The 115343-nt window shown below is 65.5% G+C and carries 101 protein-coding genes, 2 tRNA genes and 1 pseudogene (2 of these 104 cut by a window edge); 51 read left to right on the top strand and 53 right to left on the bottom strand.

Translation table 11 applies throughout. The annotated features are described in order from the left end of the window. On the bottom strand, positions 1-179 hold the 5' portion of the coding sequence (locus tag QRN63_RS05555; protein ID WP_267319348.1) for a helicase HerA-like domain-containing protein. The gene continues 1405 nt to the left of window position 1, outside the view; 179 of the gene's 1584 nt are visible here — the first part of the coding sequence; the start codon lies at positions 177-179; its stop codon lies beyond the left edge, outside the window. Positions 180-259: 80 nt separating this feature from the next. Here QRN63_RS05555 and orn point away from each other — a divergent pair, with 80 nt between their 5' ends. The 3 genes from orn to QRN63_RS05540 all read left to right on the top strand — a co-directional run bounded on the left by orn (position 260) and on the right by QRN63_RS05540 (position 1670). Beyond that, complete coding sequence (gene orn, locus QRN63_RS05550; protein WP_267319349.1) at positions 260-889, top strand: oligoribonuclease; 630 nt, start codon at positions 260-262, stop codon at positions 887-889. 50 nt (positions 890-939) lie between these two features. Continuing rightward, a tRNA-His gene (locus QRN63_RS05545) sits at positions 940-1012 on the top strand. A gap of 88 nt (positions 1013-1100) precedes the next feature. Then, positions 1101-1670 carry a GNAT family N-acetyltransferase gene (locus QRN63_RS05540; protein ID WP_285029871.1) on the top strand — a complete coding sequence of 190 codons (570 nt, stop codon included), beginning with the start codon at positions 1101-1103 and terminating at the stop codon, positions 1668-1670. A 2-nt stretch (positions 1671-1672) separates the two neighbouring features. On the opposite strand, the gene QRN63_RS05535 is transcribed toward QRN63_RS05540, so the two are convergent. Further along, positions 1673-2026, bottom strand: a complete 354-nt coding sequence (locus QRN63_RS05535) for a nuclear transport factor 2 family protein (protein WP_285029870.1) — start codon at positions 2024-2026, stop codon at positions 1673-1675. 223 nt (positions 2027-2249) lie between these two features. Between QRN63_RS05535 and QRN63_RS05530 the strand changes: the two genes are divergently transcribed. After that, complete coding sequence (locus tag QRN63_RS05530) at positions 2250-3050, top strand: alpha/beta fold hydrolase (RefSeq protein WP_285029869.1); 801 nt, start codon at positions 2250-2252, stop codon at positions 3048-3050. 127 nt (positions 3051-3177) lie between these two features. Here the strand turns inward: QRN63_RS05530 and QRN63_RS05525 are convergent. Continuing rightward, a tRNA-Lys gene (locus QRN63_RS05525) sits at positions 3178-3250 on the bottom strand. Positions 3251-3646: 396 nt separating this feature from the next. Here QRN63_RS05525 and QRN63_RS05520 point away from each other — a divergent pair. Next, positions 3647-3811, top strand: a complete 165-nt coding sequence (locus QRN63_RS05520; RefSeq protein ID WP_285029868.1) for a hypothetical protein — start codon at positions 3647-3649, stop codon at positions 3809-3811. Between the two features lie 9 nt (positions 3812-3820). On the opposite strand, the gene QRN63_RS05515 is transcribed toward QRN63_RS05520, so the two are convergent. Beyond that, positions 3821-4045: a DUF3618 domain-containing protein gene (locus QRN63_RS05515; RefSeq protein ID WP_020102269.1), complete on the bottom strand. Its 225-nt coding sequence runs from the start codon at positions 4043-4045 to the stop codon at positions 3821-3823. Between the two features lie 91 nt (positions 4046-4136). Between QRN63_RS05515 and bcp the strand changes: the two genes are divergently transcribed. Genes bcp through QRN63_RS05490 form a run of 5 tightly spaced genes read left to right on the top strand, consistent with a single transcriptional unit; the run spans position 4137 to position 9094 of the window. After that, positions 4137-4610, top strand: a complete 474-nt coding sequence (gene bcp, locus QRN63_RS05510) for a thioredoxin-dependent thiol peroxidase (protein WP_267319359.1) — start codon at positions 4137-4139, stop codon at positions 4608-4610. Positions 4611-4615: 5 nt separating this feature from the next. After that, positions 4616-5386 (top strand): FadR/GntR family transcriptional regulator, encoded by a 771-nt coding sequence (locus QRN63_RS05505; RefSeq protein WP_285029866.1) that lies wholly within the window; start codon positions 4616-4618, stop codon positions 5384-5386. 41 nt (positions 5387-5427) lie between these two features. Beyond that, complete coding sequence (locus QRN63_RS05500) at positions 5428-7050, top strand: class I adenylate-forming enzyme family protein (RefSeq protein WP_285029865.1); 1623 nt, start codon at positions 5428-5430, stop codon at positions 7048-7050. Continuing rightward, positions 7037-7810 carry a class II aldolase/adducin family protein gene (locus QRN63_RS05495; protein ID WP_285029864.1) on the top strand — a complete coding sequence of 258 codons (774 nt, stop codon included), beginning with the start codon at positions 7037-7039 and terminating at the stop codon, positions 7808-7810. Before QRN63_RS05500 ends, QRN63_RS05495 begins: the two co-directional genes overlap by 14 nt. A gap of 15 nt (positions 7811-7825) precedes the next feature. Further along, entirely contained in the window at positions 7826-9094 is a 1269-nt protein-coding gene (locus QRN63_RS05490) for an amidohydrolase family protein (RefSeq protein WP_267319363.1), read from the top strand. Positions 9095-9113: 19 nt separating this feature from the next. Here the strand turns inward: QRN63_RS05490 and QRN63_RS05485 are convergent, their stop codons facing one another. Continuing rightward, complete coding sequence (locus tag QRN63_RS05485; protein ID WP_285029863.1) at positions 9114-10460, bottom strand: dipeptidase; 1347 nt, start codon at positions 10458-10460, stop codon at positions 9114-9116. Between the two features lie 48 nt (positions 10461-10508). Here QRN63_RS05485 and QRN63_RS05480 point away from each other — a divergent pair, with 48 nt between their 5' ends. Further along, positions 10509-11147 carry a LysE family translocator gene (locus QRN63_RS05480; protein WP_285029862.1) on the top strand — a complete coding sequence of 213 codons (639 nt, stop codon included), beginning with the start codon at positions 10509-10511 and terminating at the stop codon, positions 11145-11147. 53 nt (positions 11148-11200) lie between these two features. On the opposite strand, the gene acpS is transcribed toward QRN63_RS05480, so the two are convergent. From acpS to QRN63_RS05460, 4 genes are all read right to left on the bottom strand, one after another. After that, on the bottom strand, positions 11201-11593 hold the full coding sequence (gene acpS / locus QRN63_RS05475) for a holo-ACP synthase AcpS (protein WP_020102278.1): 393 nt from the start codon (positions 11591-11593) through the stop codon (positions 11201-11203). 43 nt (positions 11594-11636) lie between these two features. Continuing rightward, positions 11637-20870, bottom strand: coding sequence for a type I polyketide synthase (locus tag QRN63_RS05470; RefSeq protein WP_285029856.1), 9234 nt, complete (start codon positions 20868-20870; stop codon positions 11637-11639). A 535-nt stretch (positions 20871-21405) separates the two neighbouring features. Further along, a complete protein-coding gene (locus QRN63_RS05465) occupies positions 21406-22131 on the bottom strand; it encodes a DUF1906 domain-containing protein (RefSeq protein ID WP_285029855.1) in 726 nt (241 codons plus the stop codon). A gap of 112 nt (positions 22132-22243) precedes the next feature. Further along, positions 22244-23446, bottom strand: a complete 1203-nt coding sequence (locus tag QRN63_RS05460; RefSeq protein ID WP_285030017.1) for a low temperature requirement protein A — start codon at positions 23444-23446, stop codon at positions 22244-22246. A gap of 158 nt (positions 23447-23604) precedes the next feature. Between QRN63_RS05460 and QRN63_RS05455 the strand changes: the two genes are divergently transcribed. Next, positions 23605-24306 carry an IspD/TarI family cytidylyltransferase gene (locus tag QRN63_RS05455; protein ID WP_285029854.1) on the top strand — a complete coding sequence of 234 codons (702 nt, stop codon included), beginning with the start codon at positions 23605-23607 and terminating at the stop codon, positions 24304-24306. Here the strand turns inward: QRN63_RS05455 and QRN63_RS05450 are convergent. The 6 genes from QRN63_RS05450 to QRN63_RS05425 are packed head-to-tail and all read right to left on the bottom strand — an operon-like array spanning position 24293 to position 29082. Next, positions 24293-24883, bottom strand: coding sequence for a 2-C-methyl-D-erythritol 4-phosphate cytidylyltransferase (locus QRN63_RS05450; protein ID WP_285029853.1), 591 nt, complete (start codon positions 24881-24883; stop codon positions 24293-24295). The genes QRN63_RS05455 and QRN63_RS05450 overlap by 14 nt on opposite strands. Before the next feature lie 9 nt (positions 24884-24892). Continuing rightward, a complete protein-coding gene (locus QRN63_RS05445; protein WP_285029852.1) occupies positions 24893-25699 on the bottom strand; it encodes an ABC transporter permease in 807 nt (268 codons plus the stop codon). Further along, positions 25696-26847, bottom strand: coding sequence for an ABC transporter substrate-binding protein (locus QRN63_RS05440; protein ID WP_285029851.1), 1152 nt, complete (start codon positions 26845-26847; stop codon positions 25696-25698). The genes QRN63_RS05445 and QRN63_RS05440 overlap by 4 nt, the downstream gene beginning before the upstream one ends. Further along, on the bottom strand, positions 26844-27563 hold the full coding sequence (locus tag QRN63_RS05435; protein ID WP_285029850.1) for an ABC transporter ATP-binding protein: 720 nt from the start codon (positions 27561-27563) through the stop codon (positions 26844-26846). Before QRN63_RS05435 ends, QRN63_RS05440 begins: the two co-directional genes overlap by 4 nt. Beyond that, complete coding sequence (locus QRN63_RS05430; RefSeq protein ID WP_285029849.1) at positions 27539-28561, bottom strand: acyl-CoA dehydrogenase; 1023 nt, start codon at positions 28559-28561, stop codon at positions 27539-27541. Before QRN63_RS05430 ends, QRN63_RS05435 begins: the two co-directional genes overlap by 25 nt. Continuing rightward, the gene (locus tag QRN63_RS05425) at positions 28558-29082 is read right to left on the bottom strand and encodes a DUF4242 domain-containing protein (protein ID WP_285030016.1); all 525 of its coding nucleotides are present in this window, start codon (positions 29080-29082) and stop codon (positions 28558-28560) included. The genes QRN63_RS05430 and QRN63_RS05425 overlap by 4 nt, the downstream gene beginning before the upstream one ends. Before the next feature lie 93 nt (positions 29083-29175). Here QRN63_RS05425 and QRN63_RS05420 point away from each other — a divergent pair, with 93 nt between their 5' ends. Beyond that, positions 29176-29811, top strand: a complete 636-nt coding sequence (locus tag QRN63_RS05420; protein ID WP_285029848.1) for a TetR/AcrR family transcriptional regulator — start codon at positions 29176-29178, stop codon at positions 29809-29811. 237 nt (positions 29812-30048) lie between these two features. On the opposite strand, the gene QRN63_RS05415 is transcribed toward QRN63_RS05420, so the two are convergent. Further along, positions 30049-32898: an MMPL/RND family transporter gene (locus QRN63_RS05415; protein WP_285029847.1), complete on the bottom strand. Its 2850-nt coding sequence runs from the start codon at positions 32896-32898 to the stop codon at positions 30049-30051. A gap of 194 nt (positions 32899-33092) precedes the next feature. Between QRN63_RS05415 and QRN63_RS05410 the strand changes: the two are divergent. Beyond that, a pseudogene (locus tag QRN63_RS05410) lies at positions 33093-33711 on the top strand (hypothetical protein). Positions 33712-33801: 90 nt separating this feature from the next. After that, complete coding sequence (locus QRN63_RS05405; RefSeq protein ID WP_285029845.1) at positions 33802-35103, top strand: acyl-CoA dehydrogenase family protein; 1302 nt, start codon at positions 33802-33804, stop codon at positions 35101-35103. Positions 35104-35323: 220 nt separating this feature from the next. Here QRN63_RS05405 and QRN63_RS05400 read toward each other — a convergent pair whose 3' ends face one another. The 4 genes from QRN63_RS05400 to QRN63_RS05385 are packed head-to-tail and all read right to left on the bottom strand — an operon-like array spanning position 35324 to position 39732. Beyond that, on the bottom strand, positions 35324-36352 hold the full coding sequence (locus QRN63_RS05400; RefSeq protein ID WP_285029844.1) for an amidohydrolase family protein: 1029 nt from the start codon (positions 36350-36352) through the stop codon (positions 35324-35326). Positions 36353-36371: 19 nt separating this feature from the next. Continuing rightward, positions 36372-37355 carry a VOC family protein gene (locus QRN63_RS05395; protein WP_502888090.1) on the bottom strand — a complete coding sequence of 328 codons (984 nt, stop codon included), beginning with the start codon at positions 37353-37355 and terminating at the stop codon, positions 36372-36374. Then, complete coding sequence (locus QRN63_RS05390; protein ID WP_285029843.1) at positions 37352-38221, bottom strand: alpha/beta fold hydrolase; 870 nt, start codon at positions 38219-38221, stop codon at positions 37352-37354. The genes QRN63_RS05395 and QRN63_RS05390 overlap by 4 nt, the downstream gene beginning before the upstream one ends. Continuing rightward, the gene (locus tag QRN63_RS05385; protein WP_285029841.1) at positions 38218-39732 is read right to left on the bottom strand and encodes a bifunctional 3-(3-hydroxy-phenyl)propionate/3-hydroxycinnamic acid hydroxylase; all 1515 of its coding nucleotides are present in this window, start codon (positions 39730-39732) and stop codon (positions 38218-38220) included. The genes QRN63_RS05390 and QRN63_RS05385 overlap by 4 nt, the downstream gene beginning before the upstream one ends. A gap of 76 nt (positions 39733-39808) precedes the next feature. Between QRN63_RS05385 and QRN63_RS05380 the strand changes: the two genes are divergently transcribed. The 3 genes from QRN63_RS05380 to dmpG are packed head-to-tail and all read left to right on the top strand — an operon-like array spanning position 39809 to position 41891. Next, positions 39809-40435 (top strand): TetR/AcrR family transcriptional regulator, encoded by a 627-nt coding sequence (locus QRN63_RS05380; protein ID WP_285029839.1) that lies wholly within the window; start codon positions 39809-39811, stop codon positions 40433-40435. Continuing rightward, positions 40432-40887 carry a hypothetical protein gene (locus QRN63_RS05375; protein ID WP_285029837.1) on the top strand — a complete coding sequence of 152 codons (456 nt, stop codon included), beginning with the start codon at positions 40432-40434 and terminating at the stop codon, positions 40885-40887. The genes QRN63_RS05380 and QRN63_RS05375 overlap by 4 nt, the downstream gene beginning before the upstream one ends. Next, positions 40884-41891 (top strand): 4-hydroxy-2-oxovalerate aldolase, encoded by a 1008-nt coding sequence (gene dmpG / locus QRN63_RS05370; RefSeq protein ID WP_285029836.1) that lies wholly within the window; start codon positions 40884-40886, stop codon positions 41889-41891. Before QRN63_RS05375 ends, dmpG begins: the two co-directional genes overlap by 4 nt. Here dmpG and QRN63_RS05365 read toward each other — a convergent pair. Genes QRN63_RS05365 through QRN63_RS05355 form a run of 3 tightly spaced genes read right to left on the bottom strand, consistent with a single transcriptional unit; the run spans position 41888 to position 44611 of the window. Then, on the bottom strand, positions 41888-43036 hold the full coding sequence (locus QRN63_RS05365) for a thiolase family protein (protein ID WP_285029834.1): 1149 nt from the start codon (positions 43034-43036) through the stop codon (positions 41888-41890). The genes dmpG and QRN63_RS05365 overlap by 4 nt on opposite strands. Beyond that, positions 43029-44264, bottom strand: a complete 1236-nt coding sequence (locus QRN63_RS05360; RefSeq protein ID WP_285029833.1) for a CaiB/BaiF CoA transferase family protein — start codon at positions 44262-44264, stop codon at positions 43029-43031. The genes QRN63_RS05365 and QRN63_RS05360 overlap by 8 nt, the downstream gene beginning before the upstream one ends. Before the next feature lie 47 nt (positions 44265-44311). After that, a complete protein-coding gene (locus tag QRN63_RS05355; RefSeq protein WP_267319385.1) occupies positions 44312-44611 on the bottom strand; it encodes a hypothetical protein in 300 nt (99 codons plus the stop codon). Positions 44612-44749: 138 nt separating this feature from the next. Here QRN63_RS05355 and QRN63_RS05350 point away from each other — a divergent pair, with 138 nt between their 5' ends. Further along, positions 44750-45484, top strand: a complete 735-nt coding sequence (locus QRN63_RS05350; protein ID WP_285029831.1) for a winged helix-turn-helix domain-containing protein — start codon at positions 44750-44752, stop codon at positions 45482-45484. Then, positions 45484-46608: a HAMP domain-containing sensor histidine kinase gene (locus QRN63_RS05345; protein ID WP_285029829.1), complete on the top strand. Its 1125-nt coding sequence runs from the start codon at positions 45484-45486 to the stop codon at positions 46606-46608. Before QRN63_RS05350 ends, QRN63_RS05345 begins: the two co-directional genes overlap by 1 nt. A gap of 4 nt (positions 46609-46612) precedes the next feature. Here the strand turns inward: QRN63_RS05345 and poxB are convergent, their stop codons facing one another. The 3 genes from poxB to QRN63_RS05330 all read right to left on the bottom strand — a co-directional run bounded on the left by poxB (position 46613) and on the right by QRN63_RS05330 (position 49738). Beyond that, on the bottom strand, positions 46613-48349 hold the full coding sequence (poxB, locus tag QRN63_RS05340) for a ubiquinone-dependent pyruvate dehydrogenase (protein WP_267319388.1): 1737 nt from the start codon (positions 48347-48349) through the stop codon (positions 46613-46615). 104 nt (positions 48350-48453) lie between these two features. Next, on the bottom strand, positions 48454-49104 hold the full coding sequence (locus tag QRN63_RS05335; protein ID WP_285029827.1) for a hypothetical protein: 651 nt from the start codon (positions 49102-49104) through the stop codon (positions 48454-48456). A gap of 142 nt (positions 49105-49246) precedes the next feature. Then, positions 49247-49738: an SRPBCC family protein gene (locus QRN63_RS05330; RefSeq protein WP_285029825.1), complete on the bottom strand. Its 492-nt coding sequence runs from the start codon at positions 49736-49738 to the stop codon at positions 49247-49249. Between the two features lie 372 nt (positions 49739-50110). Here QRN63_RS05330 and QRN63_RS05325 point away from each other — a divergent pair, with 372 nt between their 5' ends. Next, positions 50111-51880 carry a hypothetical protein gene (locus tag QRN63_RS05325; protein ID WP_285029824.1) on the top strand — a complete coding sequence of 590 codons (1770 nt, stop codon included), beginning with the start codon at positions 50111-50113 and terminating at the stop codon, positions 51878-51880. A 90-nt stretch (positions 51881-51970) separates the two neighbouring features. Here the strand turns inward: QRN63_RS05325 and QRN63_RS05320 are convergent, their stop codons facing one another. From QRN63_RS05320 to QRN63_RS05295, 6 genes are all read right to left on the bottom strand, one after another. Further along, positions 51971-52639: an IF2 family translation initiation factor gene (locus QRN63_RS05320; protein ID WP_285029823.1), complete on the bottom strand. Its 669-nt coding sequence runs from the start codon at positions 52637-52639 to the stop codon at positions 51971-51973. Between the two features lie 26 nt (positions 52640-52665). Then, positions 52666-53235 (bottom strand): CsbD family protein, encoded by a 570-nt coding sequence (locus QRN63_RS05315; protein WP_285029821.1) that lies wholly within the window; start codon positions 53233-53235, stop codon positions 52666-52668. Between the two features lie 217 nt (positions 53236-53452). Next, entirely contained in the window at positions 53453-53725 is a 273-nt protein-coding gene (locus tag QRN63_RS05310) for a DUF4235 domain-containing protein (protein WP_267319394.1), read from the bottom strand. Positions 53726-53848: 123 nt separating this feature from the next. After that, positions 53849-55444, bottom strand: a complete 1596-nt coding sequence (locus QRN63_RS05305) for an FMN-binding glutamate synthase family protein (protein WP_502888089.1) — start codon at positions 55442-55444, stop codon at positions 53849-53851. 125 nt (positions 55445-55569) lie between these two features. Continuing rightward, positions 55570-56253: a GAP family protein gene (locus QRN63_RS05300; protein ID WP_285029820.1), complete on the bottom strand. Its 684-nt coding sequence runs from the start codon at positions 56251-56253 to the stop codon at positions 55570-55572. 95 nt (positions 56254-56348) lie between these two features. Continuing rightward, positions 56349-57083 carry an MBL fold metallo-hydrolase gene (locus QRN63_RS05295; RefSeq protein ID WP_285029819.1) on the bottom strand — a complete coding sequence of 245 codons (735 nt, stop codon included), beginning with the start codon at positions 57081-57083 and terminating at the stop codon, positions 56349-56351. 168 nt (positions 57084-57251) lie between these two features. Here QRN63_RS05295 and QRN63_RS05290 point away from each other — a divergent pair, with 168 nt between their 5' ends. Continuing rightward, entirely contained in the window at positions 57252-58013 is a 762-nt protein-coding gene (locus QRN63_RS05290; protein ID WP_285029818.1) for a class I SAM-dependent methyltransferase, read from the top strand. Positions 58014-58045: 32 nt separating this feature from the next. Here the strand turns inward: QRN63_RS05290 and QRN63_RS05285 are convergent, their stop codons facing one another. After that, the gene (locus QRN63_RS05285) at positions 58046-58990 is read right to left on the bottom strand and encodes an alpha/beta hydrolase family protein (protein WP_285029817.1); all 945 of its coding nucleotides are present in this window, start codon (positions 58988-58990) and stop codon (positions 58046-58048) included. 148 nt (positions 58991-59138) lie between these two features. Here QRN63_RS05285 and QRN63_RS05280 point away from each other — a divergent pair, with 148 nt between their 5' ends. Next, positions 59139-59720, top strand: coding sequence for a TetR/AcrR family transcriptional regulator (locus tag QRN63_RS05280; RefSeq protein ID WP_285029815.1), 582 nt, complete (start codon positions 59139-59141; stop codon positions 59718-59720). Between the two features lie 21 nt (positions 59721-59741). Here the strand turns inward: QRN63_RS05280 and QRN63_RS05275 are convergent, their stop codons facing one another. Both QRN63_RS05275 and QRN63_RS05270 read right to left on the bottom strand, forming a co-directional pair. Next, positions 59742-60815, bottom strand: coding sequence for an NAD(P)H-dependent amine dehydrogenase family protein (locus QRN63_RS05275; RefSeq protein WP_285029814.1), 1074 nt, complete (start codon positions 60813-60815; stop codon positions 59742-59744). 31 nt (positions 60816-60846) lie between these two features. Beyond that, on the bottom strand, positions 60847-61875 hold the full coding sequence (locus tag QRN63_RS05270) for an aromatic ring-hydroxylating dioxygenase subunit alpha (RefSeq protein WP_285029813.1): 1029 nt from the start codon (positions 61873-61875) through the stop codon (positions 60847-60849). A gap of 78 nt (positions 61876-61953) precedes the next feature. Between QRN63_RS05270 and QRN63_RS05265 the strand changes: the two genes are divergently transcribed. The 3 genes from QRN63_RS05265 to QRN63_RS05255 all read left to right on the top strand — a co-directional run bounded on the left by QRN63_RS05265 (position 61954) and on the right by QRN63_RS05255 (position 64102). After that, on the top strand, positions 61954-62586 hold the full coding sequence (locus QRN63_RS05265) for a TetR/AcrR family transcriptional regulator (RefSeq protein ID WP_285029811.1): 633 nt from the start codon (positions 61954-61956) through the stop codon (positions 62584-62586). A 261-nt stretch (positions 62587-62847) separates the two neighbouring features. Then, complete coding sequence (locus QRN63_RS05260; protein WP_285029810.1) at positions 62848-63165, top strand: hypothetical protein; 318 nt, start codon at positions 62848-62850, stop codon at positions 63163-63165. Between the two features lie 121 nt (positions 63166-63286). Further along, positions 63287-64102, top strand: coding sequence for a hypothetical protein (locus QRN63_RS05255; RefSeq protein WP_285029809.1), 816 nt, complete (start codon positions 63287-63289; stop codon positions 64100-64102). A gap of 130 nt (positions 64103-64232) precedes the next feature. Here the strand turns inward: QRN63_RS05255 and QRN63_RS05250 are convergent, their stop codons facing one another. Then, positions 64233-64970, bottom strand: a complete 738-nt coding sequence (locus QRN63_RS05250; protein ID WP_285029808.1) for an SDR family NAD(P)-dependent oxidoreductase — start codon at positions 64968-64970, stop codon at positions 64233-64235. Between the two features lie 126 nt (positions 64971-65096). Between QRN63_RS05250 and QRN63_RS05245 the strand changes: the two genes are divergently transcribed. Continuing rightward, on the top strand, positions 65097-66878 hold the full coding sequence (locus tag QRN63_RS05245) for a penicillin-binding transpeptidase domain-containing protein (protein WP_285029807.1): 1782 nt from the start codon (positions 65097-65099) through the stop codon (positions 66876-66878). A gap of 48 nt (positions 66879-66926) precedes the next feature. Further along, on the top strand, positions 66927-69290 hold the full coding sequence (locus QRN63_RS05240) for a lysylphosphatidylglycerol synthase transmembrane domain-containing protein (RefSeq protein WP_285029806.1): 2364 nt from the start codon (positions 66927-66929) through the stop codon (positions 69288-69290). Positions 69291-69484: 194 nt separating this feature from the next. Here the strand turns inward: QRN63_RS05240 and QRN63_RS05235 are convergent, their stop codons facing one another. After that, the gene (locus QRN63_RS05235) at positions 69485-70141 is read right to left on the bottom strand and encodes a DUF305 domain-containing protein (RefSeq protein ID WP_410506131.1); all 657 of its coding nucleotides are present in this window, start codon (positions 70139-70141) and stop codon (positions 69485-69487) included. Positions 70142-70188: 47 nt separating this feature from the next. Further along, a complete protein-coding gene (locus QRN63_RS05230) occupies positions 70189-70572 on the bottom strand; it encodes a DUF6153 family protein (protein WP_285029805.1) in 384 nt (127 codons plus the stop codon). Positions 70573-70778: 206 nt separating this feature from the next. Between QRN63_RS05230 and QRN63_RS05225 the strand changes: the two genes are divergently transcribed. From QRN63_RS05225 to QRN63_RS05205, 5 genes are all read left to right on the top strand, one after another. Next, complete coding sequence (locus QRN63_RS05225; RefSeq protein ID WP_285029804.1) at positions 70779-72602, top strand: fatty acyl-AMP ligase; 1824 nt, start codon at positions 70779-70781, stop codon at positions 72600-72602. A 196-nt stretch (positions 72603-72798) separates the two neighbouring features. Then, on the top strand, positions 72799-74610 hold the full coding sequence (locus QRN63_RS05220; RefSeq protein ID WP_285029803.1) for a sulfatase-like hydrolase/transferase: 1812 nt from the start codon (positions 72799-72801) through the stop codon (positions 74608-74610). A gap of 68 nt (positions 74611-74678) precedes the next feature. Continuing rightward, complete coding sequence (locus tag QRN63_RS05215) at positions 74679-76307, top strand: peptide chain release factor 3 (protein ID WP_285029802.1); 1629 nt, start codon at positions 74679-74681, stop codon at positions 76305-76307. 79 nt (positions 76308-76386) lie between these two features. Then, positions 76387-78375, top strand: a complete 1989-nt coding sequence (locus tag QRN63_RS05210) for an OPT family oligopeptide transporter (RefSeq protein WP_285029801.1) — start codon at positions 76387-76389, stop codon at positions 78373-78375. Between the two features lie 287 nt (positions 78376-78662). Continuing rightward, positions 78663-78968: a GreA/GreB family elongation factor gene (locus QRN63_RS05205; RefSeq protein ID WP_285029800.1), complete on the top strand. Its 306-nt coding sequence runs from the start codon at positions 78663-78665 to the stop codon at positions 78966-78968. Positions 78969-79006: 38 nt separating this feature from the next. Here QRN63_RS05205 and QRN63_RS05200 read toward each other — a convergent pair whose 3' ends face one another. Then, the gene (locus tag QRN63_RS05200; RefSeq protein WP_285029799.1) at positions 79007-79963 is read right to left on the bottom strand and encodes a mechanosensitive ion channel family protein; all 957 of its coding nucleotides are present in this window, start codon (positions 79961-79963) and stop codon (positions 79007-79009) included. 274 nt (positions 79964-80237) lie between these two features. On the opposite strand from QRN63_RS05200, the gene QRN63_RS05195 reads away from it, so the two are divergent. The 6 genes from QRN63_RS05195 (at position 80238) to QRN63_RS05170 (ending at position 84498) form a co-directional block, all read left to right on the top strand. Then, positions 80238-80558 (top strand): WXG100 family type VII secretion target, encoded by a 321-nt coding sequence (locus tag QRN63_RS05195; protein WP_267319427.1) that lies wholly within the window; start codon positions 80238-80240, stop codon positions 80556-80558. A gap of 8 nt (positions 80559-80566) precedes the next feature. Continuing rightward, positions 80567-80860, top strand: a complete 294-nt coding sequence (locus tag QRN63_RS05190) for a WXG100 family type VII secretion target (RefSeq protein WP_285029798.1) — start codon at positions 80567-80569, stop codon at positions 80858-80860. 31 nt (positions 80861-80891) lie between these two features. Then, positions 80892-82532: a WXG100 family type VII secretion target gene (locus QRN63_RS05185; RefSeq protein ID WP_285029796.1), complete on the top strand. Its 1641-nt coding sequence runs from the start codon at positions 80892-80894 to the stop codon at positions 82530-82532. After that, complete coding sequence (locus QRN63_RS05180) at positions 82529-83143, top strand: hypothetical protein (protein WP_285029795.1); 615 nt, start codon at positions 82529-82531, stop codon at positions 83141-83143. Before QRN63_RS05185 ends, QRN63_RS05180 begins: the two co-directional genes overlap by 4 nt. Before the next feature lie 612 nt (positions 83144-83755). Further along, positions 83756-84019: a hypothetical protein gene (locus QRN63_RS05175; protein ID WP_267319485.1), complete on the top strand. Its 264-nt coding sequence runs from the start codon at positions 83756-83758 to the stop codon at positions 84017-84019. 65 nt (positions 84020-84084) lie between these two features. Next, positions 84085-84498: a hypothetical protein gene (locus tag QRN63_RS05170; RefSeq protein ID WP_267319431.1), complete on the top strand. Its 414-nt coding sequence runs from the start codon at positions 84085-84087 to the stop codon at positions 84496-84498. A 27-nt stretch (positions 84499-84525) separates the two neighbouring features. On the opposite strand, the gene QRN63_RS05165 is transcribed toward QRN63_RS05170, so the two are convergent. Beyond that, a complete protein-coding gene (locus tag QRN63_RS05165; RefSeq protein ID WP_285029794.1) occupies positions 84526-85572 on the bottom strand; it encodes a hypothetical protein in 1047 nt (348 codons plus the stop codon). Between the two features lie 240 nt (positions 85573-85812). On the opposite strand from QRN63_RS05165, the gene QRN63_RS05160 reads away from it, so the two are divergent. Then, the gene (locus QRN63_RS05160) at positions 85813-86511 is read left to right on the top strand and encodes an SDR family oxidoreductase (protein ID WP_267319433.1); all 699 of its coding nucleotides are present in this window, start codon (positions 85813-85815) and stop codon (positions 86509-86511) included. A gap of 14 nt (positions 86512-86525) precedes the next feature. Then, entirely contained in the window at positions 86526-87434 is a 909-nt protein-coding gene (locus tag QRN63_RS05155) for an NAD(P)H-binding protein (RefSeq protein ID WP_285029793.1), read from the top strand. Between the two features lie 176 nt (positions 87435-87610). Here QRN63_RS05155 and QRN63_RS05150 read toward each other — a convergent pair whose 3' ends face one another. Continuing rightward, complete coding sequence (locus QRN63_RS05150) at positions 87611-88591, bottom strand: metallophosphoesterase (RefSeq protein ID WP_285029792.1); 981 nt, start codon at positions 88589-88591, stop codon at positions 87611-87613. Beyond that, the gene (locus QRN63_RS05145; protein WP_285029791.1) at positions 88572-89732 is read right to left on the bottom strand and encodes a hypothetical protein; all 1161 of its coding nucleotides are present in this window, start codon (positions 89730-89732) and stop codon (positions 88572-88574) included. Before QRN63_RS05145 ends, QRN63_RS05150 begins: the two co-directional genes overlap by 20 nt. A gap of 212 nt (positions 89733-89944) precedes the next feature. Between QRN63_RS05145 and QRN63_RS05140 the strand changes: the two genes are divergently transcribed. Further along, positions 89945-90490, top strand: coding sequence for a hypothetical protein (locus QRN63_RS05140; protein ID WP_285029790.1), 546 nt, complete (start codon positions 89945-89947; stop codon positions 90488-90490). 65 nt (positions 90491-90555) lie between these two features. Here the strand turns inward: QRN63_RS05140 and QRN63_RS05135 are convergent, their stop codons facing one another. The 5 genes from QRN63_RS05135 to QRN63_RS05120 form a co-directional block, all read right to left on the bottom strand. Then, positions 90556-90894, bottom strand: a complete 339-nt coding sequence (locus QRN63_RS05135) for a hypothetical protein (RefSeq protein ID WP_285029789.1) — start codon at positions 90892-90894, stop codon at positions 90556-90558. After that, positions 90891-93302 (bottom strand): AAA family ATPase, encoded by a 2412-nt coding sequence (locus QRN63_RS05130; RefSeq protein WP_285029788.1) that lies wholly within the window; start codon positions 93300-93302, stop codon positions 90891-90893. The genes QRN63_RS05135 and QRN63_RS05130 overlap by 4 nt, the downstream gene beginning before the upstream one ends. Before the next feature lie 175 nt (positions 93303-93477). Then, positions 93478-94539: a PD-(D/E)XK nuclease family protein gene (locus QRN63_RS29625; RefSeq protein ID WP_350224430.1), complete on the bottom strand. Its 1062-nt coding sequence runs from the start codon at positions 94537-94539 to the stop codon at positions 93478-93480. Next, on the bottom strand, positions 94532-99784 hold the full coding sequence (locus tag QRN63_RS05125) for a DEAD/DEAH box helicase family protein (protein WP_285029787.1): 5253 nt from the start codon (positions 99782-99784) through the stop codon (positions 94532-94534). The genes QRN63_RS29625 and QRN63_RS05125 overlap by 8 nt, the downstream gene beginning before the upstream one ends. Before the next feature lie 7 nt (positions 99785-99791). Next, positions 99792-102908 carry a hypothetical protein gene (locus tag QRN63_RS05120; RefSeq protein WP_285029786.1) on the bottom strand — a complete coding sequence of 1039 codons (3117 nt, stop codon included), beginning with the start codon at positions 102906-102908 and terminating at the stop codon, positions 99792-99794. A gap of 215 nt (positions 102909-103123) precedes the next feature. Between QRN63_RS05120 and QRN63_RS05115 the strand changes: the two genes are divergently transcribed. Further along, entirely contained in the window at positions 103124-104035 is a 912-nt protein-coding gene (locus QRN63_RS05115) for a NaeI family type II restriction endonuclease (protein ID WP_285029785.1), read from the top strand. On the opposite strand, the gene QRN63_RS05110 is transcribed toward QRN63_RS05115, so the two are convergent. After that, positions 104022-104459, bottom strand: coding sequence for a very short patch repair endonuclease (locus tag QRN63_RS05110; RefSeq protein ID WP_285030011.1), 438 nt, complete (start codon positions 104457-104459; stop codon positions 104022-104024). The two genes, QRN63_RS05115 and QRN63_RS05110, sit on opposite strands and share 14 nt — an antisense overlap. Positions 104460-104589: 130 nt before the next feature. Between QRN63_RS05110 and QRN63_RS05105 the strand changes: the two genes are divergently transcribed. Further along, positions 104590-105576, top strand: a complete 987-nt coding sequence (locus QRN63_RS05105) for a DNA cytosine methyltransferase (protein WP_285029784.1) — start codon at positions 104590-104592, stop codon at positions 105574-105576. A 213-nt stretch (positions 105577-105789) separates the two neighbouring features. Beyond that, a complete protein-coding gene (locus QRN63_RS05100) occupies positions 105790-107097 on the top strand; it encodes a restriction endonuclease (RefSeq protein ID WP_285029783.1) in 1308 nt (435 codons plus the stop codon). Between the two features lie 277 nt (positions 107098-107374). On the opposite strand, the gene QRN63_RS05095 is transcribed toward QRN63_RS05100, so the two are convergent. Further along, positions 107375-108301 carry a NaeI family type II restriction endonuclease gene (locus tag QRN63_RS05095; RefSeq protein WP_285029782.1) on the bottom strand — a complete coding sequence of 309 codons (927 nt, stop codon included), beginning with the start codon at positions 108299-108301 and terminating at the stop codon, positions 107375-107377. A gap of 672 nt (positions 108302-108973) precedes the next feature. Here QRN63_RS05095 and QRN63_RS05090 point away from each other — a divergent pair. Genes QRN63_RS05090 through QRN63_RS05080 form a run of 3 tightly spaced genes read left to right on the top strand, consistent with a single transcriptional unit; the run spans position 108974 to position 110475 of the window. Beyond that, positions 108974-109240, top strand: coding sequence for a hypothetical protein (locus tag QRN63_RS05090; protein ID WP_285029781.1), 267 nt, complete (start codon positions 108974-108976; stop codon positions 109238-109240). Positions 109241-109248: 8 nt separating this feature from the next. Further along, positions 109249-109713, top strand: a complete 465-nt coding sequence (locus tag QRN63_RS05085) for a hypothetical protein (RefSeq protein WP_285029780.1) — start codon at positions 109249-109251, stop codon at positions 109711-109713. A 39-nt stretch (positions 109714-109752) separates the two neighbouring features. Next, positions 109753-110475, top strand: coding sequence for a potassium channel family protein (locus tag QRN63_RS05080; RefSeq protein ID WP_285029779.1), 723 nt, complete (start codon positions 109753-109755; stop codon positions 110473-110475). A gap of 22 nt (positions 110476-110497) precedes the next feature. On the opposite strand, the gene QRN63_RS05075 is transcribed toward QRN63_RS05080, so the two are convergent. Genes QRN63_RS05075 through QRN63_RS05065 form a run of 3 tightly spaced genes read right to left on the bottom strand, consistent with a single transcriptional unit; the run spans position 110498 to position 112792 of the window. After that, complete coding sequence (locus QRN63_RS05075) at positions 110498-111304, bottom strand: transglutaminase-like domain-containing protein (RefSeq protein WP_285029778.1); 807 nt, start codon at positions 111302-111304, stop codon at positions 110498-110500. Beyond that, positions 111301-112056, bottom strand: a complete 756-nt coding sequence (locus QRN63_RS05070) for an N-formylglutamate amidohydrolase (protein WP_285029777.1) — start codon at positions 112054-112056, stop codon at positions 111301-111303. The genes QRN63_RS05075 and QRN63_RS05070 overlap by 4 nt, the downstream gene beginning before the upstream one ends. Positions 112057-112063: 7 nt before the next feature. Continuing rightward, positions 112064-112792, bottom strand: a complete 729-nt coding sequence (locus tag QRN63_RS05065) for a proteasome-type protease (RefSeq protein ID WP_285029776.1) — start codon at positions 112790-112792, stop codon at positions 112064-112066. Between the two features lie 416 nt (positions 112793-113208). Here QRN63_RS05065 and QRN63_RS05060 point away from each other — a divergent pair, with 416 nt between their 5' ends. Together QRN63_RS05060 and QRN63_RS05055 are read left to right on the top strand one after the other, a co-directional pair. Continuing rightward, positions 113209-113544, top strand: coding sequence for a hypothetical protein (locus QRN63_RS05060; protein ID WP_285029775.1), 336 nt, complete (start codon positions 113209-113211; stop codon positions 113542-113544). 8 nt (positions 113545-113552) lie between these two features. After that, on the top strand, positions 113553-114452 hold the full coding sequence (locus QRN63_RS05055) for a hypothetical protein (protein ID WP_285029774.1): 900 nt from the start codon (positions 113553-113555) through the stop codon (positions 114450-114452). Between the two features lie 15 nt (positions 114453-114467). Here the strand turns inward: QRN63_RS05055 and QRN63_RS05050 are convergent, their stop codons facing one another. Then, a complete protein-coding gene (locus QRN63_RS05050) occupies positions 114468-114857 on the bottom strand; it encodes a DUF4267 domain-containing protein (protein WP_285029773.1) in 390 nt (129 codons plus the stop codon). A 210-nt stretch (positions 114858-115067) separates the two neighbouring features. On the opposite strand from QRN63_RS05050, the gene QRN63_RS05045 reads away from it, so the two are divergent. After that, positions 115068-115343, top strand: the 5' end (the start) of a protein-coding gene (locus QRN63_RS05045; protein ID WP_285029772.1) for a DUF2786 domain-containing protein. The gene runs 1014 nt beyond the window's last position; 276 of the gene's 1290 nt are visible here — the first part of the coding sequence; the start codon lies at positions 115068-115070; the stop codon falls past the right edge of the window.

Raw genomic sequence — 115343 nt, 5'->3', positions numbered from 1 at the left:
GTACCGGTCGCGCCGGCGATCAGGCCGTGCCGGTTGATGGTGGCGAGCGGAATCTTGACCTGAGCGGTCGGATCGACGGTGCCGTCGACGAGCACAGCGCCGAGGTTCAGCGCCTGGCCGGTAACGTTGTAACCAGCGGCGATCTGCTGCGCGGGGGAGGCACTCGAGTCAGTCGTCATGCGCCTGACCCTACTTCGTCAGGTCGCTGGTGGCCGGGTATGGACACCCCGTTGAACGCCTGGGAATAGTCTGGAACACCGTGCGTGACGAACTGGTATGGATCGACTGCGAGATGACGGGGCTGGATCTCAAGTCCGACCGGCTCATCGAGATCGCGGCATTGGTCACTGACAGCGACCTGAACGTGCTCGGCGAGGGTGTCGATGTGGTGATCCACACCGACGACGCCGCACTCGACGGGATGGCGGATGTGGTGATGAAGATGCACACCCGCTCGGGCCTGATCGAGGAGGTGCGGACCTCCACGGTCACCCTCGAAGAGGCCGAGCAGATGGTGCTGGATTACATCCGCAGCCACATCGGGCAGGCGAAAACCGCACCCCTGGCCGGTAATTCGATCGCGACCGACCGCGGCTTCATCGCCCGCGACATGCCGCGCCTCGACGACTTCCTGCACTACCGGATGATCGACGTCAGCTCGATCAAGGAGCTGTGCCGCCGCTGGTACCCGCGAATCTATTACGGGCAGCCGGACAAGGGGCTCGCGCACCGCGCACTGGCCGACATCCACGAATCCATCCGCGAGTTGAAGTACTACCGCGGCACCGCGTTCGTGCCCGCGCCCGGCCCGTCTACCAGCGAAATCGCGGCCGTCGCCGGCGAGCTCGGCCCGCCGACGGACGACGCGGCGGTGACGGATTCGGCGTAGCGAGCCGGAACGGTTAGTATCTACGACGCTGCTCCTTCAGAGCAGCAATGGTGGCTGTAGTTCAGCTGGTAGAGCACCAGGTTGTGATCCTGGGTGTCGCGGGTTCGAGTCCCGTCAGCCACCCCGAGGTAGACATCGCCTCACCTGCGCTAGCGGGTGAGGCGATGTCTGTTTTCCGGGCCGTTACCGCGCCACTGGCACAGTGGTGGGCGTGGGTGATGCGAGTGAATTGCGAGCGTCCTGTCTCGAAGGGCCTCGCGTCCGTCTTCGCAAGGCGCGTGACGATGACGCCAAGGGCCTGATCGAAACGGAGACCGACGAACGGGTGCGCCGGTACCTGGGCGGCCCGCGGCCCGTCGACGAAGTACGCGCTGTGCTCGAAGGGGTCGGCGCGGCAACGTTATTGGAAGCTCCCGGCTGCTACATCGCGGCGGCCGCGGATTCCGACGACATGCTGGGGACGGTGACGCTGAGTCGCCGTCGCAACGACGTTCCCGGTCACTTGGAACCCGGTGGCGACGAGCTCGAGCTGAGCTACGTCTTTCGGCCGCGCGCGTGGGGCCGGGGCTATGCGGGTGAAGCCACGCGGCTGTTGCTGCGATACGCGGCCGGCGAGCTGGGCGACCAACCTGTCGTGATCATCACCCAGACCGCCAACCGCGCCTCGCTGCGACTGGCTGAGCGCCTCGGGTTCACCGTCGTGGCGACGTTCGAGCAATACGACGCCGAACAAGCGCTGGCGACCGCTCAGCTGGCCACGTTCCTAGCCGCCGAGGTCTAGGTTCAGCCCGGCACCTGGTCCAGGAAGCCGTGCACCGACCGGATGCGACCGTCGGCGTCCGTGGCCAGCACGTCGAATCCGACGATCGGCGGCTGCTCCCCCGCCGGCCCCAGGCCCCACTGGAAGCGGGCCTGGTTGTGGTGGCTGTCCGGGCCGCTGACGAGCGTGAAGACGAATCCGGGGAATTGGGTGTGGACCGCGCCGATCACCGCGGCGATGGCGTCGTGCCCCGTGACGTCGGCCATCGGATCGGTGTAGGACGCCTCGGGTGTCCAGTGGTCGCCGAGCAGAGCCTTACGTTCAACGGGGTCGGTGGCGTTCCACGTCTTCAGGTAGGCGGTGACGATGTCGTTCATGCTGACCTCTTTCGTGTCGGGGTGGTCAGCTCAAAGCTTGGCCGCCGAAACGGGGCAAGTCGATTACGTAGCAGGTAATGATGTTCTGCCGCTTGAGTTTTCACCAGACCACGCACATGGCGTTCAAAGCCCTGCACCGGATCGGCAATCACGAGCGACCTCGCCGGCGGCGGCCATCGCGACTACCCCCGCCGGGCAAATGGGCCTGCGCGACACTTGTCGTATGGCGGCGACGATCACTACATCTGATGGCGTCCATCTCGGAGTGGATACGTCCGGGGCAGGCGTACCCGTGGTTTTCGTCCACGGATCGAACGGCAGCCTGCAATCGTGGGCCGAGATCGGCACACGGCTAACCGGTCATCGGATCGTGCGATATGCCCGCCGTAACCACACACCCAGCACCCGCGGCCCCTCGCCCAACACGTTCACCGCCGAAGCTTCCGACCTTCACGCCATCGTCACCGCCGTCACCGACGGCGCGGGAGAGCGGGCGCACGTCGTCGGTGGGTCATATGGATCGACGGTCGCACTTCATGCCGCGTTGGGCAGCACCGAGCGCATCGCGTCCCTGACGTTGTTCGAGCCGCCGCTTCTGCTGTCGGGCCCGCACCTGCTGCCTGTGCTCGACCGCTATCACAGTCTGTGTGCGGCAGGGCGATTCGCAGACGCGCTGACTCTTTTTGCCCGCGACGTCGCGCGCGTCCCCGCTGAGGTGTTGGCCGCCGCTCCACCACCCGACGATCCCGCAGTCACCGTCCCGGCCACGATTGCCGCGGCCGGCGACCTGGAGGCGATGGCCCGCGACACGGTGGACATGGGGCGTTGGGGGCGTATCGAGGTACCGGTGCTGTTGCTGCAGGGCGGGCAGAGCTGGTCGCCACTCCCGGAAGGCATGGACCTGTTGGCGTCCGAACTCCCGCACGCACAACGAGTGATCTGGTCCGACCAATCGCACTTCGCTACCTCAGCGGTGCCGGCACGAGTCGCTGAGACGATTCAGCACTTCCTGGCCGCCGTGTAGGACCCCGCCGCGTGGACGAGGGCAACAAGGCCCGGTTCAGTCCGCTGCGGCGACCTGACCGACCGCGCAACAACTGTGAATATGCGACGAAAGCCCCCTCCCGAAGGAGGGGGCTTTCGCTCTGAAGTGCGCCGTCAGGGTTTCGAACCCCGGACCCGCTGATTAAGAGTCAGCTGCTCTACCAACTGAGCTAACGGCGCGCGAGAGAGACATTAACAGCCCGATGGCTGCAGGGTGAAATCGTATGGTCAGCGCCGTTTAGGACACCGCGACCGAGGGTATGAACACGCCGGCGACAAGCTCGGCCGTCCCCGATCGAACCCGAGCTGTCGCCAACATCACATCCCGACATCGCTTTCGGCCACGCCGGCCCGAAATCGCCACGCGTGTCGGCTGATTCGCCATGCCGCCGTTGCCGCTACCGACCTACCCCATGGTGTATAGCGACGCAATCGTCAATAGCGGCTGACGTCTGTCGATCGGCGAAAATCTGATGGACCTGCAATTTTGCAACAACCGGCGCGAAAACAAAGTTAGCTGAAACCGCGTATGATGGTGTAGAAATGTAGGTGACGACGACCGAAGGGAGTTAGCTGATGGCACCGATCGCCGTTGCGAACTACGCAGCGCCGAGCGCCGACGTTGCAACAGCAGCCGACGACGCCCTGGTCATCGTCCATAACTGCACCCGACTGGGCCGGGTCGCGAATCCTCCGCGCAGCTGGCTGCCAGGCTGGCTGACACCGCGTCGCGGGAACTAGAAAGTCGGACTACCCGCGGATCTTGCGGATAACCACCACCAGGACCACCACGCCGAGTCCGGCGAACGTTGCGATGACCGCCGGCTTGGAGGCGATCGCGATGGCCTTGGCCTTCGCGTCGTCAGCCAGCCGCTGGGGGTTTGCCCGCTCCGCGAGGGCGTCAACCGTCAACGCCAACTGATCGCGTGCACGATCGATTTCCTGCTTGATCTCGTCAGGATTCCGGTCAGCCACTTCAGCCCTCCAGCTCGGGTTGCTCCTTGGCGCTCTACCCTAGAGCAGCTTGCTGTAACAGCAACGCTTGGCCGACAGAAGGGACCTCCCGGTGGCACCGACCCCGCGACTCGAAGTGGGCGCCAAAGCCCCCGCATTCAGCCTGCCCGACGCCGACGGCAACACCGTGAAGCTGTCGGACTACAAGGGCCGCAAGGTCATCGTCTACTTCTACCCGGCCGCATCGACGCCGGGCTGCACCAAGCAGGCCTGCGATTTCCGCGACAGCCTGGCCGAACTCAACGAGGCCGGGCTCGACGTCATCGGCATCTCGCCCGACAAGCCCGAGAAGCTCGCCAAGTTCCGCGACAACGAGGGCCTGACGTTCCCGCTGCTGTCCGACCCCGACCGCAAGGTGCTCACCGCCTACGGCGCCTTCGGCGAGAAGACGATGTACGGCAAGACCGTGCAGGGCGTCATCCGCTCGACGTTCCTGGTGGACGAGAAGGGCAACATCGAGGTCGCGCAGTACAACGTCAAGGCCACGGGCCACGTGGCCAAGTTGCGACGGGACCTGTCGGTCTAGCACCCGTGGCCGCGCCCGACGTCCGTTTCCGCCGCCTCGCCGAACAGGTGGCCGACGAGTTGCGCCGGCGCATCCTCAGCGGTGAGCTCGCCGACGGCAGCGTGCTGCCCACCGAAGACGAGCTGCTGGTCGAGTTTCCGATCAGCAAGCCGTCGCTGCGCGAGGCCATCCGCATCCTGGACGCCGAAGGCCTGCTCAGCGTGCGCCGCGGCAAGCTCGGCGGCTCGGTGGTGCACCGGCCCAGCGCAAGCAACGTGGCCTACACCATGGGTTTGGTGCTCGGCGCGAACCAGGTGAGCCTCGGCGATGTCGGATCCGCCCTGCAGCAGGTGGAGCCGGCCTGCGCGGCGTTGTGCGCACAGCGCAGCGACCGCGAAACCGCGGTGGTCCCGGTCCTTCGGCGAATCCACACTGAGTCGGTCGAATCGGTCGAGGATCTGGTGTTGGTCACCTCCGCGAGCCGGCGGTTCCACGAGGCGCTGGTGCAGCACTGCGGCAACGAGACGATGATCATCCTCGCCGGCGCTCTGGAGAAGCTCTGGTCGTCGCACGAGCTGAGCTGGTCGCGGCAGTTCACCGACCACGCCAGCATTCCGGTCGACGAGCGCCGGGCCGCGCTGGCGGATCACCGCACGCTGATCGACGCCATCGAGGCCGGTGACGCCGAGCGGGCACGTGAATTGGCCGCGACGCATCTGCTCGACGCCCAGCATTACCCGGGTTCGGCCGGAGTGGTCGACCCGGCAATGGTGCGCACCCGCACGCGGTCGTTGTGAACTCTTGACAACGTGCGCGCTTATTTTCATATGATTTGAAGATGCGGCCGGCGGCGGAGGCGACCACGATGGACCTGGCGGTCACGAGTTCGCCCGCCTTCACCGCCGAGGACGTCGCGCGCTTCCACACCAACGGTTGGTGGACCGACTCCACGATCTCGGATGCCGTGCGCACCAACGCCGCTCGCACACCGGATCGCGTGGCGTACGTGGATCACCCGGACCGAACCCTGACATGGCGTGAATTCGATTCCGCGGCAACCGCTCTGGCCGGTCAGCTGGCCGGTGCAGGCGTACGGCCCGGGGACCGGATCGCCGTGTGGCACGGCGACACCACGGCGATCCACGTGCTGTTCGTCGCAATCGAGCGATGCGGCGCCGTCGTGGTCGGCGTCGGTGCGCGCGCCGGGGCCCGCGAAGTCACGGCGATTCTCCAGAGCGCCGAACCTCGACTGCTGGTCACCGATCCCCCACGCCAGGCGCAAGCCCGAACCGTCGCCACCGCCATCGGCTGCCCGCTGCTGACATTGGACGAACTGTCCGTGGGCGTAGTGCCCGTGGAGCTGAACCCCGATACCCGACTGGGCCCCGACGACGTCTTCCTCATCAACTCGACGTCCGGCACGACCGGGCTACCCAAATGCGTCGTGCACACCCAGAACCGTTGGCACTACTTCCATCAGCAGGCCGTCGCCAACGGACTGCTGACCTCCGGCGACGTCTTCCTGCCGGTCATCCCGACCCCGTTCGGCTTCGGCCTGTGGACCACCCACATCACCCCGATCCTGCTGGGCACCACCAATGTCCTGCTGGACCGGTTCACCGTGGCCGCGGCGTGCGCCGCCATCGAACAGCATCAGGTCACCGTGTTCTGTTGTGTCAGCACCCAATTGACCATGATCATGGCCGACCCGGTGGCCCGCGAATACGACCTCAGTTCGTTGCGCGTGGTGTTCACCGGCGGCGAGGCCCTGCCCTACCGCCCCGCCCACGATTTCGAAAAGCTGACCGGCGCAACGATTCTGCAGTTCTACGGCTCCAACGAGACAGGCCTGCTCAGCGGCACCACGGTGCACGACTCCCTGGAGCACCGGCTGCGCACCGGCGGCCGGATCGTCGCCGACATGGCCGTCCGCCTCTTCGACGGCGACATCGACGTCACCGATACCGGCCGGGGTCAGCCCGCCTGCCGGGGGCCGGCCACCAGCCTCGGCTATCTCGGTGGCGCCGACCACGACAAACTCTTCACCGCCGACGGCTGGATGCGGATGGGCGACATCTGCGAGATCGACGCCGACGGCTATCTGCGGGTGACGGGCCGGACGTCCGATTTCATCGTGCGCGGCGGCAAGAACATCAGCGCAGCTCAGGTCGAGGACGCCGTCATGACGCATCCCGCGGTCGGTCTGGCCGCGGCGGTGGCCATGCCTGATCCGGTGTTCGGCGAAAAGGTCTGTGTCTATGTCGAACTGATCGGCTCGCTGACGCTGGAACTCGACGAATTGTGCACACACCTTCTCGCCCAGGACGTTTCGAAGGAACTGCTGCCCGAGCGGCTGATCGTGGTCGACGAGCTCCCCCGGTCCTCGGGCGGCAAGGTCGCCAAAGGCGAACTGCGCGCAGATATTCGAGACCGGATGGGAGACGGACATGACCGCAGCTGAACCCCGCCGCGGCGGAATCGAGGTGTGGGCGCCCTCCGTGACACCGCCGATCGGCGTCGACCTCACGGATGAACAGGCCATGGCCATCGCGTTCCGGCACCTGGCGACCATCGGCTTCGCCGAGAATCTGGCGGGGCACATCACGTGGCAGCCGGACGGCCAGACCGACATGTACGTCAACCCGTGGGGTCTGTGGTGGCAGGAGGTCACCGCCTCCGATATCTGCGTGGTCGACGAGGATGCCCGCGTGCAGCGGGGCCGCTGGGACGTCACGCCGGCCATCCACATCCACACCGAGCTGCACCGCGCCCGCCCCGACGCGCGCGTGGTGATCCACAACCACCCCTACTACGTGTGCGTGCTGGCTGCGCTGGGCCGGTTACCGGAGCTGGTACACCAGACCGGGTCGCTGTTCCTGGCCGACCTCTGCCTGGTCGACGAATACGACGGCGAAGTCGACAGTCCCTCCCGCGCAGCCGAATTGGCGGCCCGTATCGGCTCGGCGAATACGACCATCCTGGCCAATCACGGCGTCATCGCCACGGGCCGCAACCTGGCCGAGGCGGTGTACCGGGCCGCCTCGATCGACCGCGTCTGCAAGCTGGCCTACGACGTCCTGCTGACGGGCCTGAAGCCGAGCGAGATGAAGTGGTCCGACATGGTCGGCATGAAGTCCTCCCTGATCGAGCGCGCGGCCGACGTGTACTGGGCCGGCGCCGCGCGCCTGACCATCAAATCCGATCCGTCCGTTCTGCAGTAAAGGCGTTGGTACGACATGGAATCCATTGACGATCTGGCCACCAACCTGGACTTCACCGTCGCCAAAACGGGCGCGGACCGCACCGTGACGCTGCTGCCCGACCCGCCACGCGCCCCACGCCGGTACACCGTGATCTCGGTCGACGACCACATCGTCGAGCCGCCCGACACCTTCACCGGGCGGCTGCCGAGTAGGTTCGCCGACCGGGCGCCACGCGTGGTGGACACCGACACCGGCGGCCAGACCTGGGTGTACGACGGCAAGGAACTGCCCAACGTCGGGTTCAACGCCGTGGTCGGCCGCCCGGTGTCCGAGTACGGCTTCGAGCCCGTCCGGTTCGACGAGATGCGCCGGGGTGCTTGGGATATCCACGAACGCGTGCGGGACATGGACCTCAACGGGGTGTACGCGTCACTGAACTTCCCGTCATTCCTGCCCGGTTTCGCCGGGCAGCGCCTGCAACAGGTCACCACCGACCGCGACCTGGCGATGGCCTCGGTGCGGGCCTGGAACGACTGGCACATCGACGTGTGGGCCGGCTCATATCCGGACCGGATCATCCCCTGTCAGCTGCCGTGGCTGCTGGACCCCGAAGTGGGCGCCAAGATGATCTACGAGAACGCCGAACGTGGTTTCCACGCCATGACTTTCAGCGAGAACCCGGCGATGCTGGGCCTGCCGACCATCCACTCGGGCTATTGGGATCCGATGATGGCGGCCTGCGCCGAGACCGGCACGGTCGTGAACCTGCACATCGGGTCGTCGGGTTCGTCCCCCTCCACCACCCCGGACGCGCCGCCGGACGTACAGGGCGTGCTGTTCTTCGCCTACGCCATCTCGGCGGCCGTGGACTGGTTGTACTCCGGTCTGCCCAGCCGCTTCCCGGACCTCAAGATCTGCCTGTCCGAGGGCGGCATCGGCTGGGTCGCCGGCCTGCTGGACCGGCTGGACCACATGCTCAGCTACCACTCGATGTACGGCACGTGGGAACGGCTCGGCGAAAAGCTCACTCCAGCCGAGGTTTTCACCCGCAATTTCTGGTTCTGCGCGGTGGAGGACCAGTCGTCGTTCGTGCAGCGGGACCGCATCGGCGTGGACAACATCATGCTCGAAGCCGACTATCCGCACTGCGACTCGACCTGGCCACACACGCAGGCGACCATTCACGAGGAGATCGGCAACCTGCCCGCCGACGCGATCCGGAAGATCACCTGGGAGAACGCCTCTCGGCTCTACCAGCACCCGGTGCCGGAGTCGGTTCAGCGCGATCCCGAGTCGTTCTGAGGTAGCTGCTTGCTGTCGCCTAACCGTCAGTGACATCCTGGCGCGCCAGCGCACCGAGCAGCAGCGCCTCGGAGATCGCCGCCTTCTCCAGCACGCCCAGGTGCAGGCTCTCGTTGATGCTGTGCGCCTGGGTGCCGGGGTCCTCGACGCCCGTCACCAAAATCGTTGCCTCGGGGAAGGTCTCGGCGAACTCGGCGATGAACGGGATCGACCCACCCATGCCCATGTCCACCGGGGCGACACCCCATGCCTGCGTGAACGCCGAGCGGGCCGCGTCGTACACCGGGCCGCTGGCGTCGATGGCGTACGGCTGCCCGACGTCTCCGGGCGTCACGGTGACGCGCGCGCCCCACGGCGCGTTGCTCTCCAGGTGCCGGGTCAGCGCGGCCAGATGCGCCAGCGCGTCCCCGCCCGGAGCGACCCGCATACTCACCTTCGCCCGCGCGGACGGAATCAGCGTGTTCGACGCCTTGGCGATCGACGTGGTGTCGATGCCGATGACGGTGATGGCCGGCTTGGCCCAAAGTCGTTGCACCACAGAACCGGAACCGATCTGCTGAACACCGTCGAGCATGCCGGTCTCGGTGGCGACCCAGTCCGGGCCCCGGTCGACGTCGGCCGCGGTGCCTTCGTACAAGCCGGAGACCGCGACGTTGCCGTCGTCGTCGTGCAGCGTCGCCAGCAGCCGCACGAGGGCGCTCAGCGCGTCGGGCACCACACCGCCCCAGAGCCCGGAGTGCAGGCCGTGGTCCAGCGTCGCGACCTCGACGACGCAGTCGGCCAGGCCGCGCAGTGACACCGTCAGCGCCGGCATCTCGGTGCTCCAGTTGTCCGAATCGGCGATGACGATGACGTCGGCGGCGAGCAGGTCCTTGTGCGCGCTCAACAGGGCCCCGAGCGATGGCGAGCCCGATTCCTCTTCGCCCTCAACGAATACCGTGACGCCGACGGGCGGCTTGCCGCCGTGCGCGCGCATGGCGGCCAGGTGCACGGCGATGCCGGCCTTGTCGTCGGCGCTGCCACGGCCGTAGAGCCGGCCGTCGCGCTCGGTCGGTTCGAAGGGCTCCGAGTCCCACTGTGCGGCGTCGCCCTCGGGCTGCACGTCGTGGTGCGCGTACAGCAGCACGGTCGGGGCGCCCTCCGGTGCGGGATGGCGCGCGATCACCGCAGGGGCCCCGCCCTCCTGGACGATGTGCACCTCACTGAAACCGGCGTCGGACAACAGCTTTGCGGTCAGCGCGGCGCTGCGATGTACCTCGGCGTGCCGGGCCGGGTCGGCCCACACCGACTGGATACGGACCAGGTCCTCCAGGTCGGCTCGCACCGATGGCAGCACCTCGCGGACGGCGGCGACGAGATCAGTCATGACGTCGAGCGTAGTGCGCCGCCTGGTGACCCGGCGTATCGTCACCGCATGCCGTCGATGGGTCATCTATTGGCGTTCGGGCTGATCTCCCTGCTGGTCATCGTGATCCCCGGGCCGAGTGTGCTGTTCACTGTCGGCCGGGCGCTGACCGTCGGTCGCCGCCAGGCGTTGTTGACCGTGGCGGGTAACGCGATGGGCGCCTACGTCCAGATCCTCGCGGTGGCCCTGGGTGCCGGTGCCCTCATCTTGGCGTCGTCGCTGGCGTTCAGCGTCATCAAGTTCGTCGGCGCGGCCTACCTGATCTACCTTGGCGTCCAGGCCATCCGGCATCGACACGGCCTCGGCGAGGTGCTCACCGGCGGCGCGTCCGCCAAGCGGCCGAGCCGGGTACTGGCCGACGGGTTCGTCGTCGGGATGACCAATCCCAAGACCATCGTGTTCTTCGTCGCGGCGCTGCCGCAGGTGGTCGACACCGCCGCGGGAAACGTGGCGGCCCAGATGCTCGTATTGGGTGTCGTGTTCCTGGCCATCGCGGTGGTCTCGGACAGCGTGTGGGCACTCGCGGCCGGACTGGCCCGGGACTGGTTCGCGCAGTCCCCGCGCCGCTTCGCCGCCATTGGTGGCGCCGGCGGCCTGGCCATGGTCGGCTTGGGCGTCAGCCTCGCGGTCACCGGCCGCAAAGACTGAACAGACGTCGGTGCCCCCGACACCGAAGTGTCGGGGGCACCGACGTCTGAAAACTAGTCCTGCTCGAGGACCGCGACCGCGGCCGCGGTGTCGCCCTCATGGGTCAGCGACACGTGGATGGCCACGCCCTTGAGGTGCTCGGCGATCTCGCCGGACAACCGCACCTTGGGCCGGCCCCACATGTCGGTGACGACCTCGATGTCGCGGTGAATGCCCTCGGGCAACACCGGGCGCTTCGAGAACCGCGAGCCCGACCACGCCTTGATCACGGCCTCCTTGGCCGCCCAGCGGGCCGCCAGGTGCCGTGCCGCCGACGAACTCTTGTCGGCGGCGTCACGGCGCTCACCTGGGGTGAACGTCTCCGCGAAGACGGTGCCCGGCTGGTCGACCTGCTCGGCGAAATCCGGGATCGAGACCAGGTCGATGCCCACACCCAGGATGCTCATGGGCAACAACCTAGCGGACCCCATCCCGATACCTCGGAAGGCCTCACGAGCGGGCGTACCAACCGTCCTCACCCAGACGCGCATCGGCGTCGAGCAGCATGTCGGCTTCCTGACGCTTCTCCGGCGCATCGTGGTTGAAGCGGCGGTCGGCCGGCTTCTCGTACAGCGCACGCCCACCGGCGATGGCCGACGCCAACCGGTGCTGACCGGCCAGGACCCGCTCACCGGCGCGGCGCAGGTAGTCCTCGCGCTCCGCCGGATCGAGGGCTGCGACCAGCGCCTGCGGGTGCACCAGAGCGATGAGACCCGACACGTGACCGAAGCCGAGGCTGGTCACCAGACCGGCCTTGATCGGCAGACGGTCGCCGAACTTCAGCGTCTCGCGGACCCACACGAAGTGCTGCGCGTTCGACAGCTCGTCGTCGACGCAGTCGAGGCTGCGGTTCGGCGGGATGACGCCGTCGCGCAGAATCTGGCACAGACCCAGCATCTGGAACGCCGCGGCGCCACCCTTGCTGTGTCCGGTCAGGCTCTTCTGGCTGACGATGAACAGCGGGTTGCCCGGGGACCGGCCCATCGAGGCGGCGAGCCGCTCGTGCAGCTCGGTCTCGTTGGGATCGTTGGCCAGCGTCGAGGTGTCGTGCTTCGAGATCACCGCGATGTCGTCCGGGGTGACGCCCAGCTTGGCCAGGTCGCGCACCAGCTGCGACTGACGTCCACCGCGGCCGGCACCGAGGGCACCCAGGCCGGGGGCCGGGATCGAGGTGTGCACACCGTCGGCGAACGACGACACGTAGGCGACGACGGCCTGGATGGGCAGACCCATCTTCACCGCGAGGTCACCACGGGCCAGCAGGACGGTGCCACCGCCCTGGCCTTCGACGAAGCCGAGACGACGACGGTCGTTGGCACGCGAGAACTTCGAGTCGCTGATGCCGCGGGCCCGCATCATCGCGGTCTCGGCGGTGGCCGACATGTCGCCGAAGCCGATGATGGCCTCCAGCGTCAGGTCGTCGTAACCACCGGCGACCACGAATTCGGCCTTGCCCAAACGGATCTTGTCGACACCTTCTTCGACGGAAACCGCCGCGGTGGCGCACGCGCCGACCGGGTGGATCATCGCGCCGTAGCTACCGATGTACGACTGCACGACGTGACCGGCGAAGACGTTCGGCAGGACTTCCTGCAGGATGTCGTTCGGCTTGTTCCGGCCCAGCAGGTTGCCGTGGTACATGGTCTGCATCGAGGTCATGCCGCCCATACCGGTGCCCTGCGTGGAGGCCACGAGGCTCGGGTGCACCCAGCGCATCAGCTCTTCCGGCGAGAAGCCGGCCGACAGGAACGCGTCCACCGTGGTGACCAGGTTCCACAGCGCCAGGCGGTCGATCGAGCTGGCCATGTCCGGCGTGACGCCGTAGACCTGCGGGTCGAAGCCGGTCGGCACCTGGGCGCCGACGGTCCGCGACAGCTTGACCTTGCGCGGCACGCGGATCTCGGTGCCGGCCTTGCGGGTGACCTGCCAGTCGCTGCTGTCCGGCACCGGCGCGATGACGGTGTGCTCCGGATCGAACTGGTGGAACGCCCGGGCGTCTGCCTCGGCGGACACGACGAAGGAGAAGTCCTTGTCGAGGAACACCGAAACCAGCAGCGGCGCAGCGTGATCGGGGTCGATAGCGCCGTCGTCCACCCACTCGCGGATGCCGACGCGCTCCAGCACGACGTCGTGGTAGCGCTCGATGAGCTCGGACTCGTCGACCAGCTCACCGGTGTTGGTGTCGTACCAGCCCGGCTTCGGGTCGTCTTCCCACTTGACCAGACCGGTGGTCCAGGCCAGCTCCAGGACGCCCGCGGCCGACAGCTCGCCGGAGACCTCCATCTCGAAGCGGGTGCGCGACGAGCCGTACGGGCCGAGTTCGGCACCGGACACCAGCACGACCATGTCGGCCGGGTCGATGTCCAGGTCGGCCCACTCCGGAGCCGGCGCGGCCCGGTAGCCCCGCGGCGGCGACGGCAGCGCCGAGATGGTGCCTTCGAGATCCTCTTCGTCGACGGCAGCCTCGGCCACCATCTCCTCGCGGGCCTTCGCGGCCAGCTCGGCCATGTCGAGCTCGATGTCACCGAGGCCACCGGTCAGGTCGACCTGGATGGGCTCGCGGGCGGCCGACACCTTGGCGTCGATGCTGCACAGGTTCAGCAGCATCGAGGCCATCTCATCTGTGGTGTACGTGATGACACCGGCTTCCTCGACGGCACCCACGATGGCGTCGTTGTGACCCATCAAGCCGGTGCCCTTGGTCCAGCCGATCAGCGCGTGCGCCAGCGAAACACGTTGCGACCACGAGGTTTCCGCCTTCCAGCGGGCGACGACCGCGTCGAGCGCAGCCTTCGACTCACCGTAGGCGCCGTCGCCGCCGAACATGCCGCGGTTCGGCGAACCGGGCAGCACGACGTGCAGACGCGACGCGATGTCACGCTCGGAGCCGATGTGCGACAGCCCACCGATGAGCCGCTGCACGGCCCACAGCAGAACCTTCATCTCCATCTCGGCGCGGGCGCCGGCCTCCGACAGGTCCCCGGCCACGCGCGGTGCGGCGAACGGGAACAGCAGCGTGGGGGTCTGCGCGTCCTTGAGGTGGATGGCCTTGGGGCCCAGGTTCTCGACCTGCTCGTTGCCGACCCACTCGACCAGCGCGTCAATGTCGCTGTAGGAGGCCATGTTTGCGGGCACGACCCACAGCTGGGCACCGAAGCGGGCGTTGTCGCGGTACAGCGTCCGGTAGAACGCCAACCGGTCGTCGTCCAGCTTGGACGTGGTCGCGATGACCGAAGCGCCACCGGCGAGCAGCTGGCCCACCACGGCCGACGCGATCGAGCCCTTGGAGGCACCCGTGACGACCGCGATCTCGTTGGCGTAGCGGCCCTTCTCCGGGTTCTCCGCACCGGCGGCCGCACGGCCGTACAGCGCGGCGTGGAGGGTGCGGCCGGCGGCGAGCGCCTTGCCCTGCCACCAGCTGGCCTGCGTGGCGACCACGTGTCCGGCGCCTTCGAAGCTCTCCGAGAGCTTGGCCCAGTCGCGGTTGACGTCGTCCTCTTCGAGCAGCCAGATGCGTGCCAGGTCCTCACGGGCGCTGGCCCAGCGGTCGTCGAACAGCACGGCCTTGCGGCCGTCGAACGACGGAGCCACCAAACGCGGCCAGTCCGAACCCAATTCGGCGGTCACGAGGTCGATCAGCTCGGAGTCGGTGGCGTCCGGCACGGACACCGGCGCCTGCAGACCCAGCTCGCCCAGGATCAACCGAGCGGCGCCGGCCAGCACACCATTGGGGCCGGTGACCTTCTCGGCGAACTCGTTGAGCGCGGCCGAGTCGACCACGCCGCCGGCGGCACCGCCGGCGGACGGCAGCGACACGGCGATGCCCTTACGGGCGCCGACCGCGGTGACGGCCGCGTCGATGACCTTGTCGACGGCGCCCGCGTCGGCCAGGGCACCGGAGTGCAGGCCGCCCATCTCGCCGCCACGGACGCTGCTGCCCTCACGGGTGCCCAGCGCGACCTCGGCGGTGACGTGCTTGGCCCAGCCGGGGCCCAGTTCCCAGGCCTTGCTGACGCGCTCGGCGATGTACGCCGGACGCTTGCCCGAGGGGCCGAGCACCGTGCGCAGCTGGTCGTTGATCGCGTCGGACAGGACCGGGCCGAACGGCTTGTAGGTACGGGCCAGCTTGGTGACCTGTCCCTTCAGACCGGCCAGGTCGGCTTCCGCGGCACCGTCGATGGCGCCGAGGTTCAGCTCCGAACCCAGGTCGACGAGCAGCTGGTTGCGTCGTGACGACGCACCGTCGGTGATCGACTCGATGGAGTCCAGCGGCTCGATCTGGTCGATGCGCATCTTCGCCGACAGCGCGATGAGCGCCATGGTGGCGTCGGCCGCGTCGTAGGTGATGTCGTCCGGACGCGGGCCACCGGCCGGAGCCGCGGGAGCGGCGGCCGGAACCGGTGCTGCCGCAACAGCTTCCGCCGGAGCTTCGGCAGCGGCGGCCGGCGCGGCGGGGACGTCGTCCTCGGGCTCCGGGTCGGTGTCGGTCGCGAACAGCACCGGGGCGTCGCGCTCGACGTTGAGCACCTCGGTGGTGTTGTGCGAGTACTCCGGCAGCTTCAGCGTGTTGGTGGCCAGGCCGGCAACCGTCGGCATGGTCTTCACACCGACCTCGACGAACCGCTCGACCCCGAGGCCGCCGGCGGCTTCCTCGATGAACAGCAGGTCCTGAGTCTCGATCCAGCGGACCGGGCTGGCGAACTGCCAGGCCAGCAGCTCGATGACGGTCTTGCGCATCAGCTCGGACGGGTTGTCCCGGCGCCAGGTGTCGTAGTCGGCGAGGATCTCGTCGAGTGGCTCCGCCGGCACCAGGTCACGGATCTCCTGGATGAAGTCCTTGTCCAGGGTGAAGGGCCGCGGCACCAGGTTCGGGATGTACTTGCCGACGAGCAGCTCCGGGTCCTGCCCGTGCGGCATGACGCGGTCCAGCGCGCGACGGAAGTCGGCGACGCCCACCCGCAGCACCTCGGAGTGGAACGGCACGTCGATACCGGGGACGAGGATGAATGAGCGCTTGCCACCGGTGATTTCGCGACGGCGCTCGATCTCGGCCTCCAGGGCCTCGAGGCCGCGGACGGTACCGGCGATCGCGTACTGCGAGCCCCGCAGGTTGAAGTTCACGATCTGCAGGAACTCGCCGGTCTCCTCGGCGATCTGCGCGACGAAGTCGGTGACGTCGTTGTCGTCCAGGTCGATCTGCGACGGCCGGATGGCGGCCAGTCGGTAGTCGGACCGGCCCTTGGCGTCACGCGGGACGATGTCGTGCATCTTGCTGCCGCGGTGGAACACGACCTCGAGCAGCGCCTCCAGCTCGTACACACCGGACACGCAGGCCAGCGCGGTGTACTCGCCGACGGAGTGGCCGCAGGCGATGGCGCCCTCGACGAACGCGCCCTGCTCGCGCATCTCGGCCACCTGGGCGGCCGCGACGGTGGCCATGGCCACCTGGGTGAACTGCGTCAGGAACAGCACGCCGTCCGGGTGGTGGTAGTGCACGCCGCTGGCGATGATGCTGGTCGGGTTGTCCCGGACCACGTGCAGCACCGAGAAGCCCAGGGTCTCGCGGGTGAACTTGTCCGCGGAATCCCAGATCTTGCGGGCGGCCTTGGAGCGGGCACGGACCTCCATGCCCATGCCCTTGTGCTGGATGCCCTGGCCCGGGAAGGCGTAGACGGTCTTGGGCGCGGCCAGCTGAGCGGACGCGGCCATCACCAGTTCGCCACCGACCTTCGCGGTGACCTCGATGATCTCGGCGCCGCGGTCGATGCCGACGCGGTCGACGCGGAACTCGATCTCGTCGCCCGGCAGCACCATGCCCAGGAAGCGCGAGGTCCAGCCGACCAGGCGGGCCGGCGGGGTGGCGCGGCCGTCGGTGGCGGTGACCACGTGCTGCGCGGCCGCGGACAGCCACATGCCGTGCACGATGGGCGATTTCAGGCCGGCCAGCAGTGCGGCGGCGCGGTCGGTGTGGATCGGGTTGTGGTCACCCGACACCACGGCGAAGGCGCTCATGTCGACCGGCGCGGTGACGGTGACGTCGCGACGACGACGGCGCGGCGTCTCGGTGGCGTTGTCAGTGATGGCACCCCCGGCGCGGACCGGGTCGGTCAGCTCGGCGGCACCGCTGCGGCCACGGATCGCGAAGCGCTCTTCGAGGCGGGCCAGCTCGGTGCCCTCGGCGTCGGTGATGCTGACAGAGACGGGGACGACGCGGCCGACCTCGGTGTCGACAGCGGCGGAAGCCGTTGCGGTGACGGTCAATTCGGCACGCTCGGCCGGCATCGGGGCCAGCAGGTGCGCGGCGTGGTCCAGGTGGACCAGGCTCAGCAGACCTTCGACGACCGGGATGCCGTCAGCGGTGACGGCAGCGCCGATGACCGAGAACACGGCGGGCCAGCAGCGGCCGACGAGGGCGTCGGGCACCAGGGTCAGGCCCGGCGCCAGCGGGGCGCCGAAGGTGGCGGTGACGCCGGTGTGGTCGGCGACCTCTTCGGGGTCCCAGTCGGCGGTGACGGTGGCGACGTTGTCGGTGACGGCCGGCAGGGCGTCGACGCCGTCGGCGCCCGCGGCGATGGCGAGCACGGCGCGCATCGCGGCCGAGGCGTCCTCGGTGGTGACGACCGGCATGCCGCCGTTGACGGTGGCGGCCGGCAGCGTGAAGCGGATGGCGATCCAGATGTCCGACAGCGGGACGTTCAGGACGACGCCGTCACCGTCGAGCTCCAACCGGGAACCGGTGGACGGGTGTGTGGCCGAACGGTTTTCGTTGACCTGCCACTCGCTCGGGGCGCCGATGCGGTGCACCGGGTTGATGGCGGTGCGGCCGGCCCACAGCACGTCGGGCGAGTCGAGGACGACGGCCAACGGGCCCGTGATGTCGGCGCGGGCCTGCCGGCGCGACACGACCGGAACCGGGGCTTCGCCATTCGCGGCCAGCGCTGCGACTACTTCGTCGATGGCGGCCTGCTCGAAGCGGTCCAGCAGCTCACCGACGGGCTCGTCGACGCGGGTGATGCCGGCGACGGCAGCGGTGCCGGGGATGATGCAGACCTGGTCGGCGTCGTAGCGGGCGTCGTGGGCCTGCCACAGCGAGTCGCTGCGCCACCAGCGGCGCACGTCCTTGTCGATGACCGGGACGAAGTTGACGGGCTTGCCCAGCGTCTTGCACAGCGTGATGAAGAACGGGACGTCTGCCGGGTGCAGGCGCAGGGTCTCGGCCTCGGGGTACCGGGCCAGCAGCTCGGCGAGGGCGCGCTGCGGATCTTCAAGCAGCGCTTCGCCTTCCGCGGTCGCCGGGAACAGCGTCTCGATGCGGCCGGCGTCGGCCGGGTTCAGGCGGGCCTCGGCGCGCTGCAGCATCTCCTCGAAGCGGTCGCGCCAGGTGACGTCCAGCCACGGGGAGTTGTCGCGCTTGGTGTCGGCGGTGCTGCTGCCGTCGCCGATCGCGAGCTCGACGTAGCGCTGCAGCCACTGCTGGTAGGTCATGTCCGCGACGTCACCGAAGTACGGCTTGGCGGTGTTGGCCATCGCGGCGATGATCTCGTCGCGGCGCTCGGCGACAGCGTCGGCGTCACCGGCGACCTCGTCGAGCAGGCGGCCGCAACGCGATGCGGTGTTGTCGATCTCGTGGATGTCCGCGCCCAGCTGGCTGCGGCCGGATGCCATGCCGCCCTGGGCTTTACCGGCGCCGACCCAGTGGTCGGTGCCCTTGGTGTCGACCAGCAGCTGCTTGACCTGAGGCGAGGTGGTGGCCTCGAGGGTGGCCATGGCGGCGGTGCCGACCAGGATGCCGTCGACCGGCATCAGCGGGAAGCCGTAGGTCTCGGCCCAGCGGCCGGACAGGTACTCGGCGGCACGCTCGGGCGTGCCGATGCCGCCACCGACGCAGATGGTCAGGTTGGCCTGCTTGCGCAGGTCGGAGTAGGTGCTGACGAGCAGGTCGTCGAGGTCCTCCCACGAGTGGTGGCCACCGGCGCGGCCGCCCTCGACGTGGACGATGATCTCGCGGTCCGGGACCTCTTCGGCGATCTTGATGACCGACTTGATCTGGTCCACGGTGCCCGGCTTGAACACCACGTTGGTGATGCCGATTTCGTGCAGTTCCTCGATCAGCGCGACGGCCTCGTCGAGCTCGGGGATACCGGCGGTGACGATGACGCCGTCGATCGGGGCGCCCGACTGGCGCGCCTTCTGCACGATGCGCTTGCCGCCCAGCTGCAGCTTCCACAGGTACGGGTCCAGGAACAGCGAGTTGAACTGGATGGCGCGGCCCGGCTCGAGGAGCTGGCTCAGCTCGGCGACGCGGTTCTCGAAGATCTCCTCGGTGACCTGACCGCCACCGGCCAGCTCGGCCCAGTGGCCGGCATTGGCGGCCGCGGCGACGATCTTGGCGTCGACGGTCGTCGGGGTCATACCGGCCAGCAGGATCGGCGAACGGCCGGTGAGGCGGGTGAACTTGGTGGACAGCTTGACGTCGCCATTGGGCAGCTCGACGGCCGTCGGCGCGAAGCTGGACCACGCGGGCTGCACGACCGGGGCGGCGCCGACGGTGAACAGCGAGCGCTGGCCGGCGCGGGTGGCGGCGGGCACGATGCCCACGCCGAGGCCGCGGATGATCGGCGAGGTCAGGCGGGTGACGGTGTCGCTCGGTCCGAGGTCGATGATCCAGCGCGCACCGGCGTCGTGCATGCGCTCGACCTCGGCGACCCAGTCGATGGGCTTGACGAAGATGGCCTCGGTCATCTTGTGGGCGAGCTCGGTATCGATGCCGCACTTGGCGGCCCAGCGGTCGACGACCTCGATGCCGTCGGCCAGGCGCGGGGTGTGGAAGCCGACCTCGACCTGGACACCCTGGAAGACCGGGCTGAAGACGGCGCCGCCGCGCAGCTTGTTCTTGCGCTCGGCCTCGTCCTTCTCGGTGATCTTGCTGCAGTACAGCTCGAAGCGGGCCAACTGCTCCGGGGTGCCGGTGATGACGACGCTGCGGCGGCCGTTGCGGATCGACAGGACCGGCGGCAGGACGGTGCGGACGTCTTTGGAGAAGTCTTCGAGCAGTTCGGCGATGCGCTCGGGGTCGACGTTGGTGACCGACACCATCGGCGACTTGTCCCCGCGACCGACCATGCCGCGACGGCGCGACACGAGCGAACCGGCGGCACCGATGAGCTGGAGCAGCGCGAGGAGTTCGGCGTCACGGGTGCCGTTGGCCTTGAGTGCCTCGGCGGCGATGATGCCCTGCGAGTGTCCGGCGACGGCGACCGGCGGGGTGCCCGCCAGGTCCAGGCCCTGGCGCTGCACGGCGCGGATGGCGGCCATCTGGGCCAGCAGGATGCCGGGACCGGAGATGGCGGCGGTGGTCAGCTGCTTGGCCGACGGCAGCGGCTCGTCGGCGGCGAGGGCGCGCACCCACTGCATGGGCTCGAAGCCGATGGGCCGCACGACGACGAGCTCGCGCGCGACGGGCTCCAGCAGCAGGGCCGCCTCGCCGACGATTTCGCTGAGCTCGGATTCGATGCCGGCGGAGCTGACGAGCTCTTCGAGGTTCTCCAGCCACGAGGCGCCCTGGCCACCGAACGCGACGGCATAGGGTTCGCCGGCGTTGAGCAGGTCCACGAGGGCATGAGCGCTCGCTGCCACCGCCTCGGTGTTGCCACTGGTCACATTGCGGTGCTCGTTGATCGTCATGCGTCCCTCTCGTCGTAGCCGCGCGAACCGGTCAGGTGCTTGGTCTTGGTAGTCGGCCCTGGGGCACCGCGATGCGACGTCGGATCACGTGAGGCCCGTGCTACGTCTGGCGCCCGAATTTTCGGGTGCCTGAGAGCCGGGCCGACTGCACTAAGAGTGTCATAAGATTCGCGGCGTTTTTCTGCCGGAAATGGTTACCAACGAGTTCTACGGATCGGTAACCACCCGCCTGGGTAACACCGCGTCGCGGGACTGCCCATACCCAACAGGACAAACGTCCTGTTGGCAGCTGGTTACGGTCGAGTAGTAACAACATCGCTGATCAAAGCGGTATTGTTATCAAATCGTGACCATGCTTGTGACGGTGCGGGACCTTACTAATGAGTAGGAAAAGACCCGTTCCAGAAAACACTCGACAATGACGGTGCGTCTGTCTATACGGGCGGTAAGTTACCGAGCCGCCATTTGCTGCGGTTCGATCTCGTTTTCTTAGAGCTGGGCGCCAGCTAACTACTGAGCGGTAATCTGCGCGGCCTCAGTCCCACTGTCCGAAGCGGGGCTTGAGGATGTGGTTGATGTCGACCCCGACTCCCCCGACGCGTTGCTTGTCGATCTCGACCTGATGCAGTGCGGCCGCCGGATGCGCGGTCCCACCCGGCGAGCCCCAGTTGTGCTGCCAGAAGTACGACCCCAGGCCGTCCTGCACGGCCCACTCGATGGTCTTGGAGTTGGCGTACACCCCAACCCGTTGGTGACCCAACACCGATTCCCAGCCGCGGAGGTACGGCGCAACCTGCGCCTTGTACTGGGCCGGAGTCGGATCGTCGTCGATGGACGCGTAGATCGGCGCCCCGACCGGACCACCGGCCGCGGTGTGCAACGCGAACCCGCGCTGGGCGTGCTGCACACCGGCGGTGTGCCCGCCCAGCCAGTCGGCCGTCGACTCCTTCCCGTACTGGTAGCACGAGACGATCTTCAGCCCGCCCTTGTAAAGATCGCGCGCCTCCGGCAGCTCGATGGGCTTGCCGAGCATCCACGCCCCGCCCGGCCGCCGATCCGAGACGTACCGGATGGCGCCCAGTGCCCCGGCCGACCGGATATCGGACGCGGTGAGCACCCCCGCCGCGTAGTCCAGCAACACTCCGTACGGGGCGGCCGCGGCGGTCGTCGCGCCGAGAACCGATTGCAAACCCGCTCCGAGGCCGACCGCCGCCGGCGCGGCTGCAGCGTATTTCAGCAGGTCACGACGCGAAATTGCCACGGGTCACAGGATATGACAGTTAGCTCTTCCGGCCCGTTAGCCACACCAGTGCGCTCCTGCCCCAGCCGCACCTGCTCAACGCACAACGATCGCCGAGTTCCCGGCAGCGCCCTCAGGTCTGGCGCGCCACCGCGTCGGCGACGTGCCGGTGCCCGATGATCTCGAAGCCGGCCACGCTCACCATCGGCGCCAGGCTGGCCACCAGAAGGCAGAGCGCCATCGGCACACCGACGGCCGCCAGTACCACCGTCGCGATCAGGACCACCGCCGTCAGCACCACCAGCAGCACGTGCAGGGCGTCGACCGAGCGCAGCATCAGCCCGTACAGCACGTACACCAACGCGATGTAGATCGCGACCGGGATCACCACGCTGAGCACCGTCGCCACCGACCCCAGCACCGAATGGTGCTGGATGAAATACGCAGCGGTGTGCAGGCCCGCACCGGTCGCGACGATGGCTCCGTACACCGGCATGTGCAGATACCCGAACCAGAAGCCCCGCTCACGATGCGCATGCAGGGGCTCAGCCGTCGGCACCATGAAGTACACCCACCACATGCCGAAGGTCAGGGCCGTGCCCGAGATCGCCAGCAGCACGGCGTCCCACGACCAGCCGTGCTCGCCGACGACGGCCGACAGTGACGCGACGGTCCCGACGACGCCCTCGCCCAGGGCAATGATCGCCAGCAGCCCGTAGCGTTCGGCGATGTGGTGGGCGTGCCACGGGGTACCGCCGCATTTCGTCTCGGCGACCATCGGGCCGCCCAGTTCGATCAGCGCCAACACCACCCAGAAGCTCAGTGTCACGGGCACATCTGTCGGCAGGAACACCGTGCCGACCCAGCCCACCTGGACCACCGACACGATCCAGACGTACGTCATTGCCGCCGCACGCCGGCTCGGATCCTGCTTCGCCGCGCGTAACCACTGGCCTACCAACGCAATTCGCATCACCACATACCCCGCGACCAGCACCGCGTTGTCGACGTGGTGGCCGTGCTCGATCGAGGCGTAGAACGCCGGCAGGCCGAGTGCCAGGACCAGGACGCCGACCATCTCGACCATGGTCATCAGCCGGAACACCCAGTCGTCGGTGTCATACGCCGAGGCGAACCAGGTGAAGTTGATCCACGCCAGACAGATCGCGAAGGTGGAGAACACGAAGCCCGTGATGCCGGCGCCGATGTGGCCCGCGGCCAGCAGGTGTGCCAGTTCCGACGCCGCCACCCCGAACGCGACGACGAACGTCAGGTCGAACAGCAGCTCCAGCGGAGTCGCGACGCGGTGCCTTTCGTGCGGATCGCGTCCCCGCATCGGCGTCAACCGATGGGCGCGCACCGTGTTGTGTGGGTCGGGAGCGTCCCGCTGCACCCCATCCATGCCATGTCCCTTCAGCGAATCCGGGCCCCGTCCGGGCCGCGTCACGGTAAGCCTGCCGCAGATCCCCACTCCCGTCCCACTACCGTGAAGACGTGTCCGCTCCCCCGATCGCCGTCGGCGTCGTCCTGGCCGCCGGTATCGGATCGCGGGTCGGGGCCGACGGTAACAAGGCCTACCTCCAGCTGGCCGGCCGCAGCATGGTGGCGTGGTCGGTGCAAGCGGTGGCCGCCAGCTCCCAGATCGCCCGCACCATCCTGGTGTTCCGGCGCGGCGAGCGCGACCAGGTCACGCGGCTCATGGCCGACGAACTCCCCGGCACCGCAGTCGAATTCGTCGAAGGCGGCGATTCGCGGCACGGCTCCGAACACAACGTGCTGAGTTACCTCGCGGCAGACATCGACGCCGGCAGCGTCGACGTGGTGCTGATCCACGACGCCGCGCGCCCACTGGCCGGTGCCGATCTGATGGACACCGCCGTCACCACGGCACGGACACAGGGTGGTGCGATTCCGGTGCTGCCGTCGGGTGACGTGTTGCGCCGGACCGAGGACGGCCTCGGTGCCATCGACCAGGCGCTGGTGCGGGTGCAGACGCCGCAGGCATTCCAGGCCGGGCCGCTGTGGCAGGCCTACGTCGCCGCGGCGGCCGCCGGTTTCGAAGGCACCGACACCTCGTCGTGCGTGGAGCGCTTCACGGACATCGCGGTCCACGCGATCGCCGGGTCGGCCCAGAATTTCAAGGTGACCTTCGCGCACGACGTGCAGGTCGCCGAGCGCCTGCTCAGCCGGCGCTGACGATCGCGTCCAGCAGTTCCCGGTCGTGCGTCAGGTCGACCGCGAACGCGTTGGGGTCGCCCTCGACGGTGCCGACGTCCAGGCCGGCCGAGATCAGCGCGGCGAGGTCGCCAGGAGCGAATCTGGCCAGTACCTCGGCGGTGTAGCCGCGCGGGTACTGCGCGATGACGAGCTCCGACCGGTCCACGTTGCCCAGCACGATGCCTTCCGCGGCAACGCTTTTGACACTGTCGGTCATCGTCAGCACCGGGATGACGACGTTGTGGGCCGGCAATGCCGCCGCCACGCGTGCCGCCAGTTCGGCGGGAGCAAGCGGGTAGCGGACATCGTGCACCAGGACCGCATCGCCCTCGGCGAGCCGGCCCGGCGCGGTGTGCACGGGCACGTCACTCAGGCCGTGAGCCGCAAGGCATTCCGTGGCGGCGCCGGCCAGCTCTTCGGCGGCGACCACCGACACCGGCGCCACGGGGCGGACCGCGCGTACCGCCCGCACCAAAGCCGGCTCCCCCGCGATCGGCGCGGTGAAGTCAGCCGGCGCGAGCAGTGCGGGCACGGTCACGATCGCCGAAAGAGTCACCGCGCCACCCTATCCCCGGTTGGTCGCTGCCCCCGGCCGCTCCGGAGAAATCAGCCGCCGGGCGATCACATCCAGCAGGAACCCCAGCGCACCGATCACCACGATCACGGCCACCACCTGGTCGTAGGCCAGCTGGTCGCGGGCATTGAGCACCTGGTAGCCCAGACCCGAACGCACACCGAGCATTTCCGCCGGGACCAGCACCACCCAGGCGATACCCAGTGCCACGCGCACGCCCGTCTGCAGCTGCCCCCGGATGGCCGGCAGCACGACGGCGGTGACCAGCTCCCAGCGGGTGGCGTGGAACGACCGCGCCACATCCAGGTAGCCGGGGTCGACAGCGCGGACCCCGGCCACCGTGTTGAGCAACACGGGCCACACGGCCGCGACGGCAATCAGGAAGATCACGGGCTCGTTGCCGATGCCGAACACCGCCACCGCGATCGGGGCCCAGGACAGCGGCGAGATCATCCGGACGAACTGGACGAGCGGCGCCGCCGCCCGCTCGGCCGTGGTGCTGAGCCCGAGCAGCAGGCCGGCCGGTATCCCGATGACGACAGCCACTGCCAGACCGATCACCAAGCGCCACAGGCTGATCCCGATGTCCGGGAGCAGCACGCCCCGGGAGAACAGGTCGACGACCGCGGGCGCGACGCGCTGTGGTGCAGCCTGGCGCAGCAGTGAATGCGGGGCCGACAAGACGGTGGTCGTCAACCACCAGAGGCCGACCGCGACGGCGATGGCGCCGACCGGCGGAGCCCAACGGCGCACCGCCACCGGCGGATCGATCACCGCGCGGACGGTTGTTGTGGTCATGACAACTCCAATTGCTCGGTGCGGGTGTAGTCGCCGCTGAGGCCGAAGGCGACCGGACCGCCATGGGCCTGAATCGAATTACGGACGAACGTGTCGTCGACCAGGTCGCCGTGCACGGTGGTGGGATCCAACCGTTCCAGGAATCGCCGGTCGCCGTCGATGACGGTGTCGTGCATGGCGGTCACCAGTTCTCTCGTGAAGCTCGGGAACGGGTACGGCTGAAAGCCGAGCCGCTGGGGCTGCCACTCCGGATGCCGCAGCGGGTAAGGCGCCGTCGGATAGGTCATCGCCAGTGTGATCGCCGGCACCGGCTGGGGCAGGTACCGCCCGCCGCCGAGTTTCGCCGCGGCCGCCTTCCGATCGTTCGACAGCGCAACCTGCGCTGTCACAACGGCATCCGTGAGCTGCTGCACTGCCGCCGGCCGACCGGAGATGACGTCGTCGCGTGTCACCAGGGCACAGCAGGCATGGTCGCGCCACACGTCACCGAGGAAGGTGTGGATCCGCCCGATTTTCTTGGTCTGGGCCATCGCGTTGAACGGGTCGGCCACCACGTAGCCGCCGATGGTTCCGGTGGCCAGTGCCGGCACCATGTCCGACGGACTCATCACGACGAGTTCCACGGTGCGGTCGGCCCGCGACGCCGACCGGCGGATCACTGGTTGCAATCCGTTGGCCCGCAGTAGTTTCTGGAGCACGATGTTGTGTATCGACCACCAGAACGGGATCGCCAGCTGAGAGCCCGCAAGATCCGACAACTCCCGGATATGCGGGGCGACCGTCAGTGCCGAGCCATTGGTGTGATTCCAGCCGAGCACCCGGACACCGCCACCGAGCGCGTACCGCAACTGCACAGCCATCGGCATCAGCAGGTGCACGACGTCGAGTTGGCGGTTCAGAAATGCCTCGCCGAGCGCCGCCCAACTCCGGAACAGCACTGGCTTGCCGACACCAGCCGGATACAGCCCCGAGTGCGCCAGCAACAGCGGTGCGGCGTCCGTGATCGGCAGATAGCCCACCCGCAACGGACCACCGGCGGCCGAATCGGTGGTGGCACTGTGCGCCAGGTCGGCCAGGCCGAAGGCGCCACCGGCAGCCGCTGCTGCGGCGATCAGGGCCTGCCGTCGCGAGATCAGCAGGCTGCTCATGCCACCCACAGTTCGGAAACCCGGTAATGACTGAGGATTTCGTCGCGCAGACCCGACTGGTCCGCCTCCCCCAGGCGCCATTGGCGTTGGATCCGACCGCCGTCCGCCAGCAGCACGACACGCTGCGCCAGGGTCAGCGCCTCCTCGACGTCGTGGGTTACCAGCAGCACCGTCACACCCAATTCGGTTGTGAGCGTGGTCAACCAATGCTGCAGGTCGGCGCGTGTCGCGGGATCCAGGGCGCTGAACGGTTCGTCGAGCAGGAGCACCTGCGGCCGGGTCGCCACGGCGCGCAGGATGGCCACCCGCTGAGCCTGGCCGCCGGACAGCTGGTCGGGATACCGGTCGGCCAGCCCGTCGACTCCGAAGCGCTGCATCAGTTCTACCGCATAGTCCGCGTCGAATCCCTTGCGCCGGTGCGTGAATCGCTGCGCGTAGGAGACGTTGCCCTGCACCGTCAGCCACGGCAGCAGCAGCGCGTCCTGGAAAACCACTCCGATGTGCGGACGTTCGCCACCGGCGGGCCAGCTGACGGTTCCCGAGCTCAGCGATTCGAGGCCGGCCAGCACCCGCAGCAGCGTCGACTTCCCACTGCCGCTACGCCCGAGCACCGCGACGAACTCCCCTGACTCGACGGCGAGATCGATGTCGTCGAGTACAACGGCGTTCCCGAATCGCTTGGTGCCCGCGGTTATCCGTACTGCTTCAGTTCCCACCTCAGTTGTCCTTCCGATGGTGATTGCACGGGCAGAAAAGCTGCTTCGCGGAATCGGCGATTGGCTGCCGTCCCCGCGCGGTACCCCTGACCACCGGCCAGAGCCGACTCCAGTCGGGTCGCTCCTACCGCGGTGTTGGCGGCGTCGAGTCGGAGCCGGATCACCTCGGCCAGATTGGCTTCCGACGGCGCCGTGGCGAATTCGTAGAGCCGACGGCGATTGCGTTCGGCTTGTGCCACCAGATCGGCGAGGTCGCGGTCGAACTGGGCGGCCAGCCCGTCGGTCGCCCGACGGGCCGCGGTCAGTGCCGCCCCGGTGACGCCGACGCAGAACGCGGTCTGCAGCAGCAGGAACGTCGGCTTGATCTTGCGGACGAACCCGGTGAGGTCAGCGCTGACGATGCGGTTGGCGTGCACCTCCACCTCTTCGAGGCGCAGTGACGTCGACCCGGTGCTGCCGAGGGCCATCAGCGCGGGCGCCGGATCGACCACCACGCCGACCGCGCTCACATCGACCGCGACGACATACAGCCGGCCCGTGACCGTCCGCGCCGGCAGCACGATCAGCGCGTCATCGAAGACGTTGGAAGCCCAGCGGATTGGTCCGTTGAGCCGCAGACCACGGCGCGTCTCCCCGGCGAAGATCGGGAGCTGCCCGAGGCCCGCAACGTGCTTGAGCCCGGCCGCCATGGCGGTCACGCCGGGACGACGTGCGGCGAGCAATGCCTCCGACAGGTCCGGCCGGTCGGCGAGGTAGTGAATCGCCATCTGGTGGGCCCACGCGGAGAATCCCGCGGCGAGGCTGACCGCCGACACCTGCTCGATCACCCGCACGGTGTCGGGCAGGTCCGGTAGTCCGAACAATCCCGAAGCGCCGAGGGCGCGCAGGTCCTCACGGACGTCGGTGCGTCCCGCGTCCAGGTCACCGGCCCGGGCGTCCACCCCTGCCGTGACGTGAGCCAGTCTTGTTGCGACGTCGTCAGATACCAAAGTCGTCATTGCCCACTGCTTTCCAGTCCGTACAACCGATCGATCGGGGTTTGCACCGCCACGCGCGCGCGCCGTACCGCGTCCTCGTCCGGTGCGTCGTAGAAACACAGGCACTTGTCCATGTCGACCCGCACGTAGGTCCGCAGGAAGCTGACTTCGGGCACTTCGGCGTATTTCGGCGCGTTGGCTTTCTTGCGGCTCAGGTAGCTGTCCATGTCCAGGTCGGCAGGCAGGTCCCACTCGACCAGGTATCCGGCCGTCGGGCGGACGGCCTTCAGCTGGTCCAGTTCAGCGCCGACGAGTCGCACTTCGTGCGGACCGGTCAGTTCGGTCGCCCCGACTGACAACGCCTCGATCTGCAGCGGACCGCCGGTGAGCTCAGCCACCACGAACAGCCGGTGCTGGCCGGTCACCTGAGCCTCGATGAGTTCGCCGCCGGCCCGGTGCACTTCGGCGTCGACGGTTTTGATGGCCTGGTCGACCTCGGCCCGGCCGGGGAGTCCTGCGATTTCGTAGAGGTACAGCGTCACGGTGTGTTCCTGTTCGTCGGGCGTCGATGACATCACGACGCTCGCATGAACAGACCGGTCTGTCTATCGAGGTTTCTCGGCTATGGTGCAGCTATGAGCGCGACCCGCACTCGCCGCCCAGACCGGCCGGCGCCCCGCACCGACACCGGCGGACCGGCCCAGCGGCTGCTCGACACCGCATCGAATCTCTTTGCCGCACAGGGAATTCGCGCTGTCGGCATCGACACGATCCTGCGCGAGGCGGGGGTTGCGAAGGCCAGCCTCTACAGCTCGTACGGGTCGAAGGACGCGTTGGTGATCGCGTACCTGAACGAATTGGATCAGGCTGATCGCAACCGCTGGGAATCGAAGGCCTCCGGCATCGACGACCCGGTGGAAAAGCTGCTGTCGTTCTTCGATCTCGCGGCCGCCGCGGCGCGCAAGCGCCAGTTCCGGGGCTGTCTCTACGCCAACGCGGCGACCGAGTTCCCGGGCGACACCCTCGAACCGGTACGGGCACACCGGTTGTGGATGCGTGGGCTGCTGAGCGAGCTGCTGCGCGACGCCGAGGTGACCGACGCCGCCGCCGTTGCCCAGCGCATCCAGCTGATCTACGACGGCGCCCTCACCGCGTCGAAGCTCGAACGATCGGTTGCGCCCATCGGCCTGGCCCGCCAGATGGTGCTCGAGCTCGTCACGTCCACTCGCGAGCCTGAGGTATCTCCCGTGCGCGCGAGAACACCGAACTGAATGTCCGAGCCGTCCGTTCGTCGCCATGCGCCAGCGGTCGGAGAGAGGGAGAAGTACCTGAGTTCAATCTCGGGGTGAGCTGCCAGTGGTTGTTAGAACTCAGGGACTTCTGAGGGCCTGAGAACGTACCTGGCTTCAGTCATGGTGGCCGCGAGGGCGTTCTGATTGAAAGCACGTACTTCCCTGGCCAGGCTCGACTCAAAGCAGTCGCGCCGCCACCCGTCAGCGAGAGGACAACTACTTGGCCGGCGCCGGCTGAATCCCGATCGCCGCCAGCCGCCGCTCGGAGGCCTCCAGGCGGACGCGCTTCGGCCACCAGAACCACCGCCCCAGCAGCGCCGCGATGGCCGGGGTCATGAACGACCGGACTATCAGGGTGTCGAACAGCAGACCCAGGGCGATGGTGGTGCCGACCTGCGCCATGACCTTCAGGTCACTGAAGGCGAACGACGCCATGGTGGCCGCGAACACCAGACCCGCCGAGGTGACCACCGATCCGGTACCCGCCATCGAGCGGATGATGCCGGTCTTGAGGCCGCCCGGCAGCTCTTCCTTGAAGCGGGACACCAGCAGCAGGTTGTAGTCGGAGCCCACCGCAAGCAGCAGGATGACCGACATGGGCAGCACCATCCAGTGCAACTCGAGGCCAAGGAGGTGCTGCCACAACAGAACTGACATGCCGAACGACGCGCCCAGCGACAGCAGCACGGTGCCGACGATCACGGCCGCCGCGACCATGCTTCGCGTGATGAGCAGCATGATGATGAAAATCAGTGACACCGCGGCGATTCCGGCGATCATCAGGTCGTACTGCGCGCCGTCGTGCATGTCCTTGTAGGTGGCGGCGGTACCGGCCAGGTAGATCTTGGAACCCTCCAGCGGGGTGCCCTTGATGGCTTCTTTGGCGGCCTGCTTGATCGGGTCGACGTGCGCGATGCCGTCGGGCGTCGCCGGGTCGCCTTCGTGCTGAATGATGAAGCGGACCGACTTGCCGTCCGGCGAGATGAAGTTCTTCATGCCGCGCTTGAAGTCCTTGTTGTCGAAGGCTTCCGGTGGCAGGTAGAACGATTCGTCGTTCAGCGAGTTGTCGAATGCCTCACCCATGGCCGCGGCGTTGTCCGACGAAGCAGCGCGCTGATCCACCTGACCCTTCTGGGTCTGGTACATGGACAGCATGTACTGCTTCATGTTCTTCATGACCTCGATCTGAGGCGGCATCACCGTGACCATCTCGGCCGTCAGCTTGTCCATCTTCATCAGATCCGGGACGAGCGTCTGGATGTCGTCGGTCATGAGGTCGACGCCGTCGAGGGTGTCGAACACCGACCGCATGGAGAAGCAGACGGGGATGTCGTAGCAGTGCGGTTCCCAGTACAGGTAATTCCGGATCGGCCGCAGGAAGTCATCGAAATCGGAGATGTGGTCCCGCAAGTCGGCGACGTCGAGCGCCATGTTCGCCGTCTTCATCGACATGTCGTGCGTGGTGGCCGCCATCTGCGTGGTGATGGCCTGCATCTTGGTCATCGTGTCGATGCTGACCTGCATGTCGTTGGCCTGCTGCAGCATGTTGGCCATCGAGTCCAGCTGGTACTTCTCCGTCATCTTCGACGTGACGGCCTGCATGCCCATGATGAACGGAATCGTCGTGTGCTTGATGGGTTTTCCATCGGGCCGGGTGATCGTCTGCACCCGCGCGACGCCCGGGGTGTGCACGATGGCCCGGGCGATCTTGTTGATCACCAGGAAGTCGGCCGAGTTCCGCAGGTCGTGGTCGCTCTGCACCATCAGCAGCTCGGGGTTCATCCGCGATGCGCTGAAATGCCGTTCCGCGGCGGCATATCCGACGTTGGCGGTCAGGTCGGCCGACACGTAGCGGCGGGCGTCGTAGTTCGTCTTGTAGCCCGGCAGCGTCACCAGTCCGACGAGGGCGAGCGCCAGCGTCGCGACGAGCACCGGCCCGGGCCAGCGCACGACCAGGACACCGACCCGACGCCAGCCGCGGGACTGGATCGCACGCTTGGGCTCGAAGCGCCCGAACCGGCTACCGATCTTGATGACGGCCGGCCCGAGCGTCAGCGCTGCGAGGACGGCGACCAGGGTGCCGATCGCGCAGGGCACGCCCATGGTCTGGAAGTACGGCAGCCGGGTGAAGCTCAGGCAGAGCATGGCGCCGGCGATCGTCAAACCGGAGCCCAGCACCACGTGCGCAGTGCCGCGGAACATCGTGTCGTAGGACTGCACGCGGTCTTCTCCGTCGCCGCGCGCTTCCTGGTAGCGGCCGATGGCGAAGATGGCGTAGTCGGTGCCCGCGGCGATCACCATCAGGGTCAGCAGGTTCACCGCGAACGTCGAGAGACCGATGATGTTGGCGTCGGCCAGGAACGCGACGACGCCGCGGGCGGCGCCGAGCTCGAGGAACACCATCAGCAGGGTCAGGATCATCGTCATGATCGACCGGTAGACGACCAGCAGCATCACGGCGATCACCACCAGCGTGATGATCGTGACTTTGGTGACGCTCTTGTCGCCGGCGTGGTGCTGGTCCGACACCAGCGGGGCGCCGCCGGTGACGTACACATGGAGGCCGGCCGGCGGCTTGGAGTCGGCGACGATCTGCCGGACCGAGGCGACCGAGTCGTTGGCCTTCGTCTCCCCCTGGTTGCCATGGAGGTAGACCTGGACGTATGCGGCCTTGCCGTCGGCGCTCTGTGAGCCGACGGCGGTGAGCGGGTCACTCCAGAAGTCCGCGACATGCTCGACGTGCGCGGTGTTGGCCGTCAGTTTCGCGACGAGGCCGTCGTAGTAATGGTGTGCCTCGGCACCGAGCGGTTGGTCGCCCTCGAGGACGATCATCGCGTTGCTGTCGGAGTCGAACTCCTGGAAGTTCGCACCGATCTGCTTCATCGCGATCATCGCCGGGCCGTCCTTGGCGCTGAGCCCGACGGTGTGCGCTTCACCGACCTTCTCCAGCGGCGGGACCAGCGTGTTCGTGGCGACGTTGACCGCGAACCAGCCGATCACGATGGGTACCGCGAGCACCCAGATCAGGTGACCGATCTTGGATCGCTCGGTGTTGGTGGCACTCACTCGGGGCACCCTTCCATCAGGCCCGGTAGGTCCATGGAGATGGAGCTCGGCGGCGTTACACATTCACTGTCGGGCGAAATATACCTAGCCCACCAAACTTTTAGCCATACCAACCACGCAAAATGCCCTCTACCTCCCGCGAAATGGGACAAATCGGGGGCTTTACGCCCCTTTCGGACCGTAGCGTTGACGGGATGGACAATTCTCCGGCCGACACCTTCGGCAAGCGCTACGGCGAGGTCCTGCTGGTCTCGCAGACGCCGACGGGCCCGCGGGTCGCGGTGTTCAACACCTTCCCGCTGAACGACTGCCCGCTCGATGCCTGGGCTGCGCTCGAGCCGCAGGCCCTCGCGGCCGAGAACGGCGTCACGGCCGCTTTGCTCAACGGCCCGCGCTACTGGCTGATGAGCGAGATCGTGAAAACCCGCGAGGACGTCGGCGAGAAGAAGACGTTCGGCGGCATCGAGATGCGGCAGCAGGCGACGGTGGAACTGTCGTCGATGAACCCCCGCGCCCTACAGCGTGAACAAGGTCAACCGCCGCACGGTGTTCGTGTTCGGCGCCGGGCGGCCGGTCTTCGAACTGGTCGACCCGCACGGGCAGCGGTGGGTCATGCAGTCCTGGAGCCAGACGGTCGACCCGACGCTGTCGCTGGCGGACCTGCCGACGCTGGGTGAGCGGCTGCAGCTGCCGGACGGCTGGAGTTTTCGGACGTCGACACTGAGCAGCCCGCTGAGCATCGACACCACCACCGAGGACGCTCACGTCACGCAGGACAACCTCGGCAACACCTACTCGCTGTCGGTCGATTAGCCGCGCTAGCCATTCCCAAACCCTTGCTGGTGCGTTACAAACGACAGACGGGTGTTCGTCTGGCGGCGGGGTTCAACTGAAGGAGGCCGCATGGCTTGGGATTTCGAGACCGATCCGGAGTTCCAGGAACTCCTCGACTGGGCCGACGCCTTCGTGCGCGACGAGGTCGAGCCGCTCGACCTCATCTGGCCGCACCTGCAGTACACCGCGCTCGACGAGACGCGGCGCCGCGTCGTCGATCCGCTGAAGGAGCAGGTGCGCGCAAAAGGCTTGTGGGCCACGCACCTCGGCCCCGAACTCGGCGGGCGGGGCTACGGGCAGCTGAAGCTGGCGTTGCTCAACGAGATTCTGGGCCGGTCGCAGTGGGCGCCCATCATCTTCGGCTGTCAGGCACCCGACACCGGTAATGCGGAGATCATCGCGCACTACGGCACCCCGGAGCAGAAAGAGCAGTACCTGCGGCCGCTGCTCAACGGCGAGGTCTTCTCCTGCTACTCGATGACCGAGCCGCAGGGCGGCGCCGATCCCACGCAGTTCACGACCTCCGCGGTCCGCGACGGCGACGACTGGGTGATCAACGGCTACAAGTTCTTCTCGTCCAACGCATCGACGTCCACGTTCCTGATCGTCATGGTGGTGACCAACCCCGACGTCAGTCCCTACCAGGGGATGTCGATGTTCCTGGTGCCGACCAACACGCCGGGCGTCAACATCATCCGCAACTCGGCGATCTACGGGGAAGCCGACGGCCACGGCTCGCACGCCCTGATCCATTACGACAATGTGCGCGTGCCGAATTCGGCCGTCCTCGGCGGCGAGGGGCAGGCGTTCGTCATCGCGCAGACACGCCTGGGCGGCGGCCGGATCCACCACGCGATGCGCACCATCGGACTGGCCCAGAAAGCCCTCGACATGATGTGCGAGCGCGCGCTGTCCCGGCACACCGCCGGCAGCCTGCTCGCCGACAAGCAGGCCGTGCAGGGCTACATCGCCGACTCGTGGGCGCAGCTGCAGCAGTTCCGGCTGTTCGTGCTGCACACGGCGTGGAAGATCGACAAGTACAACGACTACAAGTTGGTCCGCAAGGACATCGCCGCCGTCAAGGTGGTGATGCCGACGGTGTTGCACGACATCGCCTGGCGCGCAATGCAAGTGCACGGCGCCCTCGGTGTCACCAATGAGGTGCCGTTCCTCGGCATGGTCGCCGGCGCCGCCGTGATGGGGCTGGCCGACGGACCGACCGAGGTCCACAAGGTCACGGTCGCCAAGCAGGTGCTGCGGGACTACAGCGGTACCGACGAGCTGTGGCCGACCGAGTGGCTACCCGGCAAACGTGAAGCGGCACAGGCGAAGTTCGCGGAGTATCTCGAACTCGAAGTCGGAAACCTTTAGCCGGCCGACCGCCGCGGTCATGCTCGCCGTGCTGTTCACCGACACGCTGACCGCTGCCTGATCGCATCGCTTCGGCGTGTCGAGCTCTCCTGCAGCACTTGCGATTCAGACCCGTCAGCATCGGATGACATTGTCATCATGCGTTGACGATGTCAGCGCATGATGACGACCCCAGGCCGAAGTGCATGCACAGCCAGGTTCGCCGGCGCCAGGCGGCGGCCTACCGCGCCAGCAACCGGGTGACACCCCGCATCACCGCGCGGCTCGCGGCGTGCTGCGCCTGCTCGACCACCGACGTCGCGACCGGAGCCGGTGCGGTGCCGAGGCGTGGAAACAGTGCCAGCGCATTGGTGCGGTCGATCTCGCGCCGCCCAGCGTCGTCCAATCCTCCGTACGTCTCCAGCCCTGCCGCGTACAGCTGGCTCACCTCGACCGGCGCGAACGGGAAATCCGACCCGAACGTCACGTGACCAGGTTTGGCGAAGGCCAGCAGCGACGGCAACGCGGCGGGCGTCGACGACAGCGCGGTGTCGAAGTAGAAGCTCGCGAAGTCGTCGAGGTGATCGGCCGGGCTGCCGCCGACATCACTGGTGATGCCCATGGCCATGCGGTAGGACGCATACGGGACAAAGCCACCGGCATGGCTGAGGATGAACCGGATATTCGGATAGCGCCGCCGAATGCCGTTGCGCACCAGTAGGTACGCCGCCCGGCTGGTGTCCAGCAGGAAGTCGACGGCGAACGGTAGCACGCCGTCGATAGTGGGCCCCGGGAGCTCGGCGGGGTGGATGAACACCACGGCCGAACGCTTGTCGAGCTCCGCGAACAACGCGTCCTGCCCCTGCGCACCGACGTAGGTCCCCGCGCTGTTGGCGAGCAGAAAGACGCCGTCGGCACCTAGTTCGTCGAGTGCGCGCACGGCCTCGGTGACCGCATGGTCCAGATGCGGCATCGGCAGGGTGGCGAAGAACCCGAACCGGTCCGATTGAGCTGCAACAAGTTCCGCGCTGTAGTCGTTGAGGTCACGGGCCAATGCCGCCGCGTCAGCAGCGGCCGGGAACATGGTTGTGCCCGGAGCAGAGACCGACAGAATCGCGGTGGCGACACCGAGTTTGGCCATCGCGTCCAAGGACGCGTCGGCGGTCCAGTCCGGCACCGCCCGGCCGCCGGCGTCGGCAATGCCGGCCTTGTCCAACACCTTTCGGTACTCCGGCGGGATCATGTGGTGGTGGGTATCGATACGGTTCATGATGGTCTCCTTCGGTGAGTCAGTCGAGAATTCCGGCGCCTGCCAGCGCGGGAACGGTGTCTTCGCGGTGCAGTAATGACCTGACTGCCGTGGTGAACTGTTCGAGCCTGTCGACGCCGGCCTGCATCTCGTGACCCCAGATGCTGATGCCCTGGTGCGTCGTTGGCTTCCAGGTCGATTCGTCGACAACCAGCGGATTCCACCCCACTTCCCATTCGAAACCTGAGGGCGTCACGGCATAGAACGACAGCTCCCTGTCGTTGGTGTGCTGACCGACTCCCAGGGCCATGCCGAAACCCAGTGCCCGCACGCGCTGGTAGCTGTCGGTCAGGTCGTCCAATTCGGCGACCTGAATGTTGAGGTGTTGCACGCGGGTCCGAATCGGGTTGATGGGCAGCCGATTCACCGCCGCGATGGCCACCGAGTGGTGGCGTCTGTTGACGCGCAGGAACCGGATCTTCACCTTGACCCCGCTCATGGTTTCGTCGATGAAGTCGCTGAGCCGGGCGTCGAACAACGTGTTGTAGTAACCGCGCATCTGATGCGGCCTGGTGCTGGTGACAGCGACGTGCCCGAGTCCGAACTCGCCCGTGACGAAGCCCTTTCCAGCCACAGATAATTGTCCGTCGATGTGCGCCCGGGTGTACAGCTCCTGCGCCAGCCCGTTGGGACCGGGAATGCGTACCAGGCGCTCGACCCCGCGCAGCGCGGCCTCCTCGTCGGTGCCGGCGGTGACGGGCACACCGCACCGGTGCACCCGGCCGACGATCTCGTCGAATGTTTCGTGGTCGTCGACCCGCCAGCCCAGCGTGGTGACGTCCTCGGCCGGTCCGCGCCGCAGTAGGAACCGGCATTGTTGTTCGTCCAGCCGGAAGCGCAGGGCATCGGCGTCGAGGTCGTCGAGGTGCATGCCGATCGCGTCGCGCCCGAACCGGCGCCAGTCGGCGAACCGTTCCGACTCGACCACCAGATAGCCGAGCGACACCTTGCCGAAGACGCTCACGGCCGGAATACCGAATTGTCCGAGAGGAATTCGTCGACCAGTTGATTGAAGAGGTCGGCGCGTTCCCACTGCATCCAGTGTCCCGTGCGGCTCGTGATGACCAGTTCGGCGTTGGGCATGATGTTCTGCAGCATCGGTCCGCCCGACGGCCGGTTCACTTTGTCATCGCGCCCCCACAGGATCAGGGTCGGCGTCTGCAGCGAGGGCAGCCGCGAGTCACGCGTCAGGTCCATGCGCCACAGCGTCCGGAGGGCGAACAGGCCCGACGGGCGACTCAGCGGCGGGTCGGCCACCACCTCGGGGTCGATCGATGCGGCATAGCGCAGATCGATCAACTCATCGGGCACCGAATCACCTTCGTAGACGAGGTAATTACGAATGAACTCGGCCAGCTTCTCACGGCTGGGACCGCTGCCGCCGTAGTACGCCAGCAGACTGTTTAGACCGGCGGTCGGCAGGCCGCGCGTGGTGCCGATACCGCCGGGCCCCATCAGCACCAGCTTGCCGACCCGGCCCGGGGTATCCAGCGCGAAGCGCAGCGCCGCGGCTCCGCCGTACGAGTTGCCGATCAGATCTGCCGTGCTGATGCTCAATTCGTCGAGCAATCCCCGCATGGCGTCCGCCAGGCAGCCGAAGGGATCAGACTTGTCGATACCCTTTGACGAACGCCCGTAGCCGGGCATATCTGGGACGAGGACGCGGTAGTGCCTGGCGAGGGCATCGATGTTGCGGGAGTAGTTGGTCACGCCGGAGGCGCCGGGGCCGCCACCGTGCAGCAACATCACTGCGGGGCCCGAACCCGCCTCGGCGACAAAGATCTGCCGGCCGCCGACGGTGACGGTGTGCTCGGTGAGTGTGGTGGTCATGCGGATGCTCCTGTCAAGGTGGTGAGGTTCAGTCCGGCAGGCGGGGCCGGAAGTCGCTGCCCGGATGAGGTTGCGGCGTAGACGAATCCGTCGGGCCGCAGCACGATGGCATCGGCCTTGCGGTCGCGCAGCCACCGCACCAGGCTCGGTTCGGTGATCTGCAGGGTCGACGCGCCGGCCGCGGTCCAGGCCGCCACCCCGATCGGGGCGGGTCCGGTATGCAGCACGGTCCAGCGCCCACCGAGCAGATCGTCGAGCGGCACACCGTCCACTGTGGGTTGCGGAATCTGCCAGCCCACTGCCAGATGCGCTGCCGCGAAGAAGCCGTCATCGTAGCGAGCGTCAGGAATCCACCAGAACTTCTGACCCGCGGCATTGGCGCCGGGAATCCGGGTCAGCGCCCGCACGACGTGGTTGCGGATGGCGGCCAGCCAGGGCCGCCGCTCGGTGATGATCCGCCCCACCAGCACCGCGCGGCGGGTGACCTCTGTGACGTGCGGTTTGCGTTCTGCGGCATACGAATCCAGCAGCGTGTCGGGCGCTTGGCCGCGCAGCACCGCGGCGAGTTTCCAGCAGAGATTGGCGGCATCGCGGACACCGGCGGACATGCCCTGTCCGATCCACGGCGGCATCGCATGCGCGGCATCGCCGGCCAGGAACACCCGGCCGACGCGCCAGCGGTCGGCTACCCGCACATGGTGGCTGTAGACAACGGCACGCAGTATTTCGACGTGATCGGGTGTGACGCCCTGCTCCCGCAACACTTTCCAGACCGCCTCGTCGCTGGTGAGGTGCTTCTCGTCCTCGCATCCCCTCGCGGGGTACTCCCACCGGTGATGACCCAGCGGGGTCGGACAGTCGACGGTCGGTCGCGCGGGGTTGCAGTGAAACCGTAAGCGGTCGTGGGCATCCCATTCCTTGAGCACCTTGGTGTCGATGACGACCCAGCGCTCGGCATAGGTGCGGCCGCTGTACCCGATGCCGAGCACGCCGCGGGTCGCCGACGAGCCACCGTCCGAGGCGATGACGTAACGGGCCGTCATCCGCTTGAATGTGTCGGCGCGCAGGTCCGCGAGCAGCAGCTCGACGTCGTCGGCCCGGTTGGTCACCCGCAGGCATTCGTGTTCGAGCAGCACCTCGACGTTGTCGAAGCGCGCGACCCCTTCGCGGAGCACCGAGTCGACCGCCGGCTGGTACAGGAACTGCTGCGACGGATGGCCGCAGCCCCGGCCGTAGATCACGGTTTCGATGAACGGGCGCCCGTCGGCGTCGACGAACGCGACCGGACGGTCCGGCAACATGTCGCGCTGGAGCCGCTCGGCCAGGCCCACCGACTGCCAGACCCGCAGCACTTCCTCGTCGGTCGAGATCGCCCGCGCCCGGCTGTAGATGTCCGGGTCACGTTCGATCACGAGGACCTTCAGGCCGAGTTGGCCCAGCAGGTTGGCCGCCGTGGCGCCCGTGGGGCCATACCCGATGACGGCGACGTCGTAGGTGTCTTCACTGCTCATTGCGGCCTCCACTTGTTCTGTAGTGATCAATACGGTAATGTAGTGATCGTTACAGAGTCAATAGTGGGGAGCGAAAATGACCGAAGCGCCCAAGTCCCGGCGCAAGCGCGCCGACGGCGAACAGTCCCGTGCGCGAATCCTGGACGCCGCCAACGAGATCGCCTCTGAACGTGGTTACGAGGGCACCAGCATCGGGCTGGTCAGCAAGAAGTGTGGCCTCCCCGCCAGTTCCATCTACTGGCACTTCAAGGACAAGGACGACCTGCTGGCCGCGGTGATCGACCGCAGCTTCGAGACCTGGTTGCGCGTCTGGGAACTGCCCGCTGACGGCGAGCCACGGGAACGCGTCATCGGCCTGGCCAAGCAGCTCGCAAAAGGGCTGCTCGACAACCCCGACTTCCTGCGCCTCGGCCTGATGCTCGCACTGGAGCGCCGGCCGGTCGAACCGAGCGCCCGCGCGCGGTTCCTGCAAGCGCGCGCGCAAGCCGCCGATTCGCTCACCGGGGCCCTCGGCGAATTGGCCCCAGGACTCACCGACGCCCAGGTCCGGCTGCTGGTGAACTACTCCATTGCCGGTGCCGACGGGCTGTTCATCGCCAAGGAACTCGGGGGCGACTCGGTGGACCTGCTGGAGTTGTTCGAGATGCATGCCAATGCCATCTACGACAACGCGATGCGGATGCTCGCCGAGGACGCACAATGACCGTGACCGCCGGGGCCACCGCGCCGATCGTCGCCGCCGTCGCGAAATCGGGAGCCGTGACCTACGCCGAGATCGTGTCGTCGATTCCGGCGCGCTCCGCCGGCCCGGATATCCGGGCCGGCGTCGACCATCTCATCGAAACCGCTTGTGCCGCAGTGCAGACCGCGGGCGCCCGGCATGCGAAGGTCATTTCGCTGCTCAGCCCCTCCCCATCGATGCGGAACACCGTCTACTGTCTGGTCGACGGTGCGCCCGACCACCGCGCCATCGAACGAGACATCCAGACCGCGGTGAACCGGATCAGCGCTGAGGTGCCGGGCTTCCGGCTCAAGCAAGCCGTGCAGTTCGAGAGCATCGGCCCGATACACATCCCGGAAATCGGCACCTTCGCGGGCACCAAGGTCACCGCGCTAGTCGAGGTCAGCACTGAAAATGCCGGAGTACCAGCATGATCTACATCAGCGACGTCACCCTGCGCGACGGCATGCACGCGGTACGCCACCAGTACACCATCGCGCAGGCCGTCGCCATCGCGACTGCGCTCGATACGGCGGGCGTCGCCTCCATCGAGGTCGCGCACGGCGACGGGCTGGGCGGGTCGAGCTGCGTGTACGGCTTCGGCGCGCACACCGACCTGGAGTGGATCTCCGCCGTCGCCTCCGCGGTGTCGCGCGCCCGCATCGCGACGCTGATCCTCCCCGGGATCGGCACCGTGCGCCAGTTGCGCGACGCTCATCGCGCCGGCGTCGGCGTCGTCCGAGTCGGTACCCACTGCACCGAGGCCGACGTCTCCGCGCATCACCTCACCGCGGCCCGCGAGCTGGGAATGGACCCCGTCGGCTTCCTGATGATGAGCCACCTCGCCACACCGACGACTCTCGCCGCGCAGGCAAAGCTCATGGAGGGGTACGGCGCGACGTGCGTCTACGTCGTGGACTCCGGTGGCGCGATGACCATGCGCGACGTCGCCGACCGGGTCGACGCCGTGCGCCAGACCCTCGACCCGACAACAGAAATCGGCATTCACGCGCACCACAATCTTTCGCTGGGGGTGGCCAACTCGTTGACTGCCGTCGAGCACGGCGCCAACCGGGTCGACGCCTCGTTGACCGGCATGGGCGCGGGAGCCGGCAACGCGCCGCTGGAGGTGTTCATCGCGGTGTCCAACAAGCTGGGCTGGGAGCACGGCTGCGATCTGCATGCGTTGCAGGATGCCGCCGACGACCTGGTGCGACCGCTGCAGGAACGGGCCGTCCGGGTCGACCGGGAGACCCTGACACTCGGCTATGCGGGGGTGTACTCAAGCTTTCTGCGGCACGCGGAGATTGCCGCCGAACGCTTCGATGTCGACGCCCGCACGCTGCTGGAAGAAGCTGGGCGGCGGGGGCTCGTCGGCGGTCAGGAAGACATGCTGGTCGACATCGCGCTGGACCTCACCAGCGCGGAAAACGCCTAAGCGACCAGCTCCACCAGCGTCGCGTTGGCGGTGCCGCCGCCCTCACACATGGTCTGCAGGCCGTAGCGAATTCCGTTGTCCCGCATGTGGTTGATCATCCGGGTCATCAGCACCGCGCCGGACGCGCCGAGCGGATGACCCAGTGCGATCGCGCCACCCAGCGGATTCAGTGCGGCCTCGTCGGCGCCGGTGTCGGCGAGCCAGGCCAGCGGCACCGGGGCGAACGCCTCATTCACCTCGAAGACGCCGATCTCGTCGATTCGTACGCCGGTCTTGCGCAGCACCTTCTCGGTGGCCGGGATCGGGCCCGTCAGCATCAGGACCGGGTCGGCACCTGTCACCGCGCCGCCGACATACCGCACCAGCGGGGTGAGGCCGAGCTGCAGCGCGTTCTCGAGCGTCATCACCAAAAGTGCTGCCGCACCATCGGAAATCTGTGAGGAGTTGCCGGCGTGGATCACGCCGTCCTCCTGGAATGCCGGTTTGAGGCCGCCCAGCTTCTCGACGGTCGTCCCCCGCCGGATGCCCTCGTCCTCGTGCACCACACCCCCGTCGTCGGTGAACACCGGCACGATCTGCGTGACGAACGCACCCGAATCCTGTGCGGTCGCGGCGAGTTCGTGCGACCGCGCGGAGTACTCGTCCAGCCGGGCCCGCGACAGACCCCACTTCTGCGCGATCATCTCCGCCGAGATGCCCTGGTTGAAGCCGAAACCGTCATACCGGGCAAGTGCTTTCGGCCCGTACGGCTCTCCGGTCTGACGCGCCGCGCCGAGCGGCACCCGGCTCATCACCTCGACGCCGCCGGCCACCACGATGTCCTGATGACCGGACATCACCGCCTGCACCGCGAAATCCAATGCCTGCTGCGACGATCCGCAGGCCCGGTTGACCGTCGTTCCCGGGATCGACTCGGGCCACCCGGCAGCGAGCACCGACCAGCGGGCGATATTGCTTGACTGGTCGCCGACCTGCGAGACGCAGCCCCACACCACGTCGTCGACGAGTTCCGGGGCCACTCCGGACCGCTCCATCAGTTCGTTCAAGACCACCGCGGACAGGTCGGCGGCATGCTGGCCGGCCAGTCCCCCGTTGCGCTTGCCTACGGCGGTCCGCACGGCCTCGACGATGACGACTTCACGCATGGTCGCTCCCTGATTCGTAGACGTCGCCGATGGCACCGGCGGCCCGCAGGCCGGCGATATCGTCAGCGCGGTAACCCAATTCGCCGAGTATCACATCTGTGTGCTCGCCCAGTCCGGGGATTGCCCCCATGTTCAGCTCGAGGCCGCTGATCACCGGCGGCGGCAACAGCGCCTCGATGGGGCCGTTCGGTGTGCTGACCTGACGCCACCGGTCGCGGGCCTTGAGGTGCGGATGCGCCAGCACCTCACTGGGCAGGTTGTACCGCGAATTGCCGATGCCGGCGGCGTCAGCGATCCGCTGGATATCGTCGAGTTCGCGCTCTGCGCACCAGGATCCGATGGCGGCGTGAAGTTCGTCGCGGTGCGCGCAGCGATCCGAATTGCTCGCGAAGCGGGCATCGTCGGCGAGGTCCGGCCGGGCGATGATGTCCCGGGCCAGGCGCTGCCATTCCCGGTCGTTGGTGGTGCCGAGCACCACGGTCTGGCCGTCGCGGGTCGCGAAGGCGCCGTACGGTGCGACGGCCGGTGAAGCCATCCCGAGCGGCTGCTGGTTCACTCCCGAATGCTGGGTGTACGTCAGCGGGTAACCCATGATGTCGGTCATGGTGTCGAACAGGCTGACGGCGACCGACGGTGCCGCACCCGTCGACACCCCGCGGGCCCGGCCCAACAGCAGCGCCATGATGGACAGTGCCGAGTACAGACCGGTGGAGATATCGGCGACGGGCGGGCCCGGCTTGGCCGGCATCCCCGGAAAACCGGTGGCCGCGCAGGACCCGGACTCGGCTTGCACCAGCAGGTCGTAGGCGCGCTTCTGGGACAGGGGGCCGCCCGGCCCGTAGCCGTCGATCTCGACGGGGATCACCTGAGGGTGTTGTCTGCCGAGGTCCTCCGGTGACAGCCCCAATCGCGCCGTGGCACCGGGCGCCAGATTGGAGACGAACGCGTCAGCTCGGTCGAGCAGCCGGTGCAGTACTGCAATGCCCTTGTCGGACTTGAGGTTCAGCGTGATCGACTGCTTGCCCCGGTTGGCCCAGACGAAGTGGGCCGCCTGGCCGAGCACCACGTCGTCGTAGTCACGGGCGAAGTCGCCGCCCTGGGGATTCTCAACTTTGATCACGCGCGCGCCGAAGTCGGCCAGCACACGCGTGCACATCGGCGCGGACACCGCCTGCTCCATCGCGACGACGGTGATCCCGGTCAGCGGCAGCGACGACGCTTCGGTCACACCCTCACATAACCATGCCGCCGCTGGTCGGCACGCTGCGGCCCCACTCAGGAGTCGGACGCACAGGTCACGTCGACGTAGACGTTGTTGATCATGCGGGTGTCCGCGCGCTGGGTCGGGTCCGCAGGATTCGGCAACCCGTGCACGTCCGTCACCGTGCAGGCTGACAGCGGAGCGCTCGGCGCCCCGTCGACCTGCACGTTGTAGCCCTCGCTGCGCAGCGTGGACACGACGTCCGCGCCGTTGTTGCCGGACGCACTGGCGGCCTGCGCCGGACCGGCGGCGGTAAATGTGGCAGCAGCCAGTGCCGCGGCAGCGGTGGAGAAGAAGGCGATCTTGCTGATCATTTCGGTGTCCCTTCAAGGTGGGTTTCTGACGGCTTCCAGCCTCGAATCGGCCGACAAGGGTTCCCCGGAGGAACGATGAAGATTCGTTAAAGAACGCGGCGCTGACCACGTCATCTGGTCGACCTCGTCATCTCACGGGTGCACTATGAGCAGGTGAACGGCACTGAACCCACGCCGATCCTGCGCGCGCTGGTCGTCGACGACGAGGCGGCGCTGGCTGATGTCGTGGCCAGCTACCTCAGGCGCGAGCAATTCGAAGTACGCGTCGCGGCCGACGGCCCGTCGGCACTCGTCGCCGCCCGTGAACTCGACCCCGATGTCGTGATCCTCGATATCGGGCTACCAGGACTCGACGGCATCGAGGTGTGCCGACAGCTCCGGGTGTTCTCCGACGCGTACGTCGTGATGCTGACGGCCCGCGATACCGAGATCGACACCATCGTCGGGCTGTCGGTCGGTGCGGACGACTACGTCACCAAGCCGTTCAGTCCCCGCGAGGTGGTGGCCCGGATCCGGGCCATGTTGCGGCGGCCCCGGCGTGCCCCCGAATCGGTCCCGGAGACGGGGACGCCGCCCCGCGTGTTCGGGGAGCTGCACATCGATACCGACAGCCGGCAGACGCTGCTCGGCGGCGCACCGGTCATGCTGACCCGTACCGAGTTCGATGTGCTGGCGGCGCTGTCGTCGCGTCCGCGACAGGTGTGGACGCGCCATCAGTTGCTCGAAGCGGTCTGGGGCGAGTCGTGGTTCGGCAACGACAACGTCGTCGACGTCCATGTCGGCCACCTGCGCCGGAAGCTGGGCGACAACTCGGCCGAGCCGCGCTACGTCACGACGGTGCGCGGCGTCGGATATCGGATGGGAGAAGGCTGATGGCCCAGAACCATCCGCGCAGCAAGCACGGAATCCGCAGCCGGCTACTCGTCACCAACGCGGTTGTGGTGGTCGCCGCCATCGCCACCACGACGACGGTCGCCCTCATCATCGGTCCGCCGATGTTCCGCAAGGTGATGCAAGACGTCCTGGTCCCCGGGCGGACCGGTCCGCATCCCTACGAACACGTCTTCCGACAAGCGACCGCGGTCTCGGTGGGCATGTCGCTCGCCGTGGCGGCGACGACGGCGCTCGCACTGAGCTGGTATCTGAGCCGGCGGATGCATCGCTCGACGGCCGAACTTGCCGCCGCTGCCACCGCCGTCGCCGATGGGAACTACGACATCCGTGTCTCACCGCCGCATCTCGGCACCGAATTCGACTCCATCGCAGACGCTTTCAACACCATGGCCGAGCAGCTCGGTTCGGTCGAGACCACCCGGCGCCAGCTGCTGGCCGACCTGGCGCACGAACTCCGCACGCCCGTCTCCGTCATCGACGCGTACCTCGAGTCGATCGAAGACGGCATTCACCCCCTCGACGCGACCACCATCGGCGTGCTGCGCGATCAGACCCGCCGGCTCGCGCGGCTCAGCTCGGACGTCCGGGCGCTGTCCGACGCCGAGCGGGACATGACGCTGGTCGATACGCAGTCCGTCGCGCCCGCGACGCTGATCGCCGCAGCGGTCGATGCCTTCGCGGCGCCGTACCGCGCCAAAGGCGTTGCGCTGACGTCCGATATCACCCCGGGGTTGCCCGACCTGTGGGCCGATCCCCAACGACTCGACCAGGTACTGGCCAACCTGCTGACCAATGCGCTACGGCACACCGCAGCCGGCGGCACGGTGCGAGTCGCGGCGACGAATATTGGTGGTTCCGTGCGGATCCAGGTGTCCGACGACGGCGACGGCATCGCCGCCGAGCATCTGCCGCGGCTGTTCGAGCGGTTCTACCGGGCCGACTCGGCGCGCGACCGGGCGCACGGCGGCTCCGGCATCGGGCTGGCGATCGCCAAGGCCCTGGTCGACGCCCACCACGGCCGCATCATGGCGACCAGCGCCGGTGTCGGCAGCGGCGCGACGTTCACCGTGGACTTACCCAGCCGCGCGGCGGCACAACTCTGAGCGCTCAGTCCAGGATCCGGCGTGCCACGTTCGTGGTGATCAAATCCAGCAGCTCCTCACCACGCCCGGCCAGGATGGTGCGAATAGCGAAGAGCGAGAATCCCTTTGCCTGCTCGGCGGTGATCGTCGGCGGGATGGACAGCTCCTGGCGCGCGGTATGGACGTCGACCACCGCCGGCCCCGGATACGCGAACGCCTCGGTGAGCGCCTGCTCCAGGTCACCGGGGTGTTCCACCCGCCGCCCAAAGATGCCCATGGCCTGGGCCACTGCCCCGAAATCAGGGTTGACCAGCTCGGTGCCGAAGTTGACGATGCCGGCGGCTTTCATCTCCAGCTCGACGAAGTTCAACGACGAGTTGTTGAAGACGATGACCTTGACCGGTAATCGATTCTGAATCAGCGTGATGAGTTCACCGAACAGCATCGCCAGGCCGCCGTCGCCGGCGAACGCCACGATCTGGCGGTCCCGGAACGCCGTCTGTGCGCCGATCGCGAGCGGCAGCGCGCACGCCATGGTGCCGTGGTTGAACGAGCCGATCATGCGGCGCCGGCCGTTCATCGTCAGATAGCGGGCCGCCCACACCACCGGCGAGCCGACGTCGACGGTGAACACCGCGTCGTCGGCCGCGAGCCGATCCGCCAGCCCGGCGACATATTCCGGACGGATCGGGGTGCGGTCGCGGTCGTTGACCGCCAGGGAGTCCAGGGACTGCCGGGTCCGGCGGTAGTGCCTCAGGGCTCGATCCAGATGTGCCCGTTCGGTTTTGGGTCGCAGCCGCGGCATGAGCGCGGCCACCGTATCCCTGACGGTGCCCAGGAGCGGGACGTCCACCGGGGTGCGGCGCCCCAGGTTGCGCCCGCGCACGTCGACCTGGATGACGGTGGCGTGGTCCGGGTAGAACTGGCGGTACGGGAAGTCGGTGCCGAGCATCAGCAGGACCTCGGCTTCCTTGATGGCCTTGTAGCCGGAAGGGAAGCCCAGCAGCCCGGTCAAGCCGACGTCGTAGGGGTTGTCGTATTCGATGAATTCCTTGCCGCGCAAGGCGTGGACGATCGGCGCGTTGAGCGTGGCGGCCAACGCGATCAGCTCGTCGTGACAGCCGGCGGCGCCCGCACCGCCGAGGATCGTGACGGCCTCGGCGTTGTTGAGGATGTCTGCGGCCCGGCGCAGCGATTCGTCGTCGGGGCGCAGCACCGACCGGGTGGCGGTGATCGCCCGGGTCAGCCACTGCGACACCTCTGCGCGGTGCAGGAAGATCTCGCCAGGGACGACGACCACCGCGACGCCGTTCTCCTCCACGGCGGCCCGCATCGCCATCTCGAAGATGCGCGGTGCGTTCTCGGCTGCGGTGACCAGTTCGCAGTACACGCTGCAGTCGCGGAACAGCGCGGTCGGATTGGTCTCTTGGAAGTACTGCGAACCGATCTCGGCGGCCGGGATGTGCGCGGCGATGGCGAGTACGGGGACACGGCTGCGCTGGGCGTCGAACAAGCCATTGATCAGATGCAGGTTGCCGGGACCACAGCTGCCTGCGCACACCGCCAGCTGACCGGTCAGCGCCGCATCAGCAGCCGCCGCGAACGCCGCCGACTCCTCGTGCCGGACGTGTTCCCACGCGATGTCACCGGCTCTCCGGATGGCGTCGGTGAACCCGTTCAGGCTGTCGCCGGGCAGACCGTAAATTCTTTGTACACCACTGATTTTCAGTGCGGAAATAAGGTGGTCCGCCACTGTTGTCATCAGGCACCCCCTGCGCGCGCTTGGTTCAGCGGAAGCTAACACACCGCGGCGAGTCGCGCGGGGCTTCGCAATGTCGTCGGCGCACGGCCGGTACCGTCGGCGACCTAGCGTGGGTAGTCAGGATGCGGCGGGTAGCCCTGGTTGGGATACCCGGACGCCGGGTAGCCCGGATATCCCTGGGGCGGGTAGCCCGGCGCCGGGTAACCGGGGTACCCCTGTTGCGGTGGCGTGGGGTACGTCGGCCCCTGCCCGCCACCGTTCCGCTTGCCGCGGCGACGCCACAGGACGACCGCCATGATGACGACGCACACCACCAACGCCGGAACCAGGACGACATACTCCCAGGACCAGCCTTTCGGCGCGCTCACCCACATCCGATCCGCTCCCGGGCACCGCACGGTCACGGGACCGCGGTCGAGCGGCAGCTCGCCGACAGCCCGGTAGTCCTTTCCACCGGATCGCCAGATGCGTTTGCGCGGGCCGAATCGCCTCTCGGGGTGCGCGCCGGTGAACGGCACCAGCGACTGCGTGTTGCCGTCGGAAGTCGTTGCCGTGCAATGGATGTTCGATTGGCCCTTTTCGAGATACACAATGCTGCGGCCTTCGGTCGGTGTCACCACCTCACCGGACCGGATCGATACGCTCGGGTCGTTCACCGAGCCGAACATCACCGACGCCAGCAGCGCCAACACCGCGAACCCGAACACCAACCCGAGCACTCTGCCGATCGGGCTACGTCCCCCCACACTCCCCATATCCCGATTCTCACATGGGCGCCGCGCGTTGTTCGGCGGCAGACACCGCGCACACGGCCTGATTGCGCGGCGCCTGTGTTGTCGAGGAAGGCGGGAGAGCGTCCACTTCCATTGCGGTGCGAGCTATGGGTCGCCAGTACGGCTAACCAGAGGCGGCCTTATCGCCGGTGGTTGTCCGGCGTTCGGCGATTGCGGAGAGCCGCCAAACGCATTCCCGGTTCCGCGGGATGACAGCGGCCATCGTCAGCTGATTCGGAATCCAGCCCATCGGTGCGCCGACGGCCTCCTCTGCCATCGCGATACGGCAGCCGCCGCCGGGCGTATCCGACAAACGTAATGAGATGCGCGCCCTGCCGAACGGTCTCGCTTTGGCCAGGAGCACCAACTCCTCCAGCACACGGCACTCCAGCACTTCGGTCACGTCGTCCACAAGGAACGGCCACACCCCTATCGAGTGCTGTATTCGGCTCCCGGCGGCCGGCCAATTGGCGTCGACCGCGCGCATGCGACTGTTACCCACCACCCACTGGGAGTAGGTCCAACCGTCGGCGATGACGTCCCACACCGCTTGTCGGGTCGCGGTGCTGTCCCGCCGAACGGTCGGTGCGTCGTCGAATATGTTGCAAGCCGGCATGCCTGGGGTTAGCCGGTGGCGAGCAAGCTAAACCCGTCGACGGCAGATGCGGGCTTTGAGCGCGCCGCGGGCACACCCGGTTCGGGCGGCTGCCGAGACGCCGCGGAGATCGACACCGCCTCCCGACCCGGGAACTCCGCTGGGCGCAAGCGGTGAGCGCAACGTTGCGAGGCACTGGTCCAGCAGCCAGACAGTCTGCACGCAGCTAATTTCAGTAGCTAAATACCCATTGACCCAGCAAACATACTGGAGGTATTTTATCCCCGGGGTTCAATCGTTGGCGACCATGACAACATGGGCAGGGTTGGTGCGCCTGTTGCAGATTGTGTTGTGGCCGCTGGCATTAACGATCACGGAAGCGGGGACCAGATCATGCCGACTACACATGCCAGAAAATCCACAGCAAATCCACAGCAGGCGGCAATTGCCCTACTGGCTAGCGCCGCCGTCGTAAGCGCGGGCGTCCTCGCGGCCAGTCCGCAGGCCAAGACCGTCGCGACCCACCTGCCAGAAATCACGAGGCAGGTGAACCTGACAGCGGGTTCGGACCCGATCTCGCTGATCCAGGGGCTGCTGGCGCTGCCCACATCCATCCTCGGCAACGGACAGTGGATCAACAACCTGGCCTATCTCATGGCGCAGCCACTGGTGGCTGCTGACAGCGCGCTCTATGCGCTCGATACCGCGGCGGCGCCGGTGGTCACGAACGCTGCCGCCACCTTGCTGTCGCCGCTTGCCGCGACACCGGTGGCGCCGGCGGTGGAGGCCGCGCTGCAGGAGTACTTCAAGAATGCGGCCTTCCCTCCCACGGCCTTCTCCGGAGGTGGGCTCACGGGCTTCAACTTCTACGACCTGATCCTTGCTTCGCTGTACGACTTCAGCGCTCCGGCCACCGCCCTGTTTCCGGCGGCAGTGACCTTGTTGGAGAAACTCGGGATCCCCTTGCCCTTGCCCGGCAACGTGTTTCCCAATGCGGCGGCGACCAATGCCGCACTGACGCCGGCGGTCGCTCCGGCGGCTGCGTCGCCGCAGGATTTGATCGGCGGCCTGGGTGGCCTTTTGACCAGCGCGCTGAGCACCGTGTGGAATGACGGGGCCTACCTGGCGAGCATTCCACTGCAGATCGGAGTTCAGACAGCTGCGACTCTGTTGTTCTACGGACCTGCGGCCGTCTTCAATCCACCCCTGCTTTTCAATCTGCTGACCAGTTATATCCCCAACTACATCCGATGGTTCACCGAAGCCGGAATCAACGGATTCGTCAGCACGACAACGCAATTCATCTCCAGCCTCGTAGGTGGGCTCGGCAGCCTCCTGCCTGCCGCGGCAGCGCCGCTGGCCGCCGCGGGCGCGCCGAAGCTGCAAACCGCTGCAGCGGTGACACCCTCGATCAGCCCGGCGGTCTCAGCACCGCAGGATCTGATCGGTGGCCTGGGCAACGTGGTGTCGTCCGCGGTGTCCATGGTGGCGAATGACGTGGCCTACGCGGTGAACCTGCCGCTCGCCGTTGCGGTGCCCGTGGTGATACCACTGGTGGCCGGCCTGCCCTACACGCTCGCCCCACAAGTTCTCGCTGGGCTGCTCACCACGAATCTACCGAATGCGCTGGGCGGTGCCCTCGCCAACACAGTGCATGAAATCGTCTCGCAAGCAGGTCAATTCGTCTCCAGCCTTGGCGGACTCGTCCCGGCGGCAGCGGCGCCCCTCGCGGCCACGAGTGTGCCGAAGATTCAGACCAACTTGATCAAGGTCAGCAATCCGACGACGGCGTCATCGGCACCCAACACCGCTGCCGGCTCGAAGCCGGGCAAGACGGGCTCGAACGACAAGAGCAAGACCGGCGCCGACAAGGCCGGTTCGGATACGACCGGCACCGACAAGACGGGGTCAGACCCGACCGGCACCGAAAAGAAGCCGGACAAGGGCGGAAAACACCGCAAGCCCACTGATTCCGGCGAGGCCGGCAGCGACAACGGCAGCGGCCAGGCCGGCGCCGGAGAGAACAAGGGCGGCAGCAACTCTCACGACAGTGACGGCTCGAAGCACTCATCGGAGAAGTCGGGATCGGGCAGTCACGGAACCGGAGATGGTCATGGCGCAGGCAGTCGCGGTGGTAGCGGGGGCCACGGCGGCGGCAAATAGCCTGTCCGGAAACCGGTTTCGCCCGTGGCTTCATCGGCGGCCTACCGCCGATGAAGCCACGGGCGCGATGCTGCGGGCCGTGAGGGTGTATCAGGCGCTGCCTGTCCGCCGGTTCCGCTTCTCTGCGTCGGCAAGTACTTCAGCTTGCTCGGCCTGTTCGCGTTTGGCTGCCGCGGCGGCACGCTTGTCTTGCGCGTCCTCGAGCGCCGCTTTGGCCGCCGCCACCGACTTCTCTTCCGCCTTGTTGATCCGTTGCAGTCGTTGCCGTTCGGCGGCTTCGGCGGCGTCGCGCTTTCGGTCCGCCTCGGCCCGACTTGCTTTGCCGGCCTCGGCGATGCGCTTGTCGGCTTCCTCCGCCGCCTGACGCTTACGCTGCTGCGCGCGCTCGCGCGCATCGGCCGCCGCGTCCTGCTTGGCTGCGATTGCTTCATCACGGACGTCGGCAGCCGCTTCCAGCGAGTCCTCCAGCTGGGCACCAGCCTGCTGCCGCTGCCGGGCAGCGGCCATGCTCCGCACGGCGGCTTCGCCGCGAACCTCGCTTCGCCGGGCCAGCACCGCGCCCCGCTTTCGCACAGTGGAATCGCCCAGCAACCCGCCGACGGCAGCGTCCAGCCCACCGAGCGACCGCTCATAGATCAGGCGAGCCGGTGCCTCGGCGTCCATGCGGGCGATCCACCGATCCTCGATGAACTGCAGGGGAAACCGGGCCAGGCGGTATTGCAGTCGCAACACCTGTAACGGCAATTCAATGACAGTCACGATATCTCCTTGATTCTCAACGTCTCTCAGGGCAGATTGGCTTGGTTGGTGAGGGTCTCGGCGCGTTCACGAAGACGCCGGGCCTCGGCTTGCTCTTCGGCAGCTTCTCCCAGCGCGGCGCGATGCTCGGCGATCGCTTCGCCGGCCTCCCTGCTGGCTGCCGCGGTGTTGACCGCCTCCTGGATGTCCGCCTGGCGTTCCTCGCGCTGCTCGTCGACGCTGGCACGGACGTGCTCCTCGGCAGCGCGGTGCCGTGCTGCCTGCGCCGCTTGCTGAACCTGGGCCGCCTGCTGCTTCTGCGCCGCCTGCTCCGCGGCTTCAGTGGCGGTCCGCACGACGCCCCGCGCGCCCGCTGCCTGATGACGTGCCGAAGACAACAGGTCGGCGGCGGACTCGGATTCGGCGTCTGCGACCGCCTCGGTCGTGTTGGCTTCCCTGCGCGCTCGCGCCTCGGCCTGCTCAAGCTGCCCTTCGGCGGTCAATGAATCGTTACCGGTCACGGCGCCGGCGATCTCCTTCGCCTTGCCCTTGATCGAATCGATCAGGCCTTTACGTGCCTCGTCGGCTTTTTCATGTTCACCCATGACCTCTGCCATGCTCGTTTTGCATGTCCTTCAAACACCGTGCCGTCGAAGTCGAGTTCCCTCAGGAGGCCGCGCAGCGCGCTGAGCAGGGACGGGCCGGCGCTGACGGACCATGATCCGGCACCTGTGATTTCGGTCAATCCAACGCCGGCTGGGAAAGTGGCGCAACCCAAGTCGGCCACGCCGCCCACCAACGGGGTGCCGCCGATCGGCGCTCAGGCGTCGCCCTCTATACCGGATTCTCGTGTGCCACGGCGCGGTAGCTGCGCGCCCCTGCGCGATCTACGGCCGCTTTGACCAGGCCGAAGACGAGGCCCTGCACACCTGCGGCAAACAGTGCCTGCGCGCCCGAGCGGTTCAAATCTCTGGGGTCCGGGGGTCCATCCCCGGAATCGTCGATCCGTTCCCACACCACACTGAAGATTTTGCCGGCCACGAGGCCGCCCACGACGCTGAACGCAGCCGACAACGGCAGATACAGCGACTTCGATATCGAGCTCATCGTTCTCCTTGCATGTCTGACGGACCCGCCTGATCCGAGGCGTGGCTGAGAGTTACCCCGGCTGCGACCCAGCCAATCGCCCAAAATGCCTCAGCGGCAGCCGAAAACAAAGAGGGACGGAACTCACCGCGATCGAACGACGGGCCGGAACGAATCGGCATCGGCGGCCGCCCAGTCGAAAGCCCAGCTCTGGGGCACCTGCTCGATGAGCTCGTTTGGCTGCAACCACTCGTAGAGTTCGGCAAAGGAGACCTGCTGAGTGGCCGAGACTTTCTTACGCAATAGGTGCGGCGACAGCTCTGCCGGGTCGGCGATCCCCATCGAGCCCATGATCTTCATCGCCTGCTCGACGGTGGCCTTCTGATAGCGATATACGCGCATACTTTTGTCACCGACGTCGAGGGCTCGCGCCCGTCGCGGATCCTGAGTGGCGACCCCGACCGGGCAGTGATTGGTGTGGCAGCGCTGCGATTGGATGCACCCGATCGCCATCATCATGGCTCGTGCTGCGTTGGTGTAATCGGCGCCCTGGATGAGCCGTTTGATGATGTCGTTGCCCGCGGCGACCTTCCCGCTGGCGCCGATGCGTATCACGTCGCGCAGACCGGTACCGACCAGCGCGTTATGCACCGTCATCAATCCGTCAGTCAGTGGAAGCCCGACATGGTCCTCGTACTCCAGGGGCGCAGCCGCCGTCCCGCCCTCCGCGCCGTCCACGATGATGAAATCGGGGGTTATGCCTTCGGCCAGCATCGCTTTGCAGATCGCCAGAAAGTCCACACGCGAGCCGACGCACAGCTTGAAACCGACCGGCTTGCCGTCACAGAGCTCACGGAGCCGGCCCACAAACTGGACAAGCTCACGCGGAGTGGAAAACGTCGAATGCGCAGCAGGACTCACGCACTTCTCCCCCGCGGGCACCCCACGGTATTCGGCGATCTCGTGGCTCACCTTCGACGCCGGCAGCACACCGCCCACTCCTGGCTTGGCCCCCTGGCTGAGCTTGAGCGAGACACATTTGACCGCGTCATGAGCGGCCTTGTCGGCGAACTGATCCGGATCGAAACGCCCGTCGCGCGTACGCGTGCCGAAGTAGCCGGACCCGATTTCCCAGACCAGATCGGCGCCACCGAGATGGTAGGGCGTCAACCCGCCTTCGCCGGTGTCGTGTGCGAACCCTCCGCGTCGCGCGCCGGCGTTCAGGGCCTTCAACGCGTTGGCCGAGAGCGCTCCGAAACTCATCGACGACACATTCAGCAGTGCCATGTCATAGGGCCGGGTGCAGTCCGGGCCTCCGATCCGAACCCGGTAGGGCTCCGGCGGGGGCTCCACGGGCGCGGTCGAGTGCACCAGGTACTCGTACCCGGCCTCGTCGACATCCCGTTCGGTGCCGTACGACAATTCAGCCGCGGTGCCCTTGGCCCGCTCATAGATCAGTGAGCGGACATCGCGGTCGAACGGTCGGCCGTCAAAATTGCGTTCGATGAAGTACTGCTGCAGTTCCGGGCGCAGCGCCTCGAGCAGGTACCGCATGTGCCCGACCACGGGGTAATTGCGCAACACAGAATGACGTCGTTGAGTGACATCGAAGACAGCTATCGCGGCCACCGCACCCACGGCCCCCGCGGCAATCCACCACATCCAACCACCGAACAGCGCGGTAACCGCAAGGCCTGCCGCAGTGGCAGCCAATGCCGCGACGATCACGAACCGAATCACGCCAACCCTCTTCGTCTGACGAACCGCTGTCGGCGTAATACCCAGAATCAGCCGTTTCAGGCACCAACACGTAGACGTCGACCAAGCCGTGCGCTGCAGATGTGAACTGCCGGTGGCGTGTCCAATCACCACCATTGATTGTGGTGAACAACCGCGTCCGCGAACAGGGCCACTCCAGCTACCAGAAACAAGAGGCGAACGCCGATCGGCCCGTATCGAGTGAGAGTTCGCACCAGCCAGCGCTGTGCCTGGTCGGCCCGTCTACTTCGGCTGGTGGACAGGCCGAGAAGCGCGATGCACGGCAACATGGTGAGGACCGAGTACACGATCACTATCACTGGCCAGGTGGGTGGCCGAGGCTGCAGCGCCGCAATCATCGCCAGGCCCGCCAAGAACGGAACGGCGGTGGGGGCTTGGCCGAGACCGATTGCGGCACCGAGGAATCCGAGCAACCAAGGGCGCTGGCGCACGGCAGCCAGCGCCCAGCCCGGTGCCGTGCTCTGGGCGACCAGCGGGAAGAATGCCAGCACGATCAGCACCAGTCCGAGCCCGATCTCACCCCAGTACCTGACCGAAGGTGTCAGGTGGAAGTTGGTCAGATTGGTCAACCATCCCAAGCCGAGTACGGCACACAGACCGAAAGTGCTTGTTACTGCCAAGACTCCGACGATGAAGCTCAGTCCACCCGGTAGCGCAGACTGGCGATTCAATCGACTGCCGTAGATCACTGCCGAGACGACGCCGATGTTCAGGACGTTGAGCGAGTCGAGAAAAGCCAAACCCGCCAACGTCAGCAGCAGTGCCGTCATCGTCGCGTTCCCCCGACACCCGTTAGAACGTCGGCAAGGCTGCGCCGACACGTTCGCGATAATTTCCCCTGCACCATACGGCGCCAGACCGAGCTTTAGCTGTCCAGCACGCCGATGCCGTGAGACGGCAAGCCGTGGCCAGGGAGTACATGTTCCACGTGTAGCGAGCGCAGGCGTGCCGCGGTGCGAGCGCTGGCCGCGGCATCGATCGTGTCCGGCGCGAACCGCGGTCGACCGTGCATGGTGATCACCGCGTCTCCCGACAGTAGCGTGCGAGAGTCTGCGTGCCAGAACGCAATTCCGTCATCGGTGTGACCGGGCGCGGCGATCACCGTCCACGCCGATGCCCCTGGTAGTCGATCGCCGTCGCTAAGTGCGCCAGCGGGTGCGGGTCCCGGCCACAGCATTCCGCGCGTGGTGCCGAATCCGACCGTTGCCGATGCCGCGACGAAACCGGCTGCGGCCTTGGCGTCGAACGGTTGGCCGAACAGGACCGGCCACGTCCGGGCGAGCTTGGCCACGCTCGGTGTGCGGGGTGTGGCAGTGCCGTCGATGTAGGAGACCGTCTCGGTCGCCAAGTGAATACCCGCTCCGTACCGTTCGGCGATCGCCGGTGCGCCGCTGAGGTGATCGGGATGGCCATGGGTGGCGGTCACCGTCACGGGACTGCGGCCACTCAGCAGCGGGGTAATGTCGGCGAACAGTTTCGGCATGAACGCGTCGACCACAACGACATTTCCGTCATCGCCGTCGATCAGATAGCAGTTGAAACACCACCGGGACACCCGCGTCACGGGTGAGTCCGCGAATCGTTCTGGTTTCACACCCATCTCTGCCCCTCCGCCACAGTCAGGTTACCGACGAAACGACGGGCTGGAATGTGCGTACATGCTGACCAGCGGTCTGCGCGTGCCCCGCCTACCGGCATCACCTGCGACTGGTTTTCCGAAGAGGTCCATAACGGACTGCCCCTACCGATTTGGTGTTAGTAATGGTCTGTGTCTGGCGGCGGGGTACATCACCGGTACGACGAGACCGGTCTCACTTATGCGAGCACCCGTCAACCCGATCCGCGTATCGGCGCGGCCATCAATGCCGCCCTGGCCGGCATGGCCTCGGTTGCCAACATCGGGGCGGGCACCGGATCGTACGAACCAGCCCAAACGGTCATCGCGGTCGAGCCCAGCCGGGTGATGATCAACCAGCGACGTACCGACGCTGCCTCCGCTGTGCAGGCAGTTGCCGAACACCTACCGCTCCGCTCGGCCAGCGTGGACGCGTCAGTCGCGGTGCTGACTGTGCATCATTGGCGAGATCTCAAGCGCGGGCTTGCAGAACTGATTCGTGTCGCCCGCCGTCGCGTAGCCATATTGACCTGGGACCACGATACTTTCAAAGAATTTTGGCTGCTGCGCGACTATCTACCCGCGGCAGCAGCGACCGACGCCCAACTGGCCGTCCCCATTTCAACGCTGATGGCGCTGCTCGGCGAGGCAACGGCAATCCCCATTCCAGTGCCGCATGACTGCACCGATGGATTCGGTGGAGCGTACTGGCGCCGACCCCATGCCTACTTGGACGAGACGGTTCGCGCCGGGATGTCGTTATGTGCGTTGACGCCCAAGCACCAACTCGAAGAAGGGCTTTCGCGTCTAGCCACCGAACTGAACACCGGCGAATGGCACCTCAAGTACGCGCATCTCTTGAATCTTCCAGAACTGGACCTCGGCTATCGACTGCTCGTCGCGGAACTCCCCTAGCCAAGTGAGGCGAGACGCCGGCCGCTCAGGACTCACTTGGTGGCGATCCGGCCGCCCAGTTCGGGCCGGTTGGCCAGTTCCTGTTGCGCTGCGTGCCAACTGGTCTCATCGACACCCAGCACGCTACGCAGGTAGGCAGTGGTGGTGCGCTGCACCAGCGCAACGGTAGCGGGGTTGTCCGAATCCGACTGCGGCACTGTCCCGTACGCGTGAATGCCGCCTTGGGCGTGGTCGGCACCGAAGAGGGTGAGCAGGTCCTTGTTGCCCGGGCTGTACACGTAGGCGTCCTCCCACCAATCCGGGCCGCGGGTGGACAGTGGTGACTGGTCCGCATCGCCGGCGGTGATGAGCGCCGGAGCGCTGAAATGCTCGAAACTGGGATTCATGAACGGGAACAACTGGGTCGCAATCGGTGTGAGATCGTCACCGGCCAATCCAGCCAGGCTCAGCAGCACCCCGGCGCGAACGCGCGAGTCGGTGAAGTCTTCGCCCGCATCGCCGGCCGGGGCCAGCACACGAGCACCCAGCAGCGCACTCGCGGTGGTGGCACCGTAGGAGTGGCCGGCAACCGCGATATTGCCGCGATCCACCCGGGCAGCGAGATCGGGTACGGCGGCGATGACATCCTCGAGGTTGTCGACGATGCTCGCCAGATCCTGGACCCGGTGGCGCCAGATCTCAGGTCCACGCGGGTCGGTAGGCGCCAGGCCCAGCGACGCCGAGTCCAGGTGGGTGGGCTGGATGACGACGAAGCCGTGCGCGGCCCAGAAGTCGGTCAACGGGCCGTAGGCGTCCATGGAGAAGCCGAACCCGTGCGAGAACAACACGACCGGCAGAGCCTCGCCGTCACGTGGCGCGGTGACACGGACCTGCAGGTCATCTCCCCGATCCGGGGCACGCAGGAGCACGGGCCGGACGGACAACGTCGCGGTCGGCGCGCCAATGACACTGTCGGTGGGTGTTGGAGTGTGGGTCATGACAGAACTCCTGGGCGATGCGTACGCGCGACCAGTTGGTGGCGCCCGGGCGGGATGGATATTGTGCAAGTGGGCAGGGTGCCCACTTAGACAATACGGAGACCCTCCCCACTTGTCGACCACGGCTTGGAACTGTGAGGTGAGAGACATGACGCCTGAGGAGCCGATGGCGAGATCCGCCAGCCGCCGCGTCGACGCGCAGCGCAATCGTGAAAAGATCCTGGCCGCCGCTCGGGCGGCGTTCGCCGACCCCGATGCGGATGTGTCGATGGCTGATATCGCGCGCCGCGCGAACATCGGTTCTGCCACCCTGTACCGAAATTTCGCAGACCGGCGCACGTTGTTGGAAGCGCTCTACAGCGAGGAAATCGCCGCGATCTGCCAGGCCGCACAGACGTGCGACGATGTCACGGCGGGCGCCAGGTTGCACTCCTGGTTGCGCCATTTCTATGGTTATTTCTTGAACAAGCGCGTTCTGGCCAGCGAGCTACTTGACCTGGTCGGCGCCGAGAGTCCGGTTTTCCGTGAAGGTTTCGCCCTCGTGCTCGGCGCCGCCGAACGACTGGTTCAGGAAGCACACCGGTCCGGCGAGCTGCGCGACGACCTCGACGCAGAACAGATACTCGCGCTGATTGCGTCGATTGCCAACATCCCCGGGGACCCGGTCTTCCGGGCGCCCATCCTCACAGCGGCGCTCGACGCACTGTGGACACCGAATGCGGCGCACTGAATCGTATGGGGACGAGTACGGCTAGAGCTTGAATCGTCCGGCGAAGCCGCGCAGCGGAAGGTCGGCGCTGGTGATGATGCCGGGCCGGGCCGCGACCACCGACTTGATGGCGTTGAGCGCGGGCAAGCCGGTGACGGTCATGCCGATGGATGCGAAGTTGTCCGGATTGGACAGGTCCACACCGGGTTTCGGGTAGATCATGTGCTTGTTGTAGATACAGGGGTCACCCTTGACGTGAGTGATGTAGCAGCCCTTGATGTTCCAGTGCGGGTCGGTGTGGGGCGTCATCTGCCATTCCAGATGGGTCTCGATGCGTGGCACGCCGTCGACCATGCCCTGGTACTTGATGTAGTTGCCGCCGAGGGAGCCTTTGGGCAGCGTGTACCAGCCCAGGTCGACATCCTTGGTGCAGGCACCGAGCTCGTATTCAAATTTGACCTCGTCGAGCTCGAGCCCGAAGCAGTCGGCCATCAGGTAGACCGAGTCGGCAAAGACCTCCGTGTATTTCCGCAGCTTGCCCGGGATCGACGGATCATCAACGGGCAGACCGTATCCCACCTCGATCCAGGTGTCCTTGCTGTGATGGCAGGACACGTCGACGGACTCGATGGTGGTGACGTTCTCGATTTCCGCGACATCGGCCGAGCACACCACCCCGAGAATCTGATTGAGGCCGGGGTTCATACCGGTGCCGTAGAACGTGGAATTGCCCTTCTCACAGGCCTCTTGGAGCAGCTGCGTGACGGGCTTACCCGAGTGGTGCGGGTGATTGGTATCGCGGTGGAAGCCGGTGATCCAGTCGGCGGTGGTGACGATGTTGATGCCGGCCTCAAGCACCTTGACGTAGAGATCTTCGTCGGGAAACACGCCGTGGAAGGTCAGCACGTCGGGCTTGGCAGCGATGATCTCCTCGACCGTGCCGGTGGCGATCACACCGTTGGGCGCTAGTCCGGCAAGCTCACCGGCGTCCTTGCCGACCTTGTCCGGCGAATAGCAATGCACACCAACGAGTTCGAGCTCCGGCCGATGGGCGATCCGCTTGATCATCTCGGTGCCGACGTTGCCGGTCGCGACCTGAAAGACGGTTATCGGCATGGACAAGCCTCCCTTATTGAAGTTGTCGTGGTCAGTGCGTGGATCGCGCGGCCAGCTCGGCGGCGCTGCCGCCTTTGCCGTCCGGGTAGAACTTCAGCGCCCAGTTGCGGAGCGCGGTGAATCCTTCGAGTTCCGAGGTGGCCAGGGCGGGCGGATCGGAATAGCGCTGGTGCGACCAGATATGGATGTCCTGGCGGAACTGCCGGATGACTTCGGCGCCGAACTCCTCGGCCCTGACCCGAGCCCGATCAAGGTCACGCACCTCACCTTTGGGTCGTCCGATGTACACCATGAAACGGATGTCGGAGGTGCGGTCGTCGACAGGGGTGATGGCCGAGATCGTGCGATTGTCGATCATCCCCCAGCTCTTGGTCACCGCGATGCCGAGGCCGCCGTTGATTGCCTCCACCCCGCTGTTGACATCCTCGATCCGCTGGCCGTCGTCACCTTCGAACGTGATCGTGAAATCGACATAGGACACCGGTTCGTCAAAGTCGTGCCGGGTGAAGACCGGATTGATGGGCGTCCCGTGCACATACTTGAAATGGGCGGAATCTACGCCGTTTTCGAGCACATACTGCGGGTGCATCTCACGGCTCTGCTCGAACAATCGCTGCTGCGGGTAGTAATCCGCCTCGCTGCTTCCGTCACCGAAACTGGCGAAAACGTCGGGCGCATCGAAGAACGGATCACGGTTATCGATGTCATGCCAGATATAGATCGAGGCGTTGCGCTCGGTAACCGGGTAGGTCTTGATACGACGCCCGCGATTGGGCCGGCTCTCGTAGGGAATGCAGACGTTGCGCCCCTCCTGATTCCACTGCCAACCGTGAAAAGGGCACTGCAACACCTCGCCTCGTACGGTGCCACCGAACCCGAGGTGCGCGCCAAGGTGCTCGCAGTAGGCGTCCATCACGGTGACCTGACCAGACTCCGAACGCCAGGCGACCAGCTCCTGACCGAAGTACTTCATGGGGTGCACGTCACCGACGCCGACCTCGTCGGACCAGGCGACCTGGAACCAGCCGGTCGGTCTCATCGAAAGCGGCGGCTTAGCCATGAACGGAAGCATAGAACAATCAATGAAAATTACATAGTAGCTTCAATCAAAATCTGTCCAGCGGGATATCCTTCGAACATGACCGAGACGACGGAGGCGTCGACGCCGGCGCGGCGCCCGAATCGGCGCGGCCAGGCGACCCGCGACAACATGCTGGAGGCCGCATTGAAGTCGCTGGCCTCGGGCGACCCGGGATCGGTGTCAGCCAACCGGATAGCCAAGGAAATCGGCGCGACCTGGGGTGCCGTGCAATACCAATTCGGCGACACCGACGGTTTCTGGGCCGCAGTGCTTCACCGCACGGCGGAACGCCGGGCCGACGTGTTCGCGTCCGTCAGCTCCGACGCCCAGTTGAGCAACCGCGTCGCAACCATCATCGACACCCTCTACGCGGGGCTGGACTCCCCCGATTCACGGGCCATCGAGAACTTGCGCGCCGCGCTCCCCCGCGATCACGCAGAACTGGAGCGGTTATACCCAAGGACTGCAGCCGAATTGCATTCCTGGGGTCAGTCGTGGCTGCAGATCTGCCGCACCGCTTTTGAGGACCTCGGCGCCGACCCTGAACGCGTCCGTGAGGTCGCGACCTTGATTCCCGGCGCGATGCGCGGCCTGGTCTCCGAACGGCAACTCGGCTCCTACGCAGACCTCGATGTTGCGCGTCGCGGGTTGACCAACGCGCTGGTTGCCTACCTGCAATCGAGCGACTGAACGGACGTCCTTCCACCACAGAGGCAGCGCTTCACTCAACCCCAGACAGATCCGGCCCCCGACCCTGGCGTGCGCCTACGGGCCCCTCGTCCGGGCGCTATGAGCTGGCCATTGCCTGACATGGCTATGAATCAAATATGCGATTGGCATGGCGATCATTATGTGTCGCCTATGAATATCTCGACACGCCTTCGATCCTGACTAGCATTGAATTTGAGATTACGCAGATAAATGCGTTTTAAATGCTGGAAGGAAATTGAGTTGTTGGGCGACGGTATTACCAAGAGCGTCGTGATTGCGTCTCTAGCGATCGCGTTGAGTCTGGGCTCGGCGGCACCGGCGCTCGCTGCGCCCGAGATGCAGAAATCGGCCCAGGCCACGATCAGCGACCTGGAAGCACAAGGACTTCGGCCGATCCTCAACAAGGTCGGCAACGCACCCATCGAGCAATGCACGGTCATCGCGGTGCGGGAGGGCACTGCTGTCAAGCACTCCTGGATACAGCGAGGCCCGACCGGGAACGTCGGCAATCTCGTTCGGTACAAGACTGCGTACGTTGATCTCATGTGTAACCGATGAATGATTCCCACGGAGTGGAAATACAGTTTGCAGGCAATAGTTGAATTGACGGTCATCGACTGTTTATGACCACCGCACATGGCGACGAAGAAGAACCTTTGGGTCAACTAGTCTCGGACGCGTGACCCGCCAACTGGCTTCGCGCTGGGTGCTAGCCCTGCTGGCGGTGTGCTTTGTTTGCCTCATCGCCGCGTTCATGACTGTGCCTGCCGTCGTCTCGCACGCTGTCTACGCCGGCGTCGGCGATCGTTCCAGTCTCCCTGTGGGCGTCGCAACCGGCCTCGATGACTTCTGGCGCAGCGGTAGGTCGTCTTTTCCAGCCGACTTGGGGCAAATCGTCGACTACTGGCGGATCTGGCATGCCGTAAAGATCGCCATCAGCGGCCTCGCGATGGTGGTGCTGATCATGCTCACAGTTGGACTATGGCGCCGCTACGCGATGACCACCGGCCAAACGAAAGTGCTCGCGTGGACTGCCGGGGTCCCGACCATCCTCGTGATCGCGGCCGGCGGGGTGCTGGCCGTCAACATCCAGTCCACCGCTGCACCTTCGATTGCCCTGATGCCCATGCTGGAGGAGGCTCCCGCACGCGGCGATCTCACGAGTACGCGCGATGAGATGAGGATCGGCCTCACCGATGACTCGAGTGCCGAGTCGCGCACTCCCGCATTGCATACGCTCATCGGCGACGTCGCGGTCTACCACTGGGCCTTGACTGGTACAGCTTTGTTGTTGGCTGTGGTTTCGTGCAGTGCGGCCGTCGCGAGTTGGCGCCGGCGACGGAGCGCAATCCACACCGGCACCAGGGCACGGGTGGCGTGCACGGCAATCGGCGGCATCATGTTCGTCGCCTCACTGCTGTACCTGACGCTGGCCTTCTACAGTTTGGTCTCGGCTCTGGATCCTGCCGGCGCCTTACTCGACTTGATCGGCTGATTGCCGCCCTCGCTCCACCTTTGGCCCCCGAAGGACGCACACTCACGACCCATCAGGACCTCGCAGAGGCGACAATCGGTTTACATCGTCCTTCGTCGTTGAAACCCGTTCAGACTGCGGCCAAATACGCCTACGCGTGCCGTGACGTCACTCCCCCGTCGACCACGATCTGAGTCCCCGTGATGAACGACGCCTTGGGCGACATGAGGAAAGCCACCGTCGCCCCGATCTCCTCGGGCTGCCCCAGCCGGCCCAACGGCGCCGCCGACACGAACGCCGTCTTCACCTCGGGAACAGCCAATGCGTCGGCCAGCATCGGCGTCTCGATGAAGCCCGGACACACGGCATTGACGCGAATTCCCAAGGGTCCCAACTGACCTGCCACCGACCGGGTCAGGCCCAGCAGCCCGGCCTTAGAGGCGCAGTACGCCGGGATGAATGGATTGCCAACCAGCCCTTCGATACTCGAGATCCCCACGATCGCCGGGGCAGCACCGGCCGCCAGCGCCTTCTCGAAATACGGCAGCAGCAGTTGGGACAGCAGCGCCTGCGCGCGCAGGTTCACGTCGACGACGGCGTCCCAGGATTCGATGGTGAACATCCCGACTGGTTCCGGCAGCACCCGACCGGCGGCGTGCACCAGTCCGTCGATACCGTCCATCGCCGCGGCAGCCTGCTCGACGGCGGCGGCCATGGAGTCGGTGTCAGTGACGTCGACGACGACGCCGTGCGCCCCGAGCGATTCCGCGACCGCCACTACCGACGGTGAAATGTCGAACAGCGACACCGCGCGACCGTCGGCGATCAGCGCCTTGGCCGACGCCAGGCCGATACCGGACGCACCACCGGTGACCACCACACCACTCATGTCAGACCTTTCAATACGCTCCGCACGGTAGCGGAATACCGATCGGCTCGGACATTACGCGATACCGGCCCACCCCAGCGTTTCAACGCCGGAATTCATAGCGACTCATGGTTGGCTCGAAGGGTCATGACGAAACGTATTGCGCTGCTGCTGACCTGCACGCTGCTCCTCGGCTCCACCGGATGCTCGCTGTTCGGCGGCCCCGAACCCGAGGATGCCTTCAACGCGTTTGCTGATGCGTTGCACCGCAAGGACTCCGGCGCCGCCGCCAAGGACACCACCGACGCCGGCGCGTCGGAACCGGCCATCAAGTCCATGTTCGACGGCATGGGCAAAAACGCCACCCTCGACGTCAAAGCGACGGCCGGCGACGGCGACAACAAGTCGACCGCCAAACTCGCCTACACCTGGTCCTTCGGTCCTGGCCGCGAATTCCGTTACGACACAACGGCTATCGCCACCAAGGTCGGCGAGGATTGGAAAATCCGCTGGGCCCCGGCGCTTCTGCATCCCAAGCTCCGGCAGGGCGGAACGTTCCAGTACAGCGAAGACAAAGCGCTGCTGACGCCCGTCGTCGACCGCAACGGCCAACCGCTGCTCAACTGGCAGACCGTCGGCGTCATCACCCTCAGCCGCGACCACCTGGACTCCGCCGCGGCACTGGCCCCGGTGGTTGCCCGGTTCGACGACACCATCACCGGCGAGTCGATCACCCATGAGTTCAACGGAAATCAGGACGACCGCGTCACCGTCGTCAAGCTTCGGGAAGCAGATCTCGCCCAGGTCGCCGACGAGCTCACCCAGATTCCCGGCGTCACCGTCACCAAGCAGGGCGCGCTGCTGACCGCCGACCCCAATCTGCACTCGCCGGCCATCAGTGGCCTGCCCGAGATCTGGCAGCAGGCCATCGACGCGACCGCCGGCTGGTCCGTGGATCTGGTCGACGACCAGGGACAGCCCACCGACGAGCTCACGAACAATGCGCCCGCGGACACCAAACCCGTCCGCACCACTCTGGACCCGCGCCTGCAGCTTCTCGCGCAGCACGCCGTGTCCACCGAGCCCCGCCCGACCGTGCTCGTCGCCATCGCCCCCAGTACCGGCGCGATCCTCGCGGCGGCCCAGAACGACGCGGCCAACGCGCAGGGGCCCATCGCCTTCACCGGCCTGTACCCGCCGGGGTCGACGTTCAAGACCGTCACCACCGCGGCCGCCCTCGAGAAGGGGCTCGCGAAGGCCGACTCCCCCGAGCCCTGCCCGGGCGCGGTGACGATCGAGAACCGCACCATCCCCAACGAGGACAAGTTCGACCTCGGCACCGTCCCGCTGGAGCAGGCGTTCGCGCATTCCTGCAACACCACCATGGGCGCTCTCGCCGACAAGCTGCCCGCCGACGCGCTGCCCAACACCGCCAAGAACCTCGGCATCGGCGTCGACTTCGTCGTCCCCGGCATCACCACGGTGACGGGCAAGGTGCCCAACGCCGACACCCCGGCGCAGCGCGTCGAGAACGGCATCGGCCAGGGCACCGTCACCGTCAGCCCGTTCGGGTTGGCCGTCGCCGAGGCCAGCCTCGCGCACGGATCGACCATCACGCCCACCCTGCTGCCGGGCCAGCAGACCACCGCCAGCACGCCGTCGACCCCGATCGACAAGCCGACCGCCGACGCGCTGCGGGCCATGATGCGCCTGACCGTCACCGAGGGCACCGCGACCGCGCTCAAGGACATCGACGGCCTCGGCGGCAAGACCGGGACCGCGGAATTCGGCGACAACACGCACTCGCACGGCTGGTTCGCGGGCATCGTCGGGGACCTCGCGTTCGCGACGCTGGTGGTCGGCGGGGATTCGTCGGCTCCCGCGGTGGCCGTCAGCGGGGATTTCCTGCGGCCCGCGCTGGCCGGGTAACGGCGTGCCAATTTCGCCAACGGGGTCGCCACTTGGGATTCTTGGCTGATGCGGGTTGACGGACGCGAGGTTGCGGTCTCGGGCAGCCTGCTGCAACCGATCACCCGCCGGACCAACGACATCCTGCGGTTGGTGGCCGCGACGGCGTTCCTCATCACCGTCGTCACCAGCTCGCTGATCACCCGTAACGACTGGGTGCGGCTGGAACGGTCCGTGTCGCGGATCGTCGGCGTGCTCACGCCGACCCAGTCGAATCTGGTCTACATCGCGTACGCCATCGCGATCCTGGCGCTGCCGTTCGTCATCCTGCTGAGCCTGCTGGTCACGCGGCAATGGAAGCTGCTCGGTCCCTACGCCGCCGCCGGCTTGCTCGCCGTGCTGGTCTTGTCCATCAACTCCAAAGGCATCGCGGCACCCAAGTGGCATTTCGACCTGTCCGACCGCCTCAACACCGTCTTCTCCCAATTCCTCGACGACCCCCGCTGGATCGCGCTGCTGGCCGCGGTGCTGACGGTGTCCGGCCCGTGGCAGCCTGCCCGGCTGCGCCGCTGGTGGTGGACGCTGTTGCTGGCGTTCGTCCCGATCCACCTCGTGGTCAGCGCGATCGTGCCGGCCCGGTCGCTCCTCGGTCTGGCCGTCGGATGGTTCGTCGGGGCGCTGGTGGTGCTGGTCAGCGGCACCCCGGCGCTGGAAGTTCCGCTGGCGGGCGGGGTCCAGGCGCTGGCCCGCCGCCAGTTCGAGGTGTCGGCGCTGACGGTCATCCGGCCGGCCGGGACCGGGCCGCTGGTGCTCAGCGCCGATTCGGCCGACGGCACGCGTGCCGTCGTCGAGCTGTACGGGCCGAACCAGCGCGTGGGCGGCGCCATGAGCCAGCTCTGGCGCAAGATCACGCTGCGCAACGACGAGACCGCTCCCCTGCAGACCTCGATGCGCCGCGCCGTCGAGCACCGGGCGCTCATGACCATCGCGGTCGGCGACCTCGACCTGGCGAACACCCGGACCATCGCGCTCGCGGCACTCGATCGCGGGTGGACGATGTTCGCGCACACCCCGGCAAGCGGCGTCCCGCTGACCAACGAAACCCCGGTCGCCGACGTGTGGCACGCCCTGGGCGCGCTGCACCACCACCAGATCTCGCACGGCGACCTGCGCGCCGCGGAGCTCACGGTCGACGACCGCACGGTCCTGTTCGGCGGCCTGGGCAACGCCGAATACGGCGCGTCCGACGTGCAGCTGCAATCCGACGTCGCGCAACTACTGGTGACGACGACGGCCATGTACGGCGCCGAGGAGGCCGTCGCGGCAGCCATCGAGGAGTTTGGCGAGGGCACCGTGCTGACCGCATCGCGCCGGCTGACCAAGTCGGCGATGCCGCTGCGACTGCGCGAGTCGCTGCCCGATTCGCGCGGCGTGATCGCCTCGGCCCGCGACCAGGTGAAGCACCAGACCGGCGCCGACCGCATCCAGACCGAGACCATCACCCGCTTCACCCGCAATCAGGTGATCCAGCTGGTCCTGCTCGTCGCGCTGGTGTACGTCGCCTACCCGTTCATCAGCACGGTGCCGACGTTCTTCTCCGAGCTGCGGACCGCCAACTGGTGGTGGGCGCTGCTCGGCCTCACGGTGTCGGCGCTGACGTACGTCGGGGCCGCGGCCGCGTTGTGGGCCAGTGCCTCCGAGTCGGTGAGCTTCAAGAACCTGACCATCATGCAGGTGGCCAACACCTTCGCCGCGACGACGACGCCCGCCGGCGTCGGCGGGCTGGCACTCAGCACGCGGTTCCTGCAGAAGGCCGGGCTCGGCGCCTTGCGCGCGACGGCCGCGGTGGCGCTGCAACAGTCGGTTCAGGTGCTCACGCACGTCGCGCTGCTGATCTTCTTCAGCGCGGCGGCCGGGGCGTCGGCTGACCTGTCGCACTTCGTCCCGTCATCGACGATCCTCTATCTGATCGGCGGCGCCGCACTCGGCGTGGTGGGCACGTTCTTTCTGGTGCCGCGGGCCCGGCACTGGCTCGGCACTGCGGTGCGGCCGCGGCTGACCGAGGTGTGGGCCGACCTGGTCAACCTGGCCCGCGAACCGCGGCGCCTCGGGCTGATCGTGTTGGGCTGTGCGGCAACGACTCTCGGCGCGGCGCTGGCGCTGTGGGCGAGCGTCGAGGCCTTCGGCGGGTCGACGTCGTTCGTGACGGTGTGCGTCGTGACGATGATCGGTGGGACGCTCGCTTCGGCCGCCCCGACCCCCGGCGGCGTGGGTGCCGTGGAGGCCGCGCTGATCGGTGGTCTGGCCGCGTTCGGCCTGCCCGCCGCCGTCGCGGTGCCGTCGGTACTGCTCTACCGGGTGCTGACGTGCTGGCTGCCGGTGTTCATCGGCTGGCCGGTCATGCGCTGGCTGACCGAGAAGGACATGATCTGAGATTCTGTGTCTGCTGCGGCGTGTCGCGGCCGGCGTGTCGGACTGTCCTGCGACACACGCGATCTGAAGGCGTCAACTTTCCTTGACTGGTCAGGGAAAGTCGACGCCTCCCGGCGAAAGGCGCGAAGGGAGACCGGCGCCGAAGTTGCGGACGCGGCTACCGGTCGCCCTCAGCCGTCGGCGACAGGCCGCCCCTACATCTTGGCGAGCATGCCGTTCATCGTGGTGATCTCGGCCTGCTGCGCGGTGACGATCGCCTGGGCCATGGCCTTGGCGTCGGCGTTGGTGCCGTTCTTCAGCTCGTCATTGGCCATGGTGATGGCGCCCTGGTGATGCTCGACCATCATCTGCAGCCACATCTTGTCGAACGCCGCGCCGGACAGGCCCGTCAGCTCGGTCATCTGCTGCGGGGTCATCAGGCCCGGCATCGAGTGGCTCATGGTGGCCGACGGCGCGGGCTTCCCGAAGCCGGCCAGCAGCGTCGTCATCTGCTCCATCTCGGGGGCCTGCGCCTTCTCGATGGCCGTGGCCAGGTCCTTGACCTGCTGGTTCTGCGAGCGGGTCGGGACCAGCTTGGCCATCTCGACGGCCTGGGCGTGGTGCGGGTACATCATCTGCAGGAACATGACGTCGGCGTCGTTGAAGTTAGCGGCCGGCGCGGGGCTCGACGTGCTGGAGCCCGACATTCCCGGCATGGAGTGCCCGGGCATGTCGTGGCCCGACATCGGCATCGACGAGGCGGTGGCGGGCACCGTCGAGGCCTGCTGGTTCGGCGGGCTACACGCCGCGAGTGCGATGGCAGCAGCGGTTCCAACTGCAACAGCGGTGGCGATAGATGCGATTTTGAACATGGTTGAACTCCTTGAGAATTGGATGGGTCGACGCGGGGCGCGGCCCATCAGATTCGGAGGAGCGACAGTTCTGCGAGGGTGAGCACCGTCCACGGCGGGGCTCTTTGCCTGCGCCGCAACGCCTGTCGAATGCGCGCCTGCACGTTCTGCTCGGGTGCGACGCCGAGCCAGTACAGCAAAGCCAGGCCCAGGATGGTCAGCAGTTCGGTCATGACGAAGACGCAGGCGTGAAAACCGTTGTGTCCGTTGCAGTCGCAGGCATCCGACATGGACGTTTGGGTCATCGGGGCACTCGCATGCTGATGCACAGCCGCCTGCGGATGATGCGACGGACCATGTGCCGACGTGACGATCAGCGAATGCATGCCGATGATGCCCGCGATCAGAACGAGCATGCCGACGACGCGAAATCGCGTGCTGCGATGCGTCACGTCGGCCTCCGGATTCGGGTAGCGGTCTGCAAATCATAGTACCCGAGGGGGGTATATCTGCGGGAATAAAACTGCGACCGGAGCCAGTGGGACGCCGTCCCACCCGCAGATGGCCGGTGTGCCGCGTCACATCACCCTTCCCGCAGTGGTGACTTTCATAATTGTCTGACTCGTCGGTTAGTTAGATTCGCTACTAGTGTCGACATATGGGTCGGGAAGCCTTGAGTCACAGCATTATTGGGGCAGCGGAATCGCTGGAACAATACGTTCAGCCGGACGGCAGGATCGTCATACCTGACGGCATCACGCTGACGTCGTTCCTGGAACGCAACCGCGCCGCGATGGGCGAGCAGCCGTCGTACCGGTTCATCGACTACGCGCAGAATCCCGACGGCGAGATCGTCGAACTCAGCTGGAACGGTCTGTGGGCTCAGGTCAACGCCGTCGCGGCCCGGCTCCAGCAGGTCACCGCGCCCCGCGACCGGGTGGCGATCCTCGCACCGCAGGGCGTCGACTACGTCGCGGCGTTCTTCGCGGCCGTGCACGCCGGAAACATCGCCGTCCCGCTGTTCGCGCCGGCCCTCGCCGGGCACACCGAGCGCCTGGCCGCGGTGCTGGCCGACGCCAAACCGGCGGCGGTGCTCACCACTACCGCTGCCGCCGAAGCGGTCCGCACGTTCATCAAGACGCTGCCCGCCGCCGAGCGCCCGCGGGTTATCGCCGTCGACGCGGTGCCGGGCACCCTCGCCGAGATGTACGTCGCCCCGGACTCCCGCACCGACGACGTGGCCTACCTGCAGTACACCTCGGGCTCGACGCGCACCCCGGCCGGCGTGGAGATCACCCACCGGAATGTGTGCACCAACGTCATTCAGATGATCCTGGCCGGCGGCCTGGACACCGACATCCGCAGCGTGAGCTGGCTGCCGCTGTACCACGACATGGGCTTGATCATGATCATGTTCCCCGCGCTGTGCGGCGGCCAGATCAGCCTGATGGACCCCATGGCGTTCGTCCGCCGGCCCTACCGGTGGATCCGACGGCTGGCCGACGAGGCTGCACACGGCCGGACGTTCGCCGCCGCACCCAATTTCGCGTTCGAGCTGTGTGCGCAGCGCGGCCTGCCGCCCGAGGGCGAGGCCCTGGATCTGACCAATGTGGTGACGCTGCTCAACGGCTCCGAGCCGGTGACGCTGCCGTCCATCGAGCAGTTCATGGAAGCGTTCAAGCCCTACGGGCTGCCCGAGACGGTTGTGAAGCCCTCGTACGGTATGGCCGAGGCCACGTTGTCGGTCGCCAGCATCGGCGCGGACGAAAAGCCGTGCGCCACATATCTGGACCGCGCGGAGCTAGCGGCGGGCCGGGCCGTCGTCGTCGGCAAGCACGCCGACGGTGCAGTGCCCCACGTCTCGTGCGGGCAGGCCATCCCCGATCAGTGGGTGACGATCGTGACTCCCGACGGCGACGAGGCCGCCGACGGCACGGTCGGTGAAATCTGGTTGCACGGCAACAACATCGGCCGGGGCTACTTCGGCCGGCCCGAGGAGTCCGAGCGGGTGTTCGGCAACAAGCTGCAGACCCGTCAGACCGTCAGCCACGCCGACGGCGCCGAGGACAACGCATTGTGGTTGGCCACAGGCGATCTGGGTGTTTACGTCGGCGGCGAGCTGTTCGTCACCGGCCGGATCAAGGATCTCGTCATCATCGACGGGCGCAACCACTACCCGCAGGACATCGAGGCGACGGTCAGCCGCGCCTCGTCGGCCGTGCGCTCCGGCTACGTGACAGCCTTTGCTGTACCTGGTGATTCGGGTGAACAACTGGTCGTGGTGGCCGAGCGCGCGGTGGGTGCGGGCCGCGCCGAACTGGGACCGGTGGCCGAGGCCGTGCGGGCCGCGGTGTCGCGTCAGCACCAGGTGCGCGTCGCCGAGGTGCGACTGGTTGCGGCCGGTCGCATCCCCCGTACGACGTCGGGAAAGCTGGCCCGCAGCGCCGCGCGGGCGGAGTTTCTGGCCGGTCAATTCGACTAGCGATCGGCACGCCGGGCGCTGTTGCGGCACTTTCGATTTGGGGCCGCAGCAGCCCACTGGGGCACGAGTCATGAGAGTTAACAGAACGTTATTTGTCGATCGCGCCAATTTGCGCCGCTGTGCTCGCCGCTCGTGTTGGATGACGGGGTAGCCCCTCAGTAGGGGCGATTCCTCTGTCCCCGATGGGAGCACCGAGATGACGGAGCAGCGGCCCGACATCGTCATTCTCATGACCGACGAAGAGCGCGCCATCCCGCCCTACGAATCCGACGACGTTCTCGACTGGCGTCACCGCACCCTCACGGGCCGGCGATGGTTCGACGAGAACGGCGTGCGCTTCACGCGGCACTACACCGGCTCGCTGGCGTGTGCACCCAGCCGGCCGACACTCTTCACGGGCCAGTACCCCGACCTCCACGGCGTCACCCAGACCGACGGTCTCGGCAAGCGGTACGACGACTCGCGGCTGCGGTGGCTGCGCCAGGGTGAGGTGCCGACGCTGGGCAACTGGCTGCGCGCCGCCGGGTACGACACGCGTTACGACGGCAAGTGGCACATCTCGCACGCCGACCTCGAGGACCCCAAGACCGGCAAGCCGCTCGCCACCAACGACGCCGACGGTGTCGTGGACCCCGTGGCCGTGCAGGCCTACCTCGACGCCGACCCGCTGGGGCCCTACGGCTTCTCCGGCTGGGTCGGGCCCGAGCCGCACGGAGCGGCCATGTCCAACAGCGGTTTTCGGCGGGACCCGTTGGTCGCCGATCGCGTCGTCGCCTGGCTCGAAGACCGCTACGCCAGGCGGCGCGCCGGCGACCCGGAAGCACTGCGCCCGTTCCTGCTCGTGGCGAGCTTCGTCAATCCCCATGACATCGTGCTGTTCCCGGGCTGGGTGCGCCGCAGCCCGCTGCTCGACTACCCCGTCCTCGAGCCGCCGCACGTGCCCGCGGCGCCGACCGCCATGGAGGATCTGAGCGACAAGCCGGCCGCGCAGGCCGCCTTCCGCGAGGCCTACTACTCCGGCTACGGCCCGGCAGCGGTAATCGAACGCACCTACCGGCGTAACGCCCAGCAGTACCGCGACCTCTACTACCGGCTGCACGCCGAGGTCGACGGCCCGCTGGACCGGGTGCGCCGCGCCGTCACCGAGAACGGATCCGAAAACGCCGTACTGGTACGGACTTCCGATCACGGCGACCTACTCGGCGCGCACGGCGGGCTGCACCAGAAGTGGTTCAACCTGTACGACGAGGCGACGCGCGTCCCGTTCGTCATCGCCCGGATCGGTACCGACGCGACGGCCCCACGCGAAGTCAATGCCCCCACCTCCCACGTCGACCTGGTGCCGACCCTGCTCGGCGCCGCCGGGGTCGACGTCGCCGCCGTTTCCGAAACACTGGCCATCTCGTTCACCGAGGTGCATCCACTGCCCGGCCGCGACCTCATGCCGGTGGTGAACGGCGCTGCGGCCGAACAGGATCGGCCGATCTACATCATGACGCGCGACAACATCCTCGAGGGCGACACCGGAGCGTCGGGCGCGGCGCAGGCCATCGGCGCCAACACGAATCCCCCTGCACTGCTGCGGATCAAGGTGCCCGCGAACGTCGCGGCCAACTTCGAGGGGCTGGTGTCGCGGGTCACCAATGCCGAGGCGGCCGGCGGCTCCGGGCATCTGTGGAAGCTGGTCCGCACGTTCGATGATCCGGCGACCTGGACCGAACCGGGAGTGCGCCATCTGGCGGCCAACAGCCGCGGTGGCGACACCTATCGCACCGATCCACTCGACGACCAGTGGGAGCTCTACGACCTGACCGCCGACCCGATCGAGGCGTCCAACCGCTGGGCTGATCCCAGCCTGCACGAGCTGCGCCGGCATCTGCGGACTCAGCTCAAGCTGGTCCGGACGGCGTCGGTGCCGGAGCGCAACGATCCGTGGCCGTATGTGAGCCGGCGCCCACCGGAGCCGGGCAGCGCCGTCCGCCGGTTGCTGTGCCGGCTCCGCGCGTAGGCAAACCTGCAGGTCACGCCGTCGCGATTTAAAGTTTTGCCTGGTCGGCCCATAGCATGGCTGGTGCCATGACCGACACCGCCCCCGCCACCAGTTCCGCCTCCGACACCCGCGCTGCCGGCCGGGTCGCCACCGAAGCCGCCCGTCGCCGGACGTTCGCCGTCATCAGCCACCCTGACGCCGGTAAATCGACGCTGACCGAGGCGCTGGCTCTGCACGCCCGGGTGATCACCGAGGCCGGCGCGATCCACGGCAAGGCGGGCCGCAAGTCGACAGTCTCGGACTGGATGGAGATGGAGAAGGCCCGCGGCATCTCGATCACCTCGACGGCGCTGCAGTTCCCGTACCGCGACTGCGTCATCAACCTGCTCGACACTCCCGGCCACGCCGACTTCTCGGAGGACACCTACCGGGTGCTGACGGCCGTCGACTGCGCCGTGATGCTCATTGACGCCGCGAAAGGCCTTGAACCGCAGACCCTGAAGCTGTTCCAGGTGTGTAAGCACCGCGGCATCCCGATCATCACGGTGATCAACAAGTGGGACCGCCCGGGCCGGCACGCGCTGGAGCTGATGGACGAGATCCACGAGCGCATCGGGCTGCGCACCACTCCCCTGACCTGGCCCGTCGGTATCGCCGGTGATTTCAAGGGCGTGATGGACCGCCGCAAGGGCCACTACATCCGCTTCACCCGCACCGCCGGTGGCGCCACCGCCGCGCCGGAGGAGCACATCCCCGCCTCGGAAGCGCATGCAGCCGCCGAAGGTGACTGGGACACCGCCGTCGAAGAGTCCGAACTGCTGTCGATGGACGGCTCGGACTACGACCGCGAGACGTTCCTGTCCGGCGAATCCTCGCCGGTGCTGTTCACCTCGGCCGCGTTGAACTTCGGTGTCAACCAGCTGCTCGACGTGCTGGTCGACCTCGCGCCCTCCCCCGGCGCGATCGTCGATGTCGCGGGTGAGCCGCGCCCGGTGGATTCGCCGTTCAGCGCATTCGTGTTCAAGGTGCAGGCCGGTATGGACAGCTCGCACCGCGACCGCATCGCCTACGCGCGGGTGTGCTCGGGCACGTTCGAGCGCGGCGACGTGCTGACGCATGCCGGGACCGGCAAGCCGTTCGTGACCAAGTACGCGCAGTCGGTGTTCGGGCAGCAGCGCTCGACGCTGGACGACGCGTGGCCCGGTGACGTCATTGGCCTGGCCAACGCGCAGGCGCTGCGCCCCGGCGACACGCTGTATCGCGATGTGCCCGTGGAGTTTCCGCCGATTCCCAGCTTCTCCCCCGAGTACTTCTCGGTGGTCCGCGGCAAGGATCCGAGCAAGCACAAGCAGTTCCGCAAGGGCATCGAGCAGCTCGATCAAGAAGGCGTGGTTCAGGTGCTGCGCTCGGACAAGCGCGGTGAGCAGGCACCGGTGTTCGCGGCCGTCGGCCCCATGCAGTTCGAGGTCGCCGCGCACCGGATGGCGACCGAGATCGGCGCGGCCATCACGCTGGAGTCGCTGCCGTACCAGGTGGCGCGGGTCGTCTCCGCGGAAGACGTGGAATTCATGAACAAGCAGGTGTCCTGTGAGGTGCTGACCCGCACTGACGGGGTGCACCTGGTGCTGTTCTCGACACCGTGGCGTCTCGAAGGGTTCCAGCGGGACAACCCGTCGATCAAGCTGCGGTCGTTGGTGGCGGCAGCCGACAACTGACGGCAGGTCCTCTCGAAGGTGGGCACACCTGGGCGCTCAGCGCTTACGGTGTAGAGCACCCAAGAGAGAGGACCACGAGTTGGCCACCGCCACTCCAGCGACGCCCGCCACCCCGACGCTTCGCGAACTGACCGTCCGCGGCATCCTGCTCGGCGGTGTCATCACGCTCGTGTTCACCGCCGCCAACGTCTATCTCGGACTCAAGGTCGGCCTGACGTTCGCCACCGCCATCCCGGCTGCCGTCATCTCGATGGCGGTGCTGCGCAGCTTCGCCAACCACTCGATCGTCGAGAACAACATCGTGCAGACGGTCGCGTCGGCGGCGGGCACGCTGTCGGCGATCATCTTCGTGCTGCCCGGGTTGATCATGATCGGTTGGTGGACCGGCTTCCCCTACTGGACCACGGTCGCCGTGTGCGCCGTCGGCGGCACGCTCGGCGTCATGTACTCCATCCCCCTGCGCCGGGCATTGGTCACCGGAACCGACCTCCCCTACCCCGAAGGCGTCGCCGCCGCAGAGGTGCTCAAGGTCGGTGACGGCACCGAAGGCGTCGAGGCCAACCGCACCGGGCTGAAGGTGATCACGTTCGGGTCTGTGGTGTCGGCCGCGTTCGGGTTGCTGGCCAACCTCAAGGTGCTCGCGAATTCGGTTACCGCATATACCCGTATCGGTGCGGGTGGAACGATGTTCAGCGCCGGCCTGTCGATGGCGATGATCGGCGTCGGGCACCTGATCGGCATGACGGTCGGTATCGCGATGCTCGTCGGGCTCGTCATCTCGTTCGGGGTGCTGCTGCCCATCCGCACCAACGGTGCTCTCACCGGCAGTGAGCCCATCGGCGACATCATCGACGGCATCTTCGTGCACGAGGTGCGCTTCGTCGGTGCCGGAGCCATTGCCGTCGCCGCCATCTGGACGCTGCTGAAGATCCTGCGCCCCATCCTCAAGGGCGTCACCGATGCGCTCGTGTCGGCGCGTGACCGGCGGCAGGGCCAGGTCGTCGAACTCACCGAGCGCGATATTCCCTTCCCCATCGTGGTCGGCACCGTCGTGGTGATGCTGCTGCCGATCGCCGTGCTGCTTTGGGATTTCAGCCGCGGCACTGTGCTGCAGGGTCATTCGGCTGGGATCATCGCGGCGAGTCTGGTGTTCATCTTCGTCATCGGCCTGGTCATCGCGTCGGTGTGCGGGTACATGGCCGGGCTTATCGGTTCGTCGAACAGCCCGATCTCCGGCGTCGGCATCCTGACGGTGCTCATCGCCGCGGTGTTGATCAAGGTCGTGTTCGGGTCTGCCTCCGGTGGGCAATCCACCGCACTCGTGGCGTTCACCCTGTTCGCGGCGGCCATCACATTCGGCGTGGCGACCATCTCCAACGACAATCTGCAGGACCTCAAGACCGGTCAGCTCGTCGGAGCGACGCCATGGAAACAGCAGGTGGCGTTGATCATTGGGGTGGCGTTCGGGTCGGCGATCATCCCGCCGGTGCTCAACCTTATGCAGCGCGCCTTCGGGTTCCTCGGCGCTCCCGGTGCCGGCGACCATGCGCTGGCCGCACCGCAGGCCGCGCTGATTTCATCACTGGCCAAAGGAGTGTTCGGCGGCTCGCTGAACTGGGGGCTGATCGGGCTCGGTGCCGTGATCGGCGTGGTGGCGATCGTGGTCGACGAGACCCTCACCCGCACTTCGCGATTCGCGCTGCCGCCGCTGGCCGTCGGCATGGGCATGTACCTGCCGATGAGCCTGACGCTGATCATTCCGTTGGGCGCGCTGCTGGGCTGGTTCTACAACCGCTGGGCTGACCGGACGGGCGGCGATGTCGAACGCAAGAAGCGTCTGGGTGTGTTGTTGGCGACGGGCATGATCGTCGGCGAGAGTCTCTACGGGGTCGTCTTCGCGGGCTTCGTGGCGGGGACTGGTTCCGATGAGCCATTTGCGCTGTTCTCCGGCTTCGGCGGGTCTCTCCCTGAAGTGATCGGTGTCGTGGCCTTCGCGGCCGTGCTGGCGTGGATGTACAAGCGGACGCAGACGATTGCGGGGAGTGAGCCGGTTTTGGTTGAGCGCTGATGCGTCGAGTCTGCGGTCAGCGCGCTGCTGAGCCAGTTTTCGCGATCCTGACGCACGCTCGGTGCGCGGTGCACAGCGAGCTCTCTGACACCCGGACGTACATCACGTGACATCACGGCAAACAAGCTCGCGTGCGTCGTCCACCAACGGCAGCACGGCGGATAGTGACAACCGTGGACGCTGTAATTCACCCGAACACCGCGTCAAGGGTTCCGCCCCCACACCCGGTGTCATCGAATGCCGCTGAACAGCACGGTGCGGTCATCGCAGACCGGCACCCGCGAGAAATGTCATCCACCAACACAATCGACGCCCGCGACGAACTGACCCTCGATGGTCAGGCCGTGCCAGGCGCCTGGGTCACCGTGTCGTTCAACGGCGATCCCGACGACACGGACGTCTTCCAGCTCGTCCTGCCCGCCGACGCCAAGCCGCTGGGCGACACCTGCTCCGTGGAGTGCCCGCTGGGCAAAGCACTCGTCGCCTCGCACGTCGGCGAAACCCGGAGATACGTGACAGAATCCGGGCGGAGCATGGCGATCACGGTCCTGGCCGTCGACAGCGTGAATCCGCAGGAGACGGTCGGGCACTGACCGCTCCCCGACCAATGATGTTCGGGGAGCCCAGGGCACTACTCCGCGGCCCGGCCACCCATCACCGCGTTGATTCGCCCCTGCGGGTACGGCAGTGCGATGTCGTGCTCGTCGTAGGCGCGCAGAATCTCGCGGCGGACCCGGCGCTGCACCGCGGCCTGCGTATTCGGCTTGGTCTTCACCGACATCCGCAGGGTCAGCAGATCCGGCGAGAGTTCCTGCACACCAAGCATTTCCAGGTCTCCGAGCACATTGTCGGAGATCGCCGGATCACTGATGGCGAACTCTGCCGCCTGCAGGGCCACTTCTTCCGCCCGATCGAGGTCCGCGGTCAGCGCGACCGGAACCTCCACTTGCGCAACGGCGTAATCCTGGCTCATATTGCCGACGCGCTTGATCTCACCGTTGCGGACGTACCAGATGGTGCCGTCGCCGCCGCGGAGGGTGGTGATGCGCAGGCCGACGGTCTGTACCTCGCCGGTCACGTCGCCGAGGTCGACGTTGTCGCCGACGCCGTACTGGTCCTCGAGCAGCATGAAGATGCCGCTGACGAAGTCACGGACCAGGTTCTGCGCGCCGAAACCGATCGCCAGGCCGACCACACCGGCCGAGGCGATGAACGGCGCGATATTCACGCCGACGACGCTCAAGATGGCGAGCACCAGCCAGATCAGCAGCAGAATCGACACCGTCGATTTGAGGACTGAGCCGATGGTCTGTGCGCGCTGACGGCGCCGCTCGGCGGCCTTGCGCGCGTTCGACGACGCTGTGCGGTCGCGCAGGTAGCGCAACAGCGGCGGACGGTTGGCTTGCGACTGCTCGTCGACGGCCACGGTCTTGCTGGTCCGCCCCGTCGTCGCGCGGTCGATTACCCGGTGCAACACCAACCGCGCGATCAGTGCGATCACCCCGTAGGCCGCGATCCGGATCGGGACCTCCATCAGCCAGTGTCGGTTCGTTTCCGTCCATTCGAAAGCCAGTTGGTAGACATGCACGGGTTCGACCCTACGAGAGGACGTCGAAGCCCCTGGCCACGGCGATTCGTCGCTGCAGGCTGGACCAGCGGGTTTCGGGCGTCGTGAGATCCAGTCGACGAGCGGGACTGGTCGTTGTGCGGGTCACAGTGGCGTGCGCTCTTCGTAGCCTTCCTGCCAGTAATCCGACAGAAACCTGTCTAAAACCTGTGAGCGCCAACGAAATTGGCGTCAGCGACCCTCTGGCACCCTCGGTAGGCTTCAACCGTCAGCCAGTACGCGTTAGGGGTATCGCATGGCCGGAGGGGGAATTCTGGGGGTCTCCCCGGAAGAGTTGCAGCGGGTGTCAGGGTCGATCGGTTCGCTCGCGGACGAGCTCGCGACGCAGCTGAAGACAATCGACAACGAGGTATCCGGCTTCGTTGGATCGGGCTGGACCGGGCTGTCCAGCGGCGCATTCGCCGAATCGTTCTGGAAATGGCACGAGGGTGCCAAGGACGTTCACACCGGCCTCGCCGAGATGGCGACCCTGCTCGGGACGGCTGCCGGTGCATACGAGAGCCAAGACAGCCACTCGGGAGCAGCGCTCAGCACCCAGATGAGAATCGACGGATAGGGCCGGCGATGTCTGACGAATTCGGAGTTGATACCGACAAGTTGATGGAGATCGTGGAGAAGATGGCCCAGGTAGAGGCCAGGATCGAGGCGATGATCACCGAAGCCGACGCCGAGGTTTCGGGCCTCCACGCCACGTGGGAGGGCATGGCTGCCGCGACGCAGGCCGACGCACATCGCCGCTGGGCTGCGGGTGCGCACGAGATGCGCGAGGCCCTGGTCAAGCTTCGCGAGGCGGCCCACAAGGCGCACGGCAACTACACGGGCGCGGCCAAGAGCAATCAGACGATGTGGTCACGGTGACCCGGCTGACGGTGCGATAGGCGGCGAACCTGTGGCACCGATTGTTGTTGATCCGCGCGCACTCGATGGCGCTGGGCAGTCTGTGGACGCCCAGGCCGAAGCGCTCGGGAGGGCTATCGACGCCTTGCACTCTGCGCTTTCGGGCAGCGGAGGAATGTCGGGAGATGACCCGGCCGGCATCGTCCACGGCCGGGCCTATGACAAGTCGGCCAAGGCGATGCTCGAAGCGATGGTGGACCTGCGAAATGGCATGGCCCGGATCGGCGACGGCATCCGAGCCAGCGCGACGAGCTATTCGCGGGCCGAAGTTGCGTCGAACACTCACGGCACCGGCGGAGCGCCGCTGCCGGCCGCGGCGCCGACGGCGTTCGTCAGCGCACAAGTCCCACCGTCGGCCGAAGGCAGCAACGAGGGCGCGCCGCCGGGCTGGTCACTGGTCGAACCCTTCCTGGGCATGATTTGGCCCGACGGCAGCCCCAGCAAGCTGCGGGCGGCGGCCGGAGCATGGACAGCGGCGGGATCGGCATTCCTCGGTGCCGAGGCACCACTGCTCAATGCGCTGGGCGTGGTTACGGCACAACAGATTCCGGAAGGCGGGCAGGTCGCGCAGGCAGTGGTGGCGGGCAACACCAACGCGACGGCGCTTTTTGGCCAGTGCGTCCAGGTCGCATCGAACCTCAACTCGTACGCGGGGCACATCGATGCCACGCACGCAGCGGTCCTGGACTTGCTGTCGCGAATCGTGAACCCGATGACCGGGATTCGTGAAGTGTGGGACCTGCTCACCGGCGAGGATGAAGACGAGATCAAGAAGATCGCCGATGACATCCGCGTCGTTATCAACAACTTCAAGGCTGAAGTGGACGCCCTGGCCACGTTGCTCGCGCCACTGATCGCGGCCGCCGAAGCGATCGCCTCGGTAATGGCCAACTGGGCCAAGATGGAGCTTCAGCAGTTCGGCGACGCCGCGTACAACGTGCTGGCTGACGTGGTCAACTCGGCGGCGAGTTTCGGCAACGCCGCACTTCACAATCCACTCGACACCTTGGGAATGATCGGCGGCGCGGCGCTCATGGCTGGCGGGGCTGGGTTGGAGGTGCCCGGCATCATCCTGGATGCAACTGTCGTCGGCGCTGCAGTCGGAGTCCCGGTGAACCTGGCCGGCGCGGGCATGATCGCCGCGGGCGGCACGATGGCTGGCGCCGGTGCGATCGACTTGTCGCACGAGGCGGCGCTGAATCCGGTGATCGTCATGCATGCGCACACCGGGCGCCCCGGTGAAGGCATCGACCGCGGCGACGGCCGGGACCGGTATGGGCACATCACCGGACGCCCCGGCGGCAGATACGCCGGACAACGCGAAGCCGAAGGCCTCAAGCAGTACGAGAAGCGGAACCCCGGTCGATGGGTGACCAACGAACAACGGAAAGCAACCGTAGACGGCGGCCCGCAAGGTGGTCGCTTTTACGATGGGCTGGCTCGCCAACCCGATGGGACGTATGAAGGTATCGAGGTCAAGTCGGGCACCGCTGGCCGGGACGCACGTCAGCTGGAGTTCGATACCAAGGTGTCACCTGAAAACCCTGCGTATGTCACTATCACCAATGAACAAGGAGTCGTCGAAACCGTGAAAGTAACCCACGTCGAGGTCATCAAGGTGCCCGGAGAATGAGGCTCGAGAAAGCCACGCACATCCTCGCTTCCGACGGAGCAACGATGCGGATGAGCATCTGGACCGAAGAGATTCCCGCTCAGATCGCTGCGGGAATCAACAGTCTCGGCGACGGGGAAGATACCTTCTTCTCAATCTATCCAGTAGGCCCCGACGTGCCGTACGACGAGTTCCCCTACCCCGATGAGTGGATTCAAACCACCGGCGTGGCTCCCGACCGCCTCACCGTCGAGATCAAACAAGCCGATGCAAAAGGAGTACACCGGCTGTACACCGTCGGTCGGCCAGAGAGCGCCGGCGAACTGGGCGAGACTGAGCCAATCCAGAACGGCGACAACACCTACATGGTGCGCCCCTCTGAGGTCCTCACAGCCGCCGACGCCATCGAGCTGTTCCAGCATTACTACGAAACCCACGCTGTCCCCGCGGGCTGGAGTCTGCGCGAGCAGCCAGAGTTTTCTGACAACGCTGTGGCGGAACAATACGGCGAAGGGGCCGGAGCTGACGTCGAGAAGCCCTCGGCCGGTCGGGCGCCCGTAGTCAAAAGCGAGGCCACACAGGCAAAGGGCGATGCCCCAGCGAAGTCGGTGAAGGGCAAACCGAAAGAGTAGCCAGAGCAGTTCGCGACCTGAGCTCTCGGACGTCGTCGCAATTACGGAGAGATTCGCGGAGGTGCCCGGAGAATGCGACTCGATAGGCCGACCCACGTCATAGCGACAAATCGCTCGTCTGGGTGGATGAGCGAGTTTCCTGAAGAGGTTCCCGCCCAGATCAGCGCGATCATCAACCGCCTCGGTGACCGCCGGTACACGCACCTGTCGATCTATCCGCTGCCCGCCGATACGGCTTACGACGAGACGATCCACCCGACGGTGTGGATGCAGGCCACTGGCGTCGCGCCCGATCGGCTGACCGTCGAGATCAAACAAGCCGACGCCGAAGGCGTCCACCGCCTGTACACGATCGGCCGACCCGACGGCACAGGTGAAGCGGCCGAGACCGCGCCAATTCAGAACGGCGACAACACATATCTCGTGCGACCCTCCGAAGTGCTCACAGCCACCGACGCCATCGCACTGTTCCAGCACTACTACGACACCCACACAGTCCTAGCATGCTGGAGTCTGCGCGAACAGCCTGAGTTCTCCGACACGGCAGTTGCTGAAGCTCTCGCTGAAGAGGCCTTAAGGCCGCCAGAGTGCGCGGCTAGATCGAAGGATGACGTGAGGTTCAGCGACGTGTTCGTCTCGAGAGAAGATCGCTACTCGATCGGTACCGAGCTCGACTCGGGGAGATGGTACGTCTCGATCCCCGTCAGCAACGGAATGGTCGGTTACGAAGAGTACTACGCGATTTCACCCGGTCAGTCCGACCTTTTTCTGACTGACAGGACTGCCGCAATCGAGTTTGTCGAGGCCTGTCGGCGTCGGCTGCATGACGATCTCTTGATCCAGAAACCCGGCGTCGACAGGGGCACGGCGGTGTGACGCTAACCGGCCACTCGGGCCTCGGCAATCGCTATAGACAGGTCTCTACGAAGGAGCGGGTACTGATGGATCAGATCCCGGTGACCTGCGCGATCGCCGAGTACCGGGGACAACGATTCGAGATTTCGTTCAGCACCAACGAGTGGGTGGCGTTGCAGGTTGGTCCCGATATCGACATTCCAGACGCATTCGCTCGTGGCGAGTCATGCAGTGAGCCAGGGTGTTACGAGCCGTGGGCGAAGGTGCCGCGATCCACGATCGAAAGCGTGAGTCGCGTCAGTGTCAGTGGATTGCTTGGCGGACATACTGTTTCCTTGATAGGGCGGCTGAGGGACGGCCGGATCAGAGTCTCGTTCATCGGTGCTCCCGTTGTGGCGAAAGAACTTGGACTACACGGCGATCAATACATGGGGTGGCTCGGGCTCGTCGAACCTGGCGAGTTGACCGACATCCAGGTGAATGAGACACGTTGGGCCTGAGCAGTAGGAACATCCAGGTTGTCGCAGCTAATCGGCCGCCGCGCCGTCCCGTCCAGCCGAGTCCCATCTGGCGGCGATGGCATGCATATTCGGGTGGACGCTGCCGTAGCTCACCAGCCGGACGTCGAGTCCAGCTTGTTCGACGATCCTCAACGCCCTGAGAATGGCGGCGTCGATCCACTCGTCGGCATTGCCGAACACTCCCCCGCCTAGCCTAGTCAACAGCACAATGTTCGAGCCGCCCGCAATGGCCGCATCGACTGCCGCCAATAGGGTTGCCTCATATGCGGATTCGAGAACCAGGCGAGCGAAATGCTCCCAGTGCCATTGCGGCACATTTGAATAAGCAACAGGTAGTGCCGAGCAGTATGCCTGCGAGACCGTCTGCCCCTGAACTCCCTGCGTTTCCGTCACCTCAACGTCGAGGTGCAGCCCGATAGTCAGCTCCCTCGCCAGAGCATCGCGGACCTCCGGGCTCGCTGCGGCAAGGAAGTCGTTGATCGCCGTCAACCCGTCAGCTGCGCAGAGCGCGTAGCCGTTTTCCATGTGCCACAACGACGAAACAGGTAAGCCAAGGTGCGCGGACAGCGCACGCCCGATGCGCTCCAGCATGTTCAACTGGCGGTCAGCAGTCTGGCCCGACTGCCCGTCCACCGACGCGAAGTAGTTCCGGTAGATGGTCCCCGCACCTGCCGCGATCGCACATGCGGGCCCCTGGGTGTGGTCGTTGGCGTAGCGGGTCACCCCGTCTTCCGGCGTGACGCTGTAGTGCGCCATCTCCAGCAAGTTGAACTGCGACGCCACCTGGAACAGCGCACCGGCAAATTCAGGTTCGCCGTGCATCGCCCCGACATCACCCACGGTGCACGCGACGGTCGTTCGATAGTGATCCGGAACGGACACCGTCGCTCGCAACTCCGCCAGACTCGGCGTTCGCAGCGTCCCGATGCCGTACCTCGCGCCATTCGCCGAGGAGACGAGTTCATGTCCCTCAACACTCAGACGAGAGCGCGTGCTGTCGTAGTCAGCCTCAACGAAACCGACAAGACGCTCGAACCAATTGGTGGACGGCATGGGGCCATCGTGGCACAACCGTGGGATAGGCCTGCGGCACGCACTTCGACATGGCTCGTTCAACACACAACTCACCGACGAGCGCCGGCCCCGGCGACCAGCACCCGTCGCAGCGCCACTCACGCGATTATTCCCCGATCGCATGTCATAAACCCCACACCTGACTAACGGTCACATCAATCAGCGTTGGTGGTTCTATCTCAGTAACGAGATCGTTAGCCAGAGTGAAAGGGATTCGACATGACCGATGTAGCAGACAAGGTGGTTCTGGTGACGGGTGGTCGACGGGGACTGGGCGCAGCCCTGGTCGACGAGGTGCTGGCGCGAGGCGCCCGCAAGGTCTACTCGACCGCACGCACAGCCTTCGCCGACGAGCGCCCCGAGGTGGTCACGTACGGTCTTGAGGTCGGTTCGGCGGATTCGGTTGCAGCACTGGCGGATATCGCCGGTGACGTCGACATTGTGATCAACAATGCGGGTGTCTCCCATCTGGATGATCTGCTGACCGGCAGCTGGGATGACATCACCGACACCTTCGACACCAATGTGTTTGGGCCGCTGCGGGTGACGCGTGCCTTCGCGCCGATCCTCGCCGCCAACGGCGGAGGCGCCCTGGTCAATGTGCACTCGGTGTTGTCGTGGCTCGGCGGCGCTGGCGCCTACGGGGCCTCGAAGGCGGCGATCTGGTCGATCACCAACTCGCTGCGCCAGGAACTGCAGCCACAGCACACCCAGGTGGTCGGAGTGCATGTCGGGTACATCGACACCGATATGACCGAGGGCATCAACGCACCCAAGCTCGCTCCGGCGGAGGTCGCCCGACGCATCATCGACGGACTCGAGGCCGGCGCTTCCGAGGTATTGGTCGACGAACTGTCGACTCAGGTCAAGGCCGCGCTGTCCGGACCCGTCGAGAACCTGGCCTTCACCCGGTCGTAGCGAAAGGCCTTGCTATGTCGACGTTTCTCATCACCGGCGCGACTGGAACCACCGGCGTGCCAACCGTTCACAATCTGCTAGACGCCGGGCACCGGGTTCGGGCCTTCGTCCACGGCGCGGACAAGCGTTCCGACGCTCTCGCTGCGGCCGGCGCCGAGGTAGTGGTCGGCGATCTGTTGGACTTCCGTGCCGTCAGTTCAGCGATGGCAGGTGTCGACGCGGCGTACTTCTGCTACCCCATCGCACCGGGTGGATTGTTGACTGCCACGGCGATCTTCGCCCAAGCCGCCAGCGAGGCCGGAGTGAAGGCAGTCGTCAGCATGTCCCAGATTTCAGCGCGCCGTGACGCAAAAAGCAATTCCGCACAGCAGCATTGGCTGGCTGAAAGACTGTTGGACCGGCACGCCTTCATCACGACACACCTGCGTCCGACGTTCTTCGCCGAGTGGTTCACCTGGCAGTGGAAGCGCGACGGCGACGCCGGGGTCCTGCAGCTGCCGTTCGGCAACGGCCGCCACGCCCCGATCGCCGCACGTGACCAAGCCGACGTGATCGCGGCAATCCTGCAGAACCCCGCTCCGCATGACCGCCAGATCTATCCGCTGGTAGGAGCCGCGGAGCTTGACCACTACGCGATCGCATCGCAAATTGGCGAGACGTTGGGCATCCCGGTGCACTACCAGCCGATCGAAATCCCTGACTTCGCAGCCGCTCTGATCACCCAGGGCCGGACGGACTTTTTTGTGCAGCACATCAGCAATGTCGCGCAGGACTACCGCGACGGGGTGTTCGCCGGCGAGAACAACCTGGTCGAGGTCATTACCGGACACAAGGCGATGACCGTGCCGGAGTTTGTTGAAGCCAATCGCACGAAGTTCGACCAGGATGGGCCGTTGGCATTACGGACAGAGTTGGTGCGTTGATGGTCCGGCCCGTGCTCGTTGGCCACCAACACTGCTGACCTCATTGCGGTTTCAACACAACCGCCTCAGGCAGAAGTGCTTTCGAAGTAGCGCACGATCGGACTATCCGGATCGCCCCGGGGTCAAAGCCATCTCACGCGCTCACACCTAAAGATCCACGCCAGATCGGCGCTGGATCAGGTGATTTTGCCGAGTACTTGGACGTAGTTGTCCAGCTGCACAGTCGATTCCCCCAACCACCGGTAGGCCGTCAGTGACCCGCCCTTGACGGCACTGAAGTCCACACAAGCGGTTCGTTCGGTCCAGTCGAGGCCGTGTTCGGGCGTTCCGGTCCGCCAGTAGTGGCCGTAGACCACCGGGACATCGCCCGAGTACACATGGTCATCGTTCCCGACGGTGACCGAAGGAAGTTCCGGGTACGGCGCCCCGTCCGGCGTGGTGAAAGTGCTTGTCATTTCTGCCAGTTCACGCAATGTCGAGCCGGTGGACCACCACCGCAGTCGCGAGCTGCTGCGCTGGTGCCCATCCTTGTCCAGATAGGGCAGCTGCCCGTGGTCGGTCAGGCTCAACTCGGGTCCTTTGACGAGCGTCTCGATGGCGTCATAGAGCGGATGGCCTTCGGTCGACGCTGCAGCGAACTGCGCATCAGTACCGATCAGGTTCGAACCAACTTCCAGCTCAACGACTTTCATCGACGGCTCGTGCCAGCAGGCGTGGATGACCCGCAGGCCTCCCAGGTCGAGCCACAGTGGGATGGTGCGGAACCAGTCGAGGTAGTACTGCTGCTGGTCGGCATTCAGTTGTTCGAGGAAGGCCTGGTGCTGTCGAGCGTTCTTGTCCGAGTGTCGGCGCAGGTACTCACCGTCAGCGCCGCGAATGCTGTAACAGACGGCGTTGAACTCGTGGTTGCCCATAACGATCTGCGCACTGCCGGCGTCGACCATGGCCTTCACAAGCTCCAGCGCGCGCAGCTGCTGCGGGCCGCGGTCGATCAGATCGCCGACGAACACGGCCTGTCGGCTCGGGTGCCGGTACGCGCCGTCAGCGTGCTGGTACCCCATCGCCTCCAGCAGGGATTCCAGCGGGTTGGCGCAGCCGTGGATGTCGCCGATGACGTCGTAGCCGGTCACCGACTGATCATCGCACCGCACCCACATGGCAGATCCCGCACGGCGGAATCGGCTGGCGTAGGTTTTCTATCGCCCACTGTACGAGGTCAGCTAGGTAGTCCGCGCATACCTTCACGTACGGTCCGGTCCACACACCATTGCGTGGGTTCTGGCCATTAATCGTCCGGCAACAGGCCTGATGAATTCGTGCTGCAGCCAAACTGTGGCTGCGCGCGATGTTGATGACGTAGCCATAGGGATGCGCAGCCAGCCAGCTTAGGTAACCTGCGTCGTCGTCACGGAACTCATATGGGCCGGCGTCGTGTCCGTCGATCTTGTCTTCCCGCAGCGATTTTCGATCGATCTGCATGCCAGCCGACCTAGCCGCGTCGGGTGTCGGGTTCTGAGCGACTAGTGGATCGCCCGCCTGACCGAGAATGACGGCAGGCCGAGTCCACGGGCTCGAAATACGCTCGGTCTCGTTCGTGGTATTCCGGGGCTCTGTACAAGTTTCCCGCGCCTGTGTCGCGGCGATGCCGACGGCGACGCTATTGCGCATGGTGGAATCAAAAGTGACGTGCATGCCCAGCTCAGTGATGCGGCCGTCGCGTGGATGCCAGGCACGATCTGGGTTGGTGCGTCCAAGGAGCGGATCAAGTGCGTCGATGGTCTGCTTCCACAGGTTCAGCCAGTTCCTGCGCGGTCTGACAACGAATGAAAGTTCGAGTTTGACGGGTCCCGCTGGCAGTTCCGCTTCTCCAGCCACAGCGGCGCAAATTTGCTCTTTGAAGGCAGTCGTCGATGCCGAGACTGTCGGTGTCGCAAGCAGGAAGGTTGTTGGGGGTGAAGCAGCTTCCGTTGCGGGTTCGATGCGCACGAGCGACTGTCCGTCGTGCCGCTTCGTACACCACACGGACACCAAGCCAGGGTCCCTTAACCGATAAGCGAGCGGGTAAGCGAAGTTGTCGAGATCAGCTGCATCGAGCAGATTGCGCGTGCTCGGGAGCCCTACGTCGAGCCGAAGTGCCCACGGACCCTCTACTCGAGAATCTGCAAGCAGCACTTCGGTGTCATCCAAATACTCCCGCAACCGAATTTGGTCAGGATCATCGGCCTTGTTCCAGGACGCCAGCCGAGGCGCGAACCTTAGCTGGAGGGCGGAGGTCTCAGGACGGGCATACCAGCGCATCGCCCTAACGTAACTCGGACTACCGACAAGTCTTCCAAAAACAGTGCTGTTCATTGGCGGGGAATTGAGATCAGCATCGATGGCACACCAAAGCGACTGGAACTCGTCAACCTGACGGGGAGACCGCTAACGGTTGACTTGTCGGTCACTGGCGATATGTTGCCCAGTTCTCACTCAACGCGCTTTTGACGCGCCTCACGACTGGATAAACAATGAAGGCAGCACATTTCGGAGACGAATCACGCTCGTCGCGCTTGCAAACAGCGATGGCACACTCACTGATCTATGTGCTCGCAGCGGCAGCTCTCGTACGAGCACTGTCGTGGTTCGGCATGCTGACTGTCGTCAACGCTTTCGTAGCGGCAGTGTTGCTGACGTGCTGGCTCGTCTCCGGCATTCACCGCCGCAAAGACCATCTGTGCTTTCGCTGCATGAACGAGGTCCCGGCCGATGCACCAACGCGAGCCGAACGCCGAAAGCGTTCGCTACGGTTCGCCCACTTCACTAGTTCATTGCGTGGACTGCCGGTAACGATCATGATCGTCGGCGGTCCGGTGGCGCTTGGCCTGGCGGTGTACGGCACGACACCGACCGTCTACCTAATCCCAGGAGACCTATGGATGTTCGCCGTGATTTACACCGAATGGCTGCACCACCGACTACGTCCATGGTGCCCCTACTGCCGGCCGTGGGACGAAGGCGGCGATGCGGAGCCGGCACCTGACCCAACGCTGTTCGGCACGAAGACGAGAAGCTGACAGCCGATCAGCTTTGACCACATTCACCTTGTTGCCAGCGTGACACCCAGGTCGCGGAGGCGGCGTCACGCTGGCAACAACGACGCCACAACCCCGCACAGGTGCTCAATCTCGGCCCTCGACGGCTGCAGCTCAAATGCGTGCACATGACAAGCCAAGCTGAGCCTGTTCCAGGCGATCGCAGCACTGTCCGCCACGTCCTGAGAATCCAAGGCCCGCAAGATAACCAGTTTGCTCCGCGCTGTCGCCCATGGCGCATGTGCGTCGACGTCCGCACACCGTTGGTCGATGATCTCCTCGAGCGCCTGGCGAGCCAGAAATGCAGCCATGCGGGCCGACAGGCCGTCAGCGCGCGCATCATTCAGCACCTTCTGTGCCTCTACCAGGAGCAGAATCGCGCTCATTGCCCCGCGAGAACGTCTTTGACGGTTCGCCGCAAATCACTGACGTCTGCGTCGCTGACTCCCACTGCCCCGTGAGCACCGGCATTGCCGACTGACAGTGCGTTCTTCCGATGCGGCCTCGCCTGCAACCAGCCCGTCAAATCAGCCGCGGTGTCGCCCAGCACCGCGAGTGCCAGGCGAGTACGCGTCGTCCTCGCCGCTTCCCACTTCTTCTCGGCGTCCACCCGAGTTTCACCGGCCTTTGCTTGCTTGGCGAAATGTACCTGAGACGCAACGGATTCCAGCGCCATCCGGAACAAGCTGGGCGCGACGCGGGTCTTCACGACTGGCGGTAGCTTTTCATCTTTGATCATCGCGTTCGCGTCGCTGACCAAACGGGCGGCCGGATCAAGGTTCGAACGCACCGCCACCTTCGAGCCAGCATCGCGAATGACTTCGATGAGGCGAGCATTCACGCCGGTCTGCCGCACCACCGACGCGAGCCGGTCATCATGCGAGAACACGATCACCTGGTGGGTGCGCCCGATGTCAGTCAGGATGCGAACGAAACCATCGATCTTGGCCGGGTCCATCGCTTGGACAGGGTCATCGAGCACCACGAATCGGAACGGGCTCTTCACCGACGTCGCCCGAGGCAGGAACAAGGCCAGAGCGACGGCGTTCTGCTCGCCTTGACTCATCACCGACAACGCCTGCGTTGCCTGTCCATCCACCGAACCACTCAACACCGCTTTTCGTTTGGTGGCAGTGCCGGCCAATGTAATATCACCAAGATCGACGTTACTCTCCTGCCGCAACTGTGCCCAAATCTCACGAGCCTGCGCCGCAATGGGTTTCAACCGTAGGTTCCGGAATTCGGTGCCGTTGTCAGTCACCCATTTCTTAGCCGCAGTCAACGACTTAACGACACCATCGGACTCGCGTGCCTGCTGCTCATTGGGGAGCCATGCGGCGAGCTGCGCGGCGAGCGGAGCCCAAGTGCCCTCACGGCTCAATAATGCAGCTGCTGCCTCGGCCCGCAGCGCCTCAGCTGCGCCGACAGCATCGAAACACGTTGACTCCAGATGGTTGGCGAGCTCGACGTCGTCACTGGGCAATTCGACGGCCTGGCCAGCAGCAGCGTTGTAGGCCTCAAGGCGTGGCAGTTCGATACCCGAGACCGCGCTGGCCTGCGCGAAGCGGTTGACCAGGGCAGCCGCCGTCTGTCGCGATTCCTCGAGTTCACGTGCCGCAGAACGATACTCTGCCAGCGCCGACCCAGCTTCTGCCACAGCGGTCCTCGTCCGATCAGCCCAGTCCGCGTCTAATCGACCGCCTCCGCACACCGGGCAATTAGCGTCGCCCGCGTGTTCACGGAAATCGAGAGCTGACTGCAGCAGGCTGACTCGCATGTCCACTAAGGCGGCGGCCTCCACTGCCGTGCGCTGCACGCCGGTCACCGCGGACCGCAGCCGTGAGGCGGATACCTCGATCTCGTCAATGGTCGGCACCGACAACTCCGACAGGGCACGAAGCGCGGGAACCACATTCAGCTCTGCGCTACGAGATCCGGTCGTGATCGCGACAATCTCGTCGACCGCCGGTGGCCGCTTCCTCAGCAGCTTCAGCACTGCGTCCGCACGCTCGTCAGTAACCGCGCTCAACGCTGTTACTAACTGCTTACGCTCGCCGTCCGAGGCGTCGCGGAACTCTTTCGCGAGCTTGAGGTCTGCAGCGAGGCGCTTCTCGACCGCGGTAAGCACTTCCAGCCCAAGCAGTTTAGCCAATGCGTCGTAGAGGACAGACGGCCCGCCATCGAACAGCCTGCCAAGTTCTTCGTACGACAACACCGGCCGGTATAGCTCGAGGGCCTGCGTCCATCCAAGCCCATCGATACCTTCCGTACGCTGGCCATCCGCCTGGGTCCAGAGCGAGCGGTCAGTCAGGTCAGCATCTGGTGCCCAGTCCACGCTGACCGCGACCGGCCCACTACCTTCGCGGGTGAACTCGACCCGCACCGCACATGGGTTGGGCTTATGCAGATTCCGCCACGACTCCGACCACAGCGACTGGCGCTCTCGCCACCGATAGCTGGTGCCAGTCAGCGCCAGTTCGAGCGCTTCGGCGAAACTCGACTTTCCGGAGCCGTTGCGGCCGCTGACGACCGTCAGGCCGGGGGCTGGGTGCAGCTCGAGCTTGGCCGTGGGTCCGATACCACGGAAGCCAGACACGTTGATGCTAGTGAGAAAAGTCGGCGACCAATCTGTTTCAGTCCTGCCATCGCTCAGATCCACAACATCCAACAACGCATCTAATACCGCTGTCCGGGCCTCGTCGTCCAGCTTGGCATCGTCGGCCAGCAGCCGAACGATCACGTCCTGGACCGATTCCTCGCTGCCCGCGTGGCCCCGCAATGTTTCGTTCCCCACACCGTGATTGAACTACGCCCCACCGACATTCCGCAGCCGGGTGCAGATCTTTGGGCAGAGAGGTACCACATCTGTGTATAACGATCATGCGCACACGCTCGGCCCAGCAGCACTTGGTGGAGAAGGCACAGAACAACAAGCATGGCGCACCGACGTCATATTTACGCCGAAGCGGCTAGGGCCATCTATAAGTCGTCGTATTCCAAGCTGCGACCGCCGAGTCACCACGGCCGACGTAATCGGTCGCGCCCCACGTCTCGCCCTCGGAAGGGGGCGAAGGAAAGGGAAGGCCAAGCGAGATGACCCTCCGATTCGCCCGCCAACGCGGAAGCTGTACAACGCCTTCCACCTCTAATCCTAGCTTGCTCCCGTTGGCTGAAGAGACCGTAAAGAGAACAGCATGGGGAATTTCCCAAGTTTCGTCGTAGGCCTGAAAGAACGGTCCGCACGCGGGACGGAACGGGCACCATCCACAGTTCTGAGCGGAGGGCGAGGCCAAGTTCTCTGAGAACTCGCTCGCGGCCGCGGCGTTGAAACGCGCAAGTACGTCCAGCGCCTGCTGCACGATATTATTAACCTCGTCGGGATCAACTTGGAAAGAATGTCTCTCACCGCGGGATGTTTCGATGGCGGCTGTGACCGGGGCCTCTCCTAAAGTAGCGTCGACTAGCGCACAGTAGAACAGCAACTGATCACGTTGCTCTACGGTTGGCTCCTCTTGATGCAGACCGGTCTTTGTATCGATTACCCAGAGCTTCCCGTCGACTCGATCAACGAGGTCGGGTTCGCCGCGCAGTGGCAACGTGGGATGTTCGAGCAAACGCTCGCGCCATGGAAGCGGGGGCAGCAGCCCGCCACCTCCCCGTGACTTTTGCTGAACCACAGGCGATGGCCCAAACCGCTGCCAAGCCTTACCGATGCGCGTCTTGGTCAATGACCACCCGGGCCAATTGTCGGGAGACGGCGGGATCGCCGGTGCCCATTCTGCGCAGAGTCTGGCCTGTTGGATCGCCACCTCCGCATCCCATACCTCTTCGAAGCCTCGCGGGTCGCCGAATTGTCGCTTGACGGAGTGGACCACGGTCCCAAGCGATGCCCTCGGGCTAGACCGACGCAACGAGGATGCGGATGTATCGCGCCCGAACCCTACTCGCCAGAAGCACGTACGTAGCGCGTTCATCACAGTCGGGGTGATGCGGTCGATCCGGTTTGGGTGCGGATGTGGTGACTCAAACATGCAGCTGGCCCCACGCTGACAGCGGATTCATCCGGAATGTACGAATATCCTGCACACAAACATGACGGAAAAGATCCTGGGCTTCATCGAACGCCTGAGCCTGTTCGTCGACGAAGTACGCAGGGTCAAGGCGCCAGAGCGGGTGAATTAGCATCACGCACTTGTCCCCGCGGGTAATGATGGGCACATCGTCGATGCTGTCGGCGGTCGACCCCATGGCGGCTGCGGCGGTCCTAATCCACGGCGCTTCACGAGTCAGCGAGCGGCTCAAAGTCACTGGCACGCCGTTGGCCAGTTCCATCATGTCGAGCGCTAACCTCCAATCAAGCAGCGCGTGTCGGCGCCGATTGTCGTAGGAGCGAAGGCAATCCGGGCACGACGTGTCGCAGCGTTCTCGGTGCTCCGGGCTGTCCCACATGTTGCCCAGGTCGGCTAAAGTCGTCTTGAGCATCTGCTCAAACAGATCGCCTCTGCCGAGTTCAACGGCGTACCCCGCACCGTTCGCGGCCTCATCGGCGAGGAACACCGCCGCGGCCACCTGGGCCTTGGTGTCTGGCCCTTGAGCACCAAACATCGGCAAACGCAGCGGCGTTAGACCAGCGACCAATTCGGAGGGTTCCAGGTCCAGGTACACCTGCGCACCACGGCGCAGGACCTCGGCGAACGATACGTACGCTGCCCGTCCGGACGGTTGGTCATACAAGGAAACTGCGCCGGTTTTGACGTCGAGGCGGCTGAGAGTGACGAGCAGCGCGTCCGTGACACGAATCTCGCCGATCGTTGGCAGAGGTGTCGGTTGGCCGGTCGCCGTTTCGGCCAGCACCGTGCCGTCACCTTGCGGTATCAACCGAAAACCCTGGGACATGTTGTCGTTAACCGACACGAGTCGACTCTGTTCATAAAGATCGAGGTCGACGCAGTCGAGTACAGCATGCGAAGTGGCAACGGCGGGCACACTTAATTCAGGACTGCCGGCACCGCTGCGGATTTCGAAGTCGTCGTCGTAGGGCCTGGGCCTGTAATTTGTTCGGAACCCGCGTGGTTCATAGACAGTGAGCTGGCGTGGCGTTTCGTGGCACGTCTTGCAGATTGTGGCTATCTCCAACTCGGTGCGCCCACAGCGCGGGCACTTTCCCACCGAATATGGGGTACCGAGCGGATCTACCGACTCGACGAACCGTCCTTTTGGGCGGTAGGCCGCAAACCCTGCGACCGTGTGGATCAGCCCGTCCTTGACGACCTGCGCACCAGGGGCGAATGAGCTGATCGCCATCGATAGCGCACGGTCGCTAACGACGTTGTCGCTCAACGCTTTCCTGCTAGTTACCCGGTCGCTCCAGAGGCTTCGCACGCGGGTCGGGAAGCCGAACATGGGTAGCGTACCGTTTCGGGCCAAAGCCTTGCTTAACTCGGTCTCGGCCGACGCGGCTTCGAGCGCAACGATCTTGTCGATTTCGCCGACTAGATTCTGCCGCAACCAAACCCGGATCTCGTCTACAGCGGGAGCATTGAGTGGGGTATGTGAAGTGAGCCTGTCGACGATCTGGTCGACCGTTTCCGAGGACGCCAGCCAGGCAGCAACCGCGGGCCGGAAGTTCGCCCAATCCGCAAGCTGCCCGAAGGTGCCATGATTGCTGTCCGGGGTCCACTCTGGGCAGGGGGACAGAGTGGAGAACGCCTCGAAGAGGCTCTCACTAGCGGCGACGCGCTGGACGATCCGTTTGCGCGTTAGGTCTAGGAACGGTTGAGGCGGTATGTCACCGGTGATCCTGTCGGGGCGGTTGTAGTAGTACTCATCGTGGCTACCGTCCCGGCAAATAGTGAGCGCGAAGCTCAATGCTTGGCCGGACCGACCTGCGCGGCCGACGCGCTGTTGGTAGTTAAACCGTTGCGGTGGCATATTCGCCATCATTGTCGACCGCAACGATCCGATGTCGACGCCGACCTCCATCGTTGTCGTGACAGACAGTACGTCAAGCTCGTCGGTCAGATCATTCTCCTTCTCGGTGAATGCCCCTTTGAACCACCGTTGCCGATCTCGTTGAACACCAAGGGGTCTGGTTTGGCCAGTCAGCTCTGCGATCGCTAGACGCCGTGGGTGTTCATGCGCCAACCATGCGTAGTAGTCAATCTCGGACGCCTTGTCGATGACGACTTCGGTAAGCTCGAGGCCCACACACTTGCGGTTAGCGCAGACCCCGAGGCTCGGTTGAAGATGACCGAAATGGCAACGGTTACAACGCCACATCTTCCCGGCTCCACGCTGCAAGACCAAGCTGGAATCGACCGCGGACGTCTTCAAAAGCCATCCAGAGATCGCGCGGCCGACTGCGGGTTCCGCGACCAGTTCCTCCAGTTGGCGCTGAAGAAGAGCCCCGCTGATTCCCAGCTTGACGGCAACGGCTTCGACGAATTTCCGAACCGCGGACGGCGCTGTCGCTTCGGCATGGACGCCGCCCCTGTCACTGTTTTCCGTCCGGCCCGCCAGTCCTAGAATGCGGAGCACACTCGCCAGCAGTTGGGCCTGCTGGGACTCATCGAGAGGACCATCGGCGGGCTTCCAACCGTCGACCTGCGCATACGCAATTCCGACATTTTCCAGGTCGCGTTGGGCGCGATCGAACGTCGCACCGATGACCGACGTACGCAGCGCCGACCGCAATTTCTCCTGGCCCTGAGTGATTGGCGGCCCATCCCAGAGTCCCGGTGTGGGCGGATCGAATGCGCGGTACCACGGGGTGGTGCCGCGCAAGCTATCCTCCAACATCTGGTTGTAAGGGTTGGACCCTCCGGGGTTTGCGCCTAGCGACACGCATACATCGGTGACTTTGCGGCATAGGTCGTTGAACGAGATGACTGACCGCTGATTGAGTGTCTCGACAGCATCGGCCAATGCCTGCTCGTCGGCGCGATCCAACGGGATGCCATTCATCTGCTTCATGCGGGCGACGACCGCCAGTCCCAGTCCCTTTTGTTGTGCGGTCGATGGCGCGTTGGTCATAATGGCGTCCAACGCCGCGAGCCCATCTGGATCAGCGTTGATCTCCTGGCGGACCAGTTGACGCACCAGGTCGCGATGATGGTTTTGCGCGACACCTGCGGCGGTTCGGGCTGCCTCGTCGCGACTGTCGGTGAAGATGATCGTCTTGGCGTCCGCAATCGCAACTCTTCCAGACTTCCCGGCGGCCAGCGACCGAATAAGTTGCGATAGGTAAAGCTGGGTCGCGGCGGTGATAGCGGCGCCGTGTCCGCGGATCGGCGAGAACACCTCGCCGCCCCGAAAGTTGCTTGTCCGACGAGAGACAATGCCGCAAGCCGGGCATCGGTCGGGCAGTGCGGCGATCCGATCTTCGGGTGCTTGCCCGGCGATCCGTAGGCTCACGCCCGTGGCATGAGATGGGTTGGCAGGATCGGCTATCCCAAGAGCCGAGTCCAACTTAGTTGGGGCAAAGGCCATATTGATGCCTTCTCTGCTCCACTGGCCGGGAAGGTCGTTGGGGATACCTGGTCGGTACCAAAAGAACTCGGCCGCCGAACGCCTGACGAGTCGCTTTCCGCTTTGCGCCTCGGTGACTGGCCCGGGAGAGAGGAGGAGCTCGTCGCCTTCTCCACCGGCGATGAATCCGCCGAGACTAGGGTCGCCGCACTCATAGCAGTACAGCAACTCCAGGACACGCGATCCGCACGACGCGCACGCGCCAAGCGGCGTGTTGTAGAGACGACCGATCTGGCGACTCTCGGAGGGGTCGGCCAGTCCGGTGCAGTCAGGATTCGAACAGGCCCACAAACCGTGCGGGGTGCGCACGAACAAATGTCCGCGGAACGGTACGAGCGGGATCGACGTCGCCAGCGGATCCGAATCCGCGAGCGTCTGAAGCATTTTCGCGACCTCGGTAGACCCATCGGCGGAATCAGGGAAGAGCCGAGCAGCGACGTCCTCGATGGAGGTGGCGCGAATCCTATTCGCTTCTAGGTCCGTGCACGCCATCGCGAGCCGGTGTGAGATTTTCCCGGCATCGTCACTGCGTCCGGTCTGCCTTTCCAGCTCGATCTGTCGGCCAGGCTGGATGGTGAACGTACTGGGGGAGACACCAAAAAACTGCTCTAGATATTGCAGTCCAGGCTTAGATTCCTCCAGTGATGCCGAAGTGGCGATCACTCGCAGTTGCGGGCTTGCGGGTGAAATGCCCAGTCGACGTAGCAGGGCACGGATGATCATGGCGACTTCGCTGCCTTGCGTCCCGCGGTAGACGTGCAATTCATCAACCACGAGGGTGAAAACATGGGCCGGGTCGCTCTTGAGCCAATTTGCAGTCTGCTCGAAGATTGACTGCTCAAAACGACGCAGCATCATCGTGTTGAGCATCGAATAGTTAGTGACCATGATGTCAGGTGGGTTTTCCACCATGTCCCAACGCGTCATCATCTCACCAGATCGCGGGTCAGGAAACTGGCTCAAGTCGATATCGCGTCCTGCATCACGCGATTTCTTTAGCTCAGCAAATTCCCTTTCATAAGAACGCAATTCGGCGGCAATATCTCGCGCCGCGGATGCCGTCGGCCGACTATTGGAGCCAATGGTGTTCCCGGTATAGCGCCCGAACCAGACCGGCCTGCCGGCCATAGTCGCGCGCAGACCGCGCACCGCCCGCCGAAGTCGGGTCATCTGATCTTCGACGAGGGCGTTGGTCGGATACAGGATGAGGCCGCGGATCGCGGCCGGCCGGTCTTCGGGATGGCGCATTGGATCCCAGCGTGCGGTTTCAGACTCCCACCACCAATGCGCCTCCCGCTGTACCGGCCAGTTCTGGGCCTCTTCGGCCAGACGTAGGAGCAGCGGTAGCAGAAACGACTCGGTCTTACCCGATCCGGTGCCTGAGGTGACGACGACGTTGCGCCCGTCGGAGTCACCGCTCTGGAAATGGTGCGCAATGGCCTCCGCCTGATGTTCACGCAGTCGCAGCTCGCCGGGCACGACGTTCGGGAATACGGCTGACGCGACGTTGCGGGCAACCCGTTCCGGGATCCCCACCTTTGCGGCGACGTCGATCAGTCGGTCAGTGTTCGTGTAGGGGATGACTGGCTCAAGCATGATCTGTCCGATGACTGCGCCCGGCTGCTCCAGCAGCGCACGCCGCTCGGTCATCATTGACTCGTCGTTCAACCAGAAAGCAGTGTCGTAGTACCGCAGAAAGGCGTCGCGCAAACCATCGGCGAGCGAGATGGGTGTGATGGGGCTGTCCATGAGTCTCCTAAGTGGCGAGCAGCGTAGCTAGCAAGTCGGCGGCATCGCGGTCGACTAATCGGTAGGCGAGGCAAGATCGTAATTTTCCGTTGAGCCTTAAGCCTTTTCGCTCCGGAAGCTGGCCGGACATGGCTACGATCGCGCGAGCGTAAAGGCCGGGAAGGTCGCAACCCAACGGTACGAGGGCAGTCTCGCTAGAGGCCAGATAAGTCAGCAGGCTCTGACCAAAGATGTTGGCGGCCAAGTGTTTGACCACCTGAACCGGAGCGAGGGCTGCGGTTCCGGAGTCCACATCGCTGTCCATACGGAACGCGTAGAGGGTTTCGAATCCGCGGCGCAGGCGGTAGGCGCCAGGGGCGTGAGCATCCCCCGTCACGACCCAATTGGCTGACCGCACGTCGAAGCGCTCTGCCGAGTCAAACCCCGGCATGCTCGCGCGTTTCAGGGATGCGGCAACCTCGGAAAGTCTGGGCAGAATTCCGAGCAACTGAGCGCCCGCGTCGTAGACTACGTTGATACTGGCTTCGAACTCATCGATCTCGCCATCGCCATCGAGGTCGGTTACCTTCTCGATGTCCTCAAGACTGAGGTCAGCGATCGAGTAGGTCGATGGTGCCCCATCTGCCCGCCGTTGGGTGAATCGCCCTCCGTAGCGGGCCGATTGAACCGCAGCTTGTTGGACGAGCGGCGGCGGCCAGAATCCAGTGAAACGCCATGTTCCGTCGGCACCTTCGGCGAGACATGAAGGTGAGATCTCCCATCGGGTCGGTCGCCAAAGATGATCACGTTCGATGGCAATATGGCCGAGAGCTTGAAGCCCGCGGATAAAGTTGTCGACGAACAGCGCTGAGCCCTCCAGCTGCATCGCCACCGATTGCAGCGAGGTAATGGAACCGCCGCCCAGATGCATGAGGACATCGAGCGCGGCGTCCCAGTTCGGTCCAGCGTCGGTAACCTTAGGAAGCTCCCTCATATCGACGGTGACCGCCGCGGCCTTGACATTCGATAACCCTTTACCGAAGCGCGGCAGCCAGCCTGGATAGCGCTTTACCAGACCACATGATGAGCACGTTCCGTTGATGAACTTCGGTGCCTTGCCTCCCAGCGCCGGCGGCAGAACGATACGATGCGCCCCGGTGACGATGCAGGAGTTCGGATCCGGTGAGCCGATCTGAATGGTAACCGGTCTGGCTTGACGTGATTCCTCACCCCAAGTCACATTGCCATTAGCGTGGATAGTCGGCTCAACTTGGGCGGCATCGCCCATGGCCGAAAGCCCGTCGACGAAGGAATAGTCCCGCATTTCGGAGTGCTCCGTTGCGGAGATTGCACCTCGCGGTTTATCCAACGAATAGACCAGTCGGGGCGCGTTGTGCCAGAGCGCGTCGACATTGCGGCTGGATCGAAGCCTTATCGTTGCCTGCTGAACCGGGTCTACATTTGGCTTGTCGCCGATAAACAACGACACGGTGTAGTCCCCGTCGTCAAGGTTGAGGTCGTTTAGCGGAGCAACCAGCACGCTGTCGCGAGAAATCCATTGCCCGATCAGCTCATCCGAGTCGGTGTACGAAAGTGTCACGCGCAGAAGGGTTTCCGATTGCACAGTCGCGCGAACCTCAGGCGGACAAAGCGTTGACCACTTCCGGATGCGTGCTGGAATCCGCAATCCGCCGGCGATCGTGAGCTTATTCTGAGCAAGCGGGACAAGCTCATTGAGGCTTTGGTCGGCCGGCGCACTGAATAATTGGACGTTCTTGAACAGCACCCAGCCTTCCGGCAGGCCGACTGCATTCTCCACCATCTCGAAACCGGGCCGGGCAGCTTCTGTCAGCGCTTTGTGCACTCTCTCGACCGCGCTTGTCTTTACCTTGGTCGGCGCGATTGCACGAACTAGCAGCATGGCGTCAGCACCCAGTTGGAGTCGCTCCATCTCGACGTAGGCGGACTGCAACTCGTCGTAAAGCAGCGGAATGACTTGACGCGGCATGTGTTTGTACTCTGAACCCCCTTCGCCATGAGGGTGGCGAATGCGGATTAGACCTTCGAGCATCGAACGACGGTCGATAGCTTCGGTGTAAGACGTCCGCCACAGGCCCGCTGTCCCGGGCGTGAGAGTGATGGGTAGCCAGGTTTCATCAGTGGTGCGGATTTCCATCTGGCCGCGCATTTCGCCGAGCGGCCTTACGCCCAACGAGATGTCCATTGTCGATCCCCGGAACCCGGAACGAATGTTCACCACGACCGTTGCGCGGGACTGCAGGGCGGCGGTATTGGCCGCGTCGGCACCCGCGATGGCACCGTCCCAGTTTTCCAATTCGACGGCCGCGATCGACGCAATTCGCTCCCGCACCGCCGGCCGCTTCCACAGATTGCGCAGGTTTGCCGGAGCCGACGAGAATTGCGTAGTAAACCAGTCGTCGAGATAGCGTACAAGGTCTTCGGGCGCGACGTGCATGCCCGGGCCCAGCCCATATTGCGCGAACATCAAGGGGAACTTCTGGCGGTCACCCTCGCGCACCAACGCCTGAGACATCGGAAGTCCGACGTACCGACGGCTCAGTGCGTACGCAGTCGGCATACCGCGCTCGCCATCTTGGTTTCCGAGCCAGCCGTTAAGCGCCTGCCACAAGTACTCTGCATGGTGCTGGTACTGCTGGCGTAAGGAACTATCGCTGTCGGGGAGTCCGAGCAAGCGGGCAAGGCGCGGATAGTAGGCGTGTGGAGCTAGGTCCCCGTCCTTCCCCATGTCTTCCGCCGCTAGCACCGTGAGCGCCAAGAACGCTAGACAAGGCGGCGGATTCCTCCGGACCTTCTTCCGTGACCACGCGCGAGTTTCGTTGACCAGGGCCGTCAGCTGAACTCGGCCAGTCGGCCGGCTTAAGGCGATGGACTTGACTGCCTCGGCAAGCCCTTGGCGCGCGTCTCCTCCGGTCCTGCCGGTGCACTGCGCGATTCGTGCGAGTACGTCGGTTTCGAGGTCCATATACGCCGGCGCGAAGTCTTCGCTTACGGGATAGACGACATCGGCTACGGCCTGGTTCCACTCGAGATATTGCGACCAGGACTGCGGCGCGTTTCGACCGGGTCGATCGGCATAAGAATCCCCCTGCCGTCTGTTCAGCATGACCACTCTCCCCCAAACGGAAATCAACAGACTGGGCAGACGCTAACGCACACCACCGACAACTCAGACAGCTTTGCTGTGATCGCTGGCAGGCAAATGCCAGAAATTTCGGCCGGCAGACTGATCGCGGCCAGATCACCATGTCGGCCATCTATCGAGGCAAAGCGTTTGTCCCCATGGGCCTGCATCCGGCCACCTCGGGTAGATTCCCGGTAGTGACCGAGGATGCGCACGTCGATTCGGCAATTGAAGAAGTTGCAGTAGAGATACTTCGTCTCGACCCAACGGGCGCACGATGGGGCGCAGTCCTGCGGCATACCTACGACATGATTTACAACGGACCGGAGACGGGCCGCTTCCGCTGGTCACAGCTGATGAAAACTGAGAAGACACATTTCGGGACGGTCTTCGAGATCAATGCCCAGCGCGAATTTGATTTCGACGGAGGCGACGAAACCGACTATCGCATTGCAGGTCACCAGGTGGATGCGAAGTGGAGTCAATCCGACGGAGGCTGGATGCTCCCACCGGAGGTTTTCGATGAGATCGCGCTTGTCGCGACCGGAAGCGATCCTCTTGCGCAATTTTCACTGGGGCTCGTTCGAGTCGTCGAGACGTATCGACGTGAAGGCGCTAACCGCGACAAGAAGAGTACCCTGAATCCTGCCGGACGCCGCGCTATCAAATGGCTGTGGCGGGACGCCCCTATGCCCGCGAGCATACTGCTGCAGTTACCCGACGAGGTGGTCGCGCATATCTTCGACAATCGTTTTGGCACGCAGCGTGTCAGTCGGTTGTTCCGCGCAGCCGAAGGTCGGCTCGTCCATCGCAACACCGTACGAACTGTGGCGATGCAACTGGACGATCAGAAGCGCGTGCGCATGAACGGCGGCGCCCGCAGTGCGTTAAAGCCGGAGGGCTACATCATTCTGAGCAGTTATCACGCTCACCTGGCCAAAGCGCTCGGCGTTCCCGAGCCCGACGACAAGCACTACATTTCAGTTCGCGTCACGCCAGGAAGCAGCACCGGCGCACTGATACAGGGATGCCGATGGAGGCGGGCAAGCCTTGAGGATCCACGCTGTGAGGCTCCCACCTTGCCCGAACGGGGTGTCAGAGAGGACTAATCCCATGGCCGGGCCGACCAGCCAATAGCTGATCGACCGCGTCGGCCACCAGTTCAGCAGGATCATGCGCCCAGAACCGCAGAACCGTCCAGCCGCCAGATTCGAGCGCTCCCGTCTGGTCACGATCCCGTTTGACGTTGCCCTCAAGCTTCGGAGACCAATACTCACCGTTCACTTTCGGCCGCTGACCGTGCTCTGGGCAGCAATGCCAGAAACATCCATCGACGAAGACCGCGACTTTGCGCCTTGTGAAAACGATGTCAGGACGGACGAGCCGCCCGTCAACCCGAAGCGGGAAGTCCTTCCGGAAGCGGTAACCACGGCGATGGAGCGCCGACCGCACCGCGACCTCCGGTTTGGTATCGGCGCGACGGATTGCAGCCATGTTGCGCGATCGCCCTGGCGAAGTGGTGTAAACGGGCACCGTCGGCGTGGGTGCGCCGCGTTTGCGCGTCACACGACTAATCTACGACGGTGCTAGCACTTGTCGGTGGCGTGAGTCATGATCTAGTCAAATCGAACAAAAGTTCGATGCCTGACGGAGGTATCGCTTGATGAACGCACTCAGCTGCCTGGAAATCTGCGCTGGGGCAGGTGGCCAGTCCCTCGGCTTGGAGCAAGCCGGTTTCGCGCACGAACTAGCGGTGGAGATAGAGCCTGAGCCGTGTGAGACCTTGCGGACCAACCGGCCGCACTGGAAGGTTCACGAGGGTGACGTGCGCGAGATAGACGGCCGTCCCTATCGCGGAATCGACCTGCTCGCTGGGGGCGTACCTTGCCCGCCGTTCTCAATCGCCGGCAAGCAACTCGGCAAGGACGACGAGCGAGACCTGTTTCCGGAGGCTCTCCGACTGGTCTCCGAAGCGAAACCGGCTGCAGTGATGTTGGAGAACGTTCGCGGGTTGTCGACTGCAAAGTTCGACGGCTACCGCCAATGGGTGCTCGAAACGCTGTCGTCAATGGGTTATCGTGCGGATTGGCAGGTACTGAACGCCAGCGATTTTGGCGTACCACAGCTTCGACCACGCTTCATCCTTGTTGCCGTCAAGAGTGCGTATTTCGATGGTTTCCAATGGCCAACGCCACACACAGAGACCACCACGGTCGGTGAGGTGCTCAAGCCTTTGATGACACGCGACGGCTGGCCCGGCGCGGCCGCTTGGGCGAAGAAGGCGAACGATATAGGCCCTACGATCGTTGGCGGCTCGCGGAAGCATGGCGGGCCGGACCTCGGACCAACTCGGGCGCGCGCGGCATGGCTGGAACTCGGCGTCGACGGCAGAGGACTCGCGAACCACGGGCCTGACGCAAGCACACCGCTTCATCATGTCCCGCGCTTGACTCTAGAGATGGCTGCGGCAATCCAGGGTTTCCCCAAGGACTGGGTGTTCTACGGACGGAAGACCGCCGCTTATCGGCAGATCGGCAACGCGTTCCCGCCTCCCGTCGCCGCGGCTGTCGGGCAGAGCATCGCCCAGACACTCGCAGGACGGCAGGCCAAGCCCCGCCGAGACAACTCTTTGGTGGCGCGCAGCGCCTGAGAATGCTCAGAAGTAGCGCCCTCTGCGGTCCGCCCTAGACCAGACTTGCGCACTGAGGCGGCTGTGCCCACGTCCGCATCGGTCTTAGGCGCTGCCCATGCGCCACCCGACACCGCAGGTCATACCGTCTACACCGTCCAAGCGATCCCTGAGGTTGCCAATCCCCAACCAGGGTTGGCATAGAGTCGTCGCTACCGGCGCCGGAGGTGATTAGTGACCGAGAAAGTTCCGTTCGTTGAACTCGCGGCAGCTGACCTCGTCCTGGACCGTGTCTACGCGGGCGGAACGCAGGGCAACGCTGGAGACGACGCGATCGCAAAGCTGCTGCCAGTTGGCAACCAAGGAGGGTTTCGCTTCAGGGGAAGCGTAGTGAATGAGACAGTGCGGCTTGTCGTGCTATATACGTCCGGCGCGGAAGTTGACTGGCCCGACCAGATAGATCCCACGACAGGTGACTTCACCTACTACGGCGACAACCGGAAACCCGGTAAGGACCTTCACGACACCCCACGAGGTGGAAACCTTTTGCTGCGAAACATTTTTGCCGCATCTCGTGCGGGCGCGGACGAACGGCTCAAAGTACCGCCGATATTCCTCTTTGAAAAAGTCAGTGGTCGCGACGTCATCTTCCGGGGACTGCTAGCGCCTGGATCTCCGCGGTTAACCAGTGACGAAGAACTTGTCGCGGTATGGCGGACGACGCGCAATCGGCGATTCCAGAACTATCGTTCCCACTTCACCGTCCTCCAGACGCCGATCATTCGGCGCGAATGGATCGATGAGATCGTCGCGGGAAATCCACTCGCCGAGACATGCCCGGCCGAGTGGCGGTCCTGGGTCAAAGCCCGGATCTACCAAGCGCTCGAGGCGCCACGAAACCTCATCGTGCGCAGCAAGGAAGAGCAGAGGCCGGAGTCCGGTGACATGTGGATGATGCGCGCAGTCCACAAACACTTCGCCGACTTCCCGGTCGAGTTCGAACACTTCGCGGCCGACATGTGGCTCAACTCCGATCCGCATGTCGCATCGGTCGAAGTGACACGGCCAAGTCGCGACGGTGGGCGGGACGCCATCGGAGAATTCCGCATTGGCCCAGATGAGGATCCTGTGCGCCTGCAGTTCGCCCTTGAGGCGAAGTGCTACGACCCCGACGGTGGCGGCGCCGGCGTCAAGATGGTGAGTCGGCTGATCGCCCGGATCAAGCATCGGGAATTCGGGGTGTTCGTCACGACAGCATTCGTTGGCGCTCAGGCCTACCAAGAAGTGCGAGAGGACCAGCACCCAATCATTTTCATGACGGGCAGAGACCTGGTCAAGGTCTTGCGGAGAATGGGCTTGTCCGACGAAAAGTCGCTGGCTACATATCTTTCGACTCAGTATCCATCGACGGCGTCGGCGCATCAGGTGGGAGCCGCCGTAGACGTCGCAGTGCCCACTCAGCCGATCGCCGTCGACAACGCGCCACCGATGCACGCGAAGCTGGAGACCGCAACTGACAATGAGGCCACGTTCAACGTCTAGCTGCGACGCGCACTGCGCGGCGAGGATATCCTCGCCGCCATGGTCGGTCACACGCACCAAGATGCCACTATGTATTGACTCGCGGGACCACCAGGAACGGAGGTGAACTTGAGGTAGATGGCCAAGACATCGATTTCAGTTTGCGTCAAGTCGCGTTCGATTCCGTCGACTTGACATCGACCATATGCCCAGAACGTAGCCTCGCCAGTGCCCTTATTGGCGGTGATTTGGCTCATATTCTTCAAGCCGCAGCAAAATGAATAATTGGCGAGATACGTCAGCTGCCAGTCCGTAGCATCAGCGTCTTCGCCGCCTCAAAATCACCGCCGAGAGTCTCCGGCCGTATCGCAACCCATGCGTCGCCCCGGATATCGAACCCGTACCGGGCTGCCAATTGCCGCTGCTCCACCCAGGTGCCCACCAACACCACGAGACCATGCTCCTCAAACACGCCGGGCTTCGCCTGCCTGGCGCGTCTCACTGGGTCTTTCGCGTTCGCGCCAACCGTCTCGATCGAAGCCCGCGGGATAATGACCTCGGGAAGAAAACCGAACATTGCTGCCACTCTGCGTTTGATCCCCACGTGTGGATCGAAGACGACCGCCACTTGCTGCTCTGTGAGCAGCTTCAGCGGGTTCTTTGGCAGAGGAGTCCAGTCGAGGACGGGTAGCGCGTACGCACGTCGCGCCTGCACCAAGATTCCCTTTTTGCCATCTTGATTGTTGCCTTCTCCTAGCCACCGGCGATGCGTCCGCATAAGGAATGCTCGGTGTCGATCATTTGCCGCGTCGACCTGGATAAGCAGACATATTTCGCACTGGGCTTCACGCGGAATTGTCCAATTTGATCGCACCGTGCCCTTGATGTCTACTGGTACCCCTTCGATCGTGGTGTCGAGAGGACGCTCCTTGACCAAACTTAGAGCGGACAACACGCGGTACTGCAGTTTAGTTCCGACTGTTCTGCGCTCGTCGGAGTCGACGTCCGGCGAGTTAAGGTCGAAGCGCCCAGTTCGGGCACCATCCAGCACATACTGGACAGCGTCATCGACGGCACCTGTTAACAACGTCCTGAGATTGTGACGCATCAGCCACGAGTAGACGGTTTGAAGGTCGGTATCGTCGGAATGCGCGATCAACTTGTGCGGCACTTGCCTCAGATCGCTGATGCATTCATCGCCAGGGCCGGCTAGTGGTCGGGGCATGGCGGGCAGGCTACGCCATGGGACCTTTGGCAGGACAATCCGCCGAGAGCTTCACTCATCGCTGAGCGATGAATACGCTGCCATCTGGCACACATCAAGCAAACAATAGACGAACGGCAACGACATTCCCGCTGGCAAGCAAGCGCGGGCTAGACCGTGCCAGCGACCGGCCCGCACCGATCAAATGACTTCATCTACGAGTGTCACCGCTGACCGGTAGTTGAGGACGTCGCGGGGGCCGAAATACTCCCTTCCGCCCTACACAAGCCGGCACGCCTTTCGCGAGTCTGGATAATTTCGATGACCGTGACCTCCAGGACATGGCGTTCGTCGCCCAAACCGCGCAACGCTGCCATCAAACACGCGGAGATATTCGCCACCGTCAGCCGCAGCCCTACTTGAACCGCCGAGGATCACATCAGCCAGGTCGTCGCGCCGCCCCTCCGAGCCTAGTGTGGGAAATTGGACGTTCCCGTAAGAACGGACGACAACGATGGCAGTCGGTAAAGCGACGCTCAGCACGATCCCGGGATACAGCCCCGACGATCGCGAGTCGACCGCATTTCAATTCCTGCTCTCCCAGCACAGCATTTGAGCCGATCTCCACCGACTTCCATCGGTCCGCCGAGCAGCGCCAAGCCGCATCCACCCCACCAACCAGGAGGTTCCACCATGGCTGATGCACAATCGCTCCAGACCGACATCTCCGGCGTCACTGCCAACGGCATGCCCGAACCCTGGCGCGCCGTCCACAACGGGCAGACCTACCAAGGCACCTTCGACGCCTTCGAACAACAGGTGACCGTCGCCGAGCAGATCGCCTGGGTCCGCACCTTCAGCGACGGCATCACCCGCGACAGCGGCGACGTGCTCATCGAACTCATGGAGTTCGCCATCCAGTGGCGCAAAGCAAACGGGCTCCCCACCACCGCGAAATGAGCCCAGCGATGACCACATTCAGCGACATCGCCGCCAACATCTCCGGGGTCTACCAGGTCCGCCACGCCGTCCTTACCTTTGCCGGCACCTGGGTCGCCCCCGGCACCGGCTACCCCTCCGACGTCGTCCACGCCGCCGACCCCGACCTCGTCTTCGAAGTCCCCATCCAAGCCCCCTGGACCTTCGGCCCCATCCCACCCGGCGCGCCGCTGTCCCCCAGCTACGCCGAGTCAGTGCGGATCGCGGTCACCAACGCCATCGGCTGGATCAACAACTACCCGAAACAGACCTTCGCCCTCGGCGGCTACAGCCAGGGCGCCGAGGCCGCCTCCCGGGTCCTCGCCGAGATCATGACCGGCACCCTGCAATGGGCCAAACCCAACCTCATCGGCGGCTACACCTTCGGCAACCCCTGGCGGATGCAAGGCCACACCTTCCCCGGCGGCCGCGGCATCGCCAGCCCGAGTGCATAACTCCCCCACACCACCCACCCGTCCCGCACACTTTGAGTCGTGACAACCCAAGACCGTCTCGCAAAATGGGACCACCGGGCCGAGTGGGCGCTGGCTGCCGTGGCATTGGTTTTCCTGGCCGCGTACAGCATCGAAGTGCTCGCGCAACCCCGCGGGTTCGCCCAGCACCTCCTCGACATCGTCACGTTCCTGACCTGGGCCGTGTTCGCCGTCGACTATTTCGCCCGGCTGTATCTGGCGACCGATCGGCGAAAGTGGTTCCTGCATCACCTGATTGACCTCGCCGTCGTCCTACTGCCGCTGCTGAGACCACTTCGGCTGCTCCGACTGGTGGTGCTGGTCAGCGCACTGCAGGAGGCCATCGGCAATGCGATCCGCGGCCGGGTGGTGACCTACACCGTCTCCGGCGCGGTCCTCCTGATTTACGTCGGCGCACTGGCCGAGCTGGAAACGGAGCGCTTCGCGGCCGGCTCCCACATCACCAACTTCGGCGACGCGGTCTGGTGGGCGATCACCACCATCACCACGGTCGGATACGGCGACATCTACCCGGTCACGACCACCGGCCGCGTCATCGCCGTCCTGATGATGATCGGCGGAATCAGTCTGGTCGGTTCCATCACCGCGACCATCGCGTCCTGGATCATCCATACCGTCTCGGACGAGGACAAGGCCCAGAATGCCGTGACCGCGGCGCAGATCGACGGGCTGCACAAAGAGCTCACCCAACTACGAGAGTTGTTGCAGCAGCGCGCCGATTGACCGCAGGGTGAAAGCCAGGCCGCTACGCCACCTCGTCCGTCCGCACCCGGAAACTCGTCAACGTGTTGGGGCCGAACGCATTGCTCAGGGCGACGTCGGCGGCGTCACGACCGCGCGCGATCAGCACCCGGCCGATGCGCGGCGTGTTGTTGCGCGCGTCGAAGGTGTACCAGTGCCCGTCGAGAAACACCTCGAACCAGGCGGCGAAATCCATTGGCCCATAAGGCGGCGGCATACCGATATCGCCGAGATACCCGGTGCAATAGCGCGTCGGGATGTTCATACAGCGGCAGAAGGCTACCGCCAGGTGCGTGAAATCGCGGCAGACGCCGACCCGACCCTCGTAGGCCTCCAATGCGGTGCGAGTGTTGTCCGCCTGCAGATAGTCGAAGGTGATGTGTCGGTGCACGTAGTCACAGATGGCCTGAACGCGGTCCCAGCCGGGCGGTGTCCGCTCGAACAGGTCCCACGCCGTCTGCGACAGCCGGTCGGTATCGCAGTACCGGCTACCCAGCAGGAAGATGAGCGTTTCGTCGGGCAGCTCCGGGACCGGTGTTTGGCGTGCCCCGGGGACCAGGACATCGGGGAGCCCGCTGTCCCTGACGATCGCGTCTCCCGAGATCCGGGTGATCCCCTTCGGCGCGACGATGCGGGTGCACCAGTTGCCGAAGTCGTCACGATAGGCCGTCATCGGCACCGGCGGGTCGGCCACCAACACGTCGCGCCCGATGAGGTCGGAGACCCGGGTGTAGTGGACGTTGAGGTTGAAGATCATCGGGGTGGGTTTCGGGCAGTCGAAGACCATCTCGTAGCCGACATTGATTTTCATGGTGTCTCCGTTTTCGCTGTGATGCTTTGGTTTACGCGGGGCAGGTCGGGCTGGGGTGCACAAGCCGTGTGCAGGGAATCGATGAGCGCGCCGCGTAGCGCTGCCCAGGGCTGTCCGGCGGCGACGACGATGCGCTGGTTGATCTCCAGTTCGATTCCGACATACTCGCCCTCCCCGAACTGCTTGCGCAGGTGCGACGTCAGGCCGTCCGCCTTGCCCGCGTAGGGATAGTTGCGGCGCACCCGGAGTTCGGGATGAAGTCCCGCGAGCGACGCCTGCCAGCGCGTGCTCAGCTGCACCTCTGCGCGCCGCCGGGGGTCGTAGAGCAGCCCGACGTCGGCTCGGCGCACGACCCCGTCCAGTTCCGGGGTGAAGCTGTGGGAGGCGATGTGAATCACCCGATGTCCGGACGAGATCGACTGTCTGACAAGGTCTTCCACGGCATCGCGATGCGGGCGGTAGTGCTGCGCAACAATCTGCGCTCGGACCTCCCTCGACGCGGCACGCGTCACCTCCGAGAAGAGCTGCGGATGACCGATCGACCGGTTGAGGTCGACGAGAAGCCGGCTGGTGGTCGATGCGACCAGTGGTGCCCGGGTCGCGGTAGCGAGCGCCTCGGCCATTACCAAGGCACCAGGGTCCCATCCCCGGTGGGAGTCGAGTAGCGCGCGGTGGCCGGTAAAGAGCGATCCGAACGGCGCCGGTATGGCGTTGCCGCCGTGTTCGCACGTGACGAGCTGGACGTCCGGCACGACGCGATCACCATCGCAGGTCGGGTAGCTTGCTGAATACCGCCCGGGTGCCTTCGCTCCACGCTTCCCGGACGGCCGTGAAGTAGGGGTCGCCTTCGTCGAATCGGCGCCGCCACGGCACCTCGAGGCTGTCCCGTTCGTAGCTGATCAAGTCGATGGGCATACCGACCGACAGATTGCTCCGCATGGTCGAATCAAAGGACACCAGAACGCATTTCGTGGCGTCGGCGAGGGACGTTTGGGGAGTGAGGACGCGGTCGAGGATGGGCTTGCCGTACTTCGTCTCACCGGTCTGCAGGAACATCGTGTCGGTGCCGGCTTCGATGAAATTGCCCTCGGCGTAGATGCGGAAGAGCCTCATCGGCTCACCGGCGAGCTGCCCACCGACGATGAATGAGGCGTTGAAGCCGGCCGGGTTGCTGTCCAGGTAGCCCGCGTCGCGCTGGTCGACCTCACGCATGGCGTCCGATACCAATCGGGCGACGTCGAACATCGTCGTCGCTCCGAGCAGGTTGGTCGTCGCGGGGCCGTCGGCACACCGCTGCCGCAGCACGCTGATGATGGCCTGCGTCCCGGCCAGGTTTCCCGAACTCAACAAGGCGATCACGCGATCGCCCGGAGTCTCGAACACCGTCACCTTGCAGAACTTGGCGAAGTTGTCGACGCCCGCGTTGGTGCGGGAATCAGCCGCGAAGATGATCCCGTCGTCGAGCAGCACACCGATGCAATACGTCACGGTAAGCGCCTGCCGCACATGTGGATTCCCCGATGCTAGGACGGGTGAATCTGACTCGTGGCAGACGCGGGGCGTATCGGTTCACGTCGGGCATCAGGCCCGGCTGAACGCCGCCGATGCCTCAACCCTACGCTGCGCCGCGCCAGGGTGCGCGCTGGCTCCGCTCGCCGCCCGCGCCGCAGTCGACCGCACTCCAATACGGGCCTATGGTGGAAATGGACGTCCCAGTCAAAAAGGGCAGACGATGGTGAACGACGAATCGGCTCCGATGACGATCCCGGGAACCCCACCCGAGGACCGTGAATCGCTCGCACGACAAAAGCCGCTCGCCGACAAGGTATTCCAGACCGCCGACTTCCCTCGGTACCCGAGCACCGCCAAATCGCGTCCCACCCCACCAACCAGGAGGTTCCACCATGGCTGATGCACAATCACTCCAGACCGACATCTCCGGCGTCACCGCCAACGGCATGCCCGAACCCTGGCGTGCGGTCCTGGCCCGCCACCCCCGCAACATCGGCGACATCGTCGACGACCCCAACCGCGGGCCCTGGAACTCCGTCCACAACGGCCAGACGTACCAGGGCACCTTCGACGCCTTCGAACAGCAGGTCACCGTCGCCGAGCAGATCGCCTGGGTCCACACCTTCAGCGACGGCATCACCCGCGACAGTGGCGACGTCCTCATCGAACTCATGGAATTCGCCATCCAGTGGCGCAAAGCCAACGGACTGCCCACCACCGCGAAATGAGCCCAGCGATGACCACATTCAGCGACATCGCCGCCAACATCTCCGGGGTCTACCAGGTCCGCCACGCCGTCCTGACCTTCGCCGGCACCTGGGCCGCCCCGGGCACCGGCTACCCCTCCGACGTCGTCCACGCCGCCGACCCCGACCTCGTCTTCGAAGTCCCCATCCAAGCCCCGTGGACCTTCGGCCCCATCCCACCCGGCGCGCCGCTGTCCCCCAGCTACGCCGAGTCAGTGCGGATCGCGGTCACCAACGCCATCGGCTGGATCAACAACTACCCGAAGCAGACCTTCGCCCTCGGCGGCTACAGCCAGGGCGCCGAGGCCGCCTCCCGGGTCCTCGCCGAGATCATGACCGGCACCCTGCAATGGGCCAAACCCAACCTCATCGGCGGCTACACCTTCGGCAACCCCTGGCGCCTGACCGGCCACACCTTCCCCGGCGGCACCGACCCCGGAGGCCGCGGCATCGCCACGACCAACCTCACCGCTGCGCAGATCCCCAAGGACAGCAACGGCATTGACACCTGGTGGGACTTCGCCAACCCCGGCGACCTCTACACCACCACACCCACCAACCAGGCCGGCGCCGACATCACCGCCGTCTACAAAGCCGCGGTCCAGCTCGGCATCAGCATCAACGCGGCCATCGCGCTGATCGCCGGCCTCACCGGCCAGGGCAGCCTCGCCCAGCAGGTGCTGGCCTTCGTCACCGACCCCATCGTCGGCGGCCCCGCCCTCGTCGAAGCCATCGACCGAGCCGTCGCCTTCTACGCCACCAACCCGCCGACCCTGCCCCACATCACCTACGAATACGTCGACGCACTCCCCCACCAAAGCTCAGTACAGGTCGCCACCAACCACCTCAACCAGATCGCCGCGGCCACCGCGGCACGGATGGCGGCGTAGCGCCACACAACATAGTCAGGCAGCTCCCTCGCCGACAGGCCGGCGCCGCGCCGCACCCCACAACCCGACGCCGATCCCGACGACGGCGCCGCCGAGACCGATGTACTTCTGCGACGGCCTCATCTCATGATGAACACCCATGCCGCCCAACAGGTCTGCCGCATCGGCACCACCCGAGGCCAGGAACCACCCTCGAGTGTCCCGACCACGCAGCGCAGCCGCGGCGAGCAGGCCGCCGATCAACGCATCGCGGTAGCCCATCGAGTGCAGCAGCAGCCACGTCGATCCCGTCGGCTTCTCGGGGTCACCCCACAGCCGGTTCGCGCGGGCCGGGGTGACCAGAAACGAGACCCCCGACGCGAGGCGGAGACCACCGACGACGAGTCCAACACGGTCGATCGACATGATTTGCAGCGTAGGGCGTCACGCCGCCGCGTGCGGGTACGTTGGTCCGGTCGTCCCTCCGTACACGCGCACAGCACCATCCACCAGCTCCAGCGTTTCACCACGTACTTGCGCCGCGCCGGCGACGCGGCCCGGTTGCACTGAACCACTCTGCCGCGGTACGCGCGGCAGTCACGGCCACTTGTCACACCCATGCGCCAGACTCCCGGCATGAGCCGCCGTAACCGCCAGAAGCGCACCGCCAAGCACCACGACCGCCGCCGCACATCGCCCCGGCGAGAACGCGGAGACGCCGATCCCGGGTACGACCGGGTCGCCATCCTCGACCACCTCACCGCTGCGCTGCACAACTACGCACACTGCCCCGCCCATGACGCGGACTTCCACGCCGTCGAGCTACTGAACGAATTCCCTAGTCGAGCAAATGATCTCGACATTGCCGCCGAAGCGGCGCTGACTGACGCGATCGCCGTCGCGTGGCGGTTG

Origin of the sequence: Mycolicibacterium sp. lyk4-40-TYG-92 (genome assembly GCF_030209435.1) — a bacterium.
In the GTDB taxonomy this organism is placed as follows: domain Bacteria; phylum Actinomycetota; class Actinomycetes; order Mycobacteriales; family Mycobacteriaceae; genus Mycobacterium.
This window is presented reverse-complemented; position numbering and strand designations above follow the sequence as displayed.

Excerpts from the sequence above, each read along its gene's own strand:
- QRN63_RS05535 (WP_285029870.1), bottom strand. The coding sequence starts at position 2,026 with ATGAACGACATCGTCACCGCCTACCTGAAGACGTGGAACGCCACCGAC.
- QRN63_RS05530 (WP_285029869.1), top strand. The coding sequence starts at position 2,250 with ATGGCGGCGACGATCACTACATCTGATGGCGTCCATCTCGGAGTGGAT.
- QRN63_RS05520 (WP_285029868.1), top strand. The coding sequence starts at position 3,647 with ATGGCACCGATCGCCGTTGCGAACTACGCAGCGCCGAGCGCCGACGTT.
- QRN63_RS05500 (WP_285029865.1), top strand. The coding sequence starts at position 5,428 with ATGCGGCCGGCGGCGGAGGCGACCACGATGGACCTGGCGGTCACGAGT.
- QRN63_RS05495 (WP_285029864.1), top strand. The coding sequence starts at position 7,037 with ATGACCGCAGCTGAACCCCGCCGCGGCGGAATCGAGGTGTGGGCGCCC.
- QRN63_RS05490 (WP_267319363.1), top strand. The coding sequence starts at position 7,826 with ATGGAATCCATTGACGATCTGGCCACCAACCTGGACTTCACCGTCGCC.
- QRN63_RS05485 (WP_285029863.1), bottom strand. The coding sequence starts at position 10,460 with ATGACTGATCTCGTCGCCGCCGTCCGCGAGGTGCTGCCATCGGTGCGA.
- QRN63_RS05480 (WP_285029862.1), top strand. The coding sequence starts at position 10,509 with ATGCCGTCGATGGGTCATCTATTGGCGTTCGGGCTGATCTCCCTGCTG.
- acpS (WP_020102278.1), bottom strand. The coding sequence starts at position 11,593 with ATGAGCATCCTGGGTGTGGGCATCGACCTGGTCTCGATCCCGGATTTC.
- QRN63_RS05470 (WP_285029856.1), bottom strand. The coding sequence starts at position 20,870 with ATGACGATCAACGAGCACCGCAATGTGACCAGTGGCAACACCGAGGCG.
- QRN63_RS05460 (WP_285030017.1), bottom strand. The coding sequence starts at position 23,446 with ATGCGGGGACGCGATCCGCACGAAAGGCACCGCGTCGCGACTCCGCTG.
- QRN63_RS05445 (WP_285029852.1), bottom strand. The coding sequence starts at position 25,699 with ATGACCACAACAACCGTCCGCGCGGTGATCGATCCGCCGGTGGCGGTG.
- QRN63_RS05440 (WP_285029851.1), bottom strand. The coding sequence starts at position 26,847 with ATGAGCAGCCTGCTGATCTCGCGACGGCAGGCCCTGATCGCCGCAGCA.
- QRN63_RS05430 (WP_285029849.1), bottom strand. The coding sequence starts at position 28,561 with ATGACGACTTTGGTATCTGACGACGTCGCAACAAGACTGGCTCACGTC.
- QRN63_RS05420 (WP_285029848.1), top strand. The coding sequence starts at position 29,176 with ATGAGCGCGACCCGCACTCGCCGCCCAGACCGGCCGGCGCCCCGCACC.
- QRN63_RS05405 (WP_285029845.1), top strand. The coding sequence starts at position 33,802 with ATGGCTTGGGATTTCGAGACCGATCCGGAGTTCCAGGAACTCCTCGAC.
- QRN63_RS05400 (WP_285029844.1), bottom strand. The coding sequence starts at position 36,352 with ATGAACCGTATCGATACCCACCACCACATGATCCCGCCGGAGTACCGA.
- QRN63_RS05390 (WP_285029843.1), bottom strand. The coding sequence starts at position 38,221 with ATGACCACCACACTCACCGAGCACACCGTCACCGTCGGCGGCCGGCAG.
- QRN63_RS05385 (WP_285029841.1), bottom strand. The coding sequence starts at position 39,732 with ATGAGCAGTGAAGACACCTACGACGTCGCCGTCATCGGGTATGGCCCC.
- QRN63_RS05380 (WP_285029839.1), top strand. The coding sequence starts at position 39,809 with ATGACCGAAGCGCCCAAGTCCCGGCGCAAGCGCGCCGACGGCGAACAG.
- QRN63_RS05375 (WP_285029837.1), top strand. The coding sequence starts at position 40,432 with ATGACCGTGACCGCCGGGGCCACCGCGCCGATCGTCGCCGCCGTCGCG.
- dmpG (WP_285029836.1), top strand. The coding sequence starts at position 40,884 with ATGATCTACATCAGCGACGTCACCCTGCGCGACGGCATGCACGCGGTA.
- QRN63_RS05365 (WP_285029834.1), bottom strand. The coding sequence starts at position 43,036 with ATGCGTGAAGTCGTCATCGTCGAGGCCGTGCGGACCGCCGTAGGCAAG.
- QRN63_RS05355 (WP_267319385.1), bottom strand. The coding sequence starts at position 44,611 with ATGATCAGCAAGATCGCCTTCTTCTCCACCGCTGCCGCGGCACTGGCT.
- QRN63_RS05345 (WP_285029829.1), top strand. The coding sequence starts at position 45,484 with ATGGCCCAGAACCATCCGCGCAGCAAGCACGGAATCCGCAGCCGGCTA.
- poxB (WP_267319388.1), bottom strand. The coding sequence starts at position 48,349 with ATGACAACAGTGGCGGACCACCTTATTTCCGCACTGAAAATCAGTGGT.
- QRN63_RS05335 (WP_285029827.1), bottom strand. The coding sequence starts at position 49,104 with ATGGGGAGTGTGGGGGGACGTAGCCCGATCGGCAGAGTGCTCGGGTTG.
- QRN63_RS05330 (WP_285029825.1), bottom strand. The coding sequence starts at position 49,738 with ATGCCGGCTTGCAACATATTCGACGACGCACCGACCGTTCGGCGGGAC.
- QRN63_RS05325 (WP_285029824.1), top strand. The coding sequence starts at position 50,111 with ATGCCGACTACACATGCCAGAAAATCCACAGCAAATCCACAGCAGGCG.
- QRN63_RS05315 (WP_285029821.1), bottom strand. The coding sequence starts at position 53,235 with ATGGCAGAGGTCATGGGTGAACATGAAAAAGCCGACGAGGCACGTAAA.
- QRN63_RS05310 (WP_267319394.1), bottom strand. The coding sequence starts at position 53,725 with ATGAGCTCGATATCGAAGTCGCTGTATCTGCCGTTGTCGGCTGCGTTC.
- QRN63_RS05300 (WP_285029820.1), bottom strand. The coding sequence starts at position 56,253 with ATGACGGCACTGCTGCTGACGTTGGCGGGTTTGGCTTTTCTCGACTCG.
- QRN63_RS05295 (WP_285029819.1), bottom strand. The coding sequence starts at position 57,083 with ATGGGTGTGAAACCAGAACGATTCGCGGACTCACCCGTGACGCGGGTG.
- QRN63_RS05285 (WP_285029817.1), bottom strand. The coding sequence starts at position 58,990 with ATGACCCACACTCCAACACCCACCGACAGTGTCATTGGCGCGCCGACC.
- QRN63_RS05280 (WP_285029815.1), top strand. The coding sequence starts at position 59,139 with ATGACGCCTGAGGAGCCGATGGCGAGATCCGCCAGCCGCCGCGTCGAC.
- QRN63_RS05275 (WP_285029814.1), bottom strand. The coding sequence starts at position 60,815 with ATGCCGATAACCGTCTTTCAGGTCGCGACCGGCAACGTCGGCACCGAG.
- QRN63_RS05270 (WP_285029813.1), bottom strand. The coding sequence starts at position 61,875 with ATGGCTAAGCCGCCGCTTTCGATGAGACCGACCGGCTGGTTCCAGGTC.
- QRN63_RS05265 (WP_285029811.1), top strand. The coding sequence starts at position 61,954 with ATGACCGAGACGACGGAGGCGTCGACGCCGGCGCGGCGCCCGAATCGG.
- QRN63_RS05250 (WP_285029808.1), bottom strand. The coding sequence starts at position 64,970 with ATGAGTGGTGTGGTGGTCACCGGTGGTGCGTCCGGTATCGGCCTGGCG.
- QRN63_RS05245 (WP_285029807.1), top strand. The coding sequence starts at position 65,097 with ATGACGAAACGTATTGCGCTGCTGCTGACCTGCACGCTGCTCCTCGGC.
- QRN63_RS05240 (WP_285029806.1), top strand. The coding sequence starts at position 66,927 with ATGCGGGTTGACGGACGCGAGGTTGCGGTCTCGGGCAGCCTGCTGCAA.
- QRN63_RS05235 (WP_410506131.1), bottom strand. The coding sequence starts at position 70,141 with ATGTTCAAAATCGCATCTATCGCCACCGCTGTTGCAGTTGGAACCGCT.
- QRN63_RS05225 (WP_285029804.1), top strand. The coding sequence starts at position 70,779 with ATGGGTCGGGAAGCCTTGAGTCACAGCATTATTGGGGCAGCGGAATCG.
- QRN63_RS05220 (WP_285029803.1), top strand. The coding sequence starts at position 72,799 with ATGACGGAGCAGCGGCCCGACATCGTCATTCTCATGACCGACGAAGAG.
- QRN63_RS05215 (WP_285029802.1), top strand. The coding sequence starts at position 74,679 with ATGACCGACACCGCCCCCGCCACCAGTTCCGCCTCCGACACCCGCGCT.
- QRN63_RS05205 (WP_285029800.1), top strand. The coding sequence starts at position 78,663 with ATGTCATCCACCAACACAATCGACGCCCGCGACGAACTGACCCTCGAT.
- QRN63_RS05195 (WP_267319427.1), top strand. The coding sequence starts at position 80,238 with ATGGCCGGAGGGGGAATTCTGGGGGTCTCCCCGGAAGAGTTGCAGCGG.
- QRN63_RS05190 (WP_285029798.1), top strand. The coding sequence starts at position 80,567 with ATGTCTGACGAATTCGGAGTTGATACCGACAAGTTGATGGAGATCGTG.
- QRN63_RS05180 (WP_285029795.1), top strand. The coding sequence starts at position 82,529 with ATGAGGCTCGAGAAAGCCACGCACATCCTCGCTTCCGACGGAGCAACG.
- QRN63_RS05170 (WP_267319431.1), top strand. The coding sequence starts at position 84,085 with ATGGATCAGATCCCGGTGACCTGCGCGATCGCCGAGTACCGGGGACAA.
- QRN63_RS05165 (WP_285029794.1), bottom strand. The coding sequence starts at position 85,572 with ATGCCGTCCACCAATTGGTTCGAGCGTCTTGTCGGTTTCGTTGAGGCT.
- QRN63_RS05160 (WP_267319433.1), top strand. The coding sequence starts at position 85,813 with ATGACCGATGTAGCAGACAAGGTGGTTCTGGTGACGGGTGGTCGACGG.
- QRN63_RS05155 (WP_285029793.1), top strand. The coding sequence starts at position 86,526 with ATGTCGACGTTTCTCATCACCGGCGCGACTGGAACCACCGGCGTGCCA.
- QRN63_RS05150 (WP_285029792.1), bottom strand. The coding sequence starts at position 88,591 with ATGTGGGTGCGGTGCGATGATCAGTCGGTGACCGGCTACGACGTCATC.
- QRN63_RS05145 (WP_285029791.1), bottom strand. The coding sequence starts at position 89,732 with ATGCGCTGGTATGCCCGTCCTGAGACCTCCGCCCTCCAGCTAAGGTTC.
- QRN63_RS05140 (WP_285029790.1), top strand. The coding sequence starts at position 89,945 with ATGAAGGCAGCACATTTCGGAGACGAATCACGCTCGTCGCGCTTGCAA.
- QRN63_RS05135 (WP_285029789.1), bottom strand. The coding sequence starts at position 90,894 with ATGAGCGCGATTCTGCTCCTGGTAGAGGCACAGAAGGTGCTGAATGAT.
- QRN63_RS29625 (WP_350224430.1), bottom strand. The coding sequence starts at position 94,539 with ATGTTTGAGTCACCACATCCGCACCCAAACCGGATCGACCGCATCACC.
- QRN63_RS05125 (WP_285029787.1), bottom strand. The coding sequence starts at position 99,784 with ATGGACAGCCCCATCACACCCATCTCGCTCGCCGATGGTTTGCGCGAC.
- QRN63_RS05120 (WP_285029786.1), bottom strand. The coding sequence starts at position 102,908 with ATGCTGAACAGACGGCAGGGGGATTCTTATGCCGATCGACCCGGTCGA.
- QRN63_RS05105 (WP_285029784.1), top strand. The coding sequence starts at position 104,590 with ATGAACGCACTCAGCTGCCTGGAAATCTGCGCTGGGGCAGGTGGCCAG.
- QRN63_RS05095 (WP_285029782.1), bottom strand. The coding sequence starts at position 108,301 with ATGCCCCGACCACTAGCCGGCCCTGGCGATGAATGCATCAGCGATCTG.
- QRN63_RS05090 (WP_285029781.1), top strand. The coding sequence starts at position 108,974 with ATGGCTGATGCACAATCGCTCCAGACCGACATCTCCGGCGTCACTGCC.
- QRN63_RS05085 (WP_285029780.1), top strand. The coding sequence starts at position 109,249 with ATGACCACATTCAGCGACATCGCCGCCAACATCTCCGGGGTCTACCAG.
- QRN63_RS05075 (WP_285029778.1), bottom strand. The coding sequence starts at position 111,304 with ATGAAAATCAATGTCGGCTACGAGATGGTCTTCGACTGCCCGAAACCC.
- QRN63_RS05060 (WP_285029775.1), top strand. The coding sequence starts at position 113,209 with ATGGCTGATGCACAATCACTCCAGACCGACATCTCCGGCGTCACCGCC.
- QRN63_RS05055 (WP_285029774.1), top strand. The coding sequence starts at position 113,553 with ATGACCACATTCAGCGACATCGCCGCCAACATCTCCGGGGTCTACCAG.
- QRN63_RS05050 (WP_285029773.1), bottom strand. The coding sequence starts at position 114,857 with ATGTCGATCGACCGTGTTGGACTCGTCGTCGGTGGTCTCCGCCTCGCG.